Source organism: Streptomyces megasporus, from assembly GCF_000718985.1.
Classification (GTDB): domain Bacteria; phylum Actinomycetota; class Actinomycetes; order Streptomycetales; family Streptomycetaceae; genus Streptomyces; species Streptomyces megasporus.
The window spans coordinates 54,808-135,987 of record NZ_JODL01000013.1; the positions used below are offsets into that span (position 1 = coordinate 54,808).

67 protein-coding genes (1 of these 67 only partly in view) are annotated in these 81,180 nt (G+C 72.5%); 46 read left to right on the forward strand and 21 right to left on the reverse strand.

Features of this window, described 5'->3' with window-relative positions; all coding sequences use genetic code 11:
• The 8 genes from IF47_RS0113345 to IF47_RS0113380 all read left to right on the forward strand — a co-directional run.
• Positions 1-495, forward strand: partial view of a glycosyltransferase family 4 protein gene (locus IF47_RS0113345; RefSeq protein WP_425423585.1) — the 3' end only. It extends 864 nt beyond the left edge of the window; 495 of the gene's 1,359 nt are visible here — the last part of the coding sequence; its start codon lies beyond the left edge, outside the window; its stop codon occupies positions 493-495.
• Positions 492-2,024, forward strand: coding sequence for a sugar transferase (locus IF47_RS0113350; protein WP_031508954.1), 1,533 nt, complete (start codon positions 492-494; stop codon positions 2,022-2,024). Before IF47_RS0113345 ends, IF47_RS0113350 begins: the two co-directional genes overlap by 4 nt.
• Position 2,025: 1 nt before the next feature.
• The gene (locus IF47_RS0113355) at positions 2,026-3,456 is read left to right on the forward strand and encodes an O-antigen ligase family protein (RefSeq protein WP_425423582.1); all 1,431 of its coding nucleotides are present in this window, start codon (positions 2,026-2,028) and stop codon (positions 3,454-3,456) included.
• Positions 3,453-5,168: a lipid II flippase MurJ gene (locus IF47_RS0113360; RefSeq protein ID WP_051717589.1), complete on the forward strand. Its 1,716-nt coding sequence runs from the start codon at positions 3,453-3,455 to the stop codon at positions 5,166-5,168. Before IF47_RS0113355 ends, IF47_RS0113360 begins: the two co-directional genes overlap by 4 nt.
• Complete coding sequence (locus tag IF47_RS0113365) at positions 5,158-5,991, forward strand: polysaccharide deacetylase family protein (protein ID WP_425423583.1); 834 nt, start codon at positions 5,158-5,160, stop codon at positions 5,989-5,991. The genes IF47_RS0113360 and IF47_RS0113365 overlap by 11 nt, the downstream gene beginning before the upstream one ends.
• Positions 5,992-6,055: 64 nt before the next feature.
• The gene (locus IF47_RS0113370) at positions 6,056-7,339 is read left to right on the forward strand and encodes a glycosyltransferase (protein ID WP_037732519.1); all 1,284 of its coding nucleotides are present in this window, start codon (positions 6,056-6,058) and stop codon (positions 7,337-7,339) included.
• An 8-nt stretch (positions 7,340-7,347) separates the two neighbouring features.
• Positions 7,348-8,220 (forward strand): YveK family protein, encoded by an 873-nt coding sequence (locus tag IF47_RS0113375; RefSeq protein ID WP_211257207.1) that lies wholly within the window; start codon positions 7,348-7,350, stop codon positions 8,218-8,220.
• A 68-nt stretch (positions 8,221-8,288) separates the two neighbouring features.
• The gene (locus tag IF47_RS0113380; RefSeq protein WP_425423586.1) at positions 8,289-9,449 is read left to right on the forward strand and encodes a GNAT family N-acetyltransferase; all 1,161 of its coding nucleotides are present in this window, start codon (positions 8,289-8,291) and stop codon (positions 9,447-9,449) included.
• A 191-nt stretch (positions 9,450-9,640) separates the two neighbouring features.
• On the opposite strand, the gene IF47_RS0113385 is transcribed toward IF47_RS0113380, so the two are convergent.
• Positions 9,641-10,804: a glycoside hydrolase family 26 protein gene (locus IF47_RS0113385; RefSeq protein WP_106982552.1), complete on the reverse strand. Its 1,164-nt coding sequence runs from the start codon at positions 10,802-10,804 to the stop codon at positions 9,641-9,643.
• 263 nt (positions 10,805-11,067) lie between these two features.
• Here IF47_RS0113385 and IF47_RS0113390 point away from each other — a divergent pair, with 263 nt between their 5' ends.
• The 4 genes from IF47_RS0113390 (at position 11,068) to proP (ending at position 18,343) form a co-directional block, all read left to right on the forward strand.
• Complete coding sequence (locus IF47_RS0113390; protein ID WP_078591798.1) at positions 11,068-12,486, forward strand: carboxylate--amine ligase; 1,419 nt, start codon at positions 11,068-11,070, stop codon at positions 12,484-12,486.
• Positions 12,487-12,503: 17 nt separating this feature from the next.
• Positions 12,504-13,763 carry an NAD(P)-binding domain-containing protein gene (locus tag IF47_RS0113395; protein ID WP_037732520.1) on the forward strand — a complete coding sequence of 420 codons (1,260 nt, stop codon included), beginning with the start codon at positions 12,504-12,506 and terminating at the stop codon, positions 13,761-13,763.
• A gap of 262 nt (positions 13,764-14,025) precedes the next feature.
• Entirely contained in the window at positions 14,026-16,698 is a 2,673-nt protein-coding gene (locus tag IF47_RS0113400; protein ID WP_425423584.1) for a glycoside hydrolase family 9 protein, read from the forward strand.
• Between the two features lie 142 nt (positions 16,699-16,840).
• Positions 16,841-18,343 (forward strand): glycine betaine/L-proline transporter ProP, encoded by a 1,503-nt coding sequence (proP, locus tag IF47_RS0113405; protein ID WP_051717591.1) that lies wholly within the window; start codon positions 16,841-16,843, stop codon positions 18,341-18,343.
• 45 nt (positions 18,344-18,388) lie between these two features.
• Here the strand turns inward: proP and IF47_RS0113410 are convergent, their stop codons facing one another.
• A complete protein-coding gene (locus IF47_RS0113410) occupies positions 18,389-19,258 on the reverse strand; it encodes a putative protein N(5)-glutamine methyltransferase (protein WP_031508967.1) in 870 nt (289 codons plus the stop codon).
• 249 nt (positions 19,259-19,507) lie between these two features.
• Between IF47_RS0113410 and IF47_RS0113415 the strand changes: the two genes are divergently transcribed.
• Positions 19,508-20,389, forward strand: coding sequence for a hypothetical protein (locus IF47_RS0113415; RefSeq protein WP_051717595.1), 882 nt, complete (start codon positions 19,508-19,510; stop codon positions 20,387-20,389).
• Between the two features lie 29 nt (positions 20,390-20,418).
• Here the strand turns inward: IF47_RS0113415 and IF47_RS0113420 are convergent, their stop codons facing one another.
• Positions 20,419-20,976, reverse strand: a complete 558-nt coding sequence (locus tag IF47_RS0113420) for a TetR family transcriptional regulator (protein ID WP_031508969.1) — start codon at positions 20,974-20,976, stop codon at positions 20,419-20,421.
• A gap of 191 nt (positions 20,977-21,167) precedes the next feature.
• Here IF47_RS0113420 and IF47_RS0113425 point away from each other — a divergent pair, with 191 nt between their 5' ends.
• Positions 21,168-21,728 carry an NADPH-dependent FMN reductase gene (locus tag IF47_RS0113425; protein WP_031508970.1) on the forward strand — a complete coding sequence of 187 codons (561 nt, stop codon included), beginning with the start codon at positions 21,168-21,170 and terminating at the stop codon, positions 21,726-21,728.
• A gap of 140 nt (positions 21,729-21,868) precedes the next feature.
• Here the strand turns inward: IF47_RS0113425 and IF47_RS0113430 are convergent, their stop codons facing one another.
• From IF47_RS0113430 to IF47_RS28720, 3 genes are all read right to left on the reverse strand, one after another.
• A complete protein-coding gene (locus IF47_RS0113430) occupies positions 21,869-23,635 on the reverse strand; it encodes a multicopper oxidase family protein (RefSeq protein ID WP_031508971.1) in 1,767 nt (588 codons plus the stop codon).
• A 240-nt stretch (positions 23,636-23,875) separates the two neighbouring features.
• Positions 23,876-24,169, reverse strand: a complete 294-nt coding sequence (locus IF47_RS0113435; protein WP_031508972.1) for a hypothetical protein — start codon at positions 24,167-24,169, stop codon at positions 23,876-23,878.
• 204 nt (positions 24,170-24,373) lie between these two features.
• On the reverse strand, positions 24,374-25,369 hold the full coding sequence (locus tag IF47_RS28720; protein WP_051717597.1) for a hypothetical protein: 996 nt from the start codon (positions 25,367-25,369) through the stop codon (positions 24,374-24,376).
• A gap of 240 nt (positions 25,370-25,609) precedes the next feature.
• On the opposite strand from IF47_RS28720, the gene IF47_RS0113445 reads away from it, so the two are divergent.
• Positions 25,610-26,761, forward strand: a complete 1,152-nt coding sequence (locus tag IF47_RS0113445; RefSeq protein WP_031508974.1) for a glycoside hydrolase family 12 protein — start codon at positions 25,610-25,612, stop codon at positions 26,759-26,761.
• Positions 26,762-26,951: 190 nt separating this feature from the next.
• Here the strand turns inward: IF47_RS0113445 and IF47_RS0113455 are convergent, their stop codons facing one another.
• The 3 genes from IF47_RS0113455 to IF47_RS0113465 all read right to left on the reverse strand — a co-directional run bounded on the left by IF47_RS0113455 (position 26,952) and on the right by IF47_RS0113465 (position 30,551).
• The gene (locus tag IF47_RS0113455) at positions 26,952-27,608 is read right to left on the reverse strand and encodes a peptidoglycan recognition protein family protein (RefSeq protein ID WP_031508975.1); all 657 of its coding nucleotides are present in this window, start codon (positions 27,606-27,608) and stop codon (positions 26,952-26,954) included.
• A 109-nt stretch (positions 27,609-27,717) separates the two neighbouring features.
• The gene (locus IF47_RS0113460) at positions 27,718-28,599 is read right to left on the reverse strand and encodes a lysozyme (RefSeq protein WP_031508976.1); all 882 of its coding nucleotides are present in this window, start codon (positions 28,597-28,599) and stop codon (positions 27,718-27,720) included.
• A 290-nt stretch (positions 28,600-28,889) separates the two neighbouring features.
• Positions 28,890-30,551 carry an IclR family transcriptional regulator domain-containing protein gene (locus IF47_RS0113465; RefSeq protein WP_031508977.1) on the reverse strand — a complete coding sequence of 554 codons (1,662 nt, stop codon included), beginning with the start codon at positions 30,549-30,551 and terminating at the stop codon, positions 28,890-28,892.
• Positions 30,552-30,725: 174 nt separating this feature from the next.
• On the opposite strand from IF47_RS0113465, the gene IF47_RS0113470 reads away from it, so the two are divergent.
• The 12 genes from IF47_RS0113470 (at position 30,726) to IF47_RS0113525 (ending at position 45,064) form a co-directional block, all read left to right on the forward strand.
• Entirely contained in the window at positions 30,726-31,481 is a 756-nt protein-coding gene (locus IF47_RS0113470) for a CoA transferase subunit A (protein ID WP_031508978.1), read from the forward strand.
• Positions 31,481-32,128, forward strand: a complete 648-nt coding sequence (locus IF47_RS0113475) for a CoA transferase subunit B (RefSeq protein WP_031508979.1) — start codon at positions 31,481-31,483, stop codon at positions 32,126-32,128. The genes IF47_RS0113470 and IF47_RS0113475 overlap by 1 nt, the downstream gene beginning before the upstream one ends.
• Positions 32,125-33,312 (forward strand): thiolase family protein, encoded by a 1,188-nt coding sequence (locus IF47_RS0113480; RefSeq protein ID WP_031508980.1) that lies wholly within the window; start codon positions 32,125-32,127, stop codon positions 33,310-33,312. The genes IF47_RS0113475 and IF47_RS0113480 overlap by 4 nt, the downstream gene beginning before the upstream one ends.
• A gap of 425 nt (positions 33,313-33,737) precedes the next feature.
• Positions 33,738-34,535 (forward strand): pectate lyase, encoded by a 798-nt coding sequence (locus tag IF47_RS0113485; RefSeq protein ID WP_078591800.1) that lies wholly within the window; start codon positions 33,738-33,740, stop codon positions 34,533-34,535.
• A gap of 257 nt (positions 34,536-34,792) precedes the next feature.
• Positions 34,793-36,919: a SpoIIE family protein phosphatase gene (locus IF47_RS0113490; protein WP_031508982.1), complete on the forward strand. Its 2,127-nt coding sequence runs from the start codon at positions 34,793-34,795 to the stop codon at positions 36,917-36,919.
• 498 nt (positions 36,920-37,417) lie between these two features.
• Positions 37,418-39,163 (forward strand): sodium:solute symporter family protein, encoded by a 1,746-nt coding sequence (locus IF47_RS0113495; protein WP_037732521.1) that lies wholly within the window; start codon positions 37,418-37,420, stop codon positions 39,161-39,163.
• A 16-nt stretch (positions 39,164-39,179) separates the two neighbouring features.
• Positions 39,180-39,311, forward strand: a complete 132-nt coding sequence (locus IF47_RS31220) for a putative transporter small subunit (RefSeq protein WP_031508986.1) — start codon at positions 39,180-39,182, stop codon at positions 39,309-39,311.
• Positions 39,312-39,750: 439 nt separating this feature from the next.
• On the forward strand, positions 39,751-41,157 hold the full coding sequence (gene lpdA, locus IF47_RS0113505; RefSeq protein WP_031508987.1) for a dihydrolipoyl dehydrogenase: 1,407 nt from the start codon (positions 39,751-39,753) through the stop codon (positions 41,155-41,157).
• Positions 41,158-41,299: 142 nt separating this feature from the next.
• On the forward strand, positions 41,300-41,770 hold the full coding sequence (locus tag IF47_RS0113510; protein WP_031508988.1) for a DIP1984 family protein: 471 nt from the start codon (positions 41,300-41,302) through the stop codon (positions 41,768-41,770).
• Between the two features lie 492 nt (positions 41,771-42,262).
• Positions 42,263-43,525 carry a VWA domain-containing protein gene (locus tag IF47_RS0113515; protein WP_031508989.1) on the forward strand — a complete coding sequence of 421 codons (1,263 nt, stop codon included), beginning with the start codon at positions 42,263-42,265 and terminating at the stop codon, positions 43,523-43,525.
• Positions 43,525-44,328 carry a hypothetical protein gene (locus IF47_RS0113520; protein WP_031508990.1) on the forward strand — a complete coding sequence of 268 codons (804 nt, stop codon included), beginning with the start codon at positions 43,525-43,527 and terminating at the stop codon, positions 44,326-44,328. The genes IF47_RS0113515 and IF47_RS0113520 overlap by 1 nt, the downstream gene beginning before the upstream one ends.
• Positions 44,329-44,458: 130 nt before the next feature.
• Positions 44,459-45,064, forward strand: coding sequence for a class I SAM-dependent methyltransferase (locus IF47_RS0113525; protein WP_031508991.1), 606 nt, complete (start codon positions 44,459-44,461; stop codon positions 45,062-45,064).
• A gap of 522 nt (positions 45,065-45,586) precedes the next feature.
• Here IF47_RS0113525 and IF47_RS0113530 read toward each other — a convergent pair.
• Positions 45,587-46,891, reverse strand: coding sequence for an MFS transporter (locus IF47_RS0113530; protein ID WP_078591801.1), 1,305 nt, complete (start codon positions 46,889-46,891; stop codon positions 45,587-45,589).
• 131 nt (positions 46,892-47,022) lie between these two features.
• Between IF47_RS0113530 and IF47_RS0113535 the strand changes: the two genes are divergently transcribed.
• From IF47_RS0113535 to IF47_RS0113590, 12 genes are all read left to right on the forward strand, one after another.
• On the forward strand, positions 47,023-47,595 hold the full coding sequence (locus IF47_RS0113535) for a CGNR zinc finger domain-containing protein (protein WP_031508993.1): 573 nt from the start codon (positions 47,023-47,025) through the stop codon (positions 47,593-47,595).
• Between the two features lie 447 nt (positions 47,596-48,042).
• Positions 48,043-49,389: a salicylate synthase gene (locus IF47_RS0113540; protein WP_031508994.1), complete on the forward strand. Its 1,347-nt coding sequence runs from the start codon at positions 48,043-48,045 to the stop codon at positions 49,387-49,389.
• On the forward strand, positions 49,386-50,456 hold the full coding sequence (locus tag IF47_RS0113545) for a ketoacyl-ACP synthase III family protein (RefSeq protein ID WP_031508995.1): 1,071 nt from the start codon (positions 49,386-49,388) through the stop codon (positions 50,454-50,456). The genes IF47_RS0113540 and IF47_RS0113545 overlap by 4 nt, the downstream gene beginning before the upstream one ends.
• Complete coding sequence (locus IF47_RS0113550) at positions 50,456-52,186, forward strand: (2,3-dihydroxybenzoyl)adenylate synthase (protein WP_211257209.1); 1,731 nt, start codon at positions 50,456-50,458, stop codon at positions 52,184-52,186. The genes IF47_RS0113545 and IF47_RS0113550 overlap by 1 nt, the downstream gene beginning before the upstream one ends.
• A 6-nt stretch (positions 52,187-52,192) precedes the next feature.
• Positions 52,193-52,483, forward strand: a complete 291-nt coding sequence (locus IF47_RS0113555) for a phosphopantetheine-binding protein (RefSeq protein WP_031508997.1) — start codon at positions 52,193-52,195, stop codon at positions 52,481-52,483.
• Positions 52,483-54,027 carry an amidohydrolase family protein gene (locus IF47_RS0113560; RefSeq protein WP_031508998.1) on the forward strand — a complete coding sequence of 515 codons (1,545 nt, stop codon included), beginning with the start codon at positions 52,483-52,485 and terminating at the stop codon, positions 54,025-54,027. Before IF47_RS0113555 ends, IF47_RS0113560 begins: the two co-directional genes overlap by 1 nt.
• Positions 54,024-54,794, forward strand: a complete 771-nt coding sequence (locus IF47_RS0113565) for a 2,3-dihydro-2,3-dihydroxybenzoate dehydrogenase (RefSeq protein ID WP_031508999.1) — start codon at positions 54,024-54,026, stop codon at positions 54,792-54,794. The genes IF47_RS0113560 and IF47_RS0113565 overlap by 4 nt, the downstream gene beginning before the upstream one ends.
• Before the next feature lie 41 nt (positions 54,795-54,835).
• Complete coding sequence (locus tag IF47_RS0113570) at positions 54,836-55,498, forward strand: isochorismatase family protein (protein WP_031509000.1); 663 nt, start codon at positions 54,836-54,838, stop codon at positions 55,496-55,498.
• Complete coding sequence (locus IF47_RS0113575; RefSeq protein ID WP_031509001.1) at positions 55,495-57,456, forward strand: anthranilate synthase family protein; 1,962 nt, start codon at positions 55,495-55,497, stop codon at positions 57,454-57,456. Before IF47_RS0113570 ends, IF47_RS0113575 begins: the two co-directional genes overlap by 4 nt.
• An 88-nt stretch (positions 57,457-57,544) precedes the next feature.
• Entirely contained in the window at positions 57,545-58,567 is a 1,023-nt protein-coding gene (locus IF47_RS0113580; protein ID WP_031509002.1) for a ketoacyl-ACP synthase III family protein, read from the forward strand.
• A gap of 73 nt (positions 58,568-58,640) precedes the next feature.
• On the forward strand, positions 58,641-59,750 hold the full coding sequence (locus IF47_RS0113585; protein WP_031509003.1) for a 3-deoxy-7-phosphoheptulonate synthase: 1,110 nt from the start codon (positions 58,641-58,643) through the stop codon (positions 59,748-59,750).
• Positions 59,751-59,912: 162 nt separating this feature from the next.
• On the forward strand, positions 59,913-62,258 hold the full coding sequence (locus IF47_RS0113590) for a non-ribosomal peptide synthetase (protein ID WP_031509004.1): 2,346 nt from the start codon (positions 59,913-59,915) through the stop codon (positions 62,256-62,258).
• A gap of 136 nt (positions 62,259-62,394) precedes the next feature.
• Here the strand turns inward: IF47_RS0113590 and IF47_RS0113595 are convergent, their stop codons facing one another.
• Positions 62,395-62,802, reverse strand: coding sequence for a VOC family protein (locus tag IF47_RS0113595; RefSeq protein WP_031509005.1), 408 nt, complete (start codon positions 62,800-62,802; stop codon positions 62,395-62,397).
• A gap of 89 nt (positions 62,803-62,891) precedes the next feature.
• Between IF47_RS0113595 and IF47_RS0113600 the strand changes: the two genes are divergently transcribed.
• Positions 62,892-63,842, forward strand: a complete 951-nt coding sequence (locus tag IF47_RS0113600) for a helix-turn-helix transcriptional regulator (RefSeq protein ID WP_031509006.1) — start codon at positions 62,892-62,894, stop codon at positions 63,840-63,842.
• A 74-nt stretch (positions 63,843-63,916) separates the two neighbouring features.
• Here IF47_RS0113600 and IF47_RS0113605 read toward each other — a convergent pair whose 3' ends face one another.
• Both IF47_RS0113605 and IF47_RS0113610 read right to left on the reverse strand, forming a co-directional pair.
• Positions 63,917-65,236 (reverse strand): FAD-dependent monooxygenase, encoded by a 1,320-nt coding sequence (locus IF47_RS0113605; RefSeq protein ID WP_078591802.1) that lies wholly within the window; start codon positions 65,234-65,236, stop codon positions 63,917-63,919.
• A 71-nt stretch (positions 65,237-65,307) separates the two neighbouring features.
• Entirely contained in the window at positions 65,308-66,783 is a 1,476-nt protein-coding gene (locus IF47_RS0113610) for an MFS transporter (RefSeq protein ID WP_031509008.1), read from the reverse strand.
• Positions 66,784-66,857: 74 nt separating this feature from the next.
• Here IF47_RS0113610 and IF47_RS0113615 point away from each other — a divergent pair, with 74 nt between their 5' ends.
• Entirely contained in the window at positions 66,858-67,448 is a 591-nt protein-coding gene (locus IF47_RS0113615; protein WP_031509009.1) for a CGNR zinc finger domain-containing protein, read from the forward strand.
• Positions 67,449-67,540: 92 nt separating this feature from the next.
• On the opposite strand, the gene IF47_RS0113620 is transcribed toward IF47_RS0113615, so the two are convergent.
• The 8 genes from IF47_RS0113620 to IF47_RS0113655 form a co-directional block, all read right to left on the reverse strand.
• Positions 67,541-68,686, reverse strand: a complete 1,146-nt coding sequence (locus IF47_RS0113620; protein WP_031509010.1) for an acyl-CoA dehydrogenase family protein — start codon at positions 68,684-68,686, stop codon at positions 67,541-67,543.
• Positions 68,683-70,323, reverse strand: a complete 1,641-nt coding sequence (locus IF47_RS0113625) for an AMP-binding protein (RefSeq protein WP_037732522.1) — start codon at positions 70,321-70,323, stop codon at positions 68,683-68,685. Before IF47_RS0113625 ends, IF47_RS0113620 begins: the two co-directional genes overlap by 4 nt.
• Entirely contained in the window at positions 70,320-71,288 is a 969-nt protein-coding gene (locus IF47_RS0113630; RefSeq protein ID WP_031509012.1) for a transketolase family protein, read from the reverse strand. The genes IF47_RS0113625 and IF47_RS0113630 overlap by 4 nt, the downstream gene beginning before the upstream one ends.
• A complete protein-coding gene (locus IF47_RS0113635) occupies positions 71,285-72,055 on the reverse strand; it encodes a transketolase (protein WP_425423587.1) in 771 nt (256 codons plus the stop codon). The genes IF47_RS0113630 and IF47_RS0113635 overlap by 4 nt, the downstream gene beginning before the upstream one ends.
• Positions 72,056-72,323: 268 nt before the next feature.
• Entirely contained in the window at positions 72,324-73,349 is a 1,026-nt protein-coding gene (argC, locus tag IF47_RS0113640) for an N-acetyl-gamma-glutamyl-phosphate reductase (protein WP_031509014.1), read from the reverse strand.
• Positions 73,346-74,215, reverse strand: coding sequence for a RimK family alpha-L-glutamate ligase (locus IF47_RS0113645; RefSeq protein WP_031509015.1), 870 nt, complete (start codon positions 74,213-74,215; stop codon positions 73,346-73,348). The genes argC and IF47_RS0113645 overlap by 4 nt, the downstream gene beginning before the upstream one ends.
• 39 nt (positions 74,216-74,254) lie before the next feature.
• A complete protein-coding gene (locus tag IF47_RS0113650; RefSeq protein WP_031509016.1) occupies positions 74,255-74,437 on the reverse strand; it encodes a lysine biosynthesis protein LysW in 183 nt (60 codons plus the stop codon).
• Between the two features lie 166 nt (positions 74,438-74,603).
• Positions 74,604-75,653: a LysR family transcriptional regulator gene (locus tag IF47_RS0113655; protein ID WP_211257210.1), complete on the reverse strand. Its 1,050-nt coding sequence runs from the start codon at positions 75,651-75,653 to the stop codon at positions 74,604-74,606.
• 259 nt (positions 75,654-75,912) lie between these two features.
• Here IF47_RS0113655 and IF47_RS0113660 point away from each other — a divergent pair, with 259 nt between their 5' ends.
• The 5 genes from IF47_RS0113660 to cysC all read left to right on the forward strand — a co-directional run.
• Entirely contained in the window at positions 75,913-76,806 is an 894-nt protein-coding gene (locus tag IF47_RS0113660) for a family 3 encapsulin nanocompartment shell protein (RefSeq protein ID WP_031509018.1), read from the forward strand.
• Positions 76,807-76,931: 125 nt separating this feature from the next.
• A complete protein-coding gene (locus IF47_RS0113665) occupies positions 76,932-77,954 on the forward strand; it encodes a sulfotransferase (protein ID WP_078591803.1) in 1,023 nt (340 codons plus the stop codon).
• A complete protein-coding gene (locus tag IF47_RS0113670) occupies positions 77,951-78,721 on the forward strand; it encodes an SDR family NAD(P)-dependent oxidoreductase (RefSeq protein ID WP_031509020.1) in 771 nt (256 codons plus the stop codon). Before IF47_RS0113665 ends, IF47_RS0113670 begins: the two co-directional genes overlap by 4 nt.
• A gap of 135 nt (positions 78,722-78,856) precedes the next feature.
• Entirely contained in the window at positions 78,857-80,713 is a 1,857-nt protein-coding gene (locus IF47_RS0113675; RefSeq protein ID WP_051717601.1) for a M20/M25/M40 family metallo-hydrolase, read from the forward strand.
• Positions 80,710-81,180: adenylyl-sulfate kinase (gene cysC / locus IF47_RS0113680; protein WP_281179469.1), on the forward strand; the 471-nt coding region annotated here is incomplete at its 3' end. The genes IF47_RS0113675 and cysC, both read left to right, overlap by 4 nt.

Consider the following 81,180-nt stretch of genomic DNA (forward strand, 5'->3'; position numbering starts at 1 on the left):
CCGCTGGAGGCGATGGCCTGCGGCCGACCGGTGGTGCTGACCGACGTGACCGGCGCGGCCGAGAGCCTCCCCGCGGGCCACGCCGGTCACTGCCTGGTGCCCCCGGAACACCCCGACGCCCTGGCCCGCGCGCTGACCGGCCTGTTGACCGACCCCCGACTCCGGGACGACCTGGGACGGCGGGCCCTGGAACACGTCCGCTCCTCCTGCGACGTACGGCGGACGGCGACCCTCGTCGCGCGCCTGTACGACGAGGTGCTGGCCGAGCGCTCCGCCGCACCGTCCCCCGAGATCCCCCACCCCCTCCGCACCGAACCGTCCATCGATCCGCCCACCGATCCGTCCACCGAACCGTCCGTCCCTCCGCGCCTCGGGCCATCCCCCCACACGCCCGACGATCGGTCCGTCCCTCCGTACCCCGAGCCATCCCCCCACACGCTCGACGATCCGTCCGCCCTCCCCAACCCCGAAGCCACGGAGCGCACCAGGCGATGACCACGGAGAACACCGGGACAGCCATGACGAACCCGAGCCAGGTCCTGCCCCCGCCGGAACCCAAGAGCCGCGCGGCGACGTCCGTCGTCCCGCCGCGCGGATCGGCACCCCGACCACTGCCACCACACCCGCGGAGGAGACCCCACCGGCGCCGCGCCGCCGCCCTGCCGGCGGTCTCCGACTGCCTGGTGGCGGTCGTGGTGGCCGCCACGGTGATCGCGTCGACCGGCGGGAGCGGGAACCCGCTCGTCCTCGCGGCGGTCTGCGCCGTCGTACCGGCGGTCGTGGTGCCGCTCAACGCGCACGGCGGCCTGTACCGCACCGTCCTGGCCGCCTCCGCGATCGACGAACTGCCCGCCCTGTTCGGCCGTACGGCCGCCGCCTGGTGCGTGGCGGCGGCCGTGCTGGCGGCCGTCCACCCCGACCGGGCCCTGGGCTGGGCGGCCCTGTCGGCCGCGGTGGCGGTCCACACCGCGGCGGCCTGCGCGGCGCGCGGCGCGATTCACCTCGGACGGCGGCGCGCCGGACGCCGCAGGCCGCGCTCCACCCTGGTGGTGGGCGTTGGCCCGACCGGTCGGCGGATCACCACCGCCCTCCACGAGCACCCCGAGTACGGGATGCGCCCGGTCGGCGTGGTCGAACCCGGCGGCGCGCCGGCCGACGCGCTCCTGGTCGCGGACGTCGGCGTGCCGGTGCTCACCGGGCAGGAGGACATCGTCCGGGCCGCCATCCAGAACGCCGTGCGCGACGCGGTGTTCACCCGCGACCCCCGGACGGACCCGGAGACCGCCGCGCTCGTCCCGCTCTTCGCCGACCTGGGCTGCACCGTGTGGCTGGTCGGCTCCGGCCCCGTCCCGGGCGTCGAGCCGCTCCCCGCCGCCCGGCGCGCCCGGGGCGACCACCTGTGGGGCTTCGCCTGCCGGCGCCTGGACCCCCCGCCCCGGAACACCGGCGGGCTGCGCTGCAAGCGCGCCCTGGACGTCGTGGTCGCGGCCGTGGCCCTGGTGGCCGTCTCGCCCGTGCTGCTGGCCTGCGCGCTCGCCGTCCGACTCGCCGACGGCCCCGGTGTGATCTTCCGTCAGGAGCGCGTCGGACAGGACGGGCGTCCGATCACCGTGCTGAAGTTCCGCACCCTGCGCCCCCGCGACGAACACGAGTCGGCGACCCGGTGGAACGTCGCCGACGACCGGCGGATGAGCACGGTCGGCCACCTGCTGCGCCGCACCTCGCTCGACGAGCTCCCACAGTTGTGGAACGTGCTGCGCGGCGACATGAGCCTGGTCGGCCCGCGCCCCGAACGCCCCTATTTCGTCCAGCGGTTCAGCCAGCTCCACCCCGGCTACGCGGCCCGCCACCGGATGCCCGCCGGGATCACCGGACTGGCCCAGGTGCACGGGCTGCGCGGCGACACCTCCATCGAGGACCGGGCGCGGTTCGACAACCACTACATCGACACCTGGTCGCTGTGGCAGGACGTCCGCATCCTGCTGCACACCGCCGGCTCCGTCTTCCGGCTCGGGGGAAGCTGAGGTGACCTCGGCCACCACGGCGATCACGGCTCCGGGCCCGCTGCCCGAGGACCGGACCCGCCAGGCGGCACGAGGGCGGGTGCGGGACCTGGCGGCCGTCCACTGGCCGGTGCTGCCCGCGCTCGCCACCGTCCTGCTGGTGTGCGTGCCGCCCGTCGCCCACGATCCGGCCGACGCGGGCGGGGGCGGGGGCGTCACCGTCGCGGACGCCGCGTCGGCGGTCCTGGTCGGCTGCTGCGCCGTCCTGGCGCTGCGCGCCCGGACGCGGCCCCTGGACCGGACGGCCGCCGTCGTGCTGGCGGCCCCCGCCGTCGCGTTCGCGCTGTCGACCGTCGCCTCCCACGACCCGGCGGCCTCGCTCACCGGCTTCGTCCGCCTGCTGCAGATCCTCGTCCTGGTGCCGGCCGCGCTGGTGCTCGCGCTGCGGACGCGCCGGCACGTCCGACTGCTCGCCGCCGGTCTGGTGGCGGTCGCCTTGATCCAGGGAGCGGTCGGCGTCCACCAGTACCTCACCGGCACCGGCGCCTCCTACGCGGGACGGGACATCCGGGCCGTGGGCACCTTCGGCCCGCTGGACGTCATGGGGATGTCGACGGCCGTCTCCTGCGGCATCGTCGTCGCCCTGGCCATGGGCCTCGCCCCGCCCCCCGGGGCGTCCCGACACCGGCGGCCCGTCGCGCTGACCGTCGCCGCCGTCCTGGTGCTGCCGCTGGCGCTCTCCTTCAGCCGGGGGGCGTGGATCTCCACCGCGGCGGCCTGCACGGTGGTGCTGTTCCTGGCGGGCGCCCGGACGGCGCTGCGCACCCTGGCGGCCGTGGTGGCCGCGGGGGTGGTCCTCGTCGGCGGCGCCGGGGTGGGCTCGCAACTCGTCGCCGAGCGGGCGAGCAGCATCACCCGGGTCGCCGACGCGCCGGACCAGTCGGTGGCCGACCGCTACGCCATGTGGGCCGCGGCCGTGGGGATGTGGCGAGAGAACCCGGTGACGGGGGTGGGGCCCAGGGGCTTCCCCGAGCACCGCGACACCCACGCCTCCCTGGTGCTGTCCTCGGCGAGCGACACCGCCGGCGCGGGGCACGGATTCCGGCGGCAGCCGCTGCTGTCCCCGCACAACATGTACCTGCTCCTCCTCGCCGAACAGGGCCTGATCGGCGTCACCGCCGTGGTGGGCGGCTGGGCGGCGCTGCTGGTGTTCGGGGTGCGGCGGCTGCTGCGCGCGCGGGCCGCCGCGCCCGGCGCCGACCGCGGGGTCGACTGCGGCCTGATCGCGGTCGGCCTGCTGGTCCTGAACTGCGTCGACTTCCTGTACGCCGACATCGGCGGCCCCTCCACCGTCCTGACCGCCGTGATGTTCGGCCTGACCGCCTGGTGGGCGCTGGCCCCCGCCGCCGAGGACGGCACGGGGGAGCCCGCGAAGGGGGTGAGCGGCCGGTGACCACCGCGCCCACCGCACCTGCGCCGCCCCCGGGGCCGCACGCCTCCTCGCCGCCCACCGCGCCCCCGGGTGCGCGGAAGTCCTCCGGCGCCGCCCCGGGCGGACGGTTCGTCGCACGGGCCGCCGCCGCCACCGCCGTCCTGACCGCCGTGGGCTCCTTCCTGGGCCTCATGCGCGACCAGACCATCGCCCACCTGTTCGGGGCGGGCAGCGACACGGACGCGTTCCTGGTGTCCTGGACGGTCCCGGAGTTCGCCGCGACGATCCTCATCGAGGACGCCATGGCACTGGTGCTGGTGCCGGCGTTCAGCCTCGCGCTGTCCCGCCGCGCCGCCGGCCGAACCGGCGACCGTCCGGCCGGGGAGGCCGCCGCCACCGACCGCGCCACCGACCACGGCGCGGCCGAGGACCCCGTGCGGGCCCTGCTGGCGGCGACGCTCCCCCGGCTGCTGCTGGCCCTGGCGTGCGCGGCGGGGACCGTGGCGCTCCTGGCGCCGCTGCTGGTCCACGCCCTCGCGCCCGGACTGGCCGACCCCGAACTGGCGGTGTTCTGCACCCGGATGACCGCCCTGACGGTGCTGGGCTTCGGCACCGCCGGGTACTTCAGCGCGGCCCTGCGCGCTCACCGCAGCTTCGTCCCCCCGGCGACGATCTACGTCGCGTACAACCTCACCATCATCACCACCGTGCTGCTCCTGCACGGCCAGTGGGGCGTGCGCGCCGCCGCTCTCGGGGTGGCGGCGGGCAGCCTCGCGATGGTCCTCGCCCAACTCCCGGCGTTCCTGCGGCACCTGCCCGTCCGTGCCCCGCGCGAGCGGCGGCGGCGCGGGGCCCGTGCCCCGCGCGCGGCGACGCTGGTGGCGGGGACGGTGCTCGCGCCGGTGGCCGTCTTCGCACTCTCCCGCCAGTCCCAGGTGCTCGTCGAGCGCTTCCTGGCCTCCTCGCTGCCGCCCGGCGCCATCTCGCACCTGAACTACGCGCAGAAGGTCGCCCAACTGCCCATGACCTTCTCCCTGTTGCTCTGCACGGTCACCTTCCCGCTGGTCGCGCGGGCCATGGCCGACGGCCGGACGGAACAGGCCCGGCAACGGGTGGAGCGCGATCTGCTCCTGGCCGCCCTGGTGGTGCTGCTCGGCACCGCGTACGTGATCGCCTACGCCCCCCAACTCATCGAAGTCCTCTTCCAACGCGGGGCGTTCGACGCGTCCGACACCGCCGCCACGGCCTCGGTCATGCGCGTCTACGCCCTCGGGCTGCTCGGCCACAGCCTGGCCGGCGCCCTGGTGCGGCCGTTCTTCTCCACCGGCCGACCCACCTGGTACCCGGCCGGGGCGATGGCCGTCGGCCTGCTGCTGACGGTCGTGGCCGGTGCGCTGGCCACCCCGTACTGGGGCGTCCACGGCATTGCCGCCGCCAACGCCGCCGGGATCACCACCACCGCGCTGCTGCTCCTGCGCGGTCTGCGCACCCGGATACTCCCCATCAGGGTGCGCAGGGTGACGGCCGGCCTGGGCCGCCTGGTTCCGGCCGCGACGGCGGCCGGTGCGGCCGGCTGGGCCGCCGCACCGCTGATCGACGGACCACTCCTCACCGCCCTGGCCGGGGGCCTGGTCGTCCCGGCCGTGTTCACCGTCGCGGCGCTCGCCGTCCGCGCACCCGAAGTAGCAACGCTGTTCACCGCCGTCACACGAAGGTTCCGCCATGTCCGCTGACCCGGCACACATTCCCGCACCCGCCGTCGCCCTCCCGGCGCCGACCGCCTCGCTCCCGCGTCTGAGGCCGGTGCGCCCCTGGGTGCTGATGTACCACTCGGTGACCGAACACACCGAGGACCCCTACAACATCACCGTCTCGCCCGGCCGTCTCGACCGCCAACTGCGGTGGCTGCGACGGCGGGGCCTGCGCGGGGTCGGGGTGGGCGAGCTGCTGCGCGAGCGCGCCGCCGGCCGGGGCGCCGGACTGGTGGGCCTGACCTTCGACGACGGCTACGCCGACTTCATCGAGGAGGCCGTACCGCTGCTGCGCCGCCACGGCTGCACCGCGACCGTGTTCGTCCTGCCCGGCAGGCTCGGCGGCAGCAACGAGTGGGACCCGCTCGGTCCCCGCAAGCCGCTGCTGACCGAGGCCGGGATTCGCGCCGCCGTCGGCGCCGGCATGGAGATCGGCTCCCACGGGATGCTCCACCGCGACCTGACCGAGACCGACGACGAGACCCTCCGCGAGGAGACCGAGGGCAGCCGGCTGCTGGTGGAGGAGATCACCGGCCGTCCGGTCCAGGGCTTCTGCTACCCCTACGGCACGATCGACCACCGCGCCGTGCGGGCCGTGCGCGAGGCGGGCTACGCGTACGGCTGTGCCATCGACCCCGGCCCGCTGACCGGGACGCACGCCCTGCCCCGCGTCCACGTCGGCGAGGAGGACACCGCGCTGCGGCTGTACGCGAAGAGGCTGCTGCACCCGCTGCGCCGCCGCGCCCTGCCCAGCGGGCCCACCGCGCCGACCGACGGCACCCACCTCACCGGGGCCGGACGGTGACCGCGGGACACCGGGCGGGACACCGGGCGCGCACCGCGGCGGGAGTCGGGCCGGGGGAGGGCCGATGAGGGTCCTGCACGTGATCACCGGACTCGGCGCGGGCGGGGCCGAACAGCAACTGCGGCTGCTGCTGCGCCACCTGCCGATCTGCTGCGACGTGGTCACCCTCACCAACCCCGGCGCGGTGGCCGAGGGCATCGAGATCGACGGCACCGCCGTCACCCACCTGGGGATGAACGGCAACCGCGACCTGTCCGCGGTGCCCCGGCTGGTGGACCTGATCCGAGCGGGACGCTACGACGTCGTCCACACCCACCTGTACCGGGCCTGCGTCTACGGCCGGATCGCCGCCCGGCTGGCGGGCACGCGCACCGTGATCGCCACCGAGCACTCCCTGGGCGAGAAGATGATCGAGGGACGTCCGCTCACCCCGGGGGTCCGCGCCCTGTACCTGGCCACCGAACGCCTGGGCAACGCGACCGTCGCGGTCTCCGCCACCGTCGCCTCCCGGCTGCGGCGCTGGGGCGTGGCCGGCTCCCGCATCCGCGTGGTGCCCAACGGCATCGACGCCGCGCGCTTCCGCTTCGACCCCATCGCGCGGACGGCCGTGCGGACCCGTCTGGGGCTGCCCGCCCACGCCCTGGTGGTCGGTTGCGTCGGTCGCCTGGTGCCCGGCAAACGCTTCGACGTCGCCATCCGGGCCGTCGCCGAACTGCCCGGAGCCCGCCTGCTGCTGGTCGGCGACGGACCGGAGCGCGACCGGCTGCGCGAGCTGGCCGTCCGGCTCGACGTGGCCGACCGCGTCCTGCTGCTGGGCGAGTGCGGGGGAGCGGTGGCCGCCGGGGAGGGCGACGGCCCGGACATCCCCGGCCTGCTGAGCGCCATGGACGTCTTCGTCTCGCCGTCGGCCGAGGAGTCCTTCGGGCTGGCCGTGCTGGAGGCGCTGGCGGCCGGGCTGCCCGTGCTCCACGTGACCTGCCCGGCCATCGACGAGCTGCCGCCCGACCACGCCCCCGGGGCGCACCGGGTCGGACCCGGCGTCCGGAACCTGGTCACCGCCCTGCGGGAACCGTCCTCGGTGCCCGCGGGAACACGTCGCGCGCCGGTGTGCGAGGCCGTGCGCCACTACGACGTCGCCCGCAGCGCCGACCGGCTCATGGAGCTCTACGAGGAGCTCCACGGACGCGCCGCCGCGCGCCCGACGGGCCGCGTTCCCGGACGCCTCCCCGGGCGCGTTCCCGCGCCCACGCCGTCCGCGCCGAGGACGCGCGCGGGATCGTCCGCACCGGCACCCGCCCCGGCGCCCACTCCGGCGCCCGCCCCGACATCCGCACCGACGAAGAGGTGAACTCCGTCTTGACCACGTCGCGCACGACCCGAACCACCACACCGTCCGGACGTCCCGGCCGGCTGGACCGGCTGCGCTCATGGCGCCCGTGGCGCGGCTCCACCCTGCCCGCCTGGGCGCCGCCCGCCCTGGGGGCCCTGCTGGGGGTGACCGGCGGAGCGGCGTACGGCCTGCTCGCCACGCCCGAGTACACCGCGACCAGTTACGTGGTCGTGGTGCCCGGCGCGGGATCGGACTCGGCGACGGCCCTGGGCTTCGCCCAGGCGTACGGCCGCGTCGCCACCGACAGCGCCGTCCTGTCCGGGGCGCGGGCCGCCGCCGGGATGTCGGTGGACGCGCTGCGGGACAGCGTGCGGTCGGTCACCTCCCCGGACGCCCCCATGGTGGAGATCACCGGGACCGCGTCGAGCCCCGACCGCGCCGCCGCCGTGTCCAACGCGGTGGCCGACGCCCTGACCAAGAGCGGAAACCTGGCCACCGGCAACACCGGGGTGCAACTGTCGCTGTTCTCACCGGCCTTCGAACCCACCGAGCCCACCTCGCCCTCGGCGCCGCTCTCCGCCGCCGTGGGCCTGTGCGCCGGGGGGCTCGTCGGCTCCCTCGTCCGCCTCGCCGCCCCCCGGGGCCGCCGCGAACCGGAGATCCCGCAGAGCCCCGGAGTGCCCGCCCCCGCGAACGGCGACGACCGGGACGCCAAGTCCGCGACCGTCACCCCGCCGGTCAAACCAGCGTCGGTCAAGCCCACGCCCGCCGCGACCTCCTCCGCCACCGCCACCGCCACCGCGCCCGCGCCGGCGGCCGTCGGCACCCCCTCGGCCCCCGCCCCGGCGGGGAAGCCACAGGGAGAGCGCCGCCGGCGCAACCGGAGGTCCGTCCGATGACCGACCGGGCGACCCCACGGGCCCCCGGACCGGCGTCCCGGGCGGCGGGCGCGGCGCCGACCGCCCTCCTGACCCGCCCCCGGGACGCCCCCGCCACGCTGCGGGTGACGCTCTGCCGCGATCCGGCGCGCTTCGCCGCCCTGGCCGCGCCGTGGGACGACCTCCACGGCCGCTGCCGTGCCGCCACCCCCTTCCAGCGGCACGCCTGGCTGTACTCGTGGTGGCTGTCCTACGGCCTTTCGGGACGGCTGCGGCTGGCGCTGGTGCACCGGGGCGACGAACTGGTGGGCGCCGCCCCGCTGATGTCGGCGTTCCGCCCGCTGCCCGTCCTGGTGCCGCTCGGCGGAGCCATCACCGACTTCTGCGACGTGCTGCTGGACGACTCCTGCGCCGAGGAGGCGGCGGACGCGCTCGCCCGGGGCCTGTACCGGGCGGCCCGCACCGCCGTGATCGACCTGCGCGAGGTGCGCCCCGGGGGCCGCGCCGAGCTGCTGTACGACCACTGGCCCGGCCCCCGGCGCCGGCTGACCGACTCGGTGTGCCTCGAACTCCCCGGCGTCCCGATGGACGACCTCGTCGCCCGGATGCCGGCCGGCGCCGCCCGCCGGATGCGGGGCAAGCTCCGCAGGCTCGACCGGGCGGGCGTCGAGTCCCGCGTCGTGCCCGCGCGCGAGGTGCCCGCAGCGGTCACCACCCTGCTCAGGCTCCACGTCCTGCAGTGGCAGGGTCGCGGGATCACGCCCGAACACCTCCGGCCCCGGTTCGCCGAGCACCTGATCCGGTCCCTCACCGCGATGGCGGGCGACGGCGCCGCCCGGCTCACCGAGTACCGCGTCGACAACCGGGTGGTGGCGGTCAACGCACTGTTGCTCTCCTCGGACCTGGTGGGCGGCTACCTCTACGGCGCCCATCCCGAACTGCGCGCCAAGGTCGACCTCGCGGCCATGCTGCTGCGGAACGACTCCTCGTGCGCGGCGGAGACCGGCCGCCGCGTGCTGAGCCTGCTGCGCGGCACCGAACCGTACAAGTCCCACTGGCGGCCCGAGGCCGTCGCCAACCGGCGTCTGCTGCTGGCCCACTCCGCCCTGGAACCCCTCCTGCGGCTCCACACGGCCCAGCAGAACGCCCGCTCCCGTCTGGCCGACGCGATCCGGGACAGGGAGCCGGGCGAGGGCGCCCGACGGCCCCGGCCGGAGGGACGGCACGCGAGCCCGGCCGGGGCGCGGTGAGGGGGACCCACGCCCCGGCCCGCGGGCCAGTGCCGCGTCAGCCAGGGTTCGCCCCGCTCGCCGCCCCGGCACGCACGCTCGCCGCGTTGGCCGAAAGCCCGGGTGGGGACGACTACATGCGGCTTCCGGCCGCCTTGCGATCGCACGCACCAGGACGCCTCGCCACCGGGCGAACCCCGACCGACGCGGCACTAGGGCCTCCGTCCCCAGGAGAAGCTGACGCACAGTCGCCGATCGCCGAACCACCCGCCGAACCAGTCGCCCAGGTCCACGCAGAACCCGGGGCGTCCGGGCCGGTGCCGGCCGGGGGTCAGCGCCTCCCGGAAGACGGCGGAGGACTTCGGGTTCTCGGAGCAGCGCCACACACCGTGCGGGCAGTAGTCGCTGATGGTGTGGTAGAGCGGCCTCTGCCGGTGGATCCACGCCAGCATGCGGCGCATGTACTCGACGTTGTCGCCCCTGCGGAACAGACCCCATTCGGGGTAGGAAATGGGTTTTCCGCGTTCCCGGGCGAAATCCACCTGGTGTTGCAGGCCGAAGGGCTGCTTCACCTGGTCCTCGAAACTCTCGCCCGGCTGTTGGTCGTAGGAGTCCATTCCGATGATGTCCACCACGTCGTCACCGGGATAGCACTCGGTCCAGCCGATGGCGTCCCTTCCGCGGCTGGGAGCGAAATCGAAGCGGAATTTCTGTCCGTCCACCGACCGCATGGTGGCGACGATGCGCCTCCAGTACGCCTTCCAGCCCTCCGGGTCCGGCGCGCAGCGGTGGGTGTAGGTGATGCCGTTCATCTCCCAGCCCAGCACGATCACCGTGTCGGGGACGCCCAGTTCGACCAGGTGTCGGGCCAGGGTGCGGAAGTGGCGGTCGAAGTGACCGTCGACGCCGTGGCGGATCAGCCGACGCACCTCGTGGTCGGGGACCCCCTCCTCGTTGCGCGCCTGCATCGGCACGTTGAGCACGAGCATCCGGTCGGGCTCGGCGCGTCGCCACTGTGCCCAGGGCCGCAGGAAGTCCTTGTTCCCCTCGATGCGTTCCCAGGTGTCGCCCGGCATGTAGGTGTGTCCCACCCGCACCCGCGCGCCGCCGAGCCACGCGCCGAACTCCGCGATCCGCCGCACCCCGTCGGAGCCCGAGCCGAGGAAGGCGCCCATGGCGGTGTCGTGGATTCTCCTCGGCGCGGACGACTTCGCGTCGCCGCTCTGCCAGGTGTTGGTCGCGACGGCGCCTCCCACGACGAGCGCCCCGGCGGTGACGGCACCGACGCAGGCGGTCGTCAGCCTCCGGCGCCGGCGGGGCGCCGTCGGCCTGCGGTGCCGGCCGGGACCGCCCGGTCTGCGGTGTCCTTGGGGCATTTCGTGCCTCCTCGCTGCGTCGCCGGAACGGCGTGCCCTTGTTTCCCCGCCCCTGCATCCGTTCCTTTCCGACACTAATCGGAGGATCTGCAGAATGAGCCGCCCGACTGCTTTCTGATAACCCGTTCGCGATTTTCGTCGCTCACTCGGACGAGCCGCGCGAGGAAAATCTCCCGCACTGTCAACGTTGAGAACAGATAAACCGGCGAGACCACGGACGAGGTCTCCCGGCACACCGTCAGGAAAACCGAGGAATCCTCACCATGTCGCCACCGTTCGACACCGAAGTTCCCGTGCTGCTGCTACGGCTCGACCGGAATCCCTTCCACCACGGCACGTTGGGAGCCATCAGGTCCCTGGGCCGTGCCGGTGTCGAGGTCCACGCCGTCGTCGACTCCCCGATGTGCCCCATCGGCCGCTCCCGTTATTTGCACCGGGGCCACCACCTGCCGGCGAACGGTGTGCGCCGCACGGGCGGGACGGTCGCCGTCGACGCGATGCCGGAGGAGCGCCTGGAGGCGACACTCCGTCAGATCTCCGATCGCATCGGGCGGACCGCCGTGTTGATCGCCATGGACGACATGGGCGCCATCGCCACGGCTCGCCTCGCCGACCGGCTCTCCGACCGTTTCCTGCTGCCCGCCCAACCCCCCGAACTGCCGGAGCGGGTGGCGGACAAGGCGGAACTCGCCGAACTCTGCCGCCACCTGGACGTGCCGCACCCGGAGACCGTGGTGCCGCGCAGCGCCGCGGAAGCGGCGGCCGCCGCCGAGGAGTTGGGGCTCCCCCTGATCGCCAAGTGGAGTCGCCCCTGGCTGCTGCCCCACGGCAGCGGACTGCGCAGCACCACCGTGGTGAACACGGTCGAGGAGGCGCGCGCCCTGTACGGCCGTGTCGGCGAGGCGGGCAGCCCGCTGCTGCTCCAGCGCCGCGTGCCCGGCGGACGGGGAACCGACTGGTTCTTCCACGGCTGCTTCGGCGAGGGAGCGGTCTGCCTGATCGGCGGGGCCGGCCGCAAGGACCACTCCTGGCCGGTGAACGCCGGACTGACGGCCGTCGGCCGGTGGCTGCCGAACCCCGATGTCGAGGAGGCGGCACACCGGTTGGCCGAGCACCTGGACTACCGGGGCATCCTCGACCTGGACTTCCGGTTCGACAGCGCCACCGGCGCCTACCGACTGCTGGACTTCAACCCGCGCCCCGGCGCGCAGTTCAGACTGTTCACCGACCGGGCGGGGCTGGACGTCGTCCGGGCCCTCCACCTGGACCTCACCGGACGCACCGTCGTCCCGTCCCCGCCGGTGCCCGGCCGGGTCTTCGTGGCGGAGAACTACGCCCTCCTCTCCTCGCTGGTCGCGCTGCCCTCCACGGCCCGGCCGTTCGCCGCCCGACGCGACCGGACGTCCTCCGCCCACGGCGGCCGGCGGGAGACCCGGCAGGAGACCCGGCGGGAGACGGAGACCGCCTGGTTCGCCGCCGACGACCCGGCCCCCTTCCTCGCGATGACCACGACCTGGCTGGGCCAGGGCGGACGCAAGGCGCTGCGACGCACGCGGCGGCGCGTCCTGGGCCCGCCCCGACAGCGACGTTCCGAACCGGTGCCGGGGGGAGCCGAGCGTCCGGCACGCTCCGATGCCCACGACCACGCGGGCGACCACGGCACGACACCCTCACGACGATGAGAGAGCGGGAATCAACCATGTACGACCTGGTAGTGGTGGGCGCGGGCCCCTACGGGCTGTCGATCGCGGCCCACGCGGCGGCGGCCGGACTCACCCTGCGCACCTTCGGCCGCCCGATGGCCTCCTGGCGGGACCACATGCCCGAGGGGATGTTCCTCAAGTCCGAGCCCTGGTCCTCCAACCTGTCCGACCCCGCGGGCGAGCACACCCTGGCCGACTACTGCGCCTCGCGGGGCCTGAGAGCCGAGCACGGCAGACCGTTGCCGATCGGCGTCTTCACCGAGTACGGCCTGTGGTTCACGGAGCGCGTCGTGCCGGAGGTCGAGGAGGAGACCGTCACCTCCGTGCGCCCCCGGGCGGACGGTTTCCTGGTGGAGACCGAGAGGGGACAGCGGGTCGCGACCCGGACCGTCGCCCTGGCCGTCGGCGTGATGCCCTTCGTCCACCGTCCGGAGGCCCTGCGGGCGCTGCCGCGCGAACTGGCCTCGCACAGCAGCCACCACCGGGACCTGTCCGGGTTCCGGAACCGGGACGTGACGGTGATCGGCGCCGGGCAGGCGGCCCTGGAGACCGCCGCGCTGCTGGCCGAGTGCGGGGCCCACCCCCGGGTGGTGGCCCGCGCCGACCGCGTCAACTGGAACACCCCGCCGCAGCCCCTGGAACGGTCCCTGCTGCGCTCCCTGCTCGACCCGCACTGCGGACTGGGCACCGGGTGGTCGAGCTGGGTGTGGTCCGAGACGCCCTGGGCGGTCCGTCGGCTGCCCGGCGCCCTGCGGAGCAGGATCGCGGCCACGGCGCTGGGCCCGGCCGGCGCCTGGTGGCTGCGCGAGCGCGTCGAGAGCAAGATCCCCGTGCTGCTCGGGCAGCGACTGCGGGCGGCCGTCCCGGCGGGCGGGGGAGTGCGGCTGACCCTGGACACCACGGCCGGGACGAACACCCTGGACACCGACCACGTGGTGGCCGCCACCGGCTTCGTCCCGGACATCGGGCGGCTGGGCCTGCTGGACCCGTCCGTCCGCAACCGTCTGCGGCCGGCGGGGACCACCCGGGCGCCGGAGGTGGACGGCCGCTTCGAGTCCTCCGTGCCCGGACTGTTCTTCGCCGGTCTGCTCACGGCCCCGTCGTTCGGCCCCGCCATGCGGTTCGTCCACGGGGCGGGCTTCACGGCGGAGCGGCTGGTGCGCGGCGTCCGGCGGCGACTGGGCGACCGGCGCTCCGCCGCGGTGCCCGGCACGCGGCGCTCCCAGCGCTCCCGGGCCACCGCCGCCCTGAGCTGACCACCACCGTCCCCGTTCCCGGCCCGGCCCCGCCCCGGCGCCCGGCGTCCTTCGCGCCGAACGCCGGGGACGGGGCCGGTTCGTGCGGGGTTGGTCCGTGCCGGTCCGGACGGAGCGACCGTTCGTCCCGTCACACGTCTTGACGCGGCCCGGTGGGCACCCCACGATGCATGGGAGCGCTCCCAGCCCCATTCCGGAGCGTCGCACCGTCATGCCGTCGCATCGTCCCACCCGTTCCACCCCCCGCCGGAAGGACCGAACTGTGACACCTCATCCGCCCCACCAGCCCCAAGGGCCGGGCCGTCCACGCCGCGGCGGACGCCGCGCGCTGGGCGCGCTGGCGGCCGTCGGACTGTTGGTCGGTGCCCTCACCGCCCCCGCCGTCGCCCAGGCCGCCGACGGCCCCGAGCTGATATCCAACGGCGACTTCTCACAGGGCACCACCGGCTGGTGGTGGACGGAGAACAGCCCCGGTTCGGTCGTGGCCGGCCGCCTGTGCGTCGACGTGCCCGCCGGCACGGAGAACGCCTGGGACGCCATCGTCGGGCAGAACGACATCCCGCTCGCCGCCGGCGAGGGCTACGAGCTGAGCTTCACCGCGAGCGCCACCTCGCCCGTCACCATCCGCACCAACGTGCAGATGGCCACCGAGCCCTGGACCACGGAGCACTCCTCGGCGGACCGGATCGGGTCGGAGGCGCAGACCTTCACCCACGTCTTCACCTCGAACGGCGACCACGAGGCCGCCCAGCTCGCCTTCCAGATCGGCGGCAGCGAGAAGGCGTACACCTTCTGCCTGGACGACGTCTCGCTCGTCGGCGGCGCCGAACCGCCCGCGTACGAGCCCGACACCGGATCGCCCGTCCGGGTCAACCAGGTCGGCTACCTCACCGAGGGACCCAAGAGCGGCACCTTCGTCACCGACAAGACCAGCGCCCTGACCTGGACCCTCAAGGACGCCTCCGGCGCCACCCGGGCGACCGGCACCACCACCCCCAAGGGCGTCGACCCGACCTCCCGGCAGAACGTCCACACCTTCGACTTCGGCGACTTCACCAAGGCCGGCGAAGGCTACACCGTCACCATCGACGGCGAGACCAGCGAGCCCTTCGACATCGGCGACGACCTGTACGCGTCGCTCCGCTCGGACGCGCTCGCGTACTTCTACCACAACCGCAGCGGCATCGAGATCGACGCCGACCTCGTCGGGGAGAAGTACGCGCGCCCGGCCGGCCACGTGGGCGTGGCGCCCAACCAGGGCGACACGAAGGTCCCGTGCCAGCCGGGGGTGTGCGACTACACCCTCGACGTCTCCGGCGGCTGGTACGACGCCGGTGACCACGGCAAGTACGTCGTCAACGGCGGCATCTCCGCCGCCCAGGTGATGTCCACCTACGAGCGCACCCTCACCACCGAGAACACCGGCGGCGAGAAGCTCGGCGACGGCAGGCTGCGGGTGCCCGAGCGCGGCAACGGCGTCCCGGACATCCTGGACGAGGCCCGCTGGCAGATGGACTTCCTGATGAAGATGATGGTGCCCCAGGGCGAGGAGTTCGCCGGCATGGCGCACCACAAGATCCACGACAGGGCGTGGACGGGCCTGCCGCTCCGCCCCGACCAGGACCCGCAGCCGCGCGAGCTGCACCCGCCGTCCACCGCCGCGACCCTGAACGTGGCCGCCTCCGCCGCCCAGTGCGCCCGCCTCTTCGAGGACCACGACGCACGGTTCGCCGCCCGCTGCCTGACGGCCGCCGAGACCGCCTGGGCCGCCGCCAAGAAGCACCCGAACAAGCTCGCCGACCCCGACGACGGCATCGGCGGCGGCGCCTACAGCGACAACGACGTGCGGGACGAGTTCTACTGGGCCGCCGCGGAACTGTTCGTCACCACCGGCAAGGACACCTACCGCCAGGAGATCCTGAACTCCCCGCTGCACGGCGACACCGACGCCGTCTTCCCGCGCGGCGGCCTCTCCTGGGGCGCCACCGCCGGCCTGGGCGCCCTGAGTCTGGCCACCGTGCCCAACAAGCTGACCGACGCCCAGCTCAAGGGCGTGCGCGCCATGGTCACCGAGGCCGCCGACGGCTACGCCGCCGACTCCCGCGGCACCGCCTACGGCGTGCCCTACGCCCCGGAGAACAACCACTACGTGTGGGGCTCCAACAGCCAGGTCCTCAACAACATGGTCGTCCTGGCCACCGCGCACGACCTGACCGGCGAGTCCGCCTACCGCGACGCGGTGCTGCGCGGCCTGGACTACCTGCTGGGCCGCAACCCGCTCAACCAGTCCTACGTCACCGGCTACGGCGAGCGGGACTCCCGCAACCAGCACCACCGGTTCTGGGCGAACCAGCTCGACCCCGACCTGCCCAACCCCGCGCCCGGCTCCGTCGCGGGCGGCCCGAACGTCGAGATCCAGGACCCGGTCGCCCAGGACAAGCTCAAGGGCTGCGCCCCGGCGATGTGCTACATCGACGACATCGAGTCCTGGGCCACCAACGAGATCACCATCAACTGGAACGCCCCGCTGGCCTGGATCGCCTCCTACGCGGACGACCTCGGCCCCGGCGGCCCCGGTGACGGCGACGGTCAGGAGCCGGGTGACCCGGACGAGACCCCGTCCTGCGAGGTCACCTACACCTCGCACCGCTGGAACAACGGTTTCACCAGCAACGTGACCGTGAAGAACACCGGCACCACCACGCTCGGCGGCTGGGAGCTCGCCTGGGCCTTCGCGGACGACCAGAAGATCACCCAGGTCTGGAACGCCCAGATCACCCAGACGGGACGGAACGTCGTCGCCAAGCCCGTCCAGTGGAACGGCACCATTCCCACGGGCGGCACGGTGAGCTTCGGCTTCAACGGCACCGCAAGCGGCCAGGCGGCGAACCCGACGGCCATCTCCCTGAACGGGAAGGCCTGCACGGTCAAGTGACCTGACCCACCGCGCCGGCGGCGCCCGCCGCGCGCCGAAGGAGGGCCGGGCACCCCGAGAGGGGCGCCCGGCCCTCCGCCGTCCCCCGCCCGACCCGGTGATTGCCGCGCATGCGCACGCGGACGGGGGTACGCGTGACCCCATGGGAACCGATGATCGCGAACCACCGGGTGCGGCCGCGCGACACCGCCATCTGCGCCGGGCCATCGAGCGGCGGCGGAACCCGCCGCTGCGCCGCAGCGACATCACCGTCACCGAGGAGAACCTCGTCCGACGCGCGGTGAAGGCGGCGGCCCTCGGCAACGCCATGGAGTGGTACGACTTCGGCATCTACGCCTACCTGGCCGTCACGCTGGGCGAGGTCTTCTTCCCGAGCGGCAACGACACCGCCCAGTTGCTGTCGTCCTTCGCGGCCTTCGCGGTGGCCTTCCTGGTGCGACCGCTCGGCGGCCTGTTCTTCGGCCCGCTGGGCGACCGGGTGGGCCGCCGGCAGATCCTGGCGCTGACCATGATCCTGATGGCGCTGGGCACCTTCTGCATCGGCCTCGTTCCCGGCTACGACACCATCGGCCTGTGGGCCCCGCTGCTGCTGTTGTTCTTCCGGCTGGTGCAGGGCTTCTCCACCGGCGGCGAGTACGGCGGCGCGGCCACCTTCATCGCCGAGTACGCCCCCGACAAGAAGCGCGGCTTCTACGGCAGCTTCCTGGAGTTCGGCACCCTGGGCGGCTACGTCGCCGCGGCCGGCCTGGTCACCGTGCTGGAACTGGTCCTCAGCGACGCCGCCATGACCGACTGGGGCTGGCGCATCCCCTTCCTCACCGCGGGCCCGCTCGGCGTGGTCGGCATCTACCTGAGGCTGAGGCTGGAGGAGACCCCGGCCTTCCGGAAGGAGGTCGAGAAGCGCGCCACCGGACCGGAGACGGCGGGCGACGAGCCGCCGACCTCGGAGAGCCTCCCGAAGCAGACGCTGAAGCGGATCTTCGCGGAGCAGTGGCGGATGCTGCTGCTGTGCGTCGGACTGGTCGCCGCGTACAACATCACCAACTACATGCTGCTGACGTACATGCCGACCTATCTCACCGACCAGATGGGCTACGACGAGGCTCACGGACTGCTGGTCCTGTTGGGCACCATGGTCGTGATGATGGCCGTCATCAACCAGGTGGGCCGGCTCAACGACCGCCACGGCCGCAAACCGCTGCTGATGGCCGGCATGCTCGGCTACCTGCTGTTCTCCCTGCCGGCCATCCTGCTGGTGAAACAGGGGAGCCTGGGCGCGGTGATCGCGGGCATGGGCCTGCTCGGCCTGTCCCTGGTGTGCCTGCTGGGCACCATGTCGGCCTCGCTCCCGGCGATGTTCCCCACCCACGTCCGCTACGGTTCGCTGGCGATCGCCTACAACGTCTCCGCCTCGCTCTTCGGCGGCACCACCCCCCTGGTCATCACCGCGTTGATCGACTGGTCGGGCAGCGACCTGATGCCCGCCTACTACACGATGGCCGCCGCGCTCGTCGGCGTCGTCGCGGTCTCGCTGATGAAGGAGACGGCCCGCAAGCCGCTGGAGGGCTCCCCGCCCTCGGTGGCCACGCACGAGGAGGCACGCCGGCTGGCCGCCGGGCGGCACGACCGGAACCCCCCGTACTGATCCCGCACCGACCCCGTGCCGACCCGGCCCGGCGGGCCCCGGTCCTCACCCCGTGGAGACGGGTTTGGTGCCGATGACGACGGTGGCGTCCGACTCCTCGGAGACGACCACCCGCGGCACCAGCCCGGCGCGGGCGACCGCCGCCACCGTCAGCGGGGCCTGGTGCCGGCCCGTCTCCACCAGCAGCGAACCGCCCGGCGCCAGCCACGTCGGCGCCCCGGCGATCACCCGCCGCTGCACCTCCAGACCGTCCGCGCCGCCGTCGAGCGCCACCCGCGGCTCGTGCGCGCGGGCCTCCGCCGGCAGCAGCCCGATCTCGCCGGTGGGCACGTAGGGCGCGTTGGCCGGCAGGACGTCGACGCGCCCGCGCAGCGCGGCGGGCAGTGGTTCGTACAGGTCACCCCGGTACACCCGGCCGCCGAAGGCGGCGACGTTGCGCCGGGCACAGCGCACCGCGACCGGGTCGACGTCGGCGGCGTGGAGGTCCACGGTGACCCCGTCCCGTCCCAGGGCGGCGGCCAGCGCGGCGCCCAGCGCGCCCGAGCCGCAGCACAGGTCGACGACGGTCGGCGGCCGGTTCGCGGCGGCCCGGCGGACGGCCTGGTCGACGGCTTGGTGGACGAGGAACTCGGTGCGGCGCCGGGGCACGAACACCCCGGGCTCCACCAGGACGCGCAGCCCGCAGAACTCCGCCCAGCCCAGGACGTGTTCCAACGGCAGTCCGGCGACCCGCCGGTCCACCATGGCGGCGAGCTCGTCCGGCGTCCGGGCGGTGGAGAGCAGCAGGCGCGCCTCGTCCTCGGCGAAGACGCAGCCGGCGGCCCGGAGCCTGTCGGCGACGGCGGACGGGGACGGACCGGAGGGTGGGCGGGCCGGGGGCGGCGCGGAGGAAGAGGAGGAGAGCGGAAACGACACGGGAACCTCTCGGGACGACCGGAGGGCGCTCTCCCGACCGTCTACGCGGCGGGAACCACGGGACCACGCGGCGAGAGCACCCGACCTGACCTGGCGCCGATGCCTCTCACCTCCCTCGGACGGCTGCCGAGGGACGGAAACCCTACCAGAGGGCCGGAGAGAGGTCCGGACGAGCGCGGTGCGCGATCGGCCCCCCCGGCGCCGCGCGCCCCCGGGGCCCGGAGGATGATCGGGGCGGGGGTGAGGCGGATGACGCGGACGCGGAGCGCCGACCGTGGGGACGGGTGGGGACCGGGCGCCTACCGGGTGTCGGTGGCGGCGCTCTCGGTGGAGAGCGTGTTCCTCGCGGAGGCACACACCCTCTGGAGCCTCCCCGACGAGTCGTACACCCCCGCGGACCCATCGGGCTGGTCCCTGTTCATGCTGCCCTTCCTGGCGCTCTGCGGCCTTCCCGTCATCCTCGTCCTGACGACGCTGGTCGTGCTGCCCACGGCCACCCTGGCGCGCCGGCTCGGCCGGGTGTGGTGGTGGACGCCGGTCGTCGCGGCGGTACCGGCGTCGGCGGTCGTCCTTGTCGTGGTCCTCGCCGCGGAACCGGGCGTCGCGGACGCCGCCGTGCTGTGGACGGTGCTGTGGGCGGGGATCGGTCTCCCGGCGCACCTCGTCACGCTCTCCACGCCGCGCCCCGGGGCCGAACGGCCTCCGCTGTTGGTGGCGCGGACGTACGGCTACGGAGCCCTGGCCGTGCTGCTCCTCGTCGGCGGGGGCGGCATCGCCCGGGGAACCGGCCTGCTCGACGCGTACGAGCCGCCCCTGTTGTCGCGTGAGCGGGCCGTCGGCGCCTGGACCGACGGCCGGGGAGGCCTCCTCCACCTCGCCCCGGACGGCACCGCCACTGCCGACGGCCTCCTGGTCGAGGACGTCGACCGCCCCTTCGGCGAGGTGCGGTGCGATGCGTCCGGCACCTGGTACCACGAGCCGGGGACCCCGTGGAACCAGAGGATCGTCACCAGGTTCGACGACTGTTCCTTCTACGAGTGGTCCGTCGGCGGCACGGACGCCCGGCCGAAGCTCGACGTCCTGTACGGCGATCCGGACGCGCCGGAACGGTACGTGCTGACACGGCGTTGACGGCGGGACGGCCCCGCCCGGGGTGTGGGTCAGGTGCGCGTGACGCGGGCCACCAGATCGTGCCAGCCCGCCTCCAGGCGGTCCAGCGACATGCCCCGCCGCCGGGTGAGGTGGTGGAGGAGCGCGACGTCCAGGTAGCCCACGAGGGCTTCGGCGAGCAGTTCGGCGTCGCCGCCTGTGTCGGCCTCGCGCAGCAGCGAGGTGACGTGGGTGACCCGGACGTACCGGGGCGCGAGGTCCAGGCGTCGGCACGCCTCGGGCTCGGCGGAGAGCAGCAGGGCCCGATGGGCGTCCAGGTGTCTGAGCGTGGCGGGGCCGAAGGCCTCCAGGCGCCGCACGGGAGGGGCGCCGGGGCCCAGCGGCGGGGGACCGTGGAGGAAGGACTCCTGGTAGATGCGTTCCGAGCGGTCCAGCAGCGCCATGATCAGGCCGGTTCGGTCGCCGAAGCGGCGGAAGACGGTGCCCTTGCCGACCGAGGCGGCGGAGGCGACGGCCTCCATGGTCAGGCACTCGGGGCCGCGTTCGGCCACCAGGCGGGCGGCCGCTTCCAGCAGTCGTGTCCGGTTGCGGGCCGCGTCCGCCCGCATGGGTGGGGACTGGTCGGCCAGGGGCAGGGGCGGCCGACCGGTCCGTTCGTCGTCGAGCGGAGCGGAGGGGTTCACAAGCTCACAGCGTAGCGGTCGGGAAGGAAATGGACCACGGTCCGGTTTCTGTGCTAGAACGTCATGCGGACCACGGTCCGCTTAACCCCCCGGTTACCAGTTTGGAGATCACTCCCATGGCCGTTCGCATCCTGGGCCTCGTCGGCAGCCTCCGTGCCGGCTCGCACAACCGCCAGCTCGCCGAGACCGCCGCCAAGCACGCCCCCGAGGGCGTCGAGCTCGCCGTGTACGAGGGCCTGGCCGACCTGCCCTTCTACAACGAGGACGTCGACGTCGAGGGCTCGGTGCCCGAGGCCGCCGCCAGGCTGCGGGAGACGGCCGGTGCCGCCGACGCGTTCCTGCTGTTCTCGCCCGAGTACAACGGGACGATGCCGGCCGTCCTGAAGAACGCGATCGACTGGCTGTCGCGCCCCTACGGCGCCGGTGCCATCACGGGCAAGCCGGTGGTCGTCGTCGGCACCGCCTTCGGCCAGTACGGCGGCGTGTGGGCGCAGGACGAGGCCCGCAAGGCGGCCGGCATCGCCGGCGGCGCCGTCCTGGAGGACGTCAAGCTCTCCATCCCCAACTCCATCGGCCGCTTCGCCGAGACCCACCCGGCCGACGACTCCGAGGTCGTCGAGCAGATCGTCGAGGTCCTGAAGAAGCTCTCGGCCGCCGTGACGCCGTCCGCGGCCTGACGGGTTCCCGCCCTCAGTGGGGGAAGCGCGGGACACCGCACGGGGCCCTCTCCACGATCGGAGAGGGCCCCGTGCCATGTCGTGCGTATCGCGTCGTGCCGTGCGGTATCGCGTTGTGCCGCGCTGCCGGCCGGCTCAGGTCAGACGACCTCGTAGTTGCGCATCATGTCGTGCTCCTCGTGCTCGAGGATGTGGCAGTGCCAGACGTAGACGCCGCGCCTGTCGAAGTGCGCCTTGACCCGGGTGACGCTGCCCGGCGGCACCATCACGGTGTCCTTCGGACCCGACTCGCCGACCTCCGGCGGCCGTGTCCGCCCGATCCTGATGTCGGACAGCGCGCCGGTCCGCGGGTCCCGGGTGGCGGTGAACGACGCCCGCTCCAGCACCTGGAAGTGCGCCAGGTGCAGGTGGACCGGGTGGGTCTCGAACGTGGTGTTGAACACCTCCCACACCTCGCTGGTGTTCAGCCGCGGGGTCTCGGTGATCGGGTCCTTCCAGCCCAGCGCGCCGTGCTCGACGGTGCCCAGGCGCGGTCTCGGCCTTCCGAACTCGTCCCGGCCGTTGAGCAGCAGCAGCCGACGGGTGCGGGCCGGACGCCCCGCGACCCGGTACGGCGCGTCACGGAACGCCCCGGGCAGCCGCGGTTCGGCGACCCTCCTGTCGTACGGCCTGGTGACCCGGAACTGCAGGACCCGGTCCGCGGGCGGGGCGACGGGGGCTCCGTAGGGGAACGGCGTCGGGGCGTCGTTGGTGAGCTCGAAGGTCGCCCCCCGGTGGTCCCGGAAGTCGACGACCAGATCCGCCCGCTCGCCGGGGGAGAGCACCAACGGCCCGTCGAGCCTGTGCGGTTCGTGGAGGAAGCCGTTGTCGGAGCCGATCTGGGTGACGGGGAACGGCCACCCTCCGCCCGCCGACAGCCGGTAGAAGCGCGAATTCGACGCGTTGAGCAGCCGCAGGCGGTACTGGCGGGGTTCCACCTCCAGGTAGGGCCACGCCCTGCCGTTGACGGTGATCACCTGCCCGTAGAACTCGGGCCGGATCGACGGACCGCCCGGCCACCGCGGCGAGTCGGCGGGAGCGTCGGGGTAGGCCAGCCGGCCGTCCGGGTGGAACATCCGGTCCTGGATGGCCAGTTCCAGCTCGTAGCGGCCGGCGGGCAGTCGGTTCCGCCCCAGGAGGGCGAGTTCCCGGTCGTCGCGCAGCAGGTAGAACCCCGCCAGGCCGGCGTAGACGTTGAGCCTGGTGAGACCCATCGTGTGGTCGTGGTACCAGAGGGTGGCGGCCTCCTGGTCGTTGTCGTAGCAGGAGCGCGCCCGGACGAAGCGCGGCCCGGTGGCGCCGCCGAGCGTGTACCAGGCCTCCGGGTGGCCGTCGTCGCCGGCTCCGGTGTGCGCCCCGTGGAGGTGCACCACGGTCGGCACGCCGGTGCCGGCGAGGGTGTGGTCGGTGCCGGTGTAGGCCCAGTGGATGGTGGTGTCCACCGGGAGCAGGTGGCCGAACGGCAGGGCGTTGGCCCAGTGGATCCGCACGGGTCGGTGCCTGCGGGCCACGACGGTGGGGCCGGGCCAGGTCACGGGCGCCCGGCCGGCGCCCGCCCGGCCGACCTGTCCGAACCCCCACACGGGTGTCCTCAGCTCCGGCCCGCAACCGAGGACGTCCTGCCGGGCCGGGGCCATGGCGATGGTCCGCGATCCGCCGTTCGACAGGTCGACGCGGGCGGGCCGGGGCAGTTCGCGCACGAACCGGGGGATGGCGTCGGGGTCGGCGATCGGGTCGAGGTACAGCGGATGGTCGACGGACGGGAGGCCGCGCCCCGGCGTGGCCCGGGCGGGGGCCGTGTCGAGGCCGGGGAAGAGCAGAGCGCCTCCCGTCAGCGAGGTCGCCCGGAGAAATCGTCTTCTGTCCACAGCCTGTCGTCCCCTCGTGGTCGCGGATCACTGCGCGGATCACCGCGCACCTCGTGATGATCCACGCCGACGGGAGGAGGAAGGTGATTGATCGGGTGGAAGGCGCTGAAAGAGCGACAAAGAGTGATAATTATTTCCAGCGCGTCACGGCGGGAAACCCGGCCGATCCGGTGCGGCGAGCCGACCGGTCCGGACGGGGGCGGCGGTCGCCCCGCCCGGACCGTGCCCGTGATGCGGGCCCTACGGCGTCTGCTCGACGACCTCCAGATTGACGAACCGGGGCTCCTTGGTGCACAGCGCCCGGAATCGCTCGGCGACGCGCTGCGTCTCGGGCAGGTCGTTGTTCTTCATCGCCTGCTCGTAGGAGGGGAACTCGACGATGTCGACGTAGTGGGAGGGGTTCTCGCGGTCCTTCCCGTGCACCTCGCGGGCGACGGTCCGCTTGCCCTCCGTCATCCGCATCCACTCGTCCCAGAGGCGCATCATCTCCTCGTCGCGTGTGGTCTCGTACTCGATGATCTGCACGAACGTCATGGAAGCGCTCCTAGTTGCGGCCTCTGACGCGCCGCCGGGCCGTGGCGCCGGCGGGCGGACGAACGCGCCGCCGAGCCCGATCCGGTCGTGCGCCATATGTCCATGATGCGCGTCCGTGGTGGGGAATGGGCAAAGAAACCCCCGACTCGTCGGGCGTCCCCGGCTCCGCGCGGGCCGGCCCCGACCGCCCCGCGCGGAGCCGGCTCACAACCCGCCCAGGGCGATGATCAGGTCCAGGTCCTTGTTCAACAACCTGCCGGCCCGCCTGTACTCCGGACGGTCGGGGACGGTCACCCTCACCCCGGGCCGGTCGCCGGTGAGCACGGTCACCTCCGACCCCCGGTAGCGATCGGCCTTGTCCTCGACGACCTTCTCCAGTTCCTCGGCGGCCCGCTCGGCGGTACTCGCGTCCGCGAGCGGCGCGCAGATCACCCCGGAGGTCTTCCCGGGCGCGCCGGCGACCTGCCCGATCCCGATGAGCGGAACGGTCTCGTCGTCGCCCCGGCGGGTGATGTCCACCCGGTAGACCTCGCCGAGGCAGTCGCTCAGCCATCGGTGGTCGGGGTCGTCCGCGAGGGAGTCCCCACGTGCGGCGTCGACCTGACCCAGTCGGTCCGGTTGCGCCCCGTACGCGATCCCCCGGTCGGACACCTCCCAGACCAGGTGCGGCGCCGGACCCTCCTCGTCCGGCTCGGCCAGCACGGTGCGTCCGTCCTGGTCGCGCTCCCGGTACCCGTCGGCCTTCAGGGTCGAGGTGACGCGCTCCGCGTCGAAGGAGCCCAGGAGCAGTCCGGTCATGTCCCCCAGGACCAGGGAGAGTTCCACGTCCTTCGTGTCGAACCCCTGGTCCTCCGGCTTCCGGAAGCGCGGGTACAGCGCGGGGCTCCCCAACGGATCGGTGAAGCCGAACCACTCCGGGTCGGCCTCGGACAGCTTCCGGAACTCGGCGCTGTTCATGAAGGCGACCGTCTCGCTCGCCCCGTCCCGGGGCGCCGCGTGGGCCAGGGCGGTCAGCAGTCCCGACGGGTTCTTCCCGAGCGTGTCCGGCTGCTCGGCGTCCTCCCCGGGGCCGCATCCCGACGCCAGCAGCGCCGCGCAGGCGACGCCCACCACGGCGGCCGACATCCGGCGCCGGGGAGAGCGGGTTCGCCGCGCGGAGGCGGGCGGGACGGTGGTGTCGGAGCGTTCGCTGTTCGGCATGGCGGGACGCTACTGCACGTTCGCGCTCCGCGGCCCTCCGGTTGCACGACAGGGGCACCGCCGTCACCGTCGTGTGACCGAGGACGAGCGGGCACGGGGGCGGACGGGGAGAGGGGGTGCGGAGAACCGTGCGCGGCGCCGGTCTTGTCATGGACGCGGGATGCCCATAGAGTCCGCCGCGCAGTGTTTGGGAGCGCTCCCAGAGGGCTCCCCGCCCCCCACACCCGCGGAAGGGACACCATGAGACTCACCACACGTCTCCTCGCTCGAACACGCGCCTCGGTGGCGGCCCTGGTGCTGGCCGCGGGGTCGTTGACGGCCCTGATCGGCACGGCGCCGGCGGCCCACGCCGACGAACGGATCTGCGCCCAGTACGGGACCACCACCGTCCAGGGCCGGTACGTGGCGCAGAACAACCGCTGGGGCACCAGCGCCACCCAGTGCATCGACGTGACCGGCACCGGCTTCCGGATCGTCCAGGCCGACGGGTCCGTCCCCACCAACGGGGCGCCCAAGTCGTATCCGTCGATCTACAACGGCTGCCACTACACCAACTGCTCCCCGGGCACCAACCTGCCGATGCGGATCGACTCGATCGGCAGCGCGCCCAGCAGCATCTCGTACACCTACGTCGACAACGCGGTCTACAACGCCTCCTACGACATCTGGCTGGACCCGACGCCCAAGAGGGACGGGGTCAACCGGACCGAGATCATGATCTGGCTGAACCGCGTGGGCCCGATCCAGCCCATCGGCTCCCGGGTCGGCACGGCCACCGTCGGCGGCCGAAGCTGGGAGGTGTGGACCGGGAGCAACGGCTCCAACGACGTCATCTCCTTCGTCGCACCGTCGGCGCTCCGCACACTGAGCTTCGACGTGATGGACTTCGTCGACGAGACGGTCGCCCGCGGCATGGCCCAGCGCTCGTGGTACCTGACCAGCGTCCAGGCCGGGTTCGAGCCCTGGCAGGGCGGGGTCGGCCTCGCCGTCGACTCCTTCTCCTCCTCCGTCAACTCCGGCGGCGGGAGCGGCGGGGGCGGCGGCGAGGAACCGCCCCCGGGAGGGCAGCCCGGTAGCTGCGAGGTGGCGTACACCGCCAACTCCTGGCCGGGCGGCTTCACCGCCGAGACCACCGTCACCAACACCGGGTCCACCGCGATCGACGGTTGGGAGCTGAGCTTCCCCCTGCCCAGCGGGCAGTCGATCACCAGCGCCTGGAACGCGTCGGTCTCCACCGCCGGCGGCACGGTGACGGCCCGTCCCACGGACCACAACCGCACCATCGCGCCCGGCGCGAGCCGGTCCTTCGGTTTCCAGGGGACCCACTCGGGAGGCACGTTCGGCGAGCCGACCCGGTTCACGCTCAACGGGACCGCCTGCACGGTGAGGTGACCTCGCGCACCTCGCGCACGGCGGGCGACCGGCCGACGGGAGAGGCCGGAGGAAGGCGGGGCCCGGACCGGAACGACGGGACGGTCCGGGCCCCACCGCGCCCCGACGCCCGGGGAGGGGAGGGACGGGCGGCGGGGAACGGGACGGCGGGCCGCGGCCCCCACCCTCCGCGCCCCGGCCGTGCGGGCCGTCACCCCAGCCGGGCGGCCACCTCGCCGCGCAGTTGGGGCAGCATGTCGTGGTACACGCCCGGACAGAGGGTCGCGCTGTAGTCCTTGTGGCCGTGAATCCGGCTCGCCGGGATGCCGTACCGCTCGCACACGAACGCGCACAGGACCACCAGGACGTCCCACTGGGCCTGCGGCGGCAGGGCGCCCGCGTGGTACGAGCCCTCGCTCGCGATCCCGATGGCCTGGTCGTTCCGTCCGGCGGTGTGGGCGCCGAGCACGAACTCGCTTCCGCCGTAGAGGGTCCGCAGGCTGTCGTGCCGCCCCTCGGTGATCCAGCCGCCCCGGCTGACGAGGAAGTGGTAGCCGGTGTCGACCCACCCGTTCTTGTCCATGTGGAGGTTCTGGACCCAGCGGGCGTGGGAGTGCGCCTGGGCGCGGGAGAAGTCGGACGAGTTCGCGCTCGCCGTGTGGTGCACGATGATCGAGCTCGGCCGGTACCGGAGGACGCTGATGCCTCCCTGGGGCGGCCGGGCGCCCCAGGTCCGGGTGCTGTCGATGTCCGGTTCGACGACGTCCGCGGTCCCGGCTCTGGCGGTGCCCTGCAGGGCGCCGGCGGCGACCAGACCGGCCGTACCGGCGAGCAGGAGGCGGCGCCGGAGTGATTTCTCACCGTTCACTGTCACTCCTCGAAAGGTGCGCTGATGGTGGGGGAGGGTGGAGCCGGCGACGAGCCGGCTCCACCTGCGATCTTGCGCCGTGGAGGGTTCGAAGAGCGTTCGCGCGGACTTACGGCGTGTTGTTGGCGAGGGCCAGGAGCCGGTCGCGGGAGCCGTTGAACTTGTTGCGGTCCACGTTGCCGGAGACGCCGCTGACCGAGCCGGTGCTGGTGTACTGCCAGACCGTCCAGGTGGGGAAGCCGCTCGGGAGGGTCGGGGTCGCGTTGGAGGTCCAGTGCGCCACCCACAGCGGGCTCTTGTCGTACATGCCGGTCCAGTTGCCGGTGCAGGTGTTCCACCAACTCGCGGTCGTGTAGATCACCACGTCGCGGCCGGTGCGCGCCTTGTAGGCGTTGTAGAAGTCGGTGATCCAGGTGCGCATCTGGGTGGTGGACAGGCCGTAGCACATCGCCCCGTACGGGTTGTGCTCGATGTCCAGGACGCCGGGGAGGGTCAGGTTGTCGCGCGACCAGCCGCCGCCGTTGGTGGCGAAGTAGGTCGCCTGGGTGGCGCCGCCGGAGACGTTGGGGAGCGCGAAGTGGTACGCGCCGCGGATCACGCCGGCGTGGTACGCGGCCGGGTAGTTGGTGTTGAACCGCGGGTCCTTGTAGGAGGTGCCCTCGGTCGCCTTGATCCAGGCGAACTGGATGCCCGCGTTGCGCACCGAGGTCCAGTTGATGGCGCCCTGCCAGTGCGAGACGTCGATGCCCTGCACGCCGTCGGTCGGGGCCAGCGGACCCATCGACGGCTCGTCGGTCGGGGCGCCCTCGTGGATGCGCGTGCCCAGACCCATGTACGCGCCGCCCGGCTTGACGCGGTCCTCGGCGGGCGGGGGAGCGGCGGTGGCGGTGCCCGCCGCGGTCGCCGTCAGGGCGAGCGCCGCGCCGAGCGCACCGGCGACGGTGACCGCCCGTCTGCGGAACACGGAGGAGAGGAAGCGGAACGGGGACATGACTGCCTCCTGACACATGTCGGGGGACGAGGGGGGAAGTGTCGGGTGGTGCCACCGGGGGCAGAGCGGTGCGGTTTGACGTGCGCGCGTCATTAGTGACGCACGTGGGTCGTCGCGTGTAAAGGCTTTCCACGCCCTCCCCGTGGTCTGGTCCACTGAGGGGGCGGGTGGCCTGTGGTGATGGGAGTGCGATGGCGGTGACTTTCACGCCGTGAAAAGCGGAATCCGGATTCCGGTACGCGCCGACCGGACAACGGATGACGGAAGGTGGGCCGGAAGGGGCCGGCGTCCTACGCCGTGGCGATCCTGACGTAGCGTCCGGCGACCCGCAGGTCCGCCTCCAGCGCCGCGGCGGCCTCCAACAGCGGCGGCAGCAGTTCCGCGCGGGAGCGCTCGGCCGGGGCGCGCCCGCTGTGGGTGGAGACGTTGACGGCGGCGATCACCCGTCCGTCGGCGTCGCGCACCGGGGCGGCGATCGACCGCAGCCCCTCCTCCAGTTCGTCCTCCACCTGGGAGTACCCCTGCCGGTCCACCTCCGCCAGGATCTCGGCCAGTCGCTCCCGCGAGGTGACGGTGTGTCGGGTCAGGGGTGTCGGCTCCAGGCGGGCCAGGCGCTCGGACCGCTCCGCCTCGGGCAGCCCGGCCAGCAGGACGCGCCCCATGGAGGTCGCATGGGCCGGGAAGCGGGTGCCGACGGTGATGTTGACGCTCATGATGCGCACGGTCGGGACGCGCGCGACGTACTGGATCTCGTCGCCGCTCAACACGCACATCGAGGCCGACTCGTGCACCCGCCCCACCAGCGCCTCCAGGTGCGGCAGAGCCATCTGAGGGAGCGTCAGTCCGGACAGCGGGGCGAAACCGAGCTCCAGGACCCGGGGCGTGAGGCGGAACAGGCGCCCGTCGCCCACCACGTACCCCAGGTGCTCCAGGGTGATCAGCGAGCGCCGGGCGGTGGCGCGGGGGAGTCCGGTGGCCTCGGCGACGGCGGACAGGGGGAGTCCGTCGTACCCGTGGCCGAGGGCGGTCAGCACCGACAGGCCGCGGGCCAGCGACTGGACGAACTCCGGGCCGATCTCCCGCTTGGACGCCCGCAGTCGGGGAGCGGGGGGCTCGCCGACCGGAGGGGCCGCGGGCGGCGGGGCCGCGAGGGCGTCCGCCATGTCGGCCACCGTCTTCCGCAGCCGGGGGAGCACGGCGTCGGCCAGCGAGGCGGCGCTGTGCCGGCTGGTGTGGCTGACCACGCCCACCCCGCACACCTGCCGTCCGGAGGGGTTCCGCACGGGGACGGCGACGGCGACCAGGCCGGGCTCGATCATCTGGTCGTCCACCGTCCAGCCGCGCCGTCGGGCGTCGGCCGCGCGGTCCGCGAACGAGACGTGGGCGGTGCCGTACCCCGGCGGCACCACGGGGAAGCCGGTGTCGAGCGGGTCGGCCTCGCGGCGCAGCCGCCACCGCTCCCAGTCCTCCTCGGTCCAGTCGGCGGCGAACAGCGCGCCCGCCGCGACGCGCTCGGCGGGCAGCAGGTCGCCGATGCGGAAGGTGAGCGACATCGCCCGACGTCGGGCGGCCTGGTGGACGAAGCGCACCCCGTCCAGGTCGGGGACGGCGATGGAGACGGACTCGTCGAGCTCGTCGGCCAGCGCGTCGGCGAGCGGTCCGAGCTCGTCGGGCAGCCGTGAGGAGGCCAGGTACGCGTTGCCCAGCTCCATCAGGCGGGGGGCGAGGACGGCGTCCCGTCCCTCCAACCGCAGGTGACCGATGTGCCCCAGGGTGCTGAGGACCCGGTCCACGGTGGCGCGGGCGAGCCCGGCGCTCCGCGCCACCTCGCTGACGGGCCGCCTGCCGCCGGCCGCGGCCAGCGCGCGCAGCACCGTCAGGCCGCGGATCAGGGGGCCGAGGGCCTCCCGCGGCGCGGATTCGGTGCGGCGGGCGGCCGGGGGAGAGGTCATGCGGGACTCCAGCGGGACGGGTGTTGCGTCGAAACCGTACCCGCTCCGGACGTTGACAGGCTCCGCGGCCGAGGGGCAGACTCAACCGCGGAGTGATTTTGAACTAAAGTTCACTGGGCGAACAACAGTGGTGGTCGAGCAGCCCCGAGCCGCCCGGAGAGGAAACAGGCGAGGATGGACAAGGTGGTCGCGTCGGCCGAGGAGGCCGTGGCCGACGTCCGCGACGGAGCGTCGCTCGCGGTGGGCGGCTTCGGGCTCTGCGGCGTGCCGAACACGCTGATCCAGGCGGTGTACGACTCCGGCGTCACCGACCTGTCGGTGGTGTCCAACAACTGCGGGGCGATGGAGTCGGGGCTGGCGATCCTGCTGGCCGCCCACCGCATCCGCAGGGTGACGGGCTCCTACATCGGCGCGAACAAGGAGTTCGCCCGCCAGTACCTGGCCGGGGAGATCGAGGTGGAGATGATCCCCCAGGGCACCCTGGCGGAGCGGCTCCGGGCCGGCGGGGCCGGCATACCGGCCTTCTACACCCCGGCCGGAGTGGGCACCCAGGTCGCCGCCGGCGGCCTGCCCTGGCGGTACGACGGCGCCGGCGGGGTGGCGGTGGCCTCACCGCCGAAGGAGGTCCGCGAGTTCGACGGCGTCGAGTACGTGCTGGAGCGCGGCATCACCACCGACTTCGCCCTGGTCCGCGCGGCGAAGGGGGACCGGCACGGCAACCTCGTCTTCGCCAAGTCGGCCCGGAACTTCAACCCCTTGGCGGCCATGGCGGGCCGGATCACCGTCGCCGAGGTGGAGGAACTGGTCGAGCCGGGCGAACTGGACCCGGACGGGGTGCACCTGCCGGGCGTCTTCGTCCGGCGCGTGGTGGCCCTCACCCCCGAACAGGCCGGCGACAAGAAGATCGAGAAGAGGACGGTGCGCGCCTGATGTCCTGGACCAAGGAGGAGATGGCCGCCCGTGCCGCCCGCGAGCTGGAGGACGGCCAGTACGTCAACCTCGGCATCGGCCTGCCCACGCTGATCCCCAACCACCTCCCCGACGGGGTCGAGGTGGTCCTGGAGTCGGAGAACGGCATCCTCGGCGTGGGCCCCTACCCGACGGACGACGAGGTCGACCCCGACCTGATCAACGCGGGCAAGGAGACGGTGACCGTCCTGCCCGGAGCCGCGTACTTCGACTCGGCCCTGTCGTTCGGCATGATCCGCGGCGGGCACATCGACGTGGCGGTGCTGGGGGCGATGCAGGTCTCCGCCCGCGGCGACCTGGCCAACTGGGCCATCCCCGGCAAGATGATCACCGGGATCGGCGGGGCGATGGACCTGGTGCACGGCGCCCGCCGCGTGCTCGTGGTGATGACCCACACCGCCAAGGACGGCAGCCCCAAGCTCGTGGAGGAGTGCACCCTGCCGCTGACCGGTCAGGGCTGCGTGGACCGGATCGTCACCGACCTCGGCGTCCTGGACGTGACCGCCGACGGTCTGGAGTTGGTGGAGTGCGCGCCCAGCGTGACCGCCGAGGAGATCCGGGAGAAGACCGCCGCCGAGATCCGCGTTCCCGAGAGGATTCCGTCATGAGCATCCGTGATGTCTATGTGGTCGACGCCGTCCGCACCCCCGTCGGCAAGTACGGCGGCGCCCTCTCCCGCGTCCGCCCCGACGACCTGGCGGCCCACACCATCCGGGAACTCCTCGCCCGGACCCCGAACCTGGAACCGGACCGGATCGACGACGTCTTCTTCGGCAACGCCAACGGCGCGGGCGAGGAGAACCGCAACGTGGGCCGCATGGCCGCGCTGCTGGCCGGGCTCCCGGTGACCGTCCCCGGCGTCACCGTCAACCGGCTGTGCGCCTCCGGACTGGAGGCCGTGGTCCAGGCCGCCCGGGCCATCGCGCTGGGCGACGCCTCGATCGCCCTGGCCGGCGGGGTGGAGTCGATGTCCCGCGCCCCCTACGTGCTGCCCAAGTCCGACCGCCCGTTCCCCGCGGGCCACACCGAGCTGTACTCCACCACCCTGGGCTGGCGCATGGTCAACCCGAGGATGGCGCCGGAGTGGACGGTGTCGCTGGGCGAGGGCGCCGAACTGGTCGCCGACAAGCACGGCATCACCCGTGAACAGCAGGACGCCTACGCGCTCTCCAGCCACGCCAAGGCCGCCCGCGCGTGGCGGGACGGCCTGTACGACGGCGAGGTCGTCGCGGTCGAGGGCGTGGACCTGGCGCGGGACGAGAGCATCCGCGACAACACCTCCCCGGAGGCCCTGGCGAAGCTCAAGCCGTCCTTCCGCGAGAGCGGCGGCACGGTGACCGCGGGCAACGCCTCGCCGCTCAACGACGGCGCCGCCGCCCTGCTGCTCACCGACGAGGAGGGGTTGAAGGCCACCGGGCGCGAGCCGCTGGCCCGCATCGGCGCGAGCGCGGTCACCGCCATCGAGCCGCAGTACTTCGGCCTCGGCCCGGTGGAGGCGGTGCGCAGGGCGCTGGAGAAGGCCGGTCGGACCTTCGCCGACCTGACCACCCTGGAGCTGAACGAGGCGTTCGCGGCGCAGGTGTTGGGCTGCCTGGCCGAGTGGCCCGAGCTGGACCCGGCCGTCGTCAACCCGCGCGGCGGGGCCATCGCCATCGGCCACCCGCTGGGCGCCTCCGGCGCCCGGCTGGCCGGCGCGGTCGCCCACCAGCTCGCCGCCGCCGGGTCCGGCACCGGCATCGCCACCTTGTGCATCGGCGTCGGACAGGGACTGGCGCTGGTACTGGAGCGGTGACCGGTCCCCGCACCCCCCGGTGCCCGGCCCCGGCCCACGTCCGGGCCGGGCACCGGCCACCGCACGACGCCTCCGATGATCCGGGTCACGAGCACGGACGCCACGGCCCCGCGCCCTCCGACACGGGACGACACCGACCGTGACACCGACCGCGAGACGGCCGAGGAACGCGAGGCGCGCGGCCGGCGGATCGCGGGCGGCGCGCACCACGTCACCGGATCGCCGGGCGCCACGCCCGCGCCGGCTCCCGAAACCCCCGTGCCCCCAGGGGCACGGGGGTTTCGGCGCGTCGGGGGCGCTTGGCCACCGAGGGGAAAAGAAGCGTTCACAGCATTGACATGAAAGCGCTTACTCCCTAAGTTCGGGGCGCTGCAGCACTTCACGCATGCGAAAGCGCATCCCCCACAACAGCGCAGAGGAGCATCGTGGTATTCAACGGAAACCGGCGGCGCGCGGCCAGGACCGGCGCCGTCCTTCTCTCCTCCTTGGCCTTGGCCCTCCCCGCCGCGGTGGCGACCGGGACCTCCGCCACGGCGGCCTCCTGGCCCTCGCCGACCGGCCAGCAGGCCGTGAGCAGCACGATCAAGGTGAGCGGCACCAGGGACGGCGGCATGGTCCGCCACTACGGCAGCGGAGCCCTCGGGTCCGGCGGCCAGGACGAGAACCAGAGCCCGCTCTTCGAGCTGGCCGACGGAGCCACGCTCAAGAACGTGATCCTGGGCGCTCCCGCCGCCGACGGAATCCACTGCAAGGGAACCTGCACGCTGCAGAACGTCTGGTGGGAGGACGTCGGCGAGGACGCCGCCACCTTCAAGGGCACCTCGGCGTCCCAGACGATGACCATCGACGGCGGCGGCGCCCGCAAGGCGTCCGACAAGGTGTTCCAGCACAACGGCCCCGGCCGCATGGTGATCAGGAACTTCCAGGTCGAGGACTTCGGGAAGCTCTACCGGTCCTGCGGCAACTGCAGCAAGCAGCACCAGCGCCATGTGGTGATCGACAACGTCACCGTCACCGCACCCGGCAAGTCGCTGGCCGGGATCAACTCCAACTACGGGGACACCGCCCGCCTGACGAGGGTCACGATCGTCGACGACTCGAGTCGCAGGATCGTCCCCTGTGAGCGCTACAAGGGCGTCACCAGCGGCGAACCGAGCAAGATCGGAAGCGGTCCGGACGGCGTGAACTGCCTCTACGGCGCCTCCGACATCACCTACAGGTGACAGAGGGGTCCGCGGGCGCGCCGCGTCCGCGGACCCGCTCGTCCTCGCTCTCCGAACCCGGTCGGTCGCCGAGCGGAGCGGGCTCCCGTCGCGCCACGGTGTGAAATGGGAATAATGTCCCTATATGGGTGATATGTGGTGTCCCCGGTGCGGAACATCGCCGCCCGGACAGGCGGGCGGGTGCGGCCCGCCGGCGCCGTGCGGTAAGGACGCCCGTGCGGTGAAGACGTCCGGGCCGGCTCCGCGAGGGGTGTCCGATGACCGACGGTGACGTGATGGGCGGGACGGAACCGCTGGACGCGATGTTCCTGGAGACGGTGCGCGGCACGGGCGCGTCCATGGGCGCGCTGTACCTGCTCGGCCCGGACGATCGGATGCTGCGTCTGGCGATCCTGTCCGGGGTGCCCGCCGAGTTCGTCGCGCCGTGGAAGGTGGTCGCGCCGGGCGCGCCGATCCCGGTGGCCGACGCGGTGCGCGAGGACCGTCTGGTGTGGGTGGGCGGACCGGAGGACATGACCCGCGACTACCCGCGCGCGGCCGTGGCCGTGCCCTACCGTTTCGCGCTGGCTGCCGCGCCGGTCGCCACCACCCGCCCCTGGGGCGCGCTGCTGTTGCTGTGGCCCGGCACCCATCCGCCGAACATCACCCCGAGGCAGCGGGACCACATCGTCTCCCGCTGCCGACACCTGGCCCACCTGCTGGAGGACGCCGCCCACGAGGGCCGGCCCGCCACACCGCCCGACCGGCCGCGCGAACTGGTCGTCGAGGCCGGCTCCTCCGCCAAGCCGCAGTCGGCGTCGGCCGCGGTGGACTTCGCCGAACGCCTGCCCGGCGGCTGTGTCGCCCTGGACCTGGAGGGCCGGGTCACCTTCGTCAGCGACGGCGCCGTCGACCTGTTGGGACGCTCCGCCGACCAACTGCTCGGCACGCGTCCCTGGCAGGCGTTGCCCTGGCTGGACGACCCGGTCTACGAGGACCGCTACCGCGCCGCGGTCGTCAGTCGCCAGCCCGTCTCCTACACCGTGTGCCGTCCCCCCGACCGGTGGCTCGACTTCCGCCTCTACCCGGACGCCAGCGGCATCAGCGCGCGCATCACCCCCGCCGGCGTCGGTCCCCGGCCCTCGCGGGCGCCCGCCCCCGAAACGACCGGCACCCCCACGCCGGCCCGGGCCGGACAGTTGTACCAGTTGATGCACCTGGCCGCCGCCCTGACCGAGACCGTCGGGGTCCGGGACGTGGCCGATCTGGTGGCCGACCAGATCATGCCCGCCTTCGGCGCAGAGGGGCTGGTCCTGTACGTCGCGGACGCCAACCGGCTGCGCGTCATCGGTCACCGCGGCTACGACCGCGCGGTGCTCGAACGGCTCGAGGGCACACCGGTGGACACCTCCGCCATCCCGGACACCCAGGTCTTCAGGAGCGGCACGCCCGCCTTCTTCTCCTCGCCCGAGGAGTTGGAACACGACTATCCCGGCGTACCGCAGGCGACCGGCAAACGGGCATGGGCGTTCCTGCCGTTGATGATCTCCGGGCAGCCCGTGGGCTGCTGCGTCCTGTCCTACGACCGCCCCCACACCTTCACCGCCCAGGAACGCGCCGTGCTGACCTCCCTGGCCGGGCTCATCGCCCACGCCCTGGACCGGGCGCGGCTGTACGACGCCAAACACCAACTCGCCCAGGGCCTCCAACAGGCCCTGTTGCCCCACACCCTCCCCGTCGTCCCGGGGCTGCGGGTCGCCGCCCGCTACCTGCCCGCCACCCGAGGCATGGACATCGGCGGAGACTTCTACGACCTCGTCCGCCTCACCAGCACCACAGCCGCCGCCGTCATCGGCGACGTCCAGGGCCACACCGTCGCCGCGGCGGCCCTCATGGGGCAGGTCCGCACCGCCATCCACGCCCACGCCACCGTCGGAGTGCCCCCCGATCTGGTCCTCTCCCGCACCAACCGGCTCCTGGCCGACCTCGATCCGGGGCTGTTCACCAGTTGCCTCTACGCCCACCTGGACCTCGCCCGCCACCGTGTGAGCATCTCCAGCGCGGGCCACCCGCCCCCGCTCCTGCGCCGACCCGACGGTCGCACCCGGCTCCTCGACGTCCCGCCCGGACTGCTCCTGGGCATCGACCCCGACGCCACCTACCCGGTCGTCGACGCCGCCCTGCCTCCGGAGGCGACCCTCGTGCTCTACACCGACGGCCTGGTCGAGACACCGGACACCGACATGGAGCAGGGCGCCTGCGACCTCGCCCGCCACCTCGACCTCGCCGCCGACAGGGATCCGGAACGTCTGCTGGACGCCGTCATCCACGACATCCGTCCGGCGCGGCAACGCACCGACGACATCGCCGTCCTGTTGCTCCAGGCCACGTCCCACCCCGAGTGAGCCCCGCCCGGTCCGCCTCCGCGCGCGCTTCCCGCGCGCAGCCTCGCCGGGGAACCGAACCGGGCTCCGTCGGAGCGATCGGAGCGGGCCGCCGGTGATCTCGACTACGCGTCCGAAGGCTTGACGTCGCAATTGCGACTTGTAAAGAAGTGGCTGCAAACGGACAGTACGGACACGGCAAAAGGGGTGAAGCGGCCTAATGATTCATGGTCATCTTCTATTAATGGAGCAAAACGGAAGATAGTGCACCCTGTGGGCACCGGGCGACCGAGGGTAGTAGTTGGTCAGAGAAACTGTTAGCGTGTGAAAGGTTTGCGGGCTCAAAGAGCCTGCCTTTCTTGTGAACGTCCCCGACGCCGGCGATGAGGCCGTTGCTCCGGGGTTGGAGCCCACTCCCCGCCGTTCGCGGTGCGCGGGACGTGTCCGCAGGCTTCCTGGTCGACGCGCCGGGTGCCGCGACCGATGTCGGGCTCCGCGAGTCGTAAGGAGGTGTCGCGCGTGGACGGGGTGGAGACTGCCCAGTTCGGCGCTGTGGTGGTGATCGGGCTACTGGTCTTCTTCTACGGGGGGACCTTCCTGATCTCGACCCGTATCAGAGAGAAGAACGAGAACGCCGACGGGTACATGACCGGTGGAAACAACATCGGTTTCGGAATCTCCGCCGCGAGCATGACGGCGACGTGGATCTGGGCATCCTCGATGTACGCGTCCGCGACATCGGGCTACACCTACGGCATATCGGGCCCCATTCACTACGGGCTCTGGGGCGCCCTGATGATCCTCTTCATCTACCCCTTCGGCAAACGCATCCGCTCCGTCGCCCCGAAGGCGCACACGCTGGCCGAGGTCATGTACGCGCGGCACGGCCGCTCCAGCCAGTTGATGCTCGCCGGTTCCAACGTCGTCGGCAGCCTGATCAGCCTGATGTCGAACTTCATCGCCGGTGGCGTGCTGATCGCGATGCTGTCGCCGTTCACCTTCACCCAGGGCGTCTTCGCCGTCGCCGCGGGCGTGTTGCTCTACACGCTGTGGTCCGGTTTCCGCGCCTCCGTGCTGACCGACTTCGTACAGGTCGTCGCGATGCTCGGCGCGGTGGTCGTGATCGTCCCGTTCATCTTCTTCGCGGCCGACTTCCCGGCGGCGTTCGAGGCCGGAGCGGGGAACCTGACCCCGCAGCAGGGCGACTTCTTCTCCAGCGAGGCGTTCATGAACCAGGGCGCCCCCTACATCGCCGCGGTGCTCGCCTACGCCATCGGCAACCAGACCATCGCGCAGCGCCTGTTCGCCGTGCGACAGGACCTGATCAAGCCGACCTTCATCACCGCGACCGTCGGCTACGGCGCCATGGTCATCGGCGTCGGCATGCTCGGCGTGCTCGCCCTCTACCTGGGCTTCGAGCCGACCGGCGGCGACGTGAACAACCTCATCCCCGAGATGGCCGCCGACTACCTGCCGCCCGTGCTGCTGGCGGTGTTCTTCATCATGATCGTCGGCGCGCTGTCCTCCACCGCCGACTCCGACCTCGCGGCCCTCTCCTCGATCATGATGGCCGACGTCTACGGCCAGAACGTGGCAGGCAAGGAGAAGGCCAACCCCAAGACGATGCTGGTGGTCGGACGCGCCACGATGGTGGTAGCGACCGCGCTGGCGGTGGCCTTCGCCAGCCTCCAACTGAACATCCTCGACCTGCTGGTCTTCGTCGGCGCGCTGTGGGGCGCCCTCGTCTTCCCGGTGCTGGCCAGCTTCTACTGGGAGAAGGTCACCAACAAGGCGTTCACCACCTCGGTGATCGCGGCGCTCGCGGTCTTCCTGCCGGTCCGCTTCGAGTGGATCTCCACGGACGGTGTCTTCGGCATCGTCGTGGACGTGCTGTCGATCGTCGGCATCGGCGTCGTCCTCGGCCTGATGGCGTTCGGCTTCTTCGGTCTCAGGGTGGCGAAGGTCGTCGGTGTGTTGGCGGCGGTGATCTCCGCGCCGTTCGCCATCGGCTCCCTGCACGAGTACGCGACGCTGTGCGGTTCCCTCGTCGCCTACTCCGTGAGCACCGTCATCTGCTGGGCGATGTCCGCGCGGCAGAACGAACGCTTCGACTTCGCCGTCATCGCCCGGCGCACCGGTGACTTCGACGACGGCTCCGCCGCGCGGGCATCCGCCGAGGTCGGTGGCGCCGTCGGCGCGGTCGGCGTTCCGAAGCAGGCGGGGAGCACCGACGGCGACCCCAGGCCCGCCACACGCACCAAGTGAGGAAGCAGGAGGAACAGTGAGCACCCTCGCCCTGAGCGCGTACGTCCTGATGTGGCCCGCCGTCGTGGCCGTCGTCCTGTTCGTGATCAGCCGCGCGTTCTTCCGTGAGTGGGCCGAGGCCCGCCGCAACGGACGGCGCATGATCTGAGCCCGGTGCCGCGGGCCGGCCGCAGCGGGCCGGCCCGCACCGGACATCCGCTCGCGCCCCGCACCGGTCCGGTGGTTCGACACCCGCCACCGAGTCCGTACGGCGGGGCGCCGCGCTCCCGTTCGCCACGGCCTTCGCGGTGACGGACGAACACCGCCGCCGGTGGCCGGCGCTCTCGGCCACCGGCGGCCCTCGGTCGCGCGGCGGCACGGTGGCTCTGCGGCCCGGAACCCGGCCGGCCGCGTGAACCGTCCTCCCCGCCGGCCCCGGAAACCCTCGCACGGCGCCGCTCCGACCCCGGGCGGCGAGACGGTCGGCCTCGATCGCACCGGCCGCCCCGGTGGGGTGTAAGGACCGTCACACCGCGTACACAACGGCGGAGCGCCCCCCGCCGGCGGTGAAGAATCGGCAGGGAACGAAGACGAGGAAAGAAGGGGTCATGAGCAAGCACTTTGACGTCGTCGTCCTGGGAGCCGGGCCCGGGGGCTACACGGCAGCGGTCCGCAGCGCCCAACTCGGCCTGAGCGTCGCGGTGGTGGAGGAGAAGTACTGGGGCGGTGTCTGCCTCAACGTCGGTTGCATCCCGTCGAAGGCGCTGTTGCACAACGCGGAACTGGCGCACATCGTGACGAGGCAGGCGGACACCTTCGGCATCCGGGCCGAGGGAGCCGTCACCTTCGACTACGGCGCCGCGTACAAGCGCAGTCGCAAGGTGGCCGACGGGCGCGTGTCCGGCGTTCACTACCTGATGCGCAAGAACGGCATCACCGAGTACGACGGGTGGGGCGCCTTCACCGACGCGCACACCCTCCGAGTCGCCCTCGGCGACGGCGGTACCGAGACGCTCACCTTCGACCACTGCGTGATCGCCACCGGCGCCGGCACCCGTCTGCTGCCCGGCACGGAGTTGAGCGACCGCGTCGTCACCTACGAGGAGCAGATCCTCGCCGAGGAACTGCCGGAGAGCATCGTCATCGCGGGCGCCGGCGCCATCGGCGTCGAGTTCGCCTATGTGCTGCACAACTACGGCGTCAAGGTCACCCTGGTGGAGTTCGCCGATCGGATCGTCCCCCTGGAGGACGCCGACGTCTCCAAGGAACTCGCCAAGAACTATCGCAAGCTCGGCATCGAGGTGCTCACCTCCACCCGGGTGGACGCCGTCGACGACACCGACCCGGCGTCCCCCGTGCGCGTGACCGTCACTCAGGACGGCACCCGACGGACGCTCGAGGCGGCCAGGGTCCTGCAGGCCGTCGGCTTCACCCCGCGCGTCACCGGCTACGGCCTGGAGACCACCGGCGTACGGCTCACCGACCGCGGCGCGATCGACGTCGACGGGCGGGGCCGCACCAGCGTTCCGCACATCTACGCCATCGGAGACGTGACCGCCAAACTGATGCTCGCGCACGCCGCCGAGGCCATGGGCATCGTCGCGGCCGAGACCATCGCCGGCGCCGAGACGATGGAGATCGACTTCCGCATGGTGCCCCGCGCCACCTACTGCCGGCCGCAGGTCGCCAGTTTCGGCTACACCGAGGAGCAGGCCCGCGAAGCCGGTTTCGACGTCGAGGTGGCCAGGTTCCCGTTCACGGCCAACGGCAAGGCACACGGCCTCGCGGAGCCCGGCGGTTTCGTCAAGGTCGTCAGCGACAAGCGGTACGGCGAGATCCTCGGCGCCCACCTCATCGGCCCGGAGGTCACCGAGTTGCTGCCCGAACTCACCCTGGCCCAGCAGTGGGACATCACCGTCCACGAGGTCGCCCGCAACATCCACGCCCACCCGACCCTGGGCGAAGCGGTCAAGGAAGCGGTGCACGGCCTCGCCGGACACATGATCAACATGTGACGGGAGCCCACGGCGGCCGGCCCTTCTCGGGCTACGGCCCCACGCCCCTGGGCCCGTGCTCCCGAGGACCGAAAATTCCGACACTCACGGGCCGGATCACCGTATGGTCGTCCGAACTCGTGGAGGACGGGAGGGGGAGACGGTGAAACTTGCCGAGGCACTGGCAGAGCGCGCGGAAGCGACGCGCCGTGTGGAACAGTTGCGATCCCGCATCGTCGGCAACGCGCGGCACCAGGAGGGGGAGACGCCCGCCGAGGACGCGGCCCGGTTGTTGGCCGAGGTCGGTGAGGTGCTGGACACCCTGGAAACGCTGATCCGACGGATCAACCGGACCAACGCCGCGGTGAGGTTGGGCTCGGACGGCACGCTCACCGACGCGCTCGCGCGCCGGGATGTCCTGCGGCTGCGTCACGCGGTGGTCACCGCGGCGGCGGATGCGGCAGCGGGGACGGGCGAGCGGGGGTACGGTCGGCAGCTCCGCTCCGAGCTGGTGATGCTCTCCGCGCTTCCGGTCGCGGACCTACGGAGACAGGCGGACGTGCTCGCACGGGAGATCCGTGAGATCGATGTGCGGATCCAACGTGCGAACTGGGAGGTCGGCCTGCTGGACTGAGCGGTCCCGACAACCGGGGCGACCGGGGGCGATGTGGAGCGGGTAGCCGTTCCGGAGGCGTGCACACACCGAGGACTGGCGGTCTTCCAGTCCACTCCTGGCGCGTGAGGAGCAACGCGGGGGTTCGACTCCCCCCATGACAGCGCAGCTCAGCACCGCGCACAGGTGACGGTGTACATCACACGGCACATCACCACGTGCAGATCCGGGGCGGTGAGGGTGGGTTCGGGGTTCCCACATCGCAGTAGGACCGAGGTCGGACCACATGAGGCAATGCCTTCCGGCGGGCGCCGCCGACCGGAGGGGGGAGACGCGGCCGGCTCCAAGGGGGCGAACAGGTCGTCCACGCGTGCATCGTCGGTGACGGTGGCACGTCCGTACCGGCAGGGGCGCTCCGCGAGGCGGGCTTTCCGCCACCCCGAGCCGCACATGATCCGCTGCGCTCCAAGGCCCGTTTTGGATCACGGCGGTGGGGATCAATAGGATCCGCCGATGATCAGAAAACGACGGTCGGCGACGGGCCTCGGCGCCCTGCTCGCCCTGCTCGCGGCCGGACTCGCGTTCCCGGCCGGGGCGGTCGCCGACGAGACCACCGCGGACGCGCCGAAGGTCAACCTGGTGCTCGACGTCAGCGGTTCGATGCGCGCGCGGGACATCGACGGGCAGTCGCGCATGGCCGCGGCCAAGCAGGCGTTCAACGAGGTGCTGGACGCCACCCCCGAGGAGGTCCGGCTCGGCATCCGCACCCTCGGCGCCGACTACCCCGGCGACGACCGCAGGACGGGCTGCAAGGACACCGCGCAGCTATACCCGGTCGGCCCGCTGGACCGCACCGAGGCCAAGGCGGCGGTGGCCACGCTGACGCCGACCGGCTGGACACCGATCGGGCCGGCCCTGTTGGAGGCGGCCGACGACCTCGACGGCGGCACCGGCTCCAAGCGGATCGTGTTGATCAGCGACGGCGAGGACACCTGCGCCCCGCTCGACCCGTGCGAGGTGGCTCGGGAGATCGCGGCCAAGGGCATCGGCCTGACCATCGACACCCTCGGTCTGGTGCCGAACACGAAGCTGCGGCAGCAGCTCAGTTGCATCGCCGAGGCCACCGGCGGCACCTACACCTCGGTGGAGCACACCGACGAACTCGCCGAGAAAGTCAACCAGTTGGTGGAACGGGCGGCCAACCCGGTGGTGACGCCGGTGGCCGTGGAGGGCGCGGCGCGGTGTGCCAAGGCGCCGACCCTGAAGTCCGGCCTGTACACCGACCGCCAGGAGTTCGGCCAGGAACGCTGGTACCGAGTGGACGTGGCGCCCGGCCAGGAGCTGCGCGCCTCGGTGAGCGTGGCGGCGGACCGGGCGGTGAACCCGGACTACGGGGTGCTGCTGCGCGCGGTCACGGAGCACGGTCGGGAGATCGTGCGCGGTGAGGCGGCGGGCAACGGCCGTACGGACGTGATCTCCACGGGCCTGCGCTACCCGAGGCCGGACAGCGACGACGACGAGGCTCCGGCGGAGACGGTGTGCCTGCGGGTGACGAACTCCTTCTCGGCGGCCTCCGGCGTGAAGACCACGCCCGGCATGCCGCTGGAGCTGACCGTGGACGTGGTCGAGGGTCCGTCGCAGGCCGACGACGTGGCCTCCTTCGGGCTCGGCCGCGGCTGGTGGCTGCTCGGTGTCCTGGTACTGACCGGCTTCCTCGCGGGCATGGTGTGGGGTTGGCTGTCGCGTTGGCGTGTCGCGGTGTGGAGGACCAACTGATGTGGATCACACGTGTGGTGAGCGTCGCGCTGCTGACGCTGGGCCTTGCGGCGGGGCCCGCCGCAGCCGACTCGACGCCGTCCGCGAGTCCGTCCGAGGACGGCGCGGCGCCCACGTCGGCGGGCACGTCGTTCCGTACGGCGGCGGAGATCGACCAGGGGCGAACGGCGACGGCGAGCGCCTCGGCCGGTGACTACCTGTACTGGTCGTTCCCGGCCGACACGGGCCAACGTCCCACGGTGAGGGCGACGGTGAGGCTCCCCGAGGCACACGCGGCGCAGACCTGGCAGATCGACGTCTACGACGGTTTGAGGCGTCGTCAGGCCTGCCAGTACGGCGCGCAGACCCGCACGGCCGCCGCGGGCACCGCGTCGGTGGAGTTGGCATGCGTGCTGCGCACGGTGCGGTCCTGGTCGGAGCCGTGGGCCAACGACCCGCTGCCGGGCACGTACTACCTCCGGCTGACGGCGGTGGGCGTACGGACGGCCGACCTCGGGCAGCCGGTGACGGCCGAGGTGCGGGTGGAATCCAAGGAGATCGGCGGATCGGCGGCCGTGGACGGCCGGCTGGCCAAGCCGCTGGTACCGGGCATCGCGGTGACGTCGCAGCGGGACGAGGACACGTCCGAGACATCGGCCGTGCTGTCGGGCATCGAGCCGGACGACGGCTGGTCGTCGGGCTGGTGGTCCGACCGCTGGGTGTGGACGGCATCCGGCGCGGTGCTGGCGGCGCTCGCGGGCATCGGGGGGTACGCGCTGACGCGGGGCTCGGGGCGCCCGCCGCGCGTGCCGCCGAACGCCTGAGTCACCCGGGGCCCGCCGCTCACCTCACACGGCGGGCCCCTTCCACTTCCCGACGGCCTTCGGCGCCGCGACGGCACCGCGAGCCCGGTCGCTTCCCCGGGCGGTACACGGGCGACCTATAGTGGGCCCCATGAGCCGTTGGAGGGAGCTGACCGGGGAGTCGTCCGGAGAGGACTACGCCGCACGGTTCGCGGCCCTGGCCCGGAGCGGGAAGGACGTGCACGGCGAGGCACGGTTCTGCGCGGCGCTCGTGCCCGCCGGAGCGCGGGTGCTGGACGCCGGGTGCGGTACCGGACGGGTCATGATCCGGCTCGCGGAGCTCGGATACGACTGCGTCGGGGTGGATCTCGACGCGTCGATGCTGGCGGTGGCGCGGAAGCAGGCACCGGAGCTGCCCTGGTTCCGGGTCGATCTGGCCGAGTTCGAGCCGGACCTGCTCGGCATCGCGGCGGACTTCGATCTCGTGGTCGCCGCGGGCAACGTCTTCCCGTTGCTCGCCGCCGGCACCGAGGCCACGGTGGCCAAGCGGTTGGCCGCGGCCCTGCGTCCGGGCGGGCTGCTCGTCGCCGGCTTCGGCCTGGACGAAGCCCACCTGCCCGTGCCGCCCGGCATCACGCTGTCGGAGTACGACGACCACTGCGCCGCGGCCGGCCTCACCCTCGTCGACCGCTTCGCCGGCTGGGACGGCGACCCTTACGACGGCGGCGGCTATGCCGTCAGCGTCCACCGCCGGTGAGGGACGCGCGGGACGTCTCGACCCTCCGCGTCCGCCGAACCGTCGGTCCCGTCGCGCCGGACCGCACCGCCGTGTCGCGGCCCGGCGCGGAGGCGGACGCCGCGGAAGGAGCGGAGGCACGGTCCGCCCGCCGGCCCGTGGCGCCCCGCACTGTTTCCCGGATCTCGTCGGAAAGCCCGTACCGATCGGCGATTTCGTCGATGTGGCGTGGCCCATGAGCCGGGAAGCGTTCCGTCTCCGGCGCAGCGGGGGCCATCAGGACATGCGAATTCATCCGTCCCGTGCGCACCGGCTCCGCGAATCCGCTTCCTGCCATGGGCTCCGGTGCCGGCCCGGCCGGTTTCCTCGGTCGGCCTGACAGCGGAGTCGAATGGTCCGATGGGAGATCACCGCGAGGCGACGGGAAACGAAAAGGGCGAGGCGCCCTCTCGGCGCGTCCCACCCTGATCTCCGGCTCCTCCGGCTTCCCCGACGCGGTGTCGGCCGCCGGGGTCGGTCCGAGCCGGTCCGAGCCAGGCCGAGTCAGTCCGGGGCCCGGTACGCCGTCGCCTCCTCCAGAGCCCGCGGAGTCACGGTGCGCAGGAACGGAGCGACCACCAGGAGAGTGGCCACGGCGAACACGGCGAACGCCGTGCGCAGCCCGAACCACTCGGCGAGCACGCCCACCAGCCCGGCGCCCAGCGGCATCGCGCCCCAACTGAACAGGCGCGCGGCGGCGTTGTAGCGACCCATCAGTTCGGTCGCCACCATGCGCTGGCTGATGGTCCGGGAGTTCACCGTCCACAGCACGCCGCCCATGCCGCCCGCGAAGGCGCCCGCCGCCACCAGCCACAGGTCGGTGGTGAGCACCGGCGCGGCCATCATGGCGGCGGTGCCCAGCAGGTCGGCGAACATGGCCCAGCGCCGGCCGAGGAGCCGGTTGAGCGGGCTCACGGTGAGCGCGCCGACCAGACCGCCGGCTCCGAGGGCGCTGAGCAGCATGCCGTACTGCTGGGCGCTCAGCCCCATCAGGGAGGTCGCCACCAGGGGCATCAGGGCGAGCCAGGCGCCCCAGCAGGCGCACAGCACGGTCAGGGCGAGCGCCATCATCCGCAGCAGCCGCTGATGCCACAGGAAGCGCAGGCCCTCGGCGATCCGCTGGTTCACCGAACCGGTGGGCCGCTCTCCGGCGGCGCGCGGCGCGAACCGGCCGACCAGCAGGGCCAGCACCACCATGCCGATCACGTACGCCACGCCGGTGGCGCCCAGGGCGACACTCGCGCCCGCCGCCACCAGGAGCCCGCCGACGAAGGGGCCGCAGAACTCGTTGCACACCGTCTCGGCGCCGGCCACCCAGGCGTTGGCCCGCTCCAGTTTCGCCGGGGCGATCGCCGTGGGCACCAGGGCGGTCGCCGAGGTGAGGGCGACGACCTCGGCGATGCCCAGGGCGATGCCGCCCAGGTAGAGGGCGGAGAGGGTGGTCGTGCCGGTGACGGCGGTGCCGAGGAGCGCCGCGATGGCCGCCAGCCGGACGATGTTGGCGGCCCACAGCAGCCATCGGCGGTCGTAGCGGTCGACCAGCACGCCGACGTGGAGCGCCGTCAACAGCCACGGGAGCGTGAGGGCGAGTCCCACGGCCGAGACCAGGGCCGGGGACCGGGTGAGCTGGGTCGCCATCAGCGGCAGCGCCACCTTGGTGACACCGTCCGCCAGGTTGGTGAGGGAGGTGAACACCACCAACACGGTGGTGTTCCGCGTGCTCACGGCGTCCAGCGGGTGGCCCTGCGAGGGAGTCGGCGGCGCCTTCGACGGGGGTCCGGAGGCCGGTTCGGCGGTGGTCTTCTCCATTGCTTAACTCCCTAATCTGCTTAGGTGGTTAGCGTAGTGCGGAGTTACCGTTGACGCAGGAGGGAGGCTGCTAACCCATTCGGTGGAATGGCTGGTTATCATCCGCCGACTGGCCGGAACGAGGAGGGTGCATGACCGAACCACCTGCGGCGGTCGAGCTGATCATGGGCTTCACCAACACCGTCGACCTGGAGAGCGGACGGGACGAGTTGTCCACGCCCGCCGGACTCGCCCGCTGGCTGGTCGACGGAGGGCTCGTCGAGCGGTCACCCGACGTCACGGAAGCCGATCTCCGGGCCTGTCTGGAGCTGCGGGCCGGCATGCGCGAGGCCCTGGACGACGGCGGCGCGCCCGCGTCGCCGCACCGGCTGGCGCTCGCCGACGCCGTGCTGGCCCGGCTGCCGGTCATGGTCACGCTGACCGCGGCCACCGCGCCACCGGACGGCGGCCGGCCGGCCGCCGTCCTCGTTCCGTCCCCCGACCTCACCGGCGTTTCCGCGGCCGTGGCGCAGTTGGCCGTCGCCTGGGCCGAGTTGGTGCTGACCGGACGGATACGGCGGTTGAAGCGGTGCGCGGAGCGGCGGTGCGGCGAGGTGTTCTGGGACACCTCCCGCAACCACAGCCGCCGCTGGTGCTCCATGCAGGTGTGCGGCAACCGGACCAAGGTCCGGCGGCACACCGCCCGCCGGGCCGGAGCCGGATGAGCCCGCCGAGCCCGCCGTGACCGGCAGCGGACCGACCGCGAGCCCGGCCAGGCGACGGGCGTGGTGGTCCCGCGGCATCCCGTAGTGGTCGGCGGCCAGGACCGGCGCCGGGGTGTCGACGGGCTCCGCCTCCCGGCACCCGGCCATGGCTGGGTGGTGCCCTCGACGGGATTCGAACCCGCCCACACGGCTCCGGGGACCGGGGCGACGCGCGGTTTTCCGCAGGTGAGCGCCGCATGTGACGGTACGTCAGGCGTGGCATCGAGGGAATGGCTCGGGATGGCGAAAGCCGGCCGGTCGCCGTCGGCGATGCCGGCCGGTCATGGTGGTGCGCGGCGGCGTACCTGTTCGCACTTCGATCAATAGGGCTAATCAACGGGTCCTGGGGCGGCGGCTGTTACCTCCGTATCGTTTTTGAAGGTAATCGATATGGAGGAGGACCTTCAGATGAGCACCACTGCCTCGCGCCACTACTTCGAGACCCGGCTCCGGCTCACCGAGGACCCGCTGCTGCTCGCCGCCCGCCTCGCGGATTCCGGGCTGCACGAGTCGTACGTCGTTTACGAGAACGGCGGCAGTTGGTCCTACGCCGGCGGTGTGCGTGCCGAGCTGACGCTGGACCGCACGGGTGCCCGGCTGACCCAGGAGGGTGTCCCGGATGCCTTCCGGCCCTGGGGCGACCGGCCGCTGCGTCTGGTGTCCGAGCTGCTCGACACCGTCGCCGTGCCGTACTGGCGGGCCTACGGCTGGGCCGCCTTCGAGCTGTCGTACGCCAAGGACGGCGACCTGGAAGGCGTTGGCGACGGCCGGCTGATGCACCTCGTCGTGCCGCGCGCCGAGGTCCGCTTCGAGGCCGGGCACGCCCTGCTGCGCGCCGCGGACCAGGCCACCCTCGACGCTCTCCTCGACACCGTCACCAGCACCTCTCCCGTCGTCGGCGGGCAGCCCCGGCCGCTGGACGTGCACGCCACCGGCGGCACCCAGTACCGCGAGGCGGTGCGGCTCGCCGTCGACGAGATCAACGCCGGCGAACTGCACAAGGTGATCCTTTCCCGGGTCGTGGAGGTCGATGGCGACATCGACCTGACCAGCACCTACGTCGCCGGCCGCCGCGGCAACAACCCGGCCCGCTCCTTCATGCTCAACCTGGGTGGCACCGAGGCCATCGGCTTCAGTCCGGAGATCGTCGTCCAGGTCTCCGAGGACGGCAAGGTCGTCAGCCAGCCGCTGGCCGGCACCCGCGCCCTCACCGGCGACCTGCTCACCGACGAGGGCCTGCGCGCGGACCTGTTCGGTTCTCCGAAGGAGGTCTACGAGCACGCCATCTCCGTCAAGGTCGGCGCCGACGAGCTGGTCGACGTCTGCGTCGAAGGCTCGGTCGAGGTCCCGGAGTTCATGGCGATCCGCGAGCGCGGCAGCGTCCAGCACCTCGCCTCCCGCGTCGCCGGACAGCTCGCCCCCGGCCGGGAGGCCTGGGAGGCCTTCGGCGCGGTCTTCCCCGCCGTCACCGCGTCCGGGGTGCCGAAGTCGGCCGCGTACGCCTCCATACGCCGGCACGAGCAGGAGTCTCGCGGCCTCTACAGCGGCGCGGTCCTCACCGTCGACCACTCGGGCGCGATGGACGCGGCCCTGGTGCTGCGCAGCGCGTACCGCAAGGACGGGCGCACCTGGCTGCGGGCAGGCGCCGGCATCGTCGAACACTCCACGCCCGAGCGCGAGTTCGAGGAGACCTGCGAGAAGCTCGACAGCGTCGCCCGGTACCTCGTCCCGGCCGGTGCGGGCGGTATGCGATGAGAGTGGCCACCGGACTCCACCTCGCCGGCATCGGTAGTTGGCTGCCCGGGGAGACGACCACCGCGGACGCCGTGGCCCACGGCTGGTACGAGGACGCCGACCGTACCGCGTCCGGGATGCTCGCCGTACGGGTGGCCGGGGACCTCCCCGCCCCCGAGATGGCGGTACGGGCGGCGAGAACGGCCCTGCGCCGGGCGGGCCGCACCGGACTCGCGCCCGACGACTACGGCGCGCTGCTGCACTGCGCGACCTACCACCAGGGGCCCGATGGCTGGTCCGCGCCGCACTACGTCCTGCACCGCACCCTGGACCGCCCGATCGGAGCCGCCCAGGTGGGCCCCGGCTGCCTCGCCATGCTGACGGCCCTGGAGATGGCCGCCCACCGGCTCACCACCGACGACGGCCAGGACGCCGTCCTGCTCACCGCGGCCGACAACTTCTCCGCGCCCCTCGTGGACCGCTGGAATTCCTCCAAGCTGTTCCTCCTCGCCGACGGCGGCGCGGCCGTTGTGCTGTCGCGGCGGAACGGCTTCGCCCGGCTGCTGTCGGTCGGATCGGTCTCCGCCCCGTCGATGGAGGAACTGCACCGCGGCGGCGAGGAACTCTTCCCGCCCGGCGTCACCGTCGGCCGGTCGCTCGACTTCGAGGAGCGCAGCGACCACTGGCGCCGGCAGTGGGCCGAGGGAGCGGCGCCGCCGAAGGTCCACCTCGGCGACGTGGTCGCCGAGGCCGTCGACCGCGCCCTCGAGGAGGCGGACACGGACCTGGAGAAGGTGACGCGGATCTGCCACACCGGATACTCCGACGGCGCCTTGCACACCATCTACCTCGATCCGCTGGACATCGAGGTCACCGACGGAACCTGGGAGTTCACCCGCCGCATCGGTCACGTCGGCGCCGCGGACCCCTTCATCGGCCTCGAACACCTGTGGACGCGCGGCGAGGTCGTCCCCGGGGACCGTGTGCTGCTGCTCGCGGCGGGCCCCGGTATGGAGGTCGCCTGCGCGGTCGTGGAGATCACCGCGCCCTACTCGCCCCGCACCGCACGACAGGAGGAAGACCTGTGATGCTCGAAGGATGCACCCCCTGGCCGGCTGCGACGGCCGAGCGGTACCGCCGTGAGGGGCTGTGGAACGGCACGGACCTGGGGTCGCTGCCGCGCGCCTGGGCCGAGGCGTACGGCAATGCCACCGCGCTCGTCGCGGGCGACCGCCGGATCGGCTACACCGAACTGGCCGACCGCGTGGACCGCACGGCCGCCGGGTTCGTCCGCCGGGGAGTGGCGCCGGGGGACCGGATCGTCCTCCAGTTGCCCAACGTCCCCGCATTCGTGGAGGTGGCGTTCGCGCTGTTCCGGGTCGGCGCGAAGCCGGTTTTCTCACTCCCCTCGCACCGGGCGAACGAGATCCGGCATCTGTGTGAACTGTCCGGGGCCTCCGGTTACGTGGTCCCCGGCGTCTTCCGGGGCTTCGACCACACCGCGCTCGCCCTGGAAATGGCGGCCGAACTGCCCGCCCTGCGTCACGTCTACGCTCAGGGGGCGGCCGGCTCGCCCGAGGTGGTGCCGCTGGAGTCGGTCGACGCCGATCCCGCCGAGCTGCCCGTCAACGACCCCTCCGACGTGGCCTTCTTCCTGCTCTCCGGCGGGACGACCGCGCTGCCCAAGCTGATTCCGCGTACCCACGACGACTACGCCTACCAGATTCGCACGGTCACCACCCTCGCCGGGCTGACCACCGACGACGTCTATCTGGCCGCACTGCCCGTGGAGTTCAACTTCACCTGGGGCTGCCCCGGAGTGATCGGCACGCTGTCGGCCGGCGGCACCGTCGTCCTCGCCCAGGACCCCACCGCCGACGACTGCTTCCGGCTGATCGAGCGCGAGCGCGTCACCCTGACCTCTGTGGTGCCCACCGTGGCCAGGCTCTGGCTGGAAGAGCGGGAGTGGTCCGACGCGGACCTGTCCAGCCTCAAGGTCCTCCAGATCGGCGGGGCCCGACTCGAACCGGAGCTGGCCGCACGGGTCACGCCCGAGCTCGGCTGCCGGCTCCAGCAGGTGTTCGGCATGGCGGAGGGGCTTTTGACGATGTCCCGTCCCGACGACGACGTCGAGTCCCTCCTGCACACCCAGGGGCGGCCGGTGTCGCCGGCCGACGAGGTGAAGATCGTCGACGAGCGCGGGGCGGAGGTGCCGACCGGAGTCACCGGAGAGCTGCTCACCCGGGGCCCGTACACCCTGCGGGGCTACTACCGGGCTCCCGAGCACAATGCCAGAGCGTTCACCGAGGACGGCTTCTACCGCACCGGTGACCTGGCCGCCCTCACTCCGGAGGGACGGCTGATCATCCGGGGACGGCTCAAGGACGTCATCATCCGCGGCGGGGACAAGGTAGCGGCGGGCGAGGTGGAGACCCACCTGCTGAGCTGCCCGGAAGTCGTAGCGGCGGCCGTGGTGCCGGTGCCGGACGAATTCCTCGGCGAACGGATCTACGCCTTCCTCGTCGCCCGGCCGGACCACGAGGACGCTCGGAGCGAGGGCGACGGCGAGGCCGGACCGCCGGCCCTGGCCGAACTCAAGGCCGCGCTGCACGCGCGCGGGCTCGCCGACTACAAGCTGCCGGACCGCGCCGAGTTCGTACCGGACCTGCCGCTGACACCCCTCGGAAAGATCGACAAGAAGGTGCTAGCGGCGGCTGCCGCGGACCCCGCCCTGCCGCGCCGCTGGACGCCCGCCCCCACCGCGTCCGAGACCCCGGCCGTTCCTCTCCCCTCCGTCTCCCGCACACAGAAAGGGTGAACCGCCATGGCCGGCACACGCGCCGCACGTACCGTACCGCGCACCTCACCGCTCTCCGCCGACGAACTCCGCCAGGAAATCGCCGACGTGCTCGGTGTACAGGCCGACACGATCCCCGGTGACGCCCACCTCGTCCACCTCGGACTCGGTTCCCTGGAGATGATGCGCCTCGCCACCCGCTGGCGCAGGCAGGGACTGCCCGCCGTGTTCGCCGAACTCGCCGGCGCTCCCACTCTCGACGACTGGCACCGCCACCTCACCGACGCCTGGAACGCCCGGACCGGGGAGGTGGCGTGATGAGCGCCCTGTTGGTCAGGGGCGGCTGTCTCTACCCCGCGGACGCCACCGACCGCGTCGTCCCCGACGGCGCCGTCCTCGCGGAGGACGGCGTGGTGATTCGCGTCGGCACGACCGCGGAGGTCGAGGCCGCGATCCGGCCCGGACAGCGCGCCGGGCTGCGGACGATCGACGCCCGAGGTCGGATGATCCTGCCCGGCTTCGTCAACCCGCACTGGCACGAGATGTTCGCCATGCGCTTCCCCTTCAAGGGCGCGCTGCGCCACGCCTCCGACCGCGACGACAAGCCGGTGTTCATGGCGCTGGGCGGCGACGTTCCGCAGATCTCCGTCACCTTCGACGCCTTCCACGGTCAGGTGGACCGCCTCACGCCCGACGAGGCGCTCGCCATCGCCCGCTACTCGATGTGGACCCAGTTGCGCTCCGGCGTCACCGCCCTTGGCGACGTCGGATCCCTCAACAAGCCGGAGGCGCTCGCACACGCCGCCCGCGATCTCGGGATGCGCCTCACCGTGAGCACCTGGGCATCGGACGCGGTGTGCGCCCCCGGGGACAGCCGGTTCCGCCGCACTCGCGACGCAGACGGCGAACTCCAGCGCATCGAGAAGCTCCTGACCGACTGCGCGGCTGACCCCGACGGTCTCGTCCGGGCCTGGCCCACCGCCGTCTACGGCACCAACATGACCGACGAACTCGGTTTTGGGCTTGCGGAGTTGGCACACCGTTTCGACGTACCGTTCGCCACGCACGTCGGCGCGCTGCGCAACGAGGCCGAGGTGATGCTCGCGTACCACGGCTCCACCCCGGTGCGCCGGTTCGCCGACCTCGGGCTGCTCTCCGAGCGCTTCATGGCGGTGCACTGCGCGTTCGCCGACGCCGACGAGCGGGCCCTGCTGATCGACGCGGGCGCGCACCTGAACCACTCGCCGGCCAAGTACGGCCCGGCGGGGGAGGCGTCCCTCACCGAGACCCGGCTGTTCCCCGAGTTCCGGCGGGCCGGACTCGACGTCTCGCTGTCCACCGACGGCGCCGCCCTGCCGCTCGGCGGAATGGCGGAGGCCATGCGCGCCGCGTGGCAGGTCTACAACGAGATGTACGCCGACCCCACCGAGGTGCTGCCCACCGACGCGCTGGCGATGGCGACCCGGCTGCCCGCCCGTGGACTCGACCAGAGCGACCGGATCGGCAGCCTCGAACCGGGCAAACAGGCCGACCTGCTGCTGGTCAAGGCCGACGACTGGCGCTACCTGCTCAACCCCCGCCCGCTGGAGGGCTTTCTCTCCCTGGGCGGCTCCATGGACGTGGACACCGTGGTCGTCGCCGGCCGGGTCCTGGTCGAGGGCGGCCGGTCCACCGGCCCGGACGAGGAGGCACTGGAGGCCGACTACCTGGAAGCGCTGAGTTCCTTCACCGTGCGCTGCCTCGGTGTGGACGCCGACACCGTCGCCGCCCGGCTGCGGCGGCGCACCGAGACGCTCGCGGACCCACGGCCGGCCCGGACGGGCATGGCACCTCTCCCCACCGGCCGGAAGGAACGGCGATGAACGCGAAGACGGCCCTGGTCACCGGGGCGGCAGGCGGAATCGGGGCGGCGGTTGCCCGTGCCCTGGCCGCGGACGGCGCGCGGGTCGCGCTGCTCGACGCCGATCCGGCCGCCCTGGAACCGCTGGCGAAGGAACTCCGGACAGCCGGCGCAGCGGTCCTGGAGTTGGGCGCGGACGTGCGTTCCAGCGACGAGGTGGGCGCCGCGGTCGACCGCACGGAACGCGAACTCGGACCGCTCGACTTCCTGGTGAACGCCGCGGGCGTGCTGCGCACCGGTGAGGTCGCGAGCTTCAGCGACGAGGACTGGGACACCACCTTCGCGGTCAACGCGACCGGCGTCTTCCACGTCAGCCGGGCCGTCGCCAACCTCATGGTGCCGCGCCGGTCCGGGGCGATCGTCACGGTCGCCTCGAACGCCGCGTGCGTTCCGCGCTGGAGCATGGCGGCCTACGCCGCGTCGAAGGCCGCGGCCACCAGTTTCACCAAGACGCTGGGGCTCGAACTGGCCCGGTTCGGCATCCGCTGCAACGTGGTCGCCCCCGGCTCCACCGAGACGCCGATGCTCGCCTCGATGCACGCGGACGGCGACGCGGTCGGCCCCTCCGTGGAGGGCTCGCCCGGTACGTACCGCGTGGGCATTCCACTCGGCAGGATCGCCCGGCCCGAGGACATCGCGCACGCTGTGCTCTTCCTGCTCTCCGACCGGGCCGCGCACATCACCCTGCACAGCCTGACAGTGGACGGCGGTGCCGCGCTCGGCGTCTGAGCCACGCCTTTCCCCTTCCTTCCATCCCTCTTGGAGCCACGATGACGATCCCTCTGATCGACCCCTATCCCATGCCGACCGAGGACGATTTGCCGCGCAACACCGCGCACTGGGTGGTCGACCCCGATCGCGCCGTCCTGCTCGTCCACGACTTGCAGAACTACTTCCTCAGCCCCTTCGGGTACGGCGGCCCGGACGAGGGCCGTCAACCGCTGACCGACCTGATGGACCACACCGCGGCGCTCCGCGGGGCGTTCGCGGAGGCCGGGGCGCCGGTCGTCTACACCGCCCAGCCCGGCGGCATGTCGGACGAACAGCGCGGACTGCTCAAGGACTTCTGGGGCGCCGGAATGAGCGCGGACCCGGACCACCGCGCCATCCCCGAGCGGATCGCGCCCGCCCCCGACGACCAGGTGTTCACCAAGTGGCGGCCCAGCGCCTTCTGCCGTACCGATCTGCTCGCCCTGCTGCGCCGCACCGGCCGCGACCAGTTGGTGATCTGCGGCGTCTATGCCCACGTCGGCATCCTGATGACCGCTCACGAGGGTTTCTCCCACGACATCCAGACCTTCGTGGTGGGCGACGCGATCGCCGACTTCTCCGCCGACCGCCACCGCGAGACGCTGGAGTACGTCGCCTCCCGCTGCTCGGTCACCGTCTCCACCCGCGCGGTCCTGGCCGCGCTGGACGGAAGTGCGCGATGAGTCCCCATCCGCTGCTCGCCCGGGTGCTCGGAGCCGATCCGCCACCGTTCGCCCTGCTGCACCGGCCCGGAGCCACCGGACCCGACCTGATCGACCTGATCGTCGGCCGGACCGCCGAGCGGGAGCTGATCGCCGACATCCCGCTGCGCGCCGAGGAACCGGACGGCACGGCTCCGGGAACCGCCGCCAGGCACGAGGTCCTCGCGCTGCTGCCCTACCGGCAGATCCGCGAGCGTGGCTACGCCTGTCCCGACGACGGGGCGCCACTGCTGACGATGACCGTCGACGATCAGGCCGTCCTGCCGCTCGACGAGGTGCTTCAGGCGCTGCCCGACGTCCCGATCAACATGGCGGAGGGGGCCTTCGACGCCGACGACGACGAGTACGCGGCCCGGGTGCGGCGGGTGCTCACCGAGGAGATCGGCCGGGGAGCCGGGGCCAACTTCGTCATCAAGCGGTCCTTCACCGCGCGGATCGCCGACTGGTCGGCGCACACCGCGCTGTCGTTCTTCCGACGTCTGGCCGGCCGCGACCCCGGCGGCTACTGGACGTTCGTCGTCCACACCGGGAACCGCACCTTCGTGGGAGCCTCCCCGGAGCGCCACATCAGTCTGGACGCGGGCCGGGTCGTGATGAACCCGATCAGCGGGACGTACCGCTATCCGGCGGACGGTCCCGACCTGGCCGGTGTGCTCGACTTCCTCGCCGACCCCAAGGAGGCCAACGAGCTCTACATGGTGCTCGACGAGGAGCTCAAGATGATGGGCCGGATCTGCGACCTGGGTGGACGGGTCATCGGTCCCGCCCTCAAGCAGATGGCCAGACTCGCCCACACCGAGTACCTCATCGAGGGCCACAGTTCCCTGGACGTACGGGACATCCTCCGGGAGACCCTGTTCGCACCCACCGTCACCGGCGGCCCGCTGGAGAGCGCCTGCGAGGTGATCGGCCGTCACGAGCCGGAAGGCCGTGGCCACTACGCCGGTGTCGCCGCGCTGATCGGCCGGGACGAGCACGGCGCCCGCACCATGGACTCGGCCATCCTCATCCGTACGGCCGAGATCGATCCGGCCGGGCAGGTGCGAATCCAGGTGGGCGCGACCCTGGTACGCGACTCCGACCCGGCGGGCGAGGCCGCGGAGACCCGGGCCAAGGCGGCCGGACTCATCGAGACGCTGCGCTCCCCGACGGGCGACCCAGCGGGCCCCGGTCCGGTGGCCGGCCTCGCGACGCATCCCGACGTGCTACGGGCGCTGGCCGCACGCAACGAGCCGCTGGCCGACTTCTGGTTCCTGCCGCCCGCGGACCGCGGCCGCCCGGTGCCCGCTCTCGCCGGTCGGCGGGTGCTGGTGATCGACGCCGAGGACACCTTCACCGCGATGGCCCGCCACCTCCTGGAGGCCCAGGGGCTGCGGATCGTGGTGAAGCGCCACGACGAGGAGTTCCGGCTCGACGCGCACGACCTCGTCATCGTCGGGCCGGGGCCGGGGGACCCGAGGGACACGGACGACCCCAAGATCGCCCGGATGCGACAGGTGACCACCGAACTCCTGGACCGGGGCATCCCGTTCCTCTCCGTCTGCCTGGGGCACCAGGTGCTGAGCAGCCTGCTCGGGCTCCCGCTCGTACGGCACCCCACGCCCGCCCAGGGGCTCCAGCGCCACATCGACTGCTTCGGCCGCGACGAACCGGTCGGCTTCTACAACACCTTCGCCGCCCACGCCGCACGGGACCTGATCGACTGTCCGGCCCGCCCGGGGCGGGTCCGGGTGTTCCGTGAGGAGACGGGCGAGGTACACGCCCTGCGCGGTCCGGGGTTCGCCTCGGTGCAGTTCCACCCCGCATCGGTGCTGACCCGGCGCGGCGGCGAGCTGCTCGCCGAACTCCTCTCCGGGGTGCTCGGAGAGGTAACGGAGCTTTATCGGGAGGCCGTTGCCCCCGCCACGCTACCTGCATAACGTCATAGCCGGTAACGGAGGTTCGGGCCGCACCCGTCGGCCGCCTCCACCGCGCCCACCGGCGTCCACCCGGGAAAGGACCTGCCCGATGCGCTTCGACAACATCTGGATCGCCGGTACCGGAGGCACCCTGGGTGAATCCGTGCCGGTGGAGGAGGCCGTGGCCGACGGCTCCTACTCGGCCGACGCCGCCGCCGGCACCGGCATGATCAGCTACTCCCGCTCGGCCGAGGCACCGCCGGAGATGGCGGTCACAGCGGGACGGCAGGCGATCAAGGAAGCCGGCGCGAAGGACGCGCGGATCGATCCGGACTCTCTCCTCCTGCACAGCCACGGCCACTTCCAGGGCATCGACCTGTGGCCCGCGGCCTGCTGGATCGCCCGCGAACTGCTCGGACCCGTCCTCAACAGCATGCCGATGACGGTCGCCGCCTGGTCCAACGGCTCGCTCGCCTCGCTCGACGTCGCCGCCTCGACCCTCATCGCCCGACCCGACGTGCCTTCCGCCCTGATCACCCTCGCGGACCGCTTCGCGCCGCCGAGCAACCGTTGGTACACCTCGCCCGGCATGGTCTTCGGCGACGGGGCCGCCGCCGCGGTGGTCACCCGCGACGCCGGCAGGCTCCGCCTGCGCTCCCTGGTCAGCGAGACCGACACCGTCCTGGAAGGTCTGTCCCGCGGTGCCGAGCCCTTCCGCGCCGCGCCCGTCGAGCAGCCGGACATGCGCCGCAGGACCCGCGAGTTCCTCGCCACCGGCGAGGTGTCACTGCGCGACGTGCAGAACAGGTCGGTGGAGCGCACCCGTAGCGTCGTCGGCCGCGCTCTCGACGAGGCGGACGTGGCACCGGACGGCGTCGACTGGCTGGTGACCCCCTTCGTCGGCCGGACCCTGCACCGCGAGAGCTTCGTGCGCCACCTCGACATCACACCACGCAACTCCCTGCACGAACTCGGGCTGACCATCGGCCACCTCGGCCCGTGCGACCAGTTGTACGGCCTCGACCACCTGCTGAGGAACGACCTGCTGAGCCCCGGGGACCGGATTCTCGTGATCGGCACCGGCATGGGCTTCACCTTCTCCGCCGCGGTCCTCACCGCCGACGGGATCTGACCTCACACCGCCCCGCCCTTCCCCCGTACCCCGCCTCCGCATCCGCCTCCGCATCATGAAGGGACATACGCAGATGAGCCTCGTCCGCATCCCGGCCACCGCCCCCGCCGACACGTTCTCCGGCGCCCCGGCCGCCGTCCGGCTGCCCACCCCCGCCGAGCTCCGCGAGGAGATCCCGCTTCCGCCCCTCGCCCGCAAGACCACCCGGAAAGCCCGCATCGAACTCGCCCGGGTGCTCGCCGGCCAGGACGACCGACTGGTCGTCATCGCGGGCCCGTGCTCCGTCCACGACCCGGACGCCGCCCTCACCTACGCCGAGCGGCTCTCCGCGCTCGCCGCCGAGCTCCAGGACCGTCTCCTGGTCGTCATGCGGGTGTACGTCGAGAAACCCCGCACCCGGGTCGGCTGGAAGGGACTGCTCAGCGACCCCCGGCTCGACGGCTCGCAGGACCTGCCCAGCGGCCTGAGGCTGGCCCGTGGACTGATGGCCCAGATCGCGGGCACCGGCCTGCCGGTCGCCTGCGAGCTTCTCGACCCGCTCGTCCCGCACTATCTCGCCGACGCCGTCTCCTGGGGGTGCATCGGCGCCCGTACCGTACAGAGCCAGGTGCACCGCCAGGTCACCAGCGGCCTCGACATGCCGATCGGCTTCAAGAACGCCACCGACGGCAGCGTCGAGGACGCGGTCGACGCCATCGTCTCCGCCTCGCACCCGCACGTGTACCCCGGCATCGGCGACGACGGCAGGGCCACCGTGGTCAGCACCGAGGGAAACCCCGGCGGCCATGTGGTGCTGCGCGGCGGCAGCAACGGCCCCAACTACCAGGCCGGGTCGGTCTCCGCGGTCCTGACGCAACTGGCCGCCGCCGGGCTGCCGCAGCGGCTGATCGTCGACGCCAGCCACGGCAACAGCAACAAGGACCACGAGCGCCAACCCCTGGTGATCGGCGACATCGCCCGACGTATCGCCGCCGGTGAGCAGGGTGTCGTCGGTGTCATGATCGAGAGCTTCCTGGCCGCGGGCCGGCAGGACCTCAAGACCGGCCGTCCCGACCCGCTCACCTACGGACAGAGCGTCACCGACGCCTGCGTGGGCTGGGCGCAGACCGTCCGAATGCTCGAGGACCTCGCCTCCGCGGTCGCCGCCCGCCGCGCGGCGCTCACCCCGGCGCCCCGGAACTGACAGCCGGCACCCGTCGCCGGCACCCCCACGGCGGGCCCCCACCGCCGCGCGCACCCCTCCGCGCGGCGCCCTCCGCCGGCGCCCCGGCCCCCGGGCTCCCCCCGGCCCCCGGGCTCCCCCCGGCCATCCGACTTCGTGAACATCCAGAGAGGAATCAGCACCGTGGCAATCAACACGAGTTCGACCCTGCCCCTGGCCCGCGTTCTCGACGGTGCGCGGACCGCCGCGACGCACCGGCGCACCCTCACCGTCCCAGCGTCCGCCATGGCACGTCCCGAGGAGTACGCGACGGCCGCGCTGGCCGCGCTCGTGCACCGCTACACGGGAGAGACGGAACCCCTGATCGACCGGCAGCGACACCCGCATTCGTGCGAGTCCACCGCGATAAGGGTGACCGGCGACACCACGGCCGCGCAGCTCGTCCACGCCGCCGCGCAGGCCGGCGCCGCGGCCCCCGCCGGGCGCCCGGCGCACGCCGCGGTGACCACCACCGGCCGGTCCGGCGAGGCGCTCGCCGCTCTGACCCTGTCCGTCTCCCTCTCCGAGAAGACCTTCGAACTCGTCCTGAACGCCGACGAGTTCGATGCCCAGGCCGCCGACCAGTACGCTCGCCACCTGGAGCTGGTGCTCGCCGCGCTGACCGCCGCGCCCGAGAGCACCGTGCGCGACATCGCCCTGCTCACCGAGGAGGAGACCCACCGCACCCTGGTGGAGTGGAACGACACCGCGGGACCGGTCCCGCGGCCCTTCTTCCACGAGCTGGTCGCGGAGCACGCCCGGCGCACCCCCGACGCCCTCGCCGTGGTCCTGCCCGGCGCCCGGCTGACATACCGCGAGCTCGACGAGCAGGCCAACCAGCTCGCCCACCGGCTGGCCGGCCGCGGAGTGCGGCCCGGCGACCGGATCGGCGTCTGCTTCCCGCGCGGCGCGGAGAGCCTGATCGCCCAACTGGCCTGCTTCAAGCTGGCCTGCGCGGCGATCCTGCTGGACAGTGATTTCCCGGCGGAGCGCATCCGTTACATGATCGAGGACGCCTCGGCCGCCGCCGTGCTGACCCTGGCCGCCCACGAGCCGAAGGTGGCGGGTCTCGCCCCGGTCCTGTCCCTGGACACCGAGGACTGGCGCACCGAGCCGGTCACCGAGGTCGGCGAGTCCGTGAGCGCGGACGACCTGATCCACATCTGCTACACCTCCGGCTCCACCGGCGCCCCCAAGGCCGTCATGGTCCGCTTCGGAGCGGCCCGCAACCTGATCCACAGCATGAGCGAGCTGTGCGGCATGACCAGTGCCTCCCAGGGCACCTGGCTCGCGGCCCCCGGCTACGGAATGATCGAGGTCGAGTGCTTCCCGGTGCTCGCCGTCGGCGGCACCGTGCACATCCCGGACGTCTCCGTGGTCGCCTCCGAGTACCGCCTCCAGGAATGGTTCCTGCGCGAGGGCATCACCACCACCCTCCTGATGAAGCCGATGGCCGAGCGGCTGTGGCGTCTGGAGTGGCCCGAGGGCACACCGCTGGAGAACATCCGGGTCTGCGGCGAGCGCATCCAGTCCTGGCCGCCGGCCGGCCTGCCGTTCCGGCTGATCAACCTGTACGGCTCCGCCGAGGCGACCGTGGTCGCCGCCTGTGACATCACCGAACTGGGCGAACGGCTTGGCGAGGAGGGCCGGGCCCGTCGGCTGCCCCCGATCGGCCGACCCACCACCAACGTCACCATCTATGTCCTCGACGAGGACTTCCGCCCGCTGCCGCCGGGGCTGGTCGGCGAACTCTGCGTCGCCGGCGTAAGCCTCTCGGCCGGTTATCTGGGCCGCCCCGAGGCCACCGCGGAGAAGTGGATCACCAATCCGATCGACCCGGCCCGGCACCCGGTCATGTACCGCACCGGCGATCTCGCCCGGTACTGGCCGGACGGCAGTATCGAGATCGTCGGCCGCACGGACAACCAGGTCAAGGTGCGCGGCAACCGGGTTCACCTCGGTGAGATCGAGGTCGTCCTGACCACACTGCCCGGCGTTCGGCAGGCCGCGGTGCTCGCCCGGCAGGACGGGCAGGGCGATGTGCAGCTCACCGCGTACATCGAGCCCGACGCCGGCGCGGCGCCCTCGGTGCGGGCCATCCGCCACGATCTCGGCCGGCGGCTGCCGTCCTTCATGGTCCCCGCGGCCTATGTCATCGGCGGGCTGCCCACCAGTACCAACGGCAAGATCGACCGTGCCGCGCTGCCGGAGCCGCCGCGCTCCCGCCCGCACGTCGACACCGCCTACCAGGCTCCGTCCGGCGCTCTGGAGGAGTCGCTGCACGGGCTGTGGGCGAAGGTCCTCGAACTGGACGGGGTCGGGGTGCTCGACAACTTCTTCGACCTGGGCGGCGACTCCCTGCGGGCGGCCCGGCTGGCCGAGTTGGTCCGCGAACTGTACGGGGTGGAGTTGGAGATGGTCGACCTCTTCGACGAGCCGACCGTGGAGAAGATGGCCGGACTGGTCGCCCGTACCGTCGCCGCCGCCTGAACCGGCCGATCTCCCCGCCCGTCGCGGTGGCGCGTCCGCGGCAGTGGCTCCCGCGCCGTGACGTGGGGGCCGCTGCCGCGCGGTCGCTGTCGGGCCGGGTCACGGGCACGGCGCGGGCGCCGAGGTCAGCGGGGGGTCACGCGTCCAGCATCTCCAGGTAGTGCTTGTTGTACATGATGCCGAGGACATTGCCGAAGGGATCGGTCACGGACGCGGTGACGAAGCCCGGACCGTACTCGGTCAGTGGTGTGTACAGCGTGGCGCCCATGGAGAGCAGCCGGTCGAGGGCGGCCTCCACGTCGTCGACGTGCCAGTGGCCGATCGCCCCTCCGGGCGTCCTGGGCAGGCCCGGCGGGGCATAACGCCGGTCGATCAGACCGAGTTCGGTCTGGTGGTCACCGATCCTGAACTCGTAGTAGGCCGCCGGCCGACCGTCGTCCGGGCGCTGGAAGTACGGCTGTGTGCCCAGCAGCTCGGCGTACCACGTCTTGGCTGCTTCCACGTCGTCGGCGAAGAAATTGACGGTGGCGAGTCCTCGCAGCATGGGTGGTTCCTCTCGTCGTTCTGTAACTGTGACCATCCTCCGACCCAAAGGGCTCACCCACTGAGCACTTTACAAGAGAGGCTGGGAGCATGCGCGCTGACCGACTCGTCGCCGCCCTCCTGTTCATGCAACGGCGAGGCCGGGTGACCGCCGCCGAGCTGGCAGGCGAACTGGAGGTGTCCGTGGCCACCGCCCGCCGCGACCTGGAGGCGATGTCCGCCGCCGGCATCCCGGTGTACCCGCAGCCCGGCCGCGGCGGCGGCTGGTCGCTCGTCGGTGGTGCCCGGACCGACCTCAGCGGTCTGTCGGCCAACGAGGCACAGGCGCTGTTCCTGCTCGTCGGCCCGGCCGCGGCGGTCTCGGGCGACGCCAAGGCGGCGCTGCGCAAGCTGGTGCGGGCGCTGCCGCAGACCTTCCGGGCGGACGCCCAGGCCGCCGCCGACGCCACCATGGTCGACCCCACCCCGTGGGGCGAACGCGACCGCCGCAGGCCGGAGACGGTCGATGTGCTGCAGGCCGCCGTTGTCCGCCGGCGCAGGGTCCGGCTCACCTACACCAACAGTGCCCGGACGCGGACCGAGCGGACCGTCGATCCCTGGGGCCTGGTCGACAAGGACGACACCTGGTACCTGATCGCCGGCACCGAGCGGGGGCGGCGGACCTTCCGGATCGACCGGATCGACGCCGCCGAACAGACCGGTGAACCCGCGGAGCGGCCCGACGACTTCGTGCTCGCCACGGCCTGGCGGGAGGTGGTCGGCGATGTGGAGGAGCGGCGCTCGCGCACCTGGGCGACCGTCCTCGTCGAGGCGAGGTTCGTGCCCGTCCTCCGCGACAGGTTCGGACGGCACTGCCACCCCGACGGCGAGCACGAGGACGGACGGGCCCGCATGCGCCTCGCCGCGCCGACCCCGCTGGACGTCGCCCGGAACCTGGCCGGCTGGGGTGCCCTGGTCGAGGTTCTCGAACCCGTCTCCGTGCAAGCCGAGCTGGCGCGGATAGGGACCGAACTCGCCGACCGCTACGCGGGCGCGCGCTGACGCGAACGGCCGCCGCCCCCGGATCGGGAGGCGGCGGCCGTCGGCTCGCGGGACGCGCGGGTTCGAGCCGGTGGTCACCGGGGTGCGGCCCGGGTGATTCCCGCCTCGCGGTCCGCGGCGAACCGCCCGCGTCCCCGGACGGTCTGCTCACCGTCCGCGGCAGGCGTCCCGCGGGCCATGGCGGAGGACCGGCGGCGGTTGTCGGCGAGCGCCTCACCGTCCTCGGTGAACGACGTGGAGCCGTGCAGCCACGCGACGGCGTCGCGCAGATCGTCGGGGGAGAGGTCCGCCAGCATCGCATTGCGCACCGGCGCGTCGGCCCCGGCCGCGTGGTAGAGCCGTGTGCCCATCTCGCGCGCGGTGAGGGTCGTCCGGGCGGTGCGGTCCCGCCGCAGGGCGTTGTACCTGGCAAGGCGTCCCGGGATCTCCCACGGCTCGCAGCGCAGCAGCCCGCCGAGCACCACTGCGTCCTCCAGGGCCATGCAGGCGCCCTGCGCCGCGTACTGGAGCATCGGGTGCGCGGCGTCCCCGAGCAGCGCCACCCGGCCGTCCACCCAGCCGTCGACCGGATCGCGGTCGCAGAGCACCCAGATCCGCCAGTCTCGGCCGAGCTCCAGCAGCCGCCGGGCCTCGTCGCACAGCCCGGGGAACTCGCCCAGGACGCGGGAACGGCTCGCGGCCGCTCCGGTGATCTCCTCACGGGCCCCGTCGTCGCGGGTGGCCGCGAGATTGAGGAACGCGCCGCCGCCGATCGGGTAGTGCACGAAGTGCCAGCCCGGGCCGGCCCACAGGGTGACGGACTTCGACCGCAGCTCCCGGGGAACCTCCTCCATCGGGATCACGGAGCGGTAGATCGTGTGGCCCGAGATGCGCGGGCCGCCGTCGCCGACGAGCCGGGCCCGAACCGCGGAGCGCAGCCCGTCGGCGCCCAGGAGCACATCCGCCCCGAACCGCCGTCCGTCGACGGTGAGCGCCGTCACCCGGTCGCCGCGCTGTTGGTAGCCCGTCACCCGGTGCCCGGCCAGGAGTCGCACGCCGGCGTCGCGGCAGCCGTCGAGCAGCGCCCGATGCAGATCCCCGCGGTGGACCACGGCGTAAGGACCGCCGAACCTGCTCCGGTACGTGCCGGTCAGTTCCATCGCGGCGACCCGCTGCCCCGATGTGCCGTCCAGGAAGCGCAGCTCGTCGATGAAGTCGGCCCGCTCGGCGACCCGGTCGCGCACCCCCAGCACGCCGAGCGCGTGGAAGGCGTTGGGCGCCAGTTGGATTCCCGCGCCGATCTCCGAGAACTCCGGCCGACCTTCCAGGACGGTCACCCGGTGCCCGGCGCGGGCCTGCCCCAGAGCGGCGGCGAGCCCGCCGATACCGCCGCCCGCGACGAGTATGTGTGTCATCACCTGCTCCTCTCGTGATGCGGCGGGCGGCCCCGCTCTCCGGGGCCGGCCGCCGGAAGCGACGGTGGGCCCTACTCGGCCGCGGCCGACGCGCCCGCGGCGGCGACCGCCGTCCTCTTCCCGTCACCGGCGGCGGTGGCGGGGGCCGAGGGCCCGGCCGAGGCCACGGCGGTGTGCCGCAGACCGAAGAGCGCGACCGCGACGATGGCCCCGGAGAGGACCGTCGTGAACCAGAACGCGTCCTGGAACCCGCTGACCGGAATGGCCGCGCCGGTGCCGTGCACGACACCGGCGAGGGCCACACCGACGGCGAGGCAGAGCCCGACGCCCAACTGGCGGCTGGAGTTGAACAGACCGGAGGCCAGACCCATCTGCGGCCCGCTGACGCCGCTGGTGCCGGCGATGGCGGTGGAGATCATCATGACCGTCACGCCAAGGCCGACCAGCACACCGCCGGGCAGCACGCCGAGTACGTAGGAGCTGTCCGCCGTCACCTGGGCGAGGAGACCCGAGCCGACGGCCAGGAGCAGCCCGCCGGTGATCAGCACGGTGCGGGCGCCGAACCTGTGGGTGAGCTTGACGACCGGCAGGCTGGCCAGGAAGACCACGAAGGCCTGCGGGAAGAAACCCATGCTCGTCTTGAGAGTGGAGTACCCGAGCACCTGCTGCATGTACATGGTGATGAAGAAGGTCGACACCGACATCACGCCGCCCGACAGGAACGCGATCCCGTTGCCCGACGAAAGGGCGCGGTTACGGAAGATCGACAGCGGCACGAGCGGTCCGGAGACCCGGGCCTGCACGACCAGGAAGGCGATCAGCAGCGCGGCGCCGCCACCCAGCGAGACGAGCACGGGCGTCGAGCCCCAGCCGCGATCGGAGGCCATGGTCAGACCGTAGGTGAGGACGCACATGGCCGAGGTGACCAGGATCGCGCCGGGCAGGTCCAGGCGGGAGGAGCGGGTGCTCCGGTGGTCGGCGGTCAACCGGCGGGCGGCCAGTGCCACGAGCAGGACACCGACCGGGACGTTGACCAGCATGACGGCGCGCCAGGTGAGGAATTCGGTGAGCAGACCGCCCGCCACGACACCGCCGGTGAAACCGGCCGAGGAGACGGCGCCGAAGACGCCCATCGCCTTCACGCGTTCGGGCCCCTCGGGGAACCCGCCGGCGATCAACGCGAGGACCGCCGGGGAGACGGCCGCCGCGGAGAGGCCCTGGACGCCGCGGGCGAGGATGAGGAGCCACGGCTCGGTGGCGATACCGCCGACGAGCGAGGCGATGGTGAAGACGGCGAGACCGGCCACGAACATGCGCTTGCGCCCGAAGACGTCACCGGCACGACCGCCCAGCAGCAGGAAGCCGCCGTAGAAGAGGGCGTAGGCGCCGACGACCCACTGCAGTCCACTGGAGGTGAAGCCGAGGTCGCGCTGCATGGCGCCCAGAGCGACGTTCACGATGGCGAAGTCGAGGACGAGTATGAACTGTGCGGCGCACAGAAGGAGGAGCGGTGGTCGAGCGGTGGTCGTGCCGTTGGTGCTGGTCATGACATTCCTTTCACGGGAGGAGAAACAAGAGCGGGGGATACCGGTGAAGGCGATTGGCCGGTAGAGTCCGGGGGATGACAGAACCCAAGCGCGTGCGACAGCCGGGCGATCGTGACGTGGCTCCCGGCCGGCTCGCCCTGGTCCAGTCCTTCGTCAACAGCGTCAACGTCGAGTTCGGACCGGACGAGTTCGCGTCCGTGGCGGGGCTGACGCGGTGGATGGAACGGCAGGGCTTCGCCGCCGGCCTCCCGGCCCCTTCCGAGTCCGACCGCCGGGAAGTGGTGGAGGTGCGGGAGGCGCTGCGCGCCCTGATGCGGGAGAACAACGGCGCCACAGCCGACCCGGCGGCCCGCGCCGTCATCGAACGCGTCGCCGCGAACTGTCCGCTGGTCCTGGCCTTCGACGAGACCGAAAGTCCCGTTCTGCGTCCCGGTGGGACCGGTACCCGGGGCATGATCGGCCAGGTCCTCGCGATCGTCGTCGAGGCGGCCGTGGACGGCACCTGGCAGCGCCTGAAGGCCTGTCACGAGCACCGGTGCGAGTGGGCTTTCTACGATCGGTCCCGTAATCGCAGCGGCCGGTGGTGCTCCATGGCCGTGTGCGGTACGCGCTCCAAGATGCAGACCTACCGCCGAGGATTGAGGGCCCCGGCCGGGGCCCGCTGACAGCAGGGCGGCCACGGACCGTACGGCATCCGCCGACCGCAAGGCGCTTGCCGGGCCCTCGACGGTCGACGCCGCCACGGCGAGCGGGACCGTCACGGCGCGTACTCCTTGCCGAGCAGCAGGCGCGCCACGGTCAGCTTGGTGGCCGCCGCGGTGCCGTCCGCGAGTTGGAGGCCGATGACGTCCCGCAGCCGCTGCGCGACCGGACCGTCCTCGCTCCACCCCTGGTGGCCCATGGTCAGCAGGGCCTGGTGCACCGCCTCCACGGCCGCCTTCGGCGCCCACCACTTGGCCATGTTCGACGGGACACGGGGATCCTCGCCCCGGTCCGCCCGCCACAGCGCCTCGAAGCAGACCAGCCGTGCCGCGTGCAGCAGCGTCGTGTGCTCCACGAGGGGGAAAGCCACTGACTGGAAGCGGCTGATGGGCTGCCCGAACGCGGAGCGTCGGGACGCGTGCGTGTACGCCTCCGCCAGCGCGGCGTCCCCGACGGCGACGGCCATCAGCGCGATGTACGCCCGGGAGACCCCGAAACCGCGCATCACCGCGGAGAAGCCGCCGCCGGGCGCCCCGACCAGGTCTTCGGGCCCGACCCGCACACCGTCGAAGACCAGCCGGCCGCGGCCCCCCGAACGGCAGCCCAGATCGGTCAGCCGCTCCTTGCGGACCCCGTCGCCGTCGACCCGGATGTAGAAGGCGCTGATGCCGTGCGCGCCCTCGCCGCCGGTACGGGCGAAGACCAGCGCGTGGGTGGCGTAGGCGGTGACCATGATCGAGGTCTTCTCGCCGGTGAGCAGCCAGCCGTCGCCGTCGGGCTCGGCGCGCATCCCGATGCCCGCCGCGTCCGTACCGTGGTCGGGCTCGGTCAGCGCGAGCGCCACCACCGCCTCGCCACGTGCGATCGGTGGCAGCCAGCGCTCCAGTTGCCCGGGGTTTCCGTTGGAAGCGAGGACCCCACCGATGAGCGCGGCGTTGAGCACCGGAAAGCACACCGACAGATCGGCCGCCGCCAGCTTCTCCAGGGCGATGCCCGCGCTCATGGCGTCCAGGCCGAGCCCGCCGTACTGCTCCGGCACGCGCAGCGCGAACAGGCCGGCCGCAGCCAGATCGTCGATCAGCCCCGGACGGTACTCTCCGCGCCGATCGCTCTCCCGGCGGTGCGGAGCCACCTTCTCGGCAGCGAACTCCTCCACCAGCTTGGCCAGTTCGTCCTGCTCGGCGGTGAAGACACCGTTCATGAGGCCATGCGTCCTTCCTGGGCCCGAAGCCGGTCCCGCAGCGCGAATTTCTGGATCTTTCCGGAGGGGGTTCGCGGCAGCGCCGGCACCACTTCCAGCCGCTCGGGCCAGTACGTACGGGCCATGCCGAGCCCGGCCAGGTGCGTGCGTACGCCCTCCAGGTCGGGGGCCGTGCCCTGGGTGACGAGGAACGCGCAGGCGCGTTCCCCGAGTCGTGCGTCCGGATAGCCGACCACGGCGACGTCCTTGACCGTGGGGTGGCGCAGCAGAGCCGCCTCGATCTCCAGCACCGGGAGGTTCTCGGCACCCCGCATGATCACGTCCTTGACCCGGCCCGTGATCCGTATACCGCCGTGGCCGTCGTCCCGGGCGAGATCGCCGGTGTCGAACCAGCCGTCGGCGGTGACGCAGGCGTCGTACACCTCCTGACGCCGGAAGTAGCCCACGCACTGGGCCGAGCCGCGCACCTGGAGCAGCCCGCTCGAACCCGGCTCCACCGCCACGCCGTCCTCGCCGACGATCCGCACCTCCATACCGGGCACGGCGGTGCCGTCGCTCTCGGCGGCGCGCATCGGCGGCTGCTCGGGGCGGGTGACGGTGACACAGCCGTTCTCCGTCATGCCCCACAGCGCGTACAGCCGGCAGCCGAGGACCTCGCGCGCGGCCTCCACCAGCGCCGGCGCTATGGGCGCGCTGCCGGTGGCGAAGCTCCGCAGTGCCGACAGGTCGTGCGGCGTCTCGCGCTGGGCGTCCATCAGGTCGGAGAGGAACGTGGGCGCGCCCATGAAGAAGGTCACTCGCCGCTCCTCGAGGACGCGCAGCATCCGTCGCGCGTCCCAGCGGTCCACCTGTACGGCCGTGGCGCCGAGGAGCAGCGGCATCACGAAGTTCCAGGTGAAGCCGGCCTGATGGGTGGTCGGCGACCCCATCGCGGTGACTTCGGAACCGGTCAGGCCGAGCACGTCGGCCTGTGCCCGGTTCATCGAGTACAGCGTGTTGTGGCTGTGCACCACCCCCTTGGGCTCACCGGTGGTGCCGGAGGTGAACATGAGCTGGGCGGCGTCATCGGGCCCCGCCTCGATCGCGTCCAGGGACGCGAGCAGCTCCGGGTCCGGCTCCGGCCCGTACAGATCGGTCACGAAGTCCAGCGCACCGCCGTCCAGGTCGCCGGCGCCCGCTCCGAGCAGCACCCGATGGCGCAGGGTCGGGACGGCCGCGGCGATCTCCGCGCTCATCTCCGCGTACGAGAAGCCGCGCACTTCGGCCGCGCCGATGTAGACCGGACTGGCGGTGAGCCGGGTCATGAACTCGACCTCACGGCGGCGCATCACCGGAACCACCGGGCCCGCCACCGCGCCGACCCGGGCGGCGGCCAGGCAGAGTGCCACCAGCTCCCAGGAATTGGGCAGTTGGAGGGTCACCACGTCGCCGCGGCGCACTCCGAGCCGGAGCAGACCGACCGCGAGCCGGTCGACCCGGCGGGCCAGTTCGGCGTAGCTCACGGATTCGTGGGCGTCCCCCCGGTAGCAGACCAGGGCGGGCTTGTCCGGCTGTTCACGGGCCCAACGGCGCAGATCGTGCAGCAGGGTCTCGTCCCGCCACCAGCAGGCGGCGCGATAGGTGTCGGCGGCGGTCAACGGGTGCCTCCCCGGTGCGATTCGACGGATTTCCGGGCTTGTTCGGCGATCGTCCGGGCGCTGATACCGCCCCGTTCGATCAGATAGCGCTGGCTTCCGGCGACGGGGACGAACTCGTCCGGCAGCGCCATCCGGTGCACCCGCACCGGGCGTACGGCGCTGAGCGCCTCGGCGACCGCCGAGCCGAACCCGCCGGACCGCCAGTGCTCCTCGACGGTGATCACGGTGTCCCCTACACCCAGGGAGCTGAGCAGCGCGGAGGTGTCCAGCGGCTTGACGGTGTGCAGGTGCAGCACGTTCGCGGTGATGCCCTCGCCCTCCAGGAGATCGGCCGCCTCAAGGGCGGCGAGAACCGGGTAGGGGCCGCAGGCGGCCAGGGTGATGTCCGTGCCGGTCCGCAACTGCTGTGCCTTGCCGAGTCGCAGCGGCGGGCCGGCGGGCAGGTCGGGGGTGGCACCCCGGCCGAGCCGGAGGTAGACGGGACCGTCCAGGGCGAGGGCCTGGCGCAGCAACTCCTCGGTGCCGGCGGCGTCGCCCGGCACCACCACGGTCATGTGAGGCAGCGCCCGCATCACCGCGAGGTCCTCCAGAGCGTGGTGGGTCGGGCCGAGGTGTCCGGCCGACACGCCGGAGTGGGTGGCCGCGATCAGCACCGGCAGGTTGCCCATCGCGATGTCGATCTTCACGGCCTCCACCGCGCGGGAGGAGGCGAACGCCGCCATGGTGTTGACCAGCGGGATGCGGCCCTCCCGAGCGAGACCGGCGGCCGCGCCCATCAGGGTGTGTTCGGCGATGCCGAGGTTGAGGTAGCGGTCGGCGGCGGAGCCGAAGTCCACTCCGCCGAACAGTCCGGTGTCGCTGTCCAGGACGACGAGCCGCGGCTCGTCCGGCAGCAGTTTGGCCACCGCGTCGCGGTAGACCTCGCGGGATGAGCGGGCCGGGGCGGGGGCAGGAGCCGTGGTCATCGCCGGTCACCGCCCGTCGAGGCGCGGACCGCGTTGAGCGCCCGCAGGTGCTGCCGTCCGCTCAGCCGCGCGTAGTGGCTGCGGGCCTGGCCCTCGACGAAGGGCACCCCCCTGCCCTTGACGGTGTGGGCGATGACGACCGTGGGCGCCTGTGGGGCCGCGGGCAGAGTCAGCACACGGGTCAGGGCTTCGGCGTCGTGGCCGTCCGCTTCCAGGACGCGCCAACCGAAAGCCCTCCAGCGGTCGGCCAGCGGCTCGAGGGGGTGGACGGTCTCGGTCGCGCCCGTGATCTGCAGACCGTTGCGGTCCACGATCGCGGTCAGGCCGTTCAGCCGGTGTGCGGAGGCCACCGAGGCGGCCTCCCAGACCGAGCCCTCCTGGAGCTCGCCGTCGCCCATCACCACGAAGCAGCGGCGGTCCGATCCGTCCAGACGGTTGGCCAGCGCGTAGCCGACACCGAGGGCGAGACCGTGGCCGAGTGAGCCGGAGGCGATTTCGACACCCGGGATCTCCGGGTGCGGGTGGGCCATGAAGTGGCTGCCGGGCCGGGCGTACTCGTCGAGCGCGGCGGCCGGGAAGTAGCCGGCCTCGCAGAGCGTCGCGAACAGGGCGATGCCGCCGTGACCCTTGCTGAGCAGCAGCACGTCGCGTTCGGGCAGACCGGGGAAGCGGGGGTCGTGTCGCATCACCCGGAAGTAGAGGACGGACAGGATCTCGACGAGCGACATCGATCCACCCAGGTGACCGCCCTCGGGGCCGGCGCACATGGACACGATGTGCTCTCTGATCCGGCCGGCGATCCCGGTCGGCTCCGCGGTGTCGGGGCCGTGCGCGTCGAGTCCGGTGGTGTCGGTGCGGGCGGGTGCGCCCCGCAGCAGAGGCGGGCTGCTCATGCCTGGGTCCTTTCGGCTGATACGTGAGGCGACTGGTGCGTGAGGCGTCCACCGGGAGACGTGTGTCCGTGCGGCGCCCGTGTGTGGGGGCGCCTGTGCGCGAGGCGGTCGACGCGGGGGTGCGGTCGTGTGGGCGGGACGGTCAGTTGGGGTGCAGTCCGGTGAACTCGAGACCGCGCTCCTCGGGCTCGCCGAAGCGCACGTTCATGCACTGCACCGCGTTGCCCGCGCCGCCCTTGACGAGGTTGTCCAGCGCGGCGATCACGGTGACGGTGGAGGCGCCCCGGTCCAGGGCGAAACCGATGTCGCAGAAGTTGGAGCCGGAGAGGATCTTGGCGTCGGGAAAGCGGTGCAGGCCGCGTCGGGCGGCGACGATCCGTACGAACGGCTCGTCGGCGTAGCGGGTCCGGTAGGCGGACCGGATGGCGCGCTCGTCGACCCCGTCGGCGAGGGTCGCCCGGCTCAGCAGTTGGACGCCGCGCACCGCCTCGACACCGGTCGCCGACATCCGCACGGTGTGCCCGGTGGCCTGGGCGATCTCCGCCTCGTGCCGGTGCTTGGTCGGAGCGAACACCCTGAGGGCGCCGCTGCGTTCGGCGTGCAGGTTCTCCGCGCCCGCCTTCGCGCCGGAGCCGCTGGAACCGGTCCTCGCGTCCACCGTCACGTCGCCCGTGATGAGCCCGGCCGCGGCCAGCGGGCTCAGGGAGAGGATGCCGGCGGTGGCCATGCAGCCGGGCACGGAGATCCGGTCCGCGGTGCGCAGCGCGGCGCGGTGGTGCTCCGGGAGCCCCTGTGTGAAGGTGGGGATGAGGTCGGGGGCCTCGTGCGGGGTGCCGTAGTACTCCTCGTACACCTCGGTGTCGTGCAGCCGGAAGTCACCGGACAGGTCGATGACGACGCCCGACTTCGTCAGGAACTCCGGCATCCGACGCATGGTCTCGCGGTGCGGGGTCGCCAGGAACAGCACCTCGCAGCGGGGGAGTCGCTCCTCGGAGGAGAACGTCAGCTTGGTGCGATGGCGCAGATTGGGATGGACTCCGTCGATCTGGCGACCCTGGAGGGTGCGTGAGGTGGCGGCGACCACGTCGACCTGGGGGTGGTTGATGAGCAGCCGCAGCAGCTCTCCGCCGATGTAGCCGGCCGCTCCCAGCACTGCTGCGCGGATCATGACTCTGCCTCTGCCTTCTCTGACATGAGTGCGGCGATGGTCTCCGCCACATCGAGGTGGGTTCCGTATGTCGACTGCAGGCCCCGGAACTCGACCCGGTCGTTGACCTCCAGGACGGTGAGCCGGCCGTCCGGCTCCTCCAGGAGGTCCACCCCCGCGACACACGCGCCGACGGTGTCCGCCGCCGCCACCGCGAGGGTGGTGAGGTCCGCCTCGAGCGGGCAGCGTTCGCTGATCGCGCCGCGGGCCACGTTGGTGCGCCAGTCCTCGCTCCTGCGATACGTCGCCCCGACCGCCCGGCCGCCCACCACGAGGACCCGGATGTCCCGGTCCGCCTTGGCGATCTCGCGCTGGACGTAGACGATGTGCGACTGCGGGGAGGGCAGGGCGGCGAGGTGTTCCAGGACGGCCTCGCCCATCGCGCGGTCGGTGACTCGGGTCACCAGACGGCCCCAGGACCCGACCAGGGGCTTGATCACCGCGGGATAGCCCAGGTCCTCCAGAGCCTCGAGGGCCGCGTCCGGGGTCAGGGCGAGAATAGTCTCGGGAGTGGGCAGACCCCGGGCGACCAGGGCCGCCGAGGTCTGCCACTTGTCCCCGCAGACGGCCGTGGCGGCAGCGCTGTTGAGCACCGTCACGCCCGCCGATTCCAGCGCCGAAGCCGCGTACAGGGCACGGTAGTGGCCCACTTCGCGGTTGAGCACGGTCTGCGGGCCGTTCCAGGACGTACCGGCCTGGACGGACAGAGCGCGAGGGTCGATCTGTTCGCATGCGACGCCGCGCCTCTCCAGCGCGGTCAGGATGTTCTTCTCCTCGAACCGGACCCGGGAGGCGAGGACACCGATTCGCGCTGCCGCAGAGCTCATCAGGGGAATCTCCTTCTCGTCGTGGTGGACGGCCCTGTGCTACTCGCCCCAGTCCTCCTCGACCTCGGGGGCGAGGAGAAGACGCGGCGGCTGAACGGACTCGATTTCGAGTTCCAGGCGGCATTCCGGGCACTCGACTATTTCGCTGACCCGGGCATCCGTTCCCAGGGGCACCGCGGCGTCGCACTCGGGGCACTCGGGGGCGATCAAGGTTTCCTGCATGACGACTCCTCGATTCTTGTGGCTGGTTGGTGAATCGGGAATTACTGTAGTTCGGTATTTCCTGAATTTCGGCCGGCTCGAATGAACGATCTGCATCGGAACCGCGACGGATGCTTATGGGGCACGAGCGGCGGGGGCGCGGGGAACGCCGGCGAACGTGGGTCCGTCAGGCGGCGGCAGCCGCGAGGACGGGGGTGTGGGAGGTGGGCGCGCCGGCCGGATCCCCGCTCGCCTCCCCGGCCTCCGCCTTGGCGTCGGCCCGGGCCTTGGCGCTGGTCTCCGCCTTGGCCGTCGCCCCGGTCCCGACCTTGGCCTCGGTCCCGGTCTTGGCCCCGGCGTCGGACGAGCTGAGCGGGTAGCCCTGGAGGGCCTGGCGGAACGCCTTCTCCGCGATGCCGGCGAAGGCTTCCGGTACGGCCCCGGGGGCCAGCGCCATCGTCACCGGCAGCGGCTCGGGCGGTTCCGGAAGCCCGGGACGCACCGATGGGGTCAGCCCCCACAGCTCGTCCCCGTTGGCGACCAGGCAGGTCATACCGAGCCCCGCCTTGGCGGCCGACCGCAGCCCGATCAGTTCGCTGCTCTCGTACGCGACCCGCCACGCGATGCCCGAGGCGTCGAGGACTTCGCCGACCTGCCCGCGCAGCGTGCAGGGCTCGGGGAAGAGTGCCAGCGGCAGGGCGTCCCGCTCTCCGTGGGCCGGCCGCCCGAACCAGGCCATGCGCATCCTGCCCAGTTCCCTGCTGTCCGTGCCCGGTCCGAGCGGATCGGCCTGGAGCAGCAGCGCCGCGTCGAGCTGGCCGCTGGTCAACTGTGCCGCCAGCTCCTCACTCGTCCCGGTCCTGACGCCCAACTGGGCCTGGGGCATGCCCCGGTTGAGCAGCCGGAGAAACTCGGGCAGCACCTCCGCGAGCTGGCTCACCACGCCGATCGAGAGCATGATGTGGCCGGCCTGCGGGATGAAGCGGCCGACCGCCTCGTCGTTGAGCGCCACCATGCGGCGGGCGTACCTCAGGAGCTCCTCCCCCCGGGGGCTGAGCCGCAGGGTGCGTCTGGTGGAGGCGAACACCGGGCTTCTGATGAGGCCGCTCAGTTGGCGTATCTGCTGGCTGACCGCGGGCTGGGTGATGTGCAGGGACTCCGCCGCCCTCCGGAAGCCGCCGAGTTCGACCACGGCCACCAGAGTCCTCAGCCTGTTGATCTGCAGGTCGTAATGCATTTCCCCCCCGTAGCGTCGATGGACTTTCTGCGAAGTCTTCGGTCAAGGCTAGGGGCGGCGGTTTCGCCGTGCCATGGATGTGGTCACGGACCGGATGTGACATCTTCATGGGGGCGGTGTGAAGCGCTCAAGAAGGGAGGATCACCTCGTTTTATTCGAACCATAAACACAAGTCATCGGTTCTCTCCCCTCGATATTCCCCGAGTGTCTAATGTGAATGCCTCGAAGAACATTTCACCGAAACCTGGGGGAGAGCATCATGCCGGCAGCCACCGCCGATTCCGCAGTGCAGCAGGGAGTCCGGATACAGTTGACCGACCCGACCCTGGCCACCCGCAGCCCCGGCGAGGAGTTCGCCTGGTCGGTGCGCGCCACCGGCCCGGACCAGGACCACGTGGTGCCATTCCGCGCCCATCTCCCCGCTGTCTTCCCACTGTTCGCGACCCGGCCGCGCTACGCCGTCCGCCATCTGCTGAAGACCGCGTCGGTCACCGACGCACCGGTGACCTTCGTGCACGAGCCGCCGGCCGCCCCGCCGGCCGCCGCCGGAACCTCTTACCGGGCCACCCCCGAGGGCGCTTTCGTCCCCCGACTGGAGCAGGCCGAACTCACCGACCTGACCGTGCGCGTGCCGCTGCCCGCCGGCCTCCTCGACCAGCCGGCGCTGCTCGCCTCCTTCATCGACTATCGCGTGCTGGTCCGCCTGTCCGTGGTGGAGAACGAGACGCTGCTGCACGGCAGCGCGGACAGAGCGGTCAGCGGCCTGCTGAACCTTCCGGAGATCCGCCGCGGCCGGCTCGGCGAGGACGTCCACGCCTCCGTCACCGAGGCCGCCGCCGAGGTCGAGGAGACGGGCGGTTCCTGCGACGGAATCGTCGTACACCCCTTCACGTACTGGGAGCTGGTGCGGGCCGGCGTGCTCGGGCAGTTGGGCGCGGCCGGCATCACCGTCTCGCGCACCCGCATGATCCCGCGCGGCCAGGTTCTGCTCGGCGACTTCCGGGCCGCCGTCACCCTGCTCGTCCCGGGCGTGGCCTCGCTGGCGCTGCGCCGCGGCGCGGGCCCGGACGGTTCCGACGCCATCGAGGCGAGCAGCCGGATCGGCCTCGCCGTCCACCTGCCTCAACACTTCCTGCTGCTGACGCGCGACTGACGCGCGGCCGGCCCGGCCGATCCGGGACCGACTCACGGAACAGTCCTGGGAGCACCCCGCGGAACAGCCCGGAACCGAGCCGTCATGGACCGCGACGGCAGTACCAAGAAGGGACCACGACCACCATGACAGGCCCCTCCCCACGCGTCCTGTACATCACCGGATGGATGCGCAGCGGCAGCACCCTGCTGGGCAATGTCCTCAACGAGATCCACGGCGTCCGCCACGTCGGAGAGCAGTACTACCTCTGGCGCAACGGCGTCCTGGGCGCCGGCACCAACTCCAGTTGCGGCTGCGGACTGCCGGTCGCGGGGTGCCCGCTCTGGGCAGCCGTTCTCGCGGCGCTGCCCGAGGGGGCCACCGAGGCCGTCGCGCACCGGATGACCACCCTCCAACAGGCACTGCTGCGCACTCGGCACACCCCGGCGCGGCTCGCCGAGGCCCGGGGTGAGCGACCCACCGCCCCCGGTGTGACCGAACTTCTCGACCACTCGGCAGCCGTCTACCGGCAGGTGGCCGCCCACGGCGGTGACCGTCTGATCGTGGACGGCTCGAAGTACCCGGCGGAGGCGGCCGCCCTCCTCGGCCGCACCGACGTGGACGTACGGGTGCTGCACATCGTGCGGGATCCGCGGGCCACCGCTCTGTCCTACCGCGGCGCCAAGGACTACATCGACCCCATGTCCCCGGCCCGCAGCAGCGGGTACTGGACCACCTTCAACCTCGCCTCCGAACTGGTCGGCCGGACGGCGGGCACACGCTATCTGAGAATCCGCCACGAGGACTTGGCGCGCAGCCCGCGGGAGGTGACGACCCGGGTCCTGCGCTTCGCGGGCCTCGACGACGACTCTCCGGTGGACGCGTCCGGCCGGATCCGGCTCGGCGCCAACCACACCGTCACCGGAAACCCGGACCGGCTGCGCCGAGGCGTCACCGAGATTCGCCCCGACGAGCGCTGGCGCACCGCACTGACCGGCACGGACATCGCCGCTGCCACGGCGGCTGCCGCACCTCTGCTGGCCCGCTACGGCTACCCGCTGGTCTTCACCCGCCCCTCCCGGGCGGCGGACTCCGTCCGTACCTCGCGGCCGACCGGCCGGCCGGTGTCGCGGACCTCCGGGCCGCCCGCGCGAGGTGAGGCGTCGTGAACCTGGGTCTTGCCGGACGGGCCGCCCTGGTCGCGGCCTCCAGCAGCGGAATCGGCCTCGCCGTGTCCCGTGTGCTGGCCTCGGAGGGCGCCGACGTGTCTCTCTGCGGCCGGGATCGCGAGCGGCTGGCCCGCGCCCACCAGGAGGTCGACGCCTGCGGTACGGGTCGCGTGCTGAGCACCGTGGTGGACCTCCGTGACGAGGTTGCCGCCGCCGCCTGGGTGCGGCACACCGCCGAGGAGTTCGGTGGACTGCACGTGGTGGTCACCAACTCCGGCGGGGTGCCCTTCGGCCCCGTGGAGGACTTCGACGTCGCCGAGTACCGGGAGGCGGTGAACGGCAACCTGCTGCCCCACGTGTCGCTGTCGCTGGCCGCCGCCCCCTACCTGAGGGAGGCCGGCTGGGGCCGGATCGTCATGATCACCTCTGAGTCGGTGAGGCAGCCCCATCCGGGCAGCGGACTGTCCTCGGTGGCCCGGCTCGGTGTCCTCGGTTTCGCCAAGGGCCTCGTCCACGCCTTCGGCTCGGCCGGAGTGACCGTGAACGTGCTGGCACCCGGCTTCCACCGCACGCCGATCCTCGACGTGCAGTACGGGGAGGAGGTCGAGGAGCGCCTCGCCGAGGTGGCTGCCGGGATCCCGCTGGGCCGGATCGGCCGGGCCGAGGACCTGGGTGCCCTGGTGGCCTTCCTCGCCAGTGAACAGGCCGCCTTCGTCACCGGCAGCGTGCTGGTCGCGGACGGTGGCAACACCCGCGGCGTCGGCTGACATCCGTCTGTGTACCCGTGGCTCGCCCACGCGCCGGTCGCCGCCTCGTCGCCGGTCCGTCCTCCCGCGGTCGCTCCGCCTGCGCGCCGCCATCACACGATCCGCCCGCCGCCACCAGCCGAAGGAGTTCTGTACATGACAACCCTGGGGGAAGTCGCCGGCTCACGCGAGGCCGCGCTCTACGTGGTCAAGCTGGGCAGCGCCACTCTGCTCCACAGTCGGATCTTCGACGAACTGCTCGAACTCAGCCGGCGCGGCGCGCGGCTGCTCGTCATCGCCGGGGGAGCGGCCGGTATCGCCGAGCACTACCGGCGTACCGGCCGCGAGATCCGCACCCTGGTCTCCCAAAAAGGTGACGAGGTCCGCTACTGCCCGCCGCAGGAGATGCCGCACATCGTCGCCGCGTACGAGGAGGTCACCCTGCCCTTGGTGGAGGAGGAGCTGACGCGGCGCGGACTGTCCGTCTTCGCGGCGGTCGCCCGCACCGGCGCGCTCGTCAAGGCCACCGTCAACGGCCCGCTCCGGGTGCGGGAGGAGGGAAGGACCCGGCTGATCCGCGACCACCGTGCGGGCACCATCAGCTCCGTGGACGTCCTCCGGCTCACCGGTCTGCTCTCCACCTTCAACGTCGTCTGCCTCTCGCCGCCGGTCGCCGACGCCGAAGGCGGTACGGCACTGAACGTGGACGCCGACGTGCTCGCCGCCGAAACCGCCTTGGCCCTGGACGCCGACCATCTGCGGCTGGTCACAGGCACCGCCGGACTGCTCACCGACCCGGCCGACCCCGCCAGCGGCCTGCGCCACCTCACCGAGGGCGAGGGCCGGCGCTACGCCAAGGGCCGGATGCGTCAGAAGGTCAGGGCGGCCGAGATCGGCCTGAAGGGCACCTCGGACACGGCGATCACCGGTCCGCACACACTGTCCACGGCGAGCGCCACCTGGTTCTGGCGGGCCCCCGCCCCCGTCCCCGACCTCGACCTGCTCTCCCGCACGGTGGAGCTGTCCTCCGTCTCCCGTGACGAGCGCGAGATCGCCGAATTCCTCGCCGACTGGTGCGAGGAGAACGGCGTCAAGGCCGAGATCGACGCCGCCGGCAACCTGGTCGCCACCAAGGGGGCAGGCCCTCGGCGGCTGCTGATGCTCGGTCACCTGGACACCGTTCCGCACCGCTGGCCGGTCCGCTGGGACGGCGAGGTGCTCTCCGGGCGCGGCTCGGTCGACGCCAAGGGGAGTCTGGTCACGTACCTGCAGACGCTGGCCGCGTTCGACCCGCCCGAGGGGGTCGAGGTGCGGGTGGTCGGTGCGGTGGAGGAGGAGATCACCGGCGCCGGTGCCTTCCATGTGCGCGATGCCTATCCGGCCGACGCGGTGATCGTGGGCGAGCCCAGCGGCGCAGAGGCCCTCACCCTCGGTTACTACGGCCTGGTCAAGGTCCGTTTCAGCGTACGGGAGCCCACCGGGCACACGGCCGGCGAAGGTGTCCGCACCGCGGGCGACCGGATGGTCGAGGTGCTCTCGGGGGTTCCGGACGCGGTGGCTCGACTGCATCGGGACGCGCTGACCGCCGTCCTCGGCGTGCGGGCGCTCAACCGGGGGGACGTCCAGGTCGGCGAGGCCGTGGTCGACGTCCGCGTACCGCCGGGTCTGGACGTGGACGAGACCGTGGCCGCGCTGCGGTCTCTTGCCGTCGAGCCGGTCCGGTTCGACGTCCTGCGGGCCACTCCCGGAGTGATCACCGGACGCACCGGTTCGCTCGTCAAGGCATTCCAACGGGCCTTCGGGACCGAGGGAGTGAAGCCCCGGTACCTGATGAAGAAGGGCAGCAGTGACATGAACACGCTTGCCACCACCTGGCACGGCGTCCCCATGGTCGCCTACGGCCCCGGTGACGCGAGTCTCGACCACACCTCCGACGAACACCTGCACGCGGACGAGTTCCGGCGGGCGCGGCGCCTGCTGGCCGCCGCGGTCCGAGAATGGAGCTTGATGTGACCGCCCCGACGGCCGCCCCCGGGCACAACCTCGCGACCCCCGTCGTCCACTGCACCTGCTACCCCGGTTCGACCCTCTGGCTGACCGGCCTGCCCAGCGCGGGCAAGACCACCCTCGCGTACGCCGCAGCCGAACTGCTGCGCTCGCGCGGTCGGCGCGTGGAGGTCCTCGACGGCGACGAACTGCGCCGGACGTTCTCGGCCGGCCTCGGCTACTCCCGCGCCGACCGTCACACCAACGTCGAACGCATCGGCCGGGTCGCTCACGTCCTCGCCCGCAACGGTGTCACGGTCCTGGTGCCGGTCATCGCGCCGTACGCCGACTCCCGTGACCTGGTGCGCTCCTGGCACCGAGACAGCGGCACGGAGTTCCTGGAGGTGCACGTGGCCACGCCGGTCGAGGTCTGCTCCGAACGGGACGTCAAGGGCCTGTACGCCAAGCAGGCCGCGGGGGAGATCTCCGGCCTG

What these genes read in the sequence shown, in the direction of transcription:
- IF47_RS0113350 (WP_031508954.1), top strand. Translation starts at nt 492, where the DNA reads ATGACCACGGAGAACACCGGGACAGCCATGACGAACCCGAGCCAGGTC.
- IF47_RS0113365 (WP_425423583.1), top strand. Translation starts at nt 5,158, where the DNA reads ATGTCCGCTGACCCGGCACACATTCCCGCACCCGCCGTCGCCCTCCCG.
- IF47_RS0113370 (WP_037732519.1), top strand. Translation starts at nt 6,056, where the DNA reads ATGAGGGTCCTGCACGTGATCACCGGACTCGGCGCGGGCGGGGCCGAA.
- IF47_RS0113385 (WP_106982552.1), bottom strand. Translation starts at nt 10,804, where the DNA reads ATGCCCCAAGGACACCGCAGACCGGGCGGTCCCGGCCGGCACCGCAGG.
- IF47_RS0113390 (WP_078591798.1), top strand. Translation starts at nt 11,068, where the DNA reads ATGTCGCCACCGTTCGACACCGAAGTTCCCGTGCTGCTGCTACGGCTC.
- IF47_RS0113395 (WP_037732520.1), top strand. Translation starts at nt 12,504, where the DNA reads ATGTACGACCTGGTAGTGGTGGGCGCGGGCCCCTACGGGCTGTCGATC.
- proP (WP_051717591.1), top strand. Translation starts at nt 16,841, where the DNA reads ATGGGAACCGATGATCGCGAACCACCGGGTGCGGCCGCGCGACACCGC.
- IF47_RS0113415 (WP_051717595.1), top strand. Translation starts at nt 19,508, where the DNA reads ATGACGCGGACGCGGAGCGCCGACCGTGGGGACGGGTGGGGACCGGGC.
- IF47_RS0113420 (WP_031508969.1), bottom strand. Translation starts at nt 20,976, where the DNA reads ATGCGGGCGGACGCGGCCCGCAACCGGACACGACTGCTGGAAGCGGCC.
- IF47_RS0113425 (WP_031508970.1), top strand. Translation starts at nt 21,168, where the DNA reads ATGGCCGTTCGCATCCTGGGCCTCGTCGGCAGCCTCCGTGCCGGCTCG.
- IF47_RS0113435 (WP_031508972.1), bottom strand. Translation starts at nt 24,169, where the DNA reads ATGACGTTCGTGCAGATCATCGAGTACGAGACCACACGCGACGAGGAG.
- IF47_RS28720 (WP_051717597.1), bottom strand. Translation starts at nt 25,369, where the DNA reads ATGCCGAACAGCGAACGCTCCGACACCACCGTCCCGCCCGCCTCCGCG.
- IF47_RS0113445 (WP_031508974.1), top strand. Translation starts at nt 25,610, where the DNA reads ATGAGACTCACCACACGTCTCCTCGCTCGAACACGCGCCTCGGTGGCG.
- IF47_RS0113460 (WP_031508976.1), bottom strand. Translation starts at nt 28,599, where the DNA reads ATGTCCCCGTTCCGCTTCCTCTCCTCCGTGTTCCGCAGACGGGCGGTC.
- IF47_RS0113465 (WP_031508977.1), bottom strand. Translation starts at nt 30,551, where the DNA reads ATGACCTCTCCCCCGGCCGCCCGCCGCACCGAATCCGCGCCGCGGGAG.
- IF47_RS0113470 (WP_031508978.1), top strand. Translation starts at nt 30,726, where the DNA reads ATGGACAAGGTGGTCGCGTCGGCCGAGGAGGCCGTGGCCGACGTCCGC.
- IF47_RS0113475 (WP_031508979.1), top strand. Translation starts at nt 31,481, where the DNA reads ATGTCCTGGACCAAGGAGGAGATGGCCGCCCGTGCCGCCCGCGAGCTG.
- IF47_RS0113480 (WP_031508980.1), top strand. Translation starts at nt 32,125, where the DNA reads ATGAGCATCCGTGATGTCTATGTGGTCGACGCCGTCCGCACCCCCGTC.
- IF47_RS0113490 (WP_031508982.1), top strand. Translation starts at nt 34,793, where the DNA reads ATGACCGACGGTGACGTGATGGGCGGGACGGAACCGCTGGACGCGATG.
- lpdA (WP_031508987.1), top strand. Translation starts at nt 39,751, where the DNA reads ATGAGCAAGCACTTTGACGTCGTCGTCCTGGGAGCCGGGCCCGGGGGC.
- IF47_RS0113515 (WP_031508989.1), top strand. Translation starts at nt 42,263, where the DNA reads ATGATCAGAAAACGACGGTCGGCGACGGGCCTCGGCGCCCTGCTCGCC.
- IF47_RS0113520 (WP_031508990.1), top strand. Translation starts at nt 43,525, where the DNA reads ATGTGGATCACACGTGTGGTGAGCGTCGCGCTGCTGACGCTGGGCCTT.
- IF47_RS0113525 (WP_031508991.1), top strand. Translation starts at nt 44,459, where the DNA reads ATGAGCCGTTGGAGGGAGCTGACCGGGGAGTCGTCCGGAGAGGACTAC.
- IF47_RS0113530 (WP_078591801.1), bottom strand. Translation starts at nt 46,891, where the DNA reads ATGGAGAAGACCACCGCCGAACCGGCCTCCGGACCCCCGTCGAAGGCG.
- IF47_RS0113535 (WP_031508993.1), top strand. Translation starts at nt 47,023, where the DNA reads ATGACCGAACCACCTGCGGCGGTCGAGCTGATCATGGGCTTCACCAAC.
- IF47_RS0113540 (WP_031508994.1), top strand. Translation starts at nt 48,043, where the DNA reads ATGAGCACCACTGCCTCGCGCCACTACTTCGAGACCCGGCTCCGGCTC.
- IF47_RS0113545 (WP_031508995.1), top strand. Translation starts at nt 49,386, where the DNA reads ATGAGAGTGGCCACCGGACTCCACCTCGCCGGCATCGGTAGTTGGCTG.
- IF47_RS0113550 (WP_211257209.1), top strand. Translation starts at nt 50,456, where the DNA reads ATGCTCGAAGGATGCACCCCCTGGCCGGCTGCGACGGCCGAGCGGTAC.
- IF47_RS0113555 (WP_031508997.1), top strand. Translation starts at nt 52,193, where the DNA reads ATGGCCGGCACACGCGCCGCACGTACCGTACCGCGCACCTCACCGCTC.
- IF47_RS0113560 (WP_031508998.1), top strand. Translation starts at nt 52,483, where the DNA reads ATGAGCGCCCTGTTGGTCAGGGGCGGCTGTCTCTACCCCGCGGACGCC.
- IF47_RS0113565 (WP_031508999.1), top strand. Translation starts at nt 54,024, where the DNA reads ATGAACGCGAAGACGGCCCTGGTCACCGGGGCGGCAGGCGGAATCGGG.
- IF47_RS0113570 (WP_031509000.1), top strand. Translation starts at nt 54,836, where the DNA reads ATGACGATCCCTCTGATCGACCCCTATCCCATGCCGACCGAGGACGAT.
- IF47_RS0113575 (WP_031509001.1), top strand. Translation starts at nt 55,495, where the DNA reads ATGAGTCCCCATCCGCTGCTCGCCCGGGTGCTCGGAGCCGATCCGCCA.
- IF47_RS0113580 (WP_031509002.1), top strand. Translation starts at nt 57,545, where the DNA reads ATGCGCTTCGACAACATCTGGATCGCCGGTACCGGAGGCACCCTGGGT.
- IF47_RS0113585 (WP_031509003.1), top strand. Translation starts at nt 58,641, where the DNA reads ATGAGCCTCGTCCGCATCCCGGCCACCGCCCCCGCCGACACGTTCTCC.
- IF47_RS0113595 (WP_031509005.1), bottom strand. Translation starts at nt 62,802, where the DNA reads ATGCTGCGAGGACTCGCCACCGTCAATTTCTTCGCCGACGACGTGGAA.
- IF47_RS0113600 (WP_031509006.1), top strand. Translation starts at nt 62,892, where the DNA reads ATGCGCGCTGACCGACTCGTCGCCGCCCTCCTGTTCATGCAACGGCGA.
- IF47_RS0113605 (WP_078591802.1), bottom strand. Translation starts at nt 65,236, where the DNA reads ATGACACACATACTCGTCGCGGGCGGCGGTATCGGCGGGCTCGCCGCC.
- IF47_RS0113610 (WP_031509008.1), bottom strand. Translation starts at nt 66,783, where the DNA reads ATGACCAGCACCAACGGCACGACCACCGCTCGACCACCGCTCCTCCTT.
- IF47_RS0113615 (WP_031509009.1), top strand. Translation starts at nt 66,858, where the DNA reads ATGACAGAACCCAAGCGCGTGCGACAGCCGGGCGATCGTGACGTGGCT.
- IF47_RS0113620 (WP_031509010.1), bottom strand. Translation starts at nt 68,686, where the DNA reads ATGAACGGTGTCTTCACCGCCGAGCAGGACGAACTGGCCAAGCTGGTG.
- IF47_RS0113630 (WP_031509012.1), bottom strand. Translation starts at nt 71,288, where the DNA reads ATGACCACGGCTCCTGCCCCCGCCCCGGCCCGCTCATCCCGCGAGGTC.
- IF47_RS0113635 (WP_425423587.1), bottom strand. Translation starts at nt 72,055, where the DNA reads ATGTGCGCCGGCCCCGAGGGCGGTCACCTGGGTGGATCGATGTCGCTC.
- argC (WP_031509014.1), bottom strand. Translation starts at nt 73,349, where the DNA reads ATGATCCGCGCAGCAGTGCTGGGAGCGGCCGGCTACATCGGCGGAGAG.
- IF47_RS0113645 (WP_031509015.1), bottom strand. Translation starts at nt 74,215, where the DNA reads ATGAGCTCTGCGGCAGCGCGAATCGGTGTCCTCGCCTCCCGGGTCCGG.
- IF47_RS0113650 (WP_031509016.1), bottom strand. Translation starts at nt 74,437, where the DNA reads ATGCAGGAAACCTTGATCGCCCCCGAGTGCCCCGAGTGCGACGCCGCG.
- IF47_RS0113655 (WP_211257210.1), bottom strand. Translation starts at nt 75,653, where the DNA reads ATGCATTACGACCTGCAGATCAACAGGCTGAGGACTCTGGTGGCCGTG.
- IF47_RS0113660 (WP_031509018.1), top strand. Translation starts at nt 75,913, where the DNA reads ATGCCGGCAGCCACCGCCGATTCCGCAGTGCAGCAGGGAGTCCGGATA.
- IF47_RS0113665 (WP_078591803.1), top strand. Translation starts at nt 76,932, where the DNA reads ATGACAGGCCCCTCCCCACGCGTCCTGTACATCACCGGATGGATGCGC.
- IF47_RS0113675 (WP_051717601.1), top strand. Translation starts at nt 78,857, where the DNA reads ATGACAACCCTGGGGGAAGTCGCCGGCTCACGCGAGGCCGCGCTCTAC.